This is a genomic window from Thioalkalivibrio sulfidiphilus HL-EbGr7 (genome assembly GCF_000021985.1).
Classification (GTDB): domain Bacteria; phylum Pseudomonadota; class Gammaproteobacteria; order Ectothiorhodospirales; family Ectothiorhodospiraceae; genus Thioalkalivibrio_A; species Thioalkalivibrio_A sulfidiphilus.
In genome coordinates this window covers 907995-1021256 of the sequence record NC_011901.1, presented here as the reverse complement: position 1 = coordinate 1021256, position 113262 = coordinate 907995, and the positions used below count along the sequence as shown (strand labels likewise).

At 66.1% G+C, this 113262-nt stretch carries 102 protein-coding genes, 9 tRNA genes and 3 pseudogenes (2 of these 114 running past the window's edge); 34 read left to right on the top strand and 80 right to left on the bottom strand.

The features are described from left to right. On the top strand, positions 1 to 484 hold the 3' portion of the coding sequence (locus TGR7_RS04725) for an enoyl-ACP reductase FabI (protein ID WP_012637518.1). 305 nt of this gene lie to the left of the window's left edge; the window shows 484 of its 789 coding nt (coding positions 306-789); the start codon falls outside the window, past its left edge; the stop codon is at positions 482 to 484. Positions 485 to 588: 104 nt separating this feature from the next. Here TGR7_RS04725 and TGR7_RS04720 read toward each other — a convergent pair whose 3' ends face one another. From TGR7_RS04720 to TGR7_RS04650, 15 genes are all read right to left on the bottom strand, one after another. Beyond that, the gene (locus TGR7_RS04720) at positions 589 to 2490 is read right to left on the bottom strand and encodes a SurA N-terminal domain-containing protein (RefSeq protein ID WP_012637517.1); all 1902 of its coding nucleotides are present in this window, start codon (positions 2488 to 2490) and stop codon (positions 589 to 591) included. A gap of 406 nt (positions 2491 to 2896) precedes the next feature. Continuing rightward, complete coding sequence (locus TGR7_RS04715) at positions 2897 to 3913, bottom strand: IS110 family RNA-guided transposase (protein WP_012637516.1); 1017 nt, start codon at positions 3911 to 3913, stop codon at positions 2897 to 2899. Between the two features lie 386 nt (positions 3914 to 4299). Next, entirely contained in the window at positions 4300 to 5316 is a 1017-nt protein-coding gene (locus TGR7_RS04710; RefSeq protein ID WP_012637516.1) for an IS110 family RNA-guided transposase, read from the bottom strand. Positions 5317 to 5642: 326 nt separating this feature from the next. Continuing rightward, a tRNA-Asp gene (locus tag TGR7_RS04705) sits at positions 5643 to 5719 on the bottom strand. Positions 5720 to 5747: 28 nt separating this feature from the next. Then, positions 5748 to 5823 (bottom strand) — tRNA-Val (locus TGR7_RS04700). A 12-nt stretch (positions 5824 to 5835) separates the two neighbouring features. Further along, positions 5836 to 6108 (bottom strand): HU family DNA-binding protein, encoded by a 273-nt coding sequence (locus TGR7_RS04695; protein ID WP_012637515.1) that lies wholly within the window; start codon positions 6106 to 6108, stop codon positions 5836 to 5838. Positions 6109 to 6452: 344 nt separating this feature from the next. After that, complete coding sequence (gene lon / locus TGR7_RS04690) at positions 6453 to 8885, bottom strand: endopeptidase La (RefSeq protein WP_012637514.1); 2433 nt, start codon at positions 8883 to 8885, stop codon at positions 6453 to 6455. A 206-nt stretch (positions 8886 to 9091) separates the two neighbouring features. After that, positions 9092 to 10369, bottom strand: a complete 1278-nt coding sequence (gene clpX / locus TGR7_RS04685) for an ATP-dependent Clp protease ATP-binding subunit ClpX (protein WP_012637513.1) — start codon at positions 10367 to 10369, stop codon at positions 9092 to 9094. A 120-nt stretch (positions 10370 to 10489) separates the two neighbouring features. After that, positions 10490 to 11140, bottom strand: coding sequence for an ATP-dependent Clp endopeptidase proteolytic subunit ClpP (gene clpP / locus TGR7_RS04680; protein WP_012637512.1), 651 nt, complete (start codon positions 11138 to 11140; stop codon positions 10490 to 10492). Beyond that, positions 11137 to 12447: a trigger factor gene (tig, locus tag TGR7_RS04675; protein WP_012637511.1), complete on the bottom strand. Its 1311-nt coding sequence runs from the start codon at positions 12445 to 12447 to the stop codon at positions 11137 to 11139. The genes clpP and tig overlap by 4 nt, the downstream gene beginning before the upstream one ends. Positions 12448 to 12529: 82 nt before the next feature. Continuing rightward, a tRNA-Leu gene (locus TGR7_RS04670) sits at positions 12530 to 12614 on the bottom strand. Positions 12615 to 12756: 142 nt separating this feature from the next. Next, positions 12757 to 12832, bottom strand: a tRNA-Lys gene (locus tag TGR7_RS04665). A gap of 54 nt (positions 12833 to 12886) precedes the next feature. Beyond that, positions 12887 to 12962: transfer RNA gene (locus tag TGR7_RS04660), tRNA-His, on the bottom strand. Between the two features lie 40 nt (positions 12963 to 13002). Beyond that, a tRNA-Arg gene (locus tag TGR7_RS04655) sits at positions 13003 to 13079 on the bottom strand. A gap of 61 nt (positions 13080 to 13140) precedes the next feature. Continuing rightward, positions 13141 to 13217: transfer RNA gene (locus TGR7_RS04650), tRNA-Pro, on the bottom strand. A 172-nt stretch (positions 13218 to 13389) separates the two neighbouring features. Here TGR7_RS04650 and folD point away from each other — a divergent pair. Continuing rightward, positions 13390 to 14247, top strand: coding sequence for a bifunctional methylenetetrahydrofolate dehydrogenase/methenyltetrahydrofolate cyclohydrolase FolD (folD, locus tag TGR7_RS04645; protein ID WP_012637510.1), 858 nt, complete (start codon positions 13390 to 13392; stop codon positions 14245 to 14247). Positions 14248 to 14430: 183 nt separating this feature from the next. On the opposite strand, the gene cysS is transcribed toward folD, so the two are convergent. Continuing rightward, the gene (cysS, locus tag TGR7_RS04640) at positions 14431 to 15813 is read right to left on the bottom strand and encodes a cysteine--tRNA ligase (RefSeq protein WP_012637509.1); all 1383 of its coding nucleotides are present in this window, start codon (positions 15811 to 15813) and stop codon (positions 14431 to 14433) included. A gap of 8 nt (positions 15814 to 15821) precedes the next feature. Continuing rightward, positions 15822 to 17244 (bottom strand): annotated as a pseudogene (gene gltX / locus TGR7_RS04635) (glutamate--tRNA ligase). A 112-nt stretch (positions 17245 to 17356) separates the two neighbouring features. Between gltX and TGR7_RS04630 the strand changes: the two are divergent. Further along, entirely contained in the window at positions 17357 to 17941 is a 585-nt protein-coding gene (locus tag TGR7_RS04630) for a peptidylprolyl isomerase (protein ID WP_095206570.1), read from the top strand. Positions 17942 to 17950: 9 nt separating this feature from the next. Next, a complete protein-coding gene (locus TGR7_RS04625) occupies positions 17951 to 18673 on the top strand; it encodes a UDP-2,3-diacylglucosamine diphosphatase (RefSeq protein WP_012637506.1) in 723 nt (240 codons plus the stop codon). Positions 18674 to 18768: 95 nt separating this feature from the next. Here TGR7_RS04625 and TGR7_RS04620 read toward each other — a convergent pair whose 3' ends face one another. The 3 genes from TGR7_RS04620 to TGR7_RS04610 all read right to left on the bottom strand — a co-directional run bounded on the left by TGR7_RS04620 (position 18769) and on the right by TGR7_RS04610 (position 22172). Continuing rightward, positions 18769 to 19533 carry a ferritin-like domain-containing protein gene (locus TGR7_RS04620; RefSeq protein WP_049764715.1) on the bottom strand — a complete coding sequence of 255 codons (765 nt, stop codon included), beginning with the start codon at positions 19531 to 19533 and terminating at the stop codon, positions 18769 to 18771. Between the two features lie 182 nt (positions 19534 to 19715). Beyond that, positions 19716 to 20978, bottom strand: a complete 1263-nt coding sequence (locus tag TGR7_RS04615) for a DUF4147 domain-containing protein (RefSeq protein WP_012637504.1) — start codon at positions 20976 to 20978, stop codon at positions 19716 to 19718. Positions 20979 to 20990: 12 nt separating this feature from the next. After that, positions 20991 to 22172, bottom strand: a complete 1182-nt coding sequence (locus TGR7_RS04610) for an O-succinylhomoserine sulfhydrylase (RefSeq protein ID WP_012637503.1) — start codon at positions 22170 to 22172, stop codon at positions 20991 to 20993. Positions 22173 to 22510: 338 nt separating this feature from the next. Between TGR7_RS04610 and TGR7_RS04605 the strand changes: the two genes are divergently transcribed. After that, positions 22511 to 23758 carry an MFS transporter gene (locus TGR7_RS04605; protein ID WP_012637502.1) on the top strand — a complete coding sequence of 416 codons (1248 nt, stop codon included), beginning with the start codon at positions 22511 to 22513 and terminating at the stop codon, positions 23756 to 23758. 152 nt (positions 23759 to 23910) lie between these two features. On the opposite strand, the gene alr is transcribed toward TGR7_RS04605, so the two are convergent. The 14 genes from alr to TGR7_RS04535 all read right to left on the bottom strand — a co-directional run bounded on the left by alr (position 23911) and on the right by TGR7_RS04535 (position 34392). Beyond that, entirely contained in the window at positions 23911 to 24996 is a 1086-nt protein-coding gene (gene alr, locus TGR7_RS04600; RefSeq protein ID WP_012637501.1) for an alanine racemase, read from the bottom strand. Next, on the bottom strand, positions 24993 to 26390 hold the full coding sequence (gene dnaB / locus TGR7_RS04595) for a replicative DNA helicase (protein WP_012637500.1): 1398 nt from the start codon (positions 26388 to 26390) through the stop codon (positions 24993 to 24995). Before dnaB ends, alr begins: the two co-directional genes overlap by 4 nt. A gap of 221 nt (positions 26391 to 26611) precedes the next feature. Next, complete coding sequence (gene rplI, locus TGR7_RS04590) at positions 26612 to 27064, bottom strand: 50S ribosomal protein L9 (RefSeq protein ID WP_012637499.1); 453 nt, start codon at positions 27062 to 27064, stop codon at positions 26612 to 26614. A 61-nt stretch (positions 27065 to 27125) separates the two neighbouring features. After that, the gene (locus TGR7_RS04585; RefSeq protein WP_012637498.1) at positions 27126 to 28022 is read right to left on the bottom strand and encodes a DUF2232 domain-containing protein; all 897 of its coding nucleotides are present in this window, start codon (positions 28020 to 28022) and stop codon (positions 27126 to 27128) included. 46 nt (positions 28023 to 28068) lie between these two features. Then, positions 28069 to 28293: a 30S ribosomal protein S18 gene (gene rpsR, locus TGR7_RS04580; RefSeq protein ID WP_012637497.1), complete on the bottom strand. Its 225-nt coding sequence runs from the start codon at positions 28291 to 28293 to the stop codon at positions 28069 to 28071. A gap of 34 nt (positions 28294 to 28327) precedes the next feature. Then, positions 28328 to 28744 (bottom strand): 30S ribosomal protein S6, encoded by a 417-nt coding sequence (gene rpsF / locus TGR7_RS04575; protein WP_012637496.1) that lies wholly within the window; start codon positions 28742 to 28744, stop codon positions 28328 to 28330. A gap of 216 nt (positions 28745 to 28960) precedes the next feature. Next, positions 28961 to 29257 carry a type II toxin-antitoxin system RelE/ParE family toxin gene (locus tag TGR7_RS04570; protein WP_012637495.1) on the bottom strand — a complete coding sequence of 99 codons (297 nt, stop codon included), beginning with the start codon at positions 29255 to 29257 and terminating at the stop codon, positions 28961 to 28963. Positions 29258 to 29678: 421 nt separating this feature from the next. Next, positions 29679 to 29948 (bottom strand): type II toxin-antitoxin system Phd/YefM family antitoxin, encoded by a 270-nt coding sequence (locus TGR7_RS04565; protein WP_012637494.1) that lies wholly within the window; start codon positions 29946 to 29948, stop codon positions 29679 to 29681. Between the two features lie 133 nt (positions 29949 to 30081). Continuing rightward, the gene (locus TGR7_RS04560) at positions 30082 to 30606 is read right to left on the bottom strand and encodes an HIT family protein (RefSeq protein ID WP_012637493.1); all 525 of its coding nucleotides are present in this window, start codon (positions 30604 to 30606) and stop codon (positions 30082 to 30084) included. Positions 30607 to 30764: 158 nt separating this feature from the next. After that, positions 30765 to 31262: a GNAT family N-acetyltransferase gene (locus tag TGR7_RS04555; RefSeq protein ID WP_012637492.1), complete on the bottom strand. Its 498-nt coding sequence runs from the start codon at positions 31260 to 31262 to the stop codon at positions 30765 to 30767. Further along, positions 31259 to 31549, bottom strand: a complete 291-nt coding sequence (locus tag TGR7_RS04550) for a type II toxin-antitoxin system TacA family antitoxin (RefSeq protein ID WP_012637491.1) — start codon at positions 31547 to 31549, stop codon at positions 31259 to 31261. The genes TGR7_RS04555 and TGR7_RS04550 overlap by 4 nt, the downstream gene beginning before the upstream one ends. Positions 31550 to 31697: 148 nt before the next feature. Further along, positions 31698 to 32363 carry an REP-associated tyrosine transposase gene (locus tag TGR7_RS04545; RefSeq protein ID WP_012637490.1) on the bottom strand — a complete coding sequence of 222 codons (666 nt, stop codon included), beginning with the start codon at positions 32361 to 32363 and terminating at the stop codon, positions 31698 to 31700. 115 nt (positions 32364 to 32478) lie between these two features. Then, positions 32479 to 33288 carry a hypothetical protein gene (locus TGR7_RS04540; protein WP_012637489.1) on the bottom strand — a complete coding sequence of 270 codons (810 nt, stop codon included), beginning with the start codon at positions 33286 to 33288 and terminating at the stop codon, positions 32479 to 32481. A gap of 125 nt (positions 33289 to 33413) precedes the next feature. Further along, positions 33414 to 34392, bottom strand: a protein-coding gene (locus TGR7_RS04535; protein ID WP_425358071.1) for an IS5 family transposase whose coding sequence is annotated in 2 segments (ribosomal slippage) — positions 33414 to 34017 and positions 34016 to 34392 — 981 coding nt in all. Because the reading frame shifts where the segments join, the coding sequence is not laid out codon by codon here. Between the two features lie 342 nt (positions 34393 to 34734). Between TGR7_RS04535 and phnC the strand changes: the two genes are divergently transcribed. The 6 genes from phnC to TGR7_RS04505 all read left to right on the top strand — a co-directional run bounded on the left by phnC (position 34735) and on the right by TGR7_RS04505 (position 40228). Continuing rightward, positions 34735 to 35562, top strand: a complete 828-nt coding sequence (gene phnC, locus TGR7_RS04530; protein ID WP_012637488.1) for a phosphonate ABC transporter ATP-binding protein — start codon at positions 34735 to 34737, stop codon at positions 35560 to 35562. Next, complete coding sequence (gene phnD / locus TGR7_RS04525) at positions 35559 to 36422, top strand: phosphate/phosphite/phosphonate ABC transporter substrate-binding protein (protein WP_012637487.1); 864 nt, start codon at positions 35559 to 35561, stop codon at positions 36420 to 36422. The genes phnC and phnD overlap by 4 nt, the downstream gene beginning before the upstream one ends. Then, positions 36419 to 37258 carry a phosphonate ABC transporter, permease protein PhnE gene (gene phnE, locus TGR7_RS04520; protein ID WP_003127734.1) on the top strand — a complete coding sequence of 280 codons (840 nt, stop codon included), beginning with the start codon at positions 36419 to 36421 and terminating at the stop codon, positions 37256 to 37258. Before phnD ends, phnE begins: the two co-directional genes overlap by 4 nt. 8 nt (positions 37259 to 37266) lie before the next feature. Beyond that, a complete protein-coding gene (gene ptxD / locus TGR7_RS04515) occupies positions 37267 to 38277 on the top strand; it encodes a phosphonate dehydrogenase PtxD (RefSeq protein WP_012637486.1) in 1011 nt (336 codons plus the stop codon). After that, positions 38271 to 39140, top strand: a complete 870-nt coding sequence (locus tag TGR7_RS04510; protein ID WP_010466239.1) for a LysR family transcriptional regulator — start codon at positions 38271 to 38273, stop codon at positions 39138 to 39140. Before ptxD ends, TGR7_RS04510 begins: the two co-directional genes overlap by 7 nt. A gap of 107 nt (positions 39141 to 39247) precedes the next feature. Further along, a complete protein-coding gene (locus TGR7_RS04505) occupies positions 39248 to 40228 on the top strand; it encodes an IS5-like element IS1384 family transposase (protein WP_012637023.1) in 981 nt (326 codons plus the stop codon). Positions 40229 to 40517: 289 nt separating this feature from the next. On the opposite strand, the gene TGR7_RS04500 is transcribed toward TGR7_RS04505, so the two are convergent. The 4 genes and pseudogenes from TGR7_RS04500 to rnr all read right to left on the bottom strand — a co-directional run bounded on the left by TGR7_RS04500 (position 40518) and on the right by rnr (position 44800). After that, positions 40518 to 40832 carry a hypothetical protein gene (locus TGR7_RS04500; RefSeq protein WP_012637485.1) on the bottom strand — a complete coding sequence of 105 codons (315 nt, stop codon included), beginning with the start codon at positions 40830 to 40832 and terminating at the stop codon, positions 40518 to 40520. A 171-nt stretch (positions 40833 to 41003) separates the two neighbouring features. Then, a complete protein-coding gene (locus TGR7_RS04495) occupies positions 41004 to 41456 on the bottom strand; it encodes a hypothetical protein (RefSeq protein ID WP_081434249.1) in 453 nt (150 codons plus the stop codon). Between the two features lie 86 nt (positions 41457 to 41542). After that, a complete protein-coding gene (rlmB, locus tag TGR7_RS04490) occupies positions 41543 to 42289 on the bottom strand; it encodes a 23S rRNA (guanosine(2251)-2'-O)-methyltransferase RlmB (protein WP_012637484.1) in 747 nt (248 codons plus the stop codon). An 8-nt stretch (positions 42290 to 42297) separates the two neighbouring features. Then, positions 42298 to 44800, bottom strand: a pseudogene (gene rnr, locus TGR7_RS04485) (ribonuclease R). Between the two features lie 113 nt (positions 44801 to 44913). Between rnr and TGR7_RS04480 the strand changes: the two are divergent. Further along, a tRNA-Leu gene (locus tag TGR7_RS04480) sits at positions 44914 to 45000 on the top strand. Positions 45001 to 45141: 141 nt separating this feature from the next. Here the strand turns inward: TGR7_RS04480 and fabG are convergent. The 13 genes from fabG to TGR7_RS04415 all read right to left on the bottom strand — a co-directional run bounded on the left by fabG (position 45142) and on the right by TGR7_RS04415 (position 59670). Further along, on the bottom strand, positions 45142 to 45918 hold the full coding sequence (gene fabG / locus TGR7_RS04475; RefSeq protein WP_012637483.1) for a 3-oxoacyl-ACP reductase FabG: 777 nt from the start codon (positions 45916 to 45918) through the stop codon (positions 45142 to 45144). A gap of 157 nt (positions 45919 to 46075) precedes the next feature. Beyond that, positions 46076 to 47368, bottom strand: coding sequence for an adenylosuccinate synthase (locus TGR7_RS04470; protein WP_012637482.1), 1293 nt, complete (start codon positions 47366 to 47368; stop codon positions 46076 to 46078). 2 nt (positions 47369 to 47370) lie between these two features. Then, positions 47371 to 48558: an ATP phosphoribosyltransferase regulatory subunit gene (locus TGR7_RS04465; RefSeq protein ID WP_012637481.1), complete on the bottom strand. Its 1188-nt coding sequence runs from the start codon at positions 48556 to 48558 to the stop codon at positions 47371 to 47373. 242 nt (positions 48559 to 48800) lie between these two features. Beyond that, on the bottom strand, positions 48801 to 48992 hold the full coding sequence (locus TGR7_RS04460; RefSeq protein ID WP_012637480.1) for a DUF2065 domain-containing protein: 192 nt from the start codon (positions 48990 to 48992) through the stop codon (positions 48801 to 48803). 59 nt (positions 48993 to 49051) lie between these two features. After that, positions 49052 to 49921, bottom strand: coding sequence for a protease modulator HflC (hflC, locus tag TGR7_RS04455; RefSeq protein ID WP_012637479.1), 870 nt, complete (start codon positions 49919 to 49921; stop codon positions 49052 to 49054). Then, on the bottom strand, positions 49921 to 51102 hold the full coding sequence (hflK, locus tag TGR7_RS04450) for an FtsH protease activity modulator HflK (RefSeq protein WP_012637478.1): 1182 nt from the start codon (positions 51100 to 51102) through the stop codon (positions 49921 to 49923). The genes hflC and hflK overlap by 1 nt, the downstream gene beginning before the upstream one ends. A 132-nt stretch (positions 51103 to 51234) precedes the next feature. Continuing rightward, positions 51235 to 52533, bottom strand: coding sequence for a ribosome rescue GTPase HflX (gene hflX / locus TGR7_RS04445; protein WP_041440941.1), 1299 nt, complete (start codon positions 52531 to 52533; stop codon positions 51235 to 51237). A 44-nt stretch (positions 52534 to 52577) separates the two neighbouring features. After that, positions 52578 to 52820: an RNA chaperone Hfq gene (hfq, locus tag TGR7_RS04440; protein ID WP_012637476.1), complete on the bottom strand. Its 243-nt coding sequence runs from the start codon at positions 52818 to 52820 to the stop codon at positions 52578 to 52580. A gap of 131 nt (positions 52821 to 52951) precedes the next feature. Continuing rightward, the gene (gene miaA / locus TGR7_RS04435; protein WP_245523029.1) at positions 52952 to 53902 is read right to left on the bottom strand and encodes a tRNA (adenosine(37)-N6)-dimethylallyltransferase MiaA; all 951 of its coding nucleotides are present in this window, start codon (positions 53900 to 53902) and stop codon (positions 52952 to 52954) included. A gap of 176 nt (positions 53903 to 54078) precedes the next feature. Beyond that, positions 54079 to 55914 carry a DNA mismatch repair endonuclease MutL gene (mutL, locus tag TGR7_RS04430; protein ID WP_012637474.1) on the bottom strand — a complete coding sequence of 612 codons (1836 nt, stop codon included), beginning with the start codon at positions 55912 to 55914 and terminating at the stop codon, positions 54079 to 54081. Positions 55915 to 56034: 120 nt separating this feature from the next. Beyond that, entirely contained in the window at positions 56035 to 57453 is a 1419-nt protein-coding gene (locus tag TGR7_RS04425) for an N-acetylmuramoyl-L-alanine amidase (RefSeq protein WP_012637473.1), read from the bottom strand. A 277-nt stretch (positions 57454 to 57730) separates the two neighbouring features. Next, the gene (gene tsaE, locus TGR7_RS04420; protein WP_012637472.1) at positions 57731 to 58201 is read right to left on the bottom strand and encodes a tRNA (adenosine(37)-N6)-threonylcarbamoyltransferase complex ATPase subunit type 1 TsaE; all 471 of its coding nucleotides are present in this window, start codon (positions 58199 to 58201) and stop codon (positions 57731 to 57733) included. Further along, on the bottom strand, positions 58198 to 59670 hold the full coding sequence (locus tag TGR7_RS04415; RefSeq protein WP_012637471.1) for a bifunctional ADP-dependent NAD(P)H-hydrate dehydratase/NAD(P)H-hydrate epimerase: 1473 nt from the start codon (positions 59668 to 59670) through the stop codon (positions 58198 to 58200). The genes tsaE and TGR7_RS04415 overlap by 4 nt, the downstream gene beginning before the upstream one ends. 184 nt (positions 59671 to 59854) lie before the next feature. On the opposite strand from TGR7_RS04415, the gene queG reads away from it, so the two are divergent. From queG to TGR7_RS04385, 7 genes and pseudogenes are all read left to right on the top strand, one after another. Continuing rightward, positions 59855 to 60946 (top strand): tRNA epoxyqueuosine(34) reductase QueG, encoded by a 1092-nt coding sequence (gene queG, locus TGR7_RS04410; RefSeq protein ID WP_012637470.1) that lies wholly within the window; start codon positions 59855 to 59857, stop codon positions 60944 to 60946. A 173-nt stretch (positions 60947 to 61119) separates the two neighbouring features. After that, positions 61120 to 63087, top strand: a complete 1968-nt coding sequence (locus tag TGR7_RS04405) for a putative bifunctional diguanylate cyclase/phosphodiesterase (protein ID WP_012637469.1) — start codon at positions 61120 to 61122, stop codon at positions 63085 to 63087. A gap of 83 nt (positions 63088 to 63170) precedes the next feature. Continuing rightward, positions 63171 to 64658 carry an SLC13 family permease gene (locus TGR7_RS04400; RefSeq protein WP_012637468.1) on the top strand — a complete coding sequence of 496 codons (1488 nt, stop codon included), beginning with the start codon at positions 63171 to 63173 and terminating at the stop codon, positions 64656 to 64658. 147 nt (positions 64659 to 64805) lie between these two features. Continuing rightward, positions 64806 to 65000, top strand: a pseudogene (locus TGR7_RS17740) (J domain-containing protein); the annotation flags it as partial. Between the two features lie 207 nt (positions 65001 to 65207). Then, positions 65208 to 65837 (top strand): hypothetical protein, encoded by a 630-nt coding sequence (locus tag TGR7_RS04395; RefSeq protein WP_012637467.1) that lies wholly within the window; start codon positions 65208 to 65210, stop codon positions 65835 to 65837. Positions 65838 to 65847: 10 nt separating this feature from the next. Next, a complete protein-coding gene (locus tag TGR7_RS04390; RefSeq protein WP_012637466.1) occupies positions 65848 to 66300 on the top strand; it encodes a YcgN family cysteine cluster protein in 453 nt (150 codons plus the stop codon). A gap of 283 nt (positions 66301 to 66583) precedes the next feature. Next, on the top strand, positions 66584 to 67573 hold the full coding sequence (locus tag TGR7_RS04385; protein WP_012637465.1) for an NAD(P)/FAD-dependent oxidoreductase: 990 nt from the start codon (positions 66584 to 66586) through the stop codon (positions 67571 to 67573). Between the two features lie 3 nt (positions 67574 to 67576). On the opposite strand, the gene TGR7_RS04380 is transcribed toward TGR7_RS04385, so the two are convergent. After that, on the bottom strand, positions 67577 to 68245 hold the full coding sequence (locus tag TGR7_RS04380; protein WP_012637464.1) for a glutathione S-transferase family protein: 669 nt from the start codon (positions 68243 to 68245) through the stop codon (positions 67577 to 67579). Between the two features lie 255 nt (positions 68246 to 68500). Between TGR7_RS04380 and TGR7_RS04375 the strand changes: the two genes are divergently transcribed. Continuing rightward, complete coding sequence (locus TGR7_RS04375) at positions 68501 to 68878, top strand: RNA-binding S4 domain-containing protein (RefSeq protein ID WP_012637463.1); 378 nt, start codon at positions 68501 to 68503, stop codon at positions 68876 to 68878. A gap of 168 nt (positions 68879 to 69046) precedes the next feature. Beyond that, entirely contained in the window at positions 69047 to 69502 is a 456-nt protein-coding gene (locus tag TGR7_RS04370) for an NUDIX domain-containing protein (RefSeq protein ID WP_012637462.1), read from the top strand. Between the two features lie 38 nt (positions 69503 to 69540). Here the strand turns inward: TGR7_RS04370 and TGR7_RS04365 are convergent. Beyond that, positions 69541 to 69616 (bottom strand) — tRNA-Glu (locus tag TGR7_RS04365). A 43-nt stretch (positions 69617 to 69659) separates the two neighbouring features. On the opposite strand from TGR7_RS04365, the gene pcnB reads away from it, so the two are divergent. From pcnB to panD, 6 genes are all read left to right on the top strand, one after another. Continuing rightward, positions 69660 to 71057, top strand: coding sequence for a polynucleotide adenylyltransferase PcnB (gene pcnB / locus TGR7_RS04360; protein WP_012637461.1), 1398 nt, complete (start codon positions 69660 to 69662; stop codon positions 71055 to 71057). Then, positions 71054 to 71557: a 2-amino-4-hydroxy-6-hydroxymethyldihydropteridine diphosphokinase gene (folK, locus tag TGR7_RS04355; protein ID WP_012637460.1), complete on the top strand. Its 504-nt coding sequence runs from the start codon at positions 71054 to 71056 to the stop codon at positions 71555 to 71557. The genes pcnB and folK overlap by 4 nt, the downstream gene beginning before the upstream one ends. Beyond that, the gene (locus TGR7_RS04350) at positions 71554 to 72204 is read left to right on the top strand and encodes a deoxynucleoside kinase (protein WP_012637459.1); all 651 of its coding nucleotides are present in this window, start codon (positions 71554 to 71556) and stop codon (positions 72202 to 72204) included. The genes folK and TGR7_RS04350 overlap by 4 nt, the downstream gene beginning before the upstream one ends. Positions 72205 to 72238: 34 nt before the next feature. Next, entirely contained in the window at positions 72239 to 73054 is an 816-nt protein-coding gene (gene panB / locus TGR7_RS04345) for a 3-methyl-2-oxobutanoate hydroxymethyltransferase (protein WP_012637458.1), read from the top strand. Positions 73055 to 73059: 5 nt separating this feature from the next. Continuing rightward, entirely contained in the window at positions 73060 to 73920 is an 861-nt protein-coding gene (gene panC, locus TGR7_RS04340; RefSeq protein WP_012637457.1) for a pantoate--beta-alanine ligase, read from the top strand. A 62-nt stretch (positions 73921 to 73982) separates the two neighbouring features. Beyond that, positions 73983 to 74363 carry an aspartate 1-decarboxylase gene (gene panD / locus TGR7_RS04335; RefSeq protein ID WP_012637456.1) on the top strand — a complete coding sequence of 127 codons (381 nt, stop codon included), beginning with the start codon at positions 73983 to 73985 and terminating at the stop codon, positions 74361 to 74363. An 88-nt stretch (positions 74364 to 74451) separates the two neighbouring features. Here the strand turns inward: panD and TGR7_RS04330 are convergent, their stop codons facing one another. The 3 genes from TGR7_RS04330 to glgA form a co-directional block, all read right to left on the bottom strand. Next, a complete protein-coding gene (locus tag TGR7_RS04330) occupies positions 74452 to 74646 on the bottom strand; it encodes a hypothetical protein (RefSeq protein WP_012637455.1) in 195 nt (64 codons plus the stop codon). Between the two features lie 284 nt (positions 74647 to 74930). Beyond that, on the bottom strand, positions 74931 to 77774 hold the full coding sequence (ppc, locus tag TGR7_RS04325; protein ID WP_012637454.1) for a phosphoenolpyruvate carboxylase: 2844 nt from the start codon (positions 77772 to 77774) through the stop codon (positions 74931 to 74933). 139 nt (positions 77775 to 77913) lie between these two features. Then, positions 77914 to 79365: a glycogen synthase GlgA gene (gene glgA, locus TGR7_RS04320; RefSeq protein WP_012637453.1), complete on the bottom strand. Its 1452-nt coding sequence runs from the start codon at positions 79363 to 79365 to the stop codon at positions 77914 to 77916. 95 nt (positions 79366 to 79460) lie between these two features. On the opposite strand from glgA, the gene gnd reads away from it, so the two are divergent. The 6 genes from gnd to TGR7_RS16735 all read left to right on the top strand — a co-directional run bounded on the left by gnd (position 79461) and on the right by TGR7_RS16735 (position 86237). Beyond that, on the top strand, positions 79461 to 80369 hold the full coding sequence (gnd, locus tag TGR7_RS04315) for a phosphogluconate dehydrogenase (NAD(+)-dependent, decarboxylating) (protein WP_012637452.1): 909 nt from the start codon (positions 79461 to 79463) through the stop codon (positions 80367 to 80369). 220 nt (positions 80370 to 80589) lie between these two features. Further along, positions 80590 to 82071 (top strand): glucose-6-phosphate dehydrogenase, encoded by a 1482-nt coding sequence (gene zwf / locus TGR7_RS04310; RefSeq protein WP_012637451.1) that lies wholly within the window; start codon positions 80590 to 80592, stop codon positions 82069 to 82071. Positions 82072 to 82221: 150 nt separating this feature from the next. Continuing rightward, the gene (gene pgi, locus TGR7_RS04305; protein ID WP_012637450.1) at positions 82222 to 83868 is read left to right on the top strand and encodes a glucose-6-phosphate isomerase; all 1647 of its coding nucleotides are present in this window, start codon (positions 82222 to 82224) and stop codon (positions 83866 to 83868) included. A 501-nt stretch (positions 83869 to 84369) separates the two neighbouring features. After that, positions 84370 to 85290, top strand: coding sequence for a 3-deoxy-D-manno-octulosonic acid transferase (locus TGR7_RS04300; protein WP_148211463.1), 921 nt, complete (start codon positions 84370 to 84372; stop codon positions 85288 to 85290). A gap of 277 nt (positions 85291 to 85567) precedes the next feature. Then, positions 85568 to 85804 (top strand): hypothetical protein, encoded by a 237-nt coding sequence (locus tag TGR7_RS04295; RefSeq protein WP_012637448.1) that lies wholly within the window; start codon positions 85568 to 85570, stop codon positions 85802 to 85804. 13 nt (positions 85805 to 85817) lie between these two features. Continuing rightward, complete coding sequence (locus TGR7_RS16735) at positions 85818 to 86237, top strand: hypothetical protein (protein WP_012637447.1); 420 nt, start codon at positions 85818 to 85820, stop codon at positions 86235 to 86237. 184 nt (positions 86238 to 86421) lie between these two features. Here the strand turns inward: TGR7_RS16735 and TGR7_RS04285 are convergent, their stop codons facing one another. The 24 genes from TGR7_RS04285 to TGR7_RS04170 form a co-directional block, all read right to left on the bottom strand. Then, positions 86422 to 88266 carry an SLC13 family permease gene (locus tag TGR7_RS04285; RefSeq protein WP_012637446.1) on the bottom strand — a complete coding sequence of 615 codons (1845 nt, stop codon included), beginning with the start codon at positions 88264 to 88266 and terminating at the stop codon, positions 86422 to 86424. 44 nt (positions 88267 to 88310) lie between these two features. Continuing rightward, positions 88311 to 89153 carry a universal stress protein gene (locus tag TGR7_RS04280; RefSeq protein WP_012637445.1) on the bottom strand — a complete coding sequence of 281 codons (843 nt, stop codon included), beginning with the start codon at positions 89151 to 89153 and terminating at the stop codon, positions 88311 to 88313. A gap of 252 nt (positions 89154 to 89405) precedes the next feature. Beyond that, positions 89406 to 91508 carry a TonB-dependent receptor family protein gene (locus TGR7_RS04275; RefSeq protein WP_012637444.1) on the bottom strand — a complete coding sequence of 701 codons (2103 nt, stop codon included), beginning with the start codon at positions 91506 to 91508 and terminating at the stop codon, positions 89406 to 89408. A gap of 136 nt (positions 91509 to 91644) precedes the next feature. Beyond that, positions 91645 to 91836, bottom strand: coding sequence for a hemin uptake protein HemP (gene hemP / locus TGR7_RS04270; RefSeq protein WP_012637443.1), 192 nt, complete (start codon positions 91834 to 91836; stop codon positions 91645 to 91647). Between the two features lie 4 nt (positions 91837 to 91840). Next, complete coding sequence (locus TGR7_RS04265; protein WP_012637442.1) at positions 91841 to 92257, bottom strand: ExbD/TolR family protein; 417 nt, start codon at positions 92255 to 92257, stop codon at positions 91841 to 91843. Continuing rightward, positions 92257 to 92979 carry a MotA/TolQ/ExbB proton channel family protein gene (locus TGR7_RS04260; RefSeq protein WP_012637441.1) on the bottom strand — a complete coding sequence of 241 codons (723 nt, stop codon included), beginning with the start codon at positions 92977 to 92979 and terminating at the stop codon, positions 92257 to 92259. The genes TGR7_RS04265 and TGR7_RS04260 overlap by 1 nt, the downstream gene beginning before the upstream one ends. A 1-nt stretch (position 92980) precedes the next feature. Next, positions 92981 to 93715 carry an energy transducer TonB gene (locus TGR7_RS04255; protein ID WP_012637440.1) on the bottom strand — a complete coding sequence of 245 codons (735 nt, stop codon included), beginning with the start codon at positions 93713 to 93715 and terminating at the stop codon, positions 92981 to 92983. A 609-nt stretch (positions 93716 to 94324) separates the two neighbouring features. After that, entirely contained in the window at positions 94325 to 96211 is a 1887-nt protein-coding gene (gene htpG / locus TGR7_RS04250; protein WP_012637439.1) for a molecular chaperone HtpG, read from the bottom strand. Positions 96212 to 96318: 107 nt separating this feature from the next. Beyond that, complete coding sequence (locus TGR7_RS04245) at positions 96319 to 97164, bottom strand: 23S rRNA (adenine(2030)-N(6))-methyltransferase RlmJ (RefSeq protein ID WP_012637438.1); 846 nt, start codon at positions 97162 to 97164, stop codon at positions 96319 to 96321. A 5-nt stretch (positions 97165 to 97169) separates the two neighbouring features. After that, positions 97170 to 97880 carry a sulfur oxidation c-type cytochrome SoxX gene (soxX, locus tag TGR7_RS04240; RefSeq protein WP_012637437.1) on the bottom strand — a complete coding sequence of 237 codons (711 nt, stop codon included), beginning with the start codon at positions 97878 to 97880 and terminating at the stop codon, positions 97170 to 97172. Continuing rightward, on the bottom strand, positions 97858 to 98658 hold the full coding sequence (gene soxA / locus TGR7_RS04235; RefSeq protein WP_245523027.1) for a sulfur oxidation c-type cytochrome SoxA: 801 nt from the start codon (positions 98656 to 98658) through the stop codon (positions 97858 to 97860). The genes soxX (TGR7_RS04240) and soxA (TGR7_RS04235) overlap by 23 nt, the downstream gene beginning before the upstream one ends. A 305-nt stretch (positions 98659 to 98963) precedes the next feature. Further along, the gene (gene soxX, locus TGR7_RS04230; protein ID WP_012637435.1) at positions 98964 to 99665 is read right to left on the bottom strand and encodes a sulfur oxidation c-type cytochrome SoxX; all 702 of its coding nucleotides are present in this window, start codon (positions 99663 to 99665) and stop codon (positions 98964 to 98966) included. A 25-nt stretch (positions 99666 to 99690) separates the two neighbouring features. Further along, positions 99691 to 100533: a sulfur oxidation c-type cytochrome SoxA gene (gene soxA, locus TGR7_RS04225; protein WP_012637434.1), complete on the bottom strand. Its 843-nt coding sequence runs from the start codon at positions 100531 to 100533 to the stop codon at positions 99691 to 99693. Between the two features lie 389 nt (positions 100534 to 100922). After that, positions 100923 to 101621 carry a sulfur oxidation c-type cytochrome SoxX gene (soxX, locus tag TGR7_RS04220; protein ID WP_012637433.1) on the bottom strand — a complete coding sequence of 233 codons (699 nt, stop codon included), beginning with the start codon at positions 101619 to 101621 and terminating at the stop codon, positions 100923 to 100925. A gap of 25 nt (positions 101622 to 101646) precedes the next feature. Then, positions 101647 to 102480, bottom strand: a complete 834-nt coding sequence (gene soxA, locus TGR7_RS04215; protein ID WP_012637432.1) for a sulfur oxidation c-type cytochrome SoxA — start codon at positions 102478 to 102480, stop codon at positions 101647 to 101649. A gap of 482 nt (positions 102481 to 102962) precedes the next feature. Continuing rightward, entirely contained in the window at positions 102963 to 103436 is a 474-nt protein-coding gene (locus tag TGR7_RS04210) for a methylated-DNA--[protein]-cysteine S-methyltransferase (protein ID WP_012637431.1), read from the bottom strand. Positions 103437 to 103715: 279 nt separating this feature from the next. Beyond that, on the bottom strand, positions 103716 to 105740 hold the full coding sequence (locus tag TGR7_RS04205) for a methyl-accepting chemotaxis protein (RefSeq protein ID WP_012637430.1): 2025 nt from the start codon (positions 105738 to 105740) through the stop codon (positions 103716 to 103718). A gap of 198 nt (positions 105741 to 105938) precedes the next feature. Next, entirely contained in the window at positions 105939 to 107678 is a 1740-nt protein-coding gene (locus TGR7_RS04200) for a hypothetical protein (protein ID WP_012637429.1), read from the bottom strand. Positions 107679 to 107859: 181 nt separating this feature from the next. Next, complete coding sequence (rplS, locus tag TGR7_RS04195; protein WP_012637428.1) at positions 107860 to 108213, bottom strand: 50S ribosomal protein L19; 354 nt, start codon at positions 108211 to 108213, stop codon at positions 107860 to 107862. 17 nt (positions 108214 to 108230) lie between these two features. Then, positions 108231 to 108989 carry a tRNA (guanosine(37)-N1)-methyltransferase TrmD gene (gene trmD / locus TGR7_RS04190; RefSeq protein WP_012637427.1) on the bottom strand — a complete coding sequence of 253 codons (759 nt, stop codon included), beginning with the start codon at positions 108987 to 108989 and terminating at the stop codon, positions 108231 to 108233. Between the two features lie 268 nt (positions 108990 to 109257). Beyond that, positions 109258 to 109761 carry a ribosome maturation factor RimM gene (rimM, locus tag TGR7_RS04185; protein WP_012637426.1) on the bottom strand — a complete coding sequence of 168 codons (504 nt, stop codon included), beginning with the start codon at positions 109759 to 109761 and terminating at the stop codon, positions 109258 to 109260. Between the two features lie 26 nt (positions 109762 to 109787). After that, positions 109788 to 110042 carry a 30S ribosomal protein S16 gene (rpsP, locus tag TGR7_RS04180; protein ID WP_012637425.1) on the bottom strand — a complete coding sequence of 85 codons (255 nt, stop codon included), beginning with the start codon at positions 110040 to 110042 and terminating at the stop codon, positions 109788 to 109790. Positions 110043 to 110186: 144 nt separating this feature from the next. After that, positions 110187 to 111548, bottom strand: a complete 1362-nt coding sequence (ffh, locus tag TGR7_RS04175) for a signal recognition particle protein (protein WP_012637424.1) — start codon at positions 111546 to 111548, stop codon at positions 110187 to 110189. Between the two features lie 110 nt (positions 111549 to 111658). Next, the gene (locus tag TGR7_RS04170) at positions 111659 to 112426 is read right to left on the bottom strand and encodes a 3',5'-cyclic-nucleotide phosphodiesterase (RefSeq protein WP_012637423.1); all 768 of its coding nucleotides are present in this window, start codon (positions 112424 to 112426) and stop codon (positions 111659 to 111661) included. Positions 112427 to 112693: 267 nt separating this feature from the next. Between TGR7_RS04170 and TGR7_RS04165 the strand changes: the two genes are divergently transcribed. After that, positions 112694 to 113262, top strand: the 5' portion of a protein-coding gene (locus TGR7_RS04165; protein ID WP_012637422.1) for a cytochrome C assembly family protein. The gene runs 241 nt beyond the window's last position; only the first 569 of its 810 coding nucleotides appear in the window; the start codon lies at positions 112694 to 112696; the stop codon falls past the right edge of the window.

Below are 113262 nucleotides of genomic sequence, written 5' to 3'. Positions count from 1 at the left end.
CGACTTCCTGGACAACATCACCCGCGACGGCTTCCGCATCGCCCACGACATCAGCTCCTACAGCCTGGCGGCGCTCGCCAAGGCCGGACGCCACATGATGAAGGACCGCAATGCCTCCATCATCACCCTGAGCTACCTGGGCGCGGTGCGTGCCATGCCCAGCTACAACGTCATGGGCCTGGCCAAGGCGAGCCTTGAGGCCAACGTGCGCTACCTGGCCTACACCCTGGGCCCCGAGGGCACCCGGGTGAATGCCATCTCCGCCGGCCCCATCCGTACCCTGGCCGCCGCCGGCATCGGCGACTTCCGCAAGATCCTGGATCACGTGGAGAAGAACGCACCCCTGCGCCGCAACGTCACCATCGAGGACGTGGGCAACACCGGCGCCTTCCTGGCCTCCGACCTGTCCTCGGGCATCACCGGCGAGGTGCTGTACGTGGATTCCGGCTACAACATCATCGGGCTCGGGCCCGCGGAAGTGTGAATTGAAGTTGGAAGGGTGAATTGAGAAGTACGAAGTCATGAAAAAGGCGAGCCATTGGCTCGCCTTTTTTATTTCCCACTTCCCGATTCACCCTTCCCACTTCATCACAGGTTTTCCCTGAAGATGCGGATCTTCGCCTGCGCCTCCAGGGCCTGGTAGAGGGCCTCGAACTCCAGGCCGCCATAGAGATTGGCCAGCTGCTGCCGGGCCTCGTTCATGCGCGCCGGGCGCACCTCGCCGGGCTCGCTGGCGTACAGGGCGACGAGCACGTAATCGCCATCGCGCAGGGACAGGCCGGAGAAAACGGGCCGATCGTCGGCGGGCCGGTTCAGGGTGAACACCCGGCTGGTCACGGCGCCCGGCAGTTCACCGGAATCCCGGCTGACCCACAGCTCCGTGGTGCTCTCACCGGGCAGACCCTCCAGGCTCTGCGCCCAGCCGCTGCCGGCCTGCAGTGCCTCCAGCGCCCGGGCGCCGTCGGCCTCGGCCAGCCTGCGGCTTTCCTCCCACACCAGTTGCAGGCGGATCTCCTCGGCCACCTCCTCCAGGGGCCGGGGCGCGGCGGGCTCGTACTCGTGCAGGCGCACCACCACCACGCGCCCGTCGGGCAGATCGATCAGGTCGCTGTTGCGGCCCTGACGGACCTCCTGGCTGAAGGCCACCCGCAGCACCTCGGGCTCCGAGGCAATGCCCTCGTCAGCGCCCTGGCGGGTGAACCAGTCGGTGAAGGCAATGGAGAGCCCCGTGGCCTCGGCGGCCGGTTCCAGGGTGCCGGGCTGTTCGAAGCTCTCGGTGAGCAGACGCTCGGTCAGTTCGATGTGCAGGCCTTCCACGCGGCGGCTGCGGAACTCCGCCTCCACTTCGTCGCGCACCGCCTCGAAGGGTTCGCGCCTGGCGGCCTCGATGTCCGTGAGCCTGACGATCTGCAGGCCCAGACCCGTGCGCACCGGCTGACTCACGTCACCCACCCGCATCGTGAACAGCACGCCCTCCAGGGTGGGATCGATATCGCCCCGGGCGATGTAGCCCAGATCGCCACCGGCCGTCTCGGCCATGGGATCGTCGGACACGGCACGGGCCACCTCGGCAAAGTCCTCGCCGGCCTCGATGCGCGCCCGCGCTTCCCGGGCGCGTGCCTCAGCGGCGGCCACGGTATCGGCATCCGCACCCGGCTCGACGCGGATCAGGATATGGCTGGCGCGGCGCTCCTCCGGCTGGGTGAAGCGGTCGCTGCGTTGCTCGTACTCGCGGCGCAGATCATCCTCGGTCACGCTGACCTGTTCGGCCAGGGTGGCGTCGTCCAGCAGCAGGTAGGCGAGACGCAGGCGTTCCGGGGTCTGGAACTGCTCGCCGTGCTCGGCGTAGAAGGCGGCTATGTCATCCTCGCTCACCTGCACCCGCTCGGCATAGGCCTCGGCCGGGAAGCGGTGCACGCTGACCTGGCGGCGCTCGTGGCGCAGGCGCACGAAGTCCTCCACCATGGCCTCGGGCAGGAAGGCACTGCGCTGGTAGCCGCTCTGGAACTGCTCCAGCAGCATGGCCTGGGCCACCCGGGCCTCGAACTCCGCCGGGCTGCGGCGCTGTGACTCCATGATCTGGCGATAGCGTTCCGGGTCGAACACGCCGTCACGCTGGAAACCGGGCACGGCGCGGATCTCGCTGGCCACGGCCGAGGCGCTGATGCGGAAACCCTTGTCCTCGGCCATCTGCGCCACCAGTTCGCGCCGGATCAGGGTCTGCAGGGCGTTCTCCCGCATCATGTTCTCGTCCACCGCCCCCGAGGGGATGCGGCCGCCGAACATCTGCGCCAGTTGCTGGCGCTGCTGCTGGAATTCCTGCTGGTAGGCCCGGGCGGGGATCTCCACGCCGTTGACCTCGGCCACCACCTGGGCAGGGGCGCCGCCGAAGTATTCGTTCAGGCCCCAGAGGGCGAAGGGGATACTGATGAGGATGACGATGACGTAGGCAATCCAGCCCGTGGCCTTGTCTCTGATCTTCTGCAGCATGGTTGTGGGGTCGCTTTTGACGTTGGATTCAGTGCAATCCGCCCATGATAGCGAATTTGAGCCCGCCGGGGGATGCGTGGGACGCTCGAGCCTGAAAAGATGGTTCTCTCGCCAAGACGTATATGGTCTCCTCCCGTTTTGCAAGGCTCTGTGGTCGGTTCTGACAGGGACAGGATTGCGGTCGTATATCCGGCCTGTTGATGAAGGCACGCCTGCCTTCTGACCTTGATGAAATGCGCGCGTATCGTCCTTATCGCTAAGTCGGCCTCACAGAGGGGCCCGCGTCTTGGCCAGGTTTTCGATACGCCGGTCTGACCTGTTTGTCATCTTCTCTCACATCGCCTTCGCAATCGTCGGCAGGATCAACCTCCAAACATCGTATTCAGGGCGCGGCCTTGGGGCGTGCTCAGGCCGGTTGATAGACCGTGTTATGGCGCAACACCGCCCAGCCGATGCGTGCCAGCTTGTTCGCCAGCGCCACCGTGGCCTTGTTCACCCCCCGCTCGGCCACCAGGCGCTGCACCCAGCGGCTCAGGCGGTCCTCCTTGCCCGGTGCTCTGAGCACCACCGAACGCGCCCCGTGCACCAGCAGGCTGCGCAGATACCCATCTCCACGCTTGCTGATCCCCAGCAGCACCGCCTTGCCACCGCTGGAGTGCTGACGCGGCACCACGCCCAGCGAGGCCGAGACATCCCGCCCCCGGCGATAGCCCTGCCCATCGCCCACCGCGCCATGAAACGCACTGGCCAACACCGGCCCAAACCCCGGGATCGTGCGCAGCCGCCGCTCGGCCTCCCGCTCCCGCGCACCCCGCTCGATCAGCCCGTTGTAGTACTCGATATGATCGTCGAGTTCACACAGCTGGCGGTAACCTCGCGCCAGCAACTCCCGAAACAGACCACTGAGCCCGTTCTCGCCATCCTCCAGCAACGCCGGGATGTGTCGGCGCAACCGCCCTATCCCCTGGCTCAACACGATCCCGTTCTCGGTCAACAGCCCGCGCAACCGATTGCACAGCGCCGTGCGCTCGCTCACCACACCCGCGCGCATCCGGTGCAGCGCCTGCACATCCTGCTGCACCTGCTCCTTGATCGCCACGAAACGCATCCCCGGGCGCACCACCGCCTCGGCTATCGCCCGGGCATCGTTGTAGTCGTTCTTCTGACCCCGCACATAGGCCTTGACGTGCTGGGCCGGGATCAGCCTCACCTCATGACCCAGCGCCTGCAGCTCCCGGGCCCAGTAATGCGACCCCGCACAGCCCTCCATGCCCACCAGGCAGGGCGTCAGATTGGCAAACCATTCAAGAACCCGGGCGCGGCGCAGCACCTTCTTGCGTACCTCACCCCCATGGCGATCCAGACATACCGCATGGAACACGTTCTTTGCCAGATCCAGACCTACAGTAGTAATCTCTGACATGGTCTCCTCCTTCTTCATTCGATGGTTGTTAACGTCTCCATCGTGGCACCTCAGATGCCGAGCTAGAAAGAGGGAGGAGACCATCTCATCGCCAAGACGTATATGGTCTCCTCCCGTTTTGCAAGGCTCTGTGGTCGGTTCTGACAGGGACAGGATTGCGGTCGTATATCCGGCCTGTTGATGAAGGCACGCCTGCCTTCTGACCTTGATGAAATGCGCGCGTATCGTCCTTATCGCTAAGTCGGCCTCACAGAGGGGCCCGCGTCTTGGCCAGGTTTTCGATACGCCGGTCTGACCTGTTTGTCATCTTCTCTCACATCGCCTTCGCAATCGTCGGCAGGATCAACCTCCAAACATCGTATTCAGGGCGCGCCCTTGGGGCGTGCTCAGGCCGGTTGATAGACCGTGTTATGGCGCAACACCGCCCAGCCGATGCGTGCCAGCTTGTTCGCCAGCGCCACCGTGGCCTTGTTCACCCCCCGCTCGGCCACCAGGCGCTGCACCCAGCGGCTCAGGCGGTCCTCCTTGCCCGGTGCTCTGAGCACCACCGAACGCGCCCCGTGCACCAGCAGGCTGCGCAGATACCCATCTCCACGCTTGCTGATCCCCAGCAGCACCGCCTTGCCACCGCTGGAGTGCTGACGCGGCACCACGCCCAGCGAGGCCGAGACATCCCGCCCCCGGCGATAGCCCTGCCCATCGCCCACCGCGCCATGAAACGCACTGGCCAACACCGGCCCAAACCCCGGGATCGTGCGCAGCCGCCGCTCGGCCTCCCGCTCCCGCGCACCCCGCTCGATCAGCCCGTTGTAGTACTCGATATGATCGTCGAGTTCACACAGCTGGCGGTAACCTCGCGCCAGCAACTCCCGAAACAGACCACTGAGCCCGTTCTCGCCATCCTCCAGCAACGCCGGGATGTGTCGGCGCAACCGCCCTATCCCCTGGCTCAACACGATCCCGTTCTCGGTCAACAGCCCGCGCAACCGATTGCACAGCGCCGTGCGCTCGCTCACCACACCCGCGCGCATCCGGTGCAGCGCCTGCACATCCTGCTGCACCTGCTCCTTGATCGCCACGAAACGCATCCCCGGGCGCACCACCGCCTCGGCTATCGCCCGGGCATCGTTGTAGTCGTTCTTCTGACCCCGCACATAGGCCTTGACGTGCTGGGCCGGGATCAGCCTCACCTCATGACCCAGCGCCTGCAGCTCCCGGGCCCAGTAATGCGACCCCGCACAGCCCTCCATGCCCACCAGGCAGGGCGTCAGATTGGCAAACCATTCAAGAACCCGGGCGCGGCGCAGCACCTTCTTGCGTACCTCACCCCCATGGCGATCCAGACATACCGCATGGAACACGTTCTTTGCCAGATCCAGACCTACAGTAGTAATCTCTGACATGGTCTCCTCCTTCTTCATTCGATGGTTGTTAACGTCTCCATCGTGGCACCTCAGATGCCGAGCTAGAAAGAGGGAGGAGACCATCTCATCGCAAAGAAAACACTTTGATCGGCTTTACCCGTGGCCCCGTGTCTCCGTGAGAGAATCGGGTTTCTGGTAAGCCAACCATACAACCGGTCCTCTCACGGAGACACGGGGCCACGGGGAGAACATTTAATTGGTGTTTTCTTGGCGTCTTCGCGTCTTGGCGAGAAATCTTGGCCTTTCGACACCCAGTTCTCGGGAGAAGGACAAAAAAAAGGGTGCCAGAGGCACCCTTTTCAACGTGGCGGAGTGGACGGGACTCGAACCCGCGACCCCCGGCGTGACAGGCCGGTATTCTAACCAGCTGAACTACCACTCCATTTCTTCAAACACAAAACCTTGCACCTTGGTGGGTGCTGAGGGGATCGAACCCCCGACATTCGCCTTGTAAGGGCGACGCTCTACCAGCTGAGCTAAGCACCCGTTGAAGGCGCGCTAGTTTACTGCATCCTTCAGGCCTTTACCAGCCTTGAAGCTGGGCATTTTGGAGGCAGCGATCTGGATGGTTTCACCGGTGCGGGGATTGCGGCCGGTACGCGCCTCGCGCTCGCGCACCAGGAAGGTGCCGAAGCCCACGATGGTCACCTGGTCGCCGTTCTTCAGGGCGCCGGAGATCACGTCGATCATGGCATCCACGGCACGGGCGGCCTGGGCCTTGGGCAGATCGGAGGAGGCGGCGATGGCGTCAATGAGTTCGGATTTATTCATTCATGCATTCCTTTCGGTTAAGCAAATGGGCAACCCCGCTTCACGGGGCTCGACAAGGCGGGAAGATAACGGACTCCGCGCGCCGTGTCGCAGGAACTGGGCGCTGGCAGAGTGCTGGCGGATTCCCCAATGGTGGATCTTGTTATAAGGAAAACGTGTGAATCGCGAACTTTATACCAAGCGCCTTCAAAAGCTGTCAACACGACTCGGGCGCCATCCGTCGGTATTTGCGGGGCAAGCAGAAAAGTGTGACGCAGGCGGAACCCCGGAACGCCCCATGGTGGTGAATATCAAGCAAGACGCGGGCCCGAAGGCCCGCGTCGCTGTCATGAACCGCAAGCGGATCAGTGGTGAGGCACGCTGCGGCGCTTGCCTTCGGCAGGTTTCTCCACCCGCTTGGCCTCGGCCGCCGCGTGCGCCGCCTCGGGCATCTCGGTGAGCGCGATCTCCAGCACCTGATCGATCCAGCGCACCGGCCGGATATCCAGGCGGCTCTTGATATTCTTCGGAATATCAACCAGATCCTTCTCGTTCTCCTCGGGGATCACCACCGTGGTGATGCCGCCGCGATGGGCCGCGAGCAGCTTCTCCTTGAGACCGCCGATGGGCAGCACCTCGCCGCGCAGGGTGATCTCGCCGGTCATGGCCACGTTGGCCCGCACCGGGATGCCGGTGAGCGCCGAGACCAGGGCCGTGCACATGCCGATGCCGGCGCTGGGACCGTCCTTGGGCGTGGCGCCCTCGGGCACGTGGATGTGGATGTCCTTCTTCTCGTGGAAGTCCTCAGAAATACCCAGCACCCCGGCGCGGCTGCGCACCACGGTGAGGGCCGCCTGGATGGATTCCTGCATCACGTCGCCCAGCTTGCCGGTGTGCTGGATCTTGCCCTTGCCAGGTACCACCGCGGACTCGATGGTGAGCAGCTCGCCGCCCACCTCGGTCCAGGCCAGACCAGTGACCTGGCCCACCTGGTCCTTCTCCTCGGCCATCCCATAACGGAAGCGACGTACGCCCAGGTACTTGTCCAGGTTCTTGGGCGTGATGCTGGTCTTGCGCTCGGAGGCCTTGAGCAGGTGGGTCTTGACCACCTTGCGGCAGACCTTGGAGATCTCCCGTTCCAGGTTGCGCACGCCCGCCTCGCGGGTGTAGTAACGCACGATGTCGCGGATGGCCGCCTCGCTGATGGACAGTTCGTCCTCGCTCAGACCGTTGTTCCTGGTCTGCTTGGGCACCAGATAATTCATGGCGATGCTGGTCTTCTCGTCCTCCGTGTAGCCGGGCAGACGGATCACCTCCATGCGGTCCAGCAGGGGCCCGGGGATATTCATGCTGTTGGCAGTGGCCACGAACATCACGTCGGAGAGGTCGAAATCCACCTCCAGGTAGTGATCGTTGAAGTTGAGGTTCTGTTCCGGGTCCAGCACCTCCAGCAGGGCCGAGGCCGGATCGCCACGGAAATCCATGGCCATCTTGTCGATCTCGTCGAGCAGGAACAGCGGGTTGCGCGTGCCCACCTTGGACAGGTTCTGCACGATCTTGCCCGGCAGCGAACCGATGTAGGTGCGGCGATGGCCGCGGATCTCGGCCTCGTCACGCACGCCACCCAGGGACATGCGGGTGAACTTGCGGTTGGTGGCCCGGGCGATGGAGCGACCGAGCGAGGTCTTGCCCACGCCCGGGGGCCCCACCAGGCACAGGATCGGGCCCTTGAGCTTCTTCACCCGCTGCTGCACGGCCAGATACTCGAGGATGCGTTCCTTGACCTTCTCCAGGCCGTAGTGGTCCTCGTCCAGGACCCGCTGGGCCTCGGCGATATCGTTGCGCACCTTGGACTTTTTCTTCCATGGCACGCTCACCAGCCAGTCGATGTAGTTGCGCACCACGGTGGCCTCGGCCGACATGGGCGACATCATCTTGAGCTTGTTCAGTTCCGCGGTGGCCTTCTGCTTGGCCTCCTTGGACATGCCGGCCTTCTCGATCTTGCGGGCCAGCTCTTCCGCCTCATTGGGGGCATCTTCCAGGTCGCCCAGCTCCTTCTGGATGGCCTTCATCTGCTCGTTGAGGTAGTACTCGCGCTGGCTCTTCTCCATCTGCTGCTTGACGCGGCCGCGGATGCGCTTCTCGATCTGCAGGATGTCGATCTCGCCCTCGATCAGGGACATGAGGTGCTCCAGGCGTGCACGCACGTCCTGGATCTCCAGGATCTTCTGCTTCTCGTCCAGCTTGAGCGACATGTGCGCGGCGATGGTGTCCGCCAGGCGCGCGGGGTCGTCGATGCCGGCCAGGGAGGTGAGGATCTCCGGCGGGATCTTCTTGTTGAGCTTCACGTACTGGTCGAACAGGTTGAGCACCGAACGGGTCAGCACCTCCACCTCACGCTCGTCCAGGGCCCTGTCGGGCTCGATCACCGCGATGCGCGCGGCGAAGTGCTCTTCGCTGTCCACCAGGTCCACGATGCGGGCGCGCTCGGAACCCTCCACCAGCACCTTGATGGTGCCGTCGGGGAGCTTGAGCAGCTGGAGGATGGTGGAGAGGGTGCCGATGCGGTGGATCTCGTCGGCGGACGGCTCGTCCACCTCGGCACTCTGCTGGGCCACCAGCAGGATCTGCTTGTTGTTGGCCATGGCCGCATCCAGGGCCCGGATGGACTTCTCGCGACCCACGAACAGGGGGATGACCATGTGGGGATAGACCACCACGTCCCGCAGGGGCAGGACAGGGACAGCCTGCAAGGGGTCCTGGGTGGCAGCCTGGGTCTTGTCGTCGGAATCCGTCATGGGATGTTTTCTCTGGTCAGTCGGGGCGGTGAACCCGGGCGTCGCCGGGCCGAACCCGCTCCGAAGGAGTGGGGTCAGGTCTATTGATGGGGGAGGTCGGGGAGGAAATCAAGGGTCCCGGACAGGCCGTCGGGACACATGCCCGAACCTCGCCCCGCTGCGGGGCGTCCGGGCCCGCCCCGTGGCTCGGCCACGGGGCGCAGCGGTCAGTCGGAAGCGGCTGCCTTCTGATAGTCGGAATTCTCGTAGATGAGGTAGGGCTTGGCCTCGCCCCGGATCACCGCGTCGTCGATCACCACCTTGGAGACGTTCTCCGTGGAGGGCAGATCGTACATGGTGTCCAACAGCACCTGCTCCAGGATGGTGCGCAGACCCCGGGCACCGGTCTTGCGCTCCATGGCCTTGGCGGCCACCGCGCGCAGGGCGTCTTCCCGGAACTCGATATCCACCCCTTCCATCTCGAACAGCTTGCCGTACTGCTTGGTCAGGGCGTTCTTGGGCTCGGTGAGGATCTGGATCAGGGCGTCCTCGTCCAGTTCCTCCAGTGTCGCCACCACCGGCAGACGGCCCACGAACTCGGGGATCAGGCCGTACTTGATCAGGTCCTCCGGCTCCACGCCGGACAGGGTCCTGGAGACGGGCCCCTTCTCCTCCTTGCTCTTGACCTTGGCGGAGAAGCCGATGCCACCCTTCTCGGTACGGTCGCGGATCACCTTGTCCAGGCCGGCGAAGGCGCCGCCGACGATGAACAGGATGTTGTGGGTGTCCACCTGCAGGAATTCCTGCTGGGGATGCTTGCGACCGCCCTGGGGAGGCACCGAGGCGATGGTGCCCTCGATCAGTTTCAGCAGGGCCTGCTGCACACCCTCGCCGGAGACGTCACGGGTGATGGAGGGGTTGTCGGCCTTGCGGGAGATCTTGTCGATCTCGTCGATGTAGACGATACCCGTCTGGGCCTTCTCCACGTCGTAGTCGCACTTCTGCAGCAGCTTCTGGATGATGTTCTCCACGTCCTCGCCCACGTAGCCCGCCTCGGTGAGCGTGGTGGCGTCGGCGATGGTGAAGGGCACGTTCAGAAGACGGGCCAGGGTCTCGGCGAGCAGGGTCTTGCCGGAACCGGTGGGGCCGATGAGCAGGATGTTGCTCTTGGCAAGTTCCACCTCGTCCTTCGAGTTGCGGGCCTCGAGACGCTTGTAGTGGTTGTACACCGCCACGGCCAGGATCTTCTTGGCGCGATCCTGACCGATCACGTACTCGTCGAGGATCTTCTTGATCTCGTGGGGCTTGGGCAGTTTGTCGCCCACGGCAGCGCCCTGCTCCTGCATCTCCTCACGGATGATGTCGTTGCAGAGCTCGACGCATTCATCACAGATGAACACGGAAGGACCCGCGATGAGCTTGCGGACCTCGTGCTGGCTCTTGCCGCAGAAGGAACAGTACAGCAGCTTGCCGCTATCGGAATCTTTCATCTTGTTGTCGCTCATCGGCAGGCCTCTAAATGCTTTGAAACCACCTTGCTACTTTTCCCGCCGGGATGCAAGCCGGATAAAGACAGGGTTTTAGCGTGCACCGACAACCGGTGTTGTTGCCAGGACAGGGCCGGCTCAGCCGGCCTGCTCCGCCATCTCACGGCTGGAGAGCACCTGGTCGATCAGACCGTACTCCGCAGCCTCGACAGGATTGAGGAACCGATCACGTTCCGTGTCCTGCTCGATCTGCTCGATGCTCTGGCCGGTGTGATGGGCCAGGATGCGGTTCAGTTCGGCACGCACCTTCAGGATCTCGCGGGCATGGATGTCGATGTCGGTGGCCTGGCCCTGGAAACCGCCCAGGGGCTGATGGATCATCACCCGGGAATGGGGCAGGCAGAAACGCTTGCCCTTGGCACCACCGGCCAGCAGCACCGCGCCCATGCTGGCCGCCTGGCCGATGCACAGGGTGGAGACGTCCGGCTTGATGAACTGCATGGTGTCGTAGATGGCCATGCCGGCGGTCACGGCGCCGCCGGGAGAGTTGATGTACAGGCTGATGTCCTTGTCCGGGTTCTCGGACTCCAGGAATAACAACTGGGCCACGATCACGTTGGCCATGTAGTCCTCCACGGGACCCACGGCGAAGATCACCCGCTCCTTGAGCAGCCGGGAGTAGATGTCATAGGCCCGCTCGCCCCGGGCGGTCTGCTCGACCACCATGGGGACCAGGTTCAACGCCCGGGTGTCCAGTGCGCCGCGGTCGCCAATGCCCTGATTGCTCATTCGGATGCACCCTCCTTACGGGGATTCATGAGTTCGTCGAAGCTCATGGGCTTGTCGGTGGCCTTGCCCTGCTCCACCACGAAGTCCACCACCTGGTCTTCCAGCACCATGGCCTCCAGGCCGCTCTGGGCCTGACGGTTGTTACGATAATAGTCTATCACCTGCCTGGGGTCCTCGTAGCCGGCGGCCATGGCCTCCAGCTCCGCCTTGACCCGGCCGGCGTCCACCTTCATGCCCTTGCTCGCGACCAGTTCACGGATGATCAGGCCCAGGGACACGCGGCGCACGGCCTCCTCGCGAAACACCTCGTCGGGGAAGTTCTCCGGCTTGACCTGGCCGCCGAAGCGGGACAGGGCCTGCTGGCGCAGACGCTCGATCTCGTCCTTCACCAAGGCCTCGGGCAGCTCCAGGGGATGGGCCTTGAACAGGGCCTGCATGACCTGGTCCTTGACCTTGGCCTTCAGCGCCTGGGCCACCTCGCGCTCCATGTTGGCGCGCACGTCCTCGCGCAGCTTCTCGACGCCGCCCTCCTCGATGCCGAAGGACTTGGCGAAGGCCTCGTCCACTTCCGGCAGGGTGGGCTCCTTCACCTCGCGCACCTTGATGGCGAACTGGGCGGTCTTGCCCTTGAGGTTCTCCGCCGGGTAATCCTCCGGGAAGGGCACGTCGATGGTCTTCTCGTCGCCGGGCTTCATGCCGTTGAGCTGGTCCTCGAAGGCGGCCAGCATGCGACCCTCGCCCAGCTCCACCGGCATGGCCTCGCCCTTGCCGCCCTCGAAGGCCTCGCCGTCGAGGCTGCCGTCAAAGTCGACGATCACCTGGTCGCCCTTCTGGGCGGCCCGATCCACGGCGACGAATTCCTTGCGCTGACGGCGCAGGGTCTCGATCACCTTGTCCACATCGGCGTCGCTGACCTCCACCCTGGGCCGCTCCACGGCCACGTCGCTCAGATCAGCGATCTCCACCTTGGGGAATACATCGAAGGTGGCGGTATATTCCAGGCCCTTGCCCGGCTCCAGGGGCTTGGGCTCGATGCTGGGGCTGCCGGCGGGCTCGAGCTTCTCCTGCAGCAGCGCCTCCTGATAGGAGCTCTGCAGCACCTCGCCCACCACTTCCTGGAACACGCCAGCGCCGTAGCGCTGCTGCACCACCTTCAGGGGTACCTTGCCGGGGCGAAAGCCGTCGATCTTGACGCGCCTGGCGAGGGATTTGAGACGACGATCCACCTCCTGCTCGATGCGCTCGGAGGGGACCTGGACGGTCATTCGGCGCTGCAGGTTGCTGACGGTTTCCACTGAGACTTGCATGTCGAAGGTTCCTCTCGGAAATTCTCTTGAATAACTTGTGTGACCGGGCCCGCCCGCGTGGCGCGCGCCCGGTGTGTCAATCTGGTGCGAAAGGAGAGACTCGAACTCTCACGGGTTCCCCCACTGGAACCTAAATCCAGCGCGTCTACCAGTTCCGCCACTTTCGCTGTGGCCACCCCGCGCACAGAGCGCACCCGTTGCGGCGGCAGTAAACGGGTAATTGTACCCCGATACCCCGCCGACGCGTAAGCATCGGCTGCCCAAAACGCAAAAGGGCCCGGCGCCTTCGCGCCGGGCCCTTCGCAGGAATGGTGGGCCGTGTAGGACTTGAACCTACAACCAATGGATTAAGAGTCCACTGCTCTACCAATTGAGCTAACGGCCCGGAAACCTTCCGGTACGACCACACGGATCGCGTGGTTGTTCCGCATAACGGATATGGGGTGGCTGATGGGACTCGAACCCACGACAACCGGAATCACAATCCGGGGCTCTACCACCTGAGCTACAGCCACCATAATGAACCGCCTGACCCCGCCAGCCGGCCCTCATGAATGGCGCGCCCGGCAGGACTCGAACCTGCAACCCTCGGCTTAGAAGGCCGATGCTCTATCCGGTTGAGCTACGGGCGCAGTTCGTTTCCGCCACGGGCCCCGGGAGCCCCCGGCCCTGGAGCCCCTGACCTGGAGCTAATGGTCGGGGTAGAGGGATTCGAACCCCCGACATCCTGCTCCCAAAGCAGGCGCGCTACCAGACTGCGCTATACCCCGGAAAACCGAGTGCTGGCCGCACACGAGCTAGCGGCCCTGCGTTGCGGAGAAGCTGCGCATCATACCCGTCGAGCGCCGCCCCCGTCAACGCGTTCAGCCCCTCGTTTCTTGTGGCAAACAGGGGGGCCATGCGAGAATTTGCGCCCGCTCAAATTTACCAGGATTGAACCCTATGACCGCCAGACTGATCGACGGACGCCAGGTGGCCCAACAGGTGCACGAGGAAGTCCGCCAGGCGGTCGAGCGGCACACCGCCCAGGGGCGGCGGGCGCCGGGACTGGCGGTGGTGCTGGTGGGCGAGAATCCCGCCTCCCAGGTCTACGTGCGCAACAAGCGGCGCACCTGCGAGGCCCTGGGCATCGAATCCCGTTCCCACGACCTGCCCGCCGACACGCCCCAGTCGGTCCTGCTGGACCTCATCGACGCACTCAACGCCGACCCCGCCGTGGACGGCATCCTGGTGCAGCTGCCCCTGCCCGCCCATTTCGACACCGAGACGGTAATCGAGCGCATCGATCCGGCCAAGGACGTGGACGGCTTCCACCCCTATAACGTGGGCCGCCTGGCGGTGCGCCTGCCCACCCTGCGCCCCTGCACCCCCTACGGGGTGATGCGCCTGCTGGACAGCACGGGCGAGGTCTACAAGGGCCGCAACGCGGTGGTGGTGGGCGCCTCCAACATCGTCGGCCGGCCCATGGCCCTGGAGCTGATGCTGGCCGGCGCCACGGTGACCGTGTGCCACCGCTTCACCACCGACACCGCCGAGCACGTGGCCCGTGCCGACATCGTGGTGGTGGCCGTGGGCCGGCCGGACCTGGTGCCCGGGGAGTGGATCAAACCCGGCGCCACGGTGATCGACGTGGGCATGAACCGCCTGGAGGACGGCCGCCTGGTGGGTGACGTGAGCTTCGCAGCCGCCGCCGAGCGCGCCGCCTGGATCACCCCGGTCCCGGGCGGCGTCGGGCCCATGACCGTGGCCATGCTCATGAAGAACACGATCCAGTCGTATGAGTCGCGTCTCGGCAGGTGATGTTGCTAGGGTGCGGCTGGGAACGCAGAGGGCGCAGAGACGCAAAGGGCGCAGAGATCCACCGCTTTATACGCATGAAAAAAGGGCCCCCGGGGCCCTTTTTTCATGCGTGTATTGAACACACAAACCTTTGCGTTCTCTGCGTCTCTGCGTCCTCTGCGTTGACTCCGGTGTACCGCCCCGTTACCCCCGCCGCCAGGTGGTCCCGCCCGGGCCGTCTTCCAGCACGACCCCCTGTCCTGCCAGTTCGTCGCGGATGCGGTCGGCCTCGGCGAAGTCCTTCGCCTTCCTGGCCGCCAGGCGCTGGGCGATCAGGGCCTCGATGGCCGCCTCGTCCAGATCACCGGCCTCGCCGCCCTTGAGGAAGGCCTCCGGGTCCCCCGCCAGCAGGCCGAGCATCCCACCCAGCTCCCGCAGCAGCCCCGCCAGGGGCGCCGCCCCGGCCGGGTCCTCGTCCCGCAGGCGATTGAGCTCCCGGGCGATATCAAACAGCACGGCCATAGCCACCGGGGTGTTGAAGTCATCGTCCATGGCCGCCTGGAAGCGGCGCCGGTAGCCCTCGCCCTGCCCGGCCGGGTCCACGGCCTGCACACCCCGCAGGGCGGTGTAGAGCCGGGTCAGGCCGGCGCGGGCCGCATCCAGGGGCTCGTCGGAGTAGTTGAGCGGGCTGCGGTAGTGGCTGGAAAGGATGAAATAGCGCACCACCTCCGCCGGGTAGCGGGCCAGCACCTCGCGCACGGTGAAGAAGTTGCCGAGGGACTTGGACATCTTCTCCTCGTTCACGCGCACGAAGCCGTTGTGCATCCAGTAGTTGACGAAGTGCTCGCAGGTGGCCGCCTCGCTCTGGGCGATCTCGTTCTCGTGGTGCGGGAACTGCAGGTCCTGGCCGCCGCCGTGGATGTCGAAGTGATTGCCCAGATAATGGGTGGACATGGCCGAGCACTCGATGTGCCAGCCAGGCCGGCCCGGCCCCCAGGGGGAGTCCCAGGCGGGCTCGCCGGGCTTGGCGGCCTTCCACAGCACGAAGTCCAGGGGGTCGCGCTTGGCCTCGTCGGGGGCCACCCGCTCTCCGGCGCGCAGGTCCTCGAGGCGCTTGCCGGAGAGCCGGCCGTAGGGCTCGAACTTCGCCACTGCGTAGTAGACGTCGCCGTTGTCGCCGGCATAGGCATAGCCCCGCTCCACCAGGGTGCCGATCATGGCCAGCATGCCGTCGATGTGCTCGGTCGCCCGGGGCTCGGCGCTCGGCGGCAGCACGCCCAGGGCTTCAGCGTCCTCGTGCATGGCCGCAATGAAACGGTCGGTGAGCGCGCGGATGTCCTCGCCGTTTTCCGCCGCCCGCCGGATGATCTTGTCGTCGATGTCGGTGATGTTGCGGATGTAGGTGACATCAAACCCCAGGGCCTTGAGGTAGCGGTAGACCACGTCGAACACCACCAGCACCCGGGCGTGGCCCAGGTGGCAGTAGTCGTAGACGGTCATGCCGCACACGTACATGCGCACGCGCCCGGGCTCCATGGGGGTGAAGGTTTCCTTGCGGCGGGTCAGGCTGTTGTGGATCTGCAGCATGGGGGATCTCAGTGGGGCAGTGAGTCACGGGCGGCGGTGAAACGCTCGGCCACCCGCTCGGGACCCAGCAGGGGCCAGAGGTCGCGCATCTCCGGGCCGTGACTCAGACCCGTCAGTGCCGCGCGCAGGGGCATGAACAGGTGCCGACCCTTGGCGCCGGTGGCCTCCCCCACCCGCCGGGCCAGTTCCCGGAAATCGGCCGGCGCAGGGTCCAGGGCCGCGAGCGCGGCGGTGAAGAACCGGCGCCCGGCCAGTTCCATGGCGTCGCGCCCGGGGGGCATCGACCTCGGGGGGATGACCGAACAGGCGCCGGGCCCAGTCCCGGGCCTCGCCGGGGAAGCGGATGTTATCACGCAACACCTTGAGGAAGGCCTCCCGGGCGCCCTCCGGCACCACGTCCGCCAGGCCCTCTCCCAGCCAACGCTCCAGCTCGGCCTCGGACAGGGCCAGCACCGCCAGATGCTGCCAGTGATCCAGCTGCACCGGGTCGTGGCGGGCCGGCGCCCGACCCAGGCGCGCGGTGTCGAAGTCCCGGGCCAGGGCGTCCAGGTCCATGAGGCCGTCGACCTCATAGTGGTGGCCCAGGCGCGCCAGGTGATTGAGCACCGCCCGGGGCAGGTAGCCCCGGGCACGCAGTTCCCGCAGGCTGAGCGCGCCCAGGCGCTTGGACAGGGGTCCGCCGTCCTCGCCCAGGATCAGGGAGATATGGCCGTAGCGGGGCAAGGGCAGGCTCAGGGCCTCCAGGATGAGCATCTGGCGCGGGGTGTTGGCCAGGTGGTCCTCGCCGCGCAGCACGTGGGTCACGCCCATCATGGCGTCGTCCACGGCGTTGCTGAAGAAGAACGCCGGCGTGCCGTCGGAACGACGGATGACGAAGTCGCCGATGGTGTCGGTGTCGAAACGCTGCTCGCCGCGCACCAGGTCCTCGAAGCGCAGCTGCCGCCCGGCGGGCACCCGGAAGCGCAGGGTGGGCTTGAGGCCCTGGGCCAGCCTGGCCTGCACCTCGTCCGGTGACAGGTGTGAACAGGTGCCCGGGTAGCGGGGCGGCTGGCCGGCGGCCAGCTGGGCCTTGCGGGAGAGCTTGAGGCTCGCCTCGCTGCAGAAACAGGGATAAGCCAGCCCGGCCGTCTCCAGGCGCTGGTAATCCTCGGCATAGATCCCGGCGCGCTCGGACTGCACGTAGGGGCCGTGGGGGCCGCCCACCTCCGGCCCCTCCTGCCAGTGCAGGCCCAGCCAGCGCAGGTCCTCCATGAGGTCGCCCACGTGCTCGTCGCGGCTGCGGGCGGCATCCGTATCCTCGATGCGCAGCAGGAAGATCCCGCCCTCCCGGCGGGCCAGCAGGGCGCTGAACAGTGCGGTGCGCAGGTTGCCCAGATGCAGGAGCCCGGTGGGGCTCGGCGCGAAGCGGGTCTTGACGGGGGTGGCTGACATGGCGCGAATGGTAGCGAAAAACCCGGTCACACAACAAAGCCGGCAGGTTTCGCCGCCTCTCTCCAGAGGCTATGATTCAGGCTCTTCCGGTTAACCCACGGAATACCACCCCATGAAAAACCTGATCCGACAGCTCCTGAGCCTGGGCCTGCTGCTGTCCGTAACCCTAGGAAGCCTCGCAATGGCCGATAACCACAACCCCAAAGTCAGCATCGAAACCAGCAAGGGCACCATCGTCGTCGAACTGTTCGCCGACAAGGCCCCCGAGACCGTGGCCAACTTCATGCAGTACGTGAACGACGGCTTCTTCGACGGCACCATCTTTCACCGGGTGATCCCCGGCTTCATGATCCAAGGCGGCGGCTTCACCGCCGACATGTCCCAGAAGCCCACCCGCGACCCGATCAAGAACGAGGCCAGCAACGGGCTGAGCAACGAGGTGGGCACCCTGGCCATGGCGCGCACCCCCAACCCCCACTCCGCCACCGCCCAGTTCTTCATCAACGTCAAGCACAACCGCTTCCTGGACTTCCAGTCCGAGACCCAGCAGGGCTGGGGCTACGCGGTGTTCGGCAAGGTGGTCGAGGGCATGGACGTGGTGAAGGCCATCGAGGGCGTTGCCACCGGCAACCGCGGCATGCACCAGGACGTGCCGGTGGAGCCGGTGGTCATGACCCGGGTCGCCCCCGCGAACTGATTGCGGGTCGTGCCCCAGACCCTGTTCATCTCGGACCTGCACCTGGACAGGGAACGTCCGCAGATCCTGGCCCTGTTCGAACGCTTCCTGCACGAGCAGGCCCGGGAGGCCGACGCCCTCTACATCCTGGGCGACCTGTTCGAATACTGGATCGGTGACGACGACGACGCCCCTCACCTGGGGGGCGTCGCCGCCGCCCTGCGCAGCCTCACCGAGGCCGGCGTGCCGGTGTACTTCGCCCACGGCAACCGCGACTTCCTGCTGGGCGAGGACTTCGCCGCGCGTACCGGCATGCGCCTTCTCGCCGAGGAGACGGTGGTGGACCTCTACGGCCGCCCCGCCCTGCTCATGCACGGCGACAACCTGTGCCTGGACGACCACGAGTACATGGCCTTCCGGGACATGGTGCGCGACGGCACCTGGCAGCAGGCCTTCCTGGCCCGTCCCCTGGCCAGTCGCCGCGCCGAGGCCGAGGCCATGCGCGCCAAGAGTCGCGAGAACGGGCGCATGAAGTCACCGGAGATCACCGACGTGAGCCCCCGCGCCGTGGAAGACGCCCTGCGCCGCCACGGGGTGGACCTGCTCATCCACGGCCACACCCACCGCCCCGCCATCCACGTGCTCACCGTGGACAGCCGGCAATGCCAACGGGTGGTGCTTGCGGACTGGTATGAGACCGGCGGGATGTTGCGGGTGACGCCGGAAGGGATGAAACTGGAAACAGTCGGGTAGAAGTGCGAAGTTGTGGCTGGGTTGTACTTCCGACTTCCCAATTCACACTTCCCACTTCGCTTTCCCACTTCCCAATTCACACTTCGCACTTCAGTTCACCCTTCGCCCTTCAAAAGCGCCATCTCCGCTTCCGTAAACCCCGCCTCCAGCCGTGCCGCCTCGTGAAACGGCGGCTTGATGCGCCCGGGCATGTACTCGGCGATCAGCGCGCCGAAGGTGGCGTCCGCATCCAGGCCCCGCTGGTCACAGAGATAGCGGAACCAGCGGGTGCCGATGGCCACGTGGCCCACCTCCTCGCGCAGGATCACCTCCAGGATCTCCACGGTCTCCAGGTCCCCGGCCACGCGCAGGCGTTCCATCATGCCCGGCGTCACGTCCAGGCCCCGGGCCTCCAGCACCCGGGGCACCAGGGCCATGCGCAGCAGGGGGTCGTGGGCGGTCTTCACCGCCATGTCCCAGAGGCCGTTGTGGGCGTCGAAGTCCCCGTAGCCATGACCCAGTCCCTCCAGGCGCCGGCGCAGCATCAGGAAATGTCGGGCCTCCTCGTCAGCCACCTGCAGCCAGTCGCCGTAATAGTCGGCGGGCAGTGCGCGGAAACGGTAGACGGCATCCAGGGCCAGGTTAATGGCGTTGAACTCGATGTGGGCGATGGCGTGCACCAGGGCCGCCTGGCCCCGGGGCGTGGTGAGCTTGCGCCGGGGCACGGCCATGGGGTCCACCAGGCGCGGGCGTTCGGGACGCCCGGGCACCGGCACCGGCCCGGGTGCCGGTGCATCCGGTGTCGGCGCCACGCGCCCCGCCTGCCAGCGGGCGCGCAGGGCCATGGCCATACGACACTTGGTGGCCGGGTCCGCCTGCATCAGCGCCGCGAAGGCCTCTGTATGCACGCAGGCCACGGGCTCGGTTCTGTCGGTTGCTTCGTTCACGTCAGGTATGCGGTCTTATCTTGATTCGTGGAGACAACGCGAAGGCCGCAGAGACGCGGAGCACGCAAAGTGGTTTGAATAAAGAACCTCTGCGTCTTTGCGCGCTTTGCGTCCTGTCACTCAGCCCGGCCAGGCCGCGAAGCGGCCACCACGCCGATCACCAGGTCCATGACGTTGGTGCCCGTGGGGCCGGTGTGGATCAGGTCACCGGCGGCGCCCAGGAAACGCCCGGAGTCCGCCTTCTCCAGGCTGGCGGCGGCATCCAGCCCCACTGCCTCGCCCCGTGATACTGTGCCACCATCCACCAGGGCACCGGCGTCCAGGCTGTTGCCGTCGGAGCCGTCGGTGCCCGCGGCCAGCAGGCGCACCCCGTCATGGCCTGCCAGCACCCGTGCCGCCGCCAGGGCCAGGTGCTGGTTGCGCCCGCCGCGACCGGGCTCGGGCGGGAGCGTCACCCGGGTCTCGCCACCCCAGATGTGCACGCCAGGCTCGGCATCCAGCAGCGTCCGGGCCAGGGCCTCGCCGGTGGCCGCCGCCTCGGCCTCGAGAAATTCCCGGTGCCGGAACACGGGCAGACCCTGATCCCGGGCCGCCGCCTCCACCGCCGCGCAGGCCCGTTCCAGGTTCGCCACCACACGCAGGGGAAACCGGGGCACCTCGGCGGGCAACAGCGGCTGCTGGGCGCAGCGTCCCACCCATTCGAGATGTGCCGGTAGGACAGGCCAGGGCGCAAGCACCGTACCGGCCGCCAGCAGACCCGAACCGATCACCGCCGGGTCGTCACCGGGCACGTCGGAGATCAGCAGGGCGCGCAGCCTGCGCCCCGCCAGGCGCTGGCCCAGGCGGCCGCCCTTGATCCGGGACAGGGCGCTGCGCACCCGGTTCATGACGGCGATGTCCAGGCCCGCCCCCAGGAGCCAGTCGTTGAGCGCCGCCAGGCGCTCGCCACACACCCCGGACACCGGCACCTCCACCAGGCTCGAGGTGCCCCCCGAGATCAGGAACAGCAGGCACTGATCGGCCGGGGTCGAGTCGATGAATGCCAGCAACTGGCGGCCGGCCTCCAGGCTGTGCGGTCCCGGCACGGGATGATCCGCCTCCACGCAGCGGATGCGGGGATCGGAACACAGGGTGAAATCCAGGTGGCCCTGACGGCTCACCACCAGGGCCCGGGCGAGCCCCCCGTCCAGCACCGAGCGGGCACCCCGGGCCATGGCGGCGGCCGCCTTGCCCAGGGCGATGACGTGGCAGGGACCCTCGGGCGGGGACTCGGACAGGGCCTGGCGTACCACGGCCTGGCCCTCCACCGCCGACAGGGCCGCACGCAGCAGCACCAGCGGCAGCTGCGGGTCGTCCAGCGCGGTGACGGCCCGGATCACGGCGTGCGGCGGTCAGCCGCCGAGGCCGCGAGCCAGATCCTTCTGGATGTCCGCGATGGCTTCCAGGCCCACCGCCACCCGGATCAGTCCCTCCCGGATGCCCTGGGCCTCCCGCTGCTCGGGCGTCAGCCGGCCATGGGTGGTGGTGGCCGGGTGGGTGATGGTGGTCTTGGCATCCCCCAGGTTGGCGGTGATGGAGAGCATCTCGGTGGCGTCGATCACCCGCCAGGCCGCCTCGCGCCCGCCCTTGACCTCGAAGGAGACGATGCCGCCGAAGCCCGACTGCTGGCGCTTGGCCAGATCGTGCTGGGGATGGCTCTCCAGGCCCGGGTAGTAGACCCGCTCCACCTGGGGCAGGGATTCCAGCCAGCGGGCCAGCACCAGGGCGTTCTCGCAATGGGCGCGCATGCGCAGGCTCAGGGTCTCGAGCCCCTTGAGGAACACCCAGGCGTTGAACGGGCTCATGGTGGGGCCGGCGGTGCGCAGGAAACCGAACACCTCCTTGCCCACCCGCTCCGCGTCGCCCACCACCGCGCCGCCCACGCAGCGGCCCTGGCCGTCCAGGTACTTGGTGGCGGAATGGATCACGATGTCGGCGCCCAGGGCCAGGGGCTGCTGCAGGGCCGGGGTGCAGAAACAGTTGTCCACCACCAGCAGGCAACCCCGGGCGTGGGCCAGCTCCGCCAGGGCGCGGATGTCCACCAGCTCGGTGAGCGGGTTGGACGGGGATTCCACGTACAGCATGCGCGTCTCGGGGCGGATGGCCGCCTCCCAGGCGGCGAGATCCGCGAGCGGCACGAAGCTCACCGCCACGCCGAAACGGGTAAGGTAGGTGTTGAACAGCGAGGTGGTGGTGCCGAACACCGCCTTGGAGGAGACGATGTGATCGCCCGCCTTGAGCAGTGCCATGCAGGTGGCGAGGATCGCCGCCATGCCCGAGGCGGTGCCCACGCAGGCCTCGCCCCCCTCCATGGCCGCGAGGCGCTGCTCGAAGGTGCGCACCGTGGGGTTGGTGAAGCGCGAGTAGATGTTGCCCGGCTCCTGGCCGCCGAAGCGGGCCGCCGCCTGGGCCGCGCTCTCGAACACGAAGCTGGAGGTGGGGAAGATGGCCTCCGAGTGCTCACCCTCGTTGGTGCGGTGCTGACCGGCCCGCACGGCGCGGGTCTCGAAGGCGTAATCCTGGGGATCTTTCATCTCGGCTTCCATATCAGGGGGCGCGGCCTCACGGCCGGGCGGTGACATTCGGGGACAGACGGGCGATGCTAGGTAAGGGGGGAAAGCCTGTCAAATAAAGCGGACGAACAGCGCATAGGGCGGCCCATGGCCGCCTGCTGCCCGCGAACCTGCGGCTAACGGCGGGCACGGCCGCCCTATGGCACGAGCGAACAGTCACGCAGGGAATGACGCCGCGCGGGAACTCATGACAGACCGCCGGTCCAATGGGCGGGACGAATGCCATCGCAGTCCTGTCTTCAAGCCACTACCATGGCGCCCTTGATCGTCGGCCGCCTGTGTTCACGGAAATACCCGCCATGTTTGCCACCGTCGCCTCCATCTACTCACTCCTGCTCGGCATGGGCATCCTGCTGGCCGGCTCCGGCCTGCTGGGCACCCTGCTGGGCCTGCGCGCGGGCCTGGAGGGCTATTCGGAGCTGCTGATCGGCGTGATCATGTCCGCCTTCTTCCTCGGCTACATTCTCGGCTCTTTCCTGTGCCCGCCCCTGATCCGCCGGGTGGGCCACATCCGCGCCTTCGCCGCCCTGGCCTCCACCGCCTCGGTGGCCTCCCTGCTGCACGGCCTGATGGTGGATCCGGTGGTGTGGTGGGTGCTGCGCGTCATCACCGGCATCTCGGTGCTGGGCCTGTACATGGTGATCGAGAGCTGGCTCAACGAGCAGGTGCGCCACAAGCGCGGGCAGGTGTTCGCCGTGTACATGATGGTGAGCCTGGTCGCCCTTGGCGTGGGCCAGTTCCTGATCCTGGCCTATGGCCCCTCCAGCCTGGCGAGCTTCGTGCTGGTGGGCATGCTGTTCTCCCTGGGCCTGCTGCCGGTGGCGCTTACGCCGGTCTCCCAGCCGGTGCCGGTGCAGACGCCGCGCTTCCCCCTGGTACGCCTCTATCACCAGTCGCCTGTGGGCTTCGTGGGCTCCTTCACTTCCGGCATGATCACCGGTACCTTCTGGGGTCTGTCGGCGGTCTATGCCCTCGCCATCGGGCTGGACGCACTGGGGGTGGCGCTGTTCATCAGCGTGGTGATCTTCGGCGGCGCCCTGCTGCAATGGCCCATCGGCCACTTCTCCGACAACCGGGACCGGCGCGTGGTGCTGGTGATGGTATGCCTGCTGGGCACCATTGCCGCCACGGCCATCTTCGCCGTATCAGACATCACCCTGATCGGCCTGCTGGTGGCCTCGGTGTTGTACGGCGGCTTCTCCTTCTCCCTCTATGCCCTGAGCGTGGCCCACACCCACGACCGGGTGGACGTGGGCCAGGTGCTGGATGCCACCCGTGGCCTGCTGCTGCTCAACGGCATCGGCGCCACCCTGGGCCCGATCCTCACCGGTCTGGTGCTGCATTTCACCGACACCCGGGTTTGGCCCCTGGTGATGGGCGTGCTGCTGGTGCTGCTGGCCCTGTTCGTGCAGCAGCGCATCCGCAGCGACCGCCCGGTGTCTTCCGAGGAGCAGGGGGAGTTCGTGCCCGTGACCCGCACCTCGGCGGTCGCCGCGGAGATGGATCCGCGCGCCGAGATCGAGCCGGAACTGGATCTGAAGGGGTGAGGACAGATTCAAAATTCAAAATTCAAAATTCAAAATTCAAAATTCAAAATTCAAAATTCAAAATTCAAAATTCAAAATTCAAAGGTGGAAACAGCGGTTGCCGTCCTCCCTTTGAATTTTGAATTTTGAATTTTGAATCTTGAATTTTGAATTTACCCCACGTACTCCAACCGAAGCCGACCGCCCACGCTGCACAGCAGCTCGTAGCTGATGGTGCCGGCGGCGGCGGCGATCTCGTCCACGGGCAGGCCCTCGCCCCACAGGGTCACGTCATCCCCCGGCGCGACGCCCGGCACTTCCGTCACATCCACGCACAGCATGTCCATGGACACGCGACCCATGAGCGCGCAGCGCCGGCCGTGCACCCGCACGGGCGTGCCGCTCGGCGCATGGCGCGGATAACCGTCGCCGTAGCCCATGGCCACCACCGCCATGGTGCGCGGTGACTGGCACACGTAGCCGCCACCGTAGCCCACCGCATCCCCGGCCGCGAGCCGCTTCACCGCCACCACCGGAGCGCTCACGGTCATCACGGGCTGGAGATCCAGGGATTGCGCCGTCTCACCCGCCAGGGGCGAGGCGCCATAGAGCATGATACCCGGGCGCACCCAGTCCCGGCAGGCGGCAGGCGTGCGCAGCACTGCGGCGGAATTGGCGATACTGCGCTCACCGGGCAGATCCGCGGTGGCGGCATCAAAGACCTGCAACTGGATGCCGGTCTCGGGGCGCTCAGGCTCATCGGCGCAGGCGAGATGGGTCATGAGTCCGGGCACGCCGGCCACCTGGGGCAGCGCGGCGATGCGATTCTGGAGTACGGCGGCCTCACCGGGCGGCAGGCCCAGCCGGTGCATGCCCGTGTCCAGCTTGAGCCACACCCGAAGCGGCGCGGGCAGCGCGGCCGATTCCAGCACATCCAGCTGCCCGGTGCTGTGGATCACCGGCTGCACGTCGCCCAGGCGGGCGACCTCGATCAGCTGCGCCGCATCCCGAAAGCCCTGCAGCACCACCAGGGGCAGCGTCACGCCCGCCTCACGCAACACGCGAGCCTCGTCGATACAGGAGATGGCGAAGGCGTCGGCCTGGGCGGCGAGCGCCCGGGCCACGGCAAGCATGCCATGACCGTAGGCCTCGGCCTTGATCACCGCCATGACACGACTGCGGGGGGCCGCCCGGCGGGCGGTGCGGAGATTGTGACGCAGGGCGTTCAGGTCGATGCGGGCCCGGGCCGCTCGCCTCATGAGAAGGCCTCGCTGGAGTAGACCTCGGGCACGTAGTTCTCGAAGCGGGTGTACTGGCCCAGGAAGGTGAGACGCACGGTACCGATGGGACCGTTACGCTGCTTGGCGATGATGATCTCGGCGGTGCCCTTGTCGGGGCTCTCCGGGTTGTAGACCTCGTCCCGGTAGATGAAGCAGATGAGATCCGCGTCCTGCTCGATGGCGCCGGACTCGCGCAGGTCGGACATCACCGGGCGCTTGTTGGGACGCTGTTCCAGGCCGCGGTTGAGCTGAGACAGCGCGATCACCGGCACGCTCAGTTCCTTGGCCAGGGCCTTCAGACCCCGGGAGATCTCGGAGATCTCCGTGGTGCGGTTCTCGTTGCTGCCAGGCACCTGCATGAGCTGCAGGTAGTCAATCACGATCAGGCCCAGCTTCTTGTGCTCGCGCATCAGGCGCCGGGCGCGGGCGCGCACTTCCGTGGGCGACAGGGCCGGGCTGTCGTCGATGTAGAGCTGTGCCTCGGAGAGCATGGACACGGCGCTGGTGAAACGCGGCCAGTCGTCGTCTTCCAGGCGCCCGGTGCGCAGGCGCTGCTGGTTGATGCGGCCCATGGAGGAGAGCAGACGCATGGACAGCTGCTCGCCGGGCATCTCCATGCTGAACACCGCCACCGGTGCCTGCTGCTTGAGGGCCGCGTACTCGGCGATGTTCATGGCGAAACTGGTCTTGCCCATGGACGGGCGCCCGGCCACGATCACCAGGTCGCCGCCCTGCAGCCCGGAGGTCATCTCGTCGAACTCGCTGTAGCCGGTGGGCAGGCCGGTGATGGGGTCGTCCCGCTCGTAGAGCATCTCGATGTGCTCCACGGTGTTGCGCAGCAGCACACGCATGGAGCGGAAACCCTGCTGGGAGCGGGCGCCCTGCTCGGCGATCTCGAACACCTTCTGCTCGGCGGTATCCAGCAGTTCGCGGCTCTCGCGGCCCTCCGGGTTGAAGCCGGAATCGGCGATCTCGGTGCCCACGCTGATCAGCTGGCGCAGCACGGAGCGCTCGCGCACGATGTCCGCGTAGGCACGGATGTTGGCGGCGCTGGGCGTGTCCTTGGCCAGCAGGCCCAGGTAGGCAAGCCCGCCGGCATCATCCAGTTCTCCACGGGACTCCAGGCGCTCGGACAGGGTCACCAGGTCGAAGGGGCTGTTGCGCGCGGCCAGTTCACCGATGGCGCGGAAGATCAGGCGGTGGTCATGGCGGTAGAAGTCCGCCTCGCAGAGCCGGTCGGCCACCGCGTCCCAGGCCTCGTTGTCCAGCATCAGACCGCCCAGCACCGCCTGTTCGGCCTCCATGGAATGGGGGGGCACCTTCAGGGACTCGGTACTGCCTCGCGGGGCGGAACTGCGCTGTGTTTCGGGCATGGGATCGAAGCGGCTGTGCGGGGAACACAGTATGCCTCAGGCAGGCGGGCGCCGCATCTAGCGCGCAGGTCAGCGGCCGCACTAGAAGGGTGGTGAGATATGCGGGCCAGGATCAAGCCGAACCGGCGGGTCGAACACACACGGCGAAGCCCGCCCGGATCTGCGTCCGGACGGGCTTCGCCAGTGAGCGGAGACGCCCGGCATGACCGGGCGCGATCTGCTTACTGCTCGGCGACCACCACCACCTTCACGGTGGCGTTGACGTCGGTGTGCAGGTGCAGCTCGATGTCGTACTCGCCGGTCTGGCGGATCGGACCCAGGGGCATGCGCACCTCGCGCTTCTCCACTTCCACGCCGGCGGCCGTCACGGCCTCGGCGATGTCGTGGGTACCCACGGAGCCGAACAGCTTGCCCTCACCGCCGGACTTGGAGGCGATGGTCACGGGCTCCAGGGCCTCGAGCTTGGCGCGGCGGGCCTCGGCAACAGCCAGGGCCTCGGCGGCGGCCTTCTCGAGCTCCGCGCGGCGGGCCTCGAACTCGGCGATGTTTTCGGCGGTGGCGTACTTGGCCTTGCCCTGGGGTACCAGGTAGTTACGCGCATAACCGTCGCGCACACGCACCTTGTCGCCCAGGTTGCCCAGGTTTTCCACCTTCGTAAGCAGGATCACTTCCATCTTCGTTTACCTTCGTCGTTGACGATGATTCAAGTTTATCGATGCGCTGTCCGCCGGCGGCTCATGCCTTGCGGGCGAAGCGGGCGCGGAAATCCGCCACGCTGTCGATGGCCCCGAAGGCCGACAGCATGATCATCACCTGCGGCAGGGCGATGACCATCAGCACGTACATGCCCACCAGCCAGAACTTATGCATCTCCAGCTGCCGGGTCAGGCCGTGGACCAGCGCAATGCCCTGGAGAAAGAACACCACCAGGAACACCAGGCTCAGCTCGATCAGCAGGGTGGACTGGGTCATCCAGGCCCCCAGCATCAGCCCCGCCAGCACCAGGGCCGGTACCCGACCCAGCTGCAGCCGCTGGAACTCGTCGGCGAAACCGCCCGGGTTGTACAGCTGCGCCTGCCAGTAGCGCGCCAGCACCAGGGCCAGGGCCAGGCTCATCAGCAGGGCCGCGGCCAGCATGCCGGTCATGAGCGGCGCCGCCTGGCGCAGGGCCTCGTCCAGTTCCGCTGCCGAGGTGCCCGACTGCTGGAACACGGGGCCCAGGATCTGGTGCAGGGTCTGCACCCACATCTCGGTCACGTCCGGCACCGAGGCATGCACCAGCAGGATGCCGCCGCAGGCCACCGCCACGCCTGCGAGCAGGCTCACGGGCCAGGACACGGTCTGGCGCAGCAGGTGGGCCAGCAGCAGCATGGGCAGCCACTGCACCGCGCCGAGCATGAAGCCCACCGCGGGCTGCACGCCGCCCACCCACACCAGGCCTGCCAACAGGGCCGAGGCCATCAGCAGCACCCAGAGACCCTGCAGGGTACCCAGGCGCAGGGCGACCAGGGCCACCGCGGCGCTGGCCACCAGCCCCATGGGCGGGATGATCAGACCTGCGGCGCCAAACCCGGCCACGGTCGTCACCGCCCGCAGCCGGCCCTGCATGATGAACGATGCCAGCGCTTTCATGGGCAGCCCGCCCGCCCACCCTCACGGGCGGGCGGGCATCAGCGGATCAATGGTTGTCGCAGTAGGGCAACAGGGCCAGGTAGCGGGCACGCTTCACGGCGGTGGCCAGCTGGCGCTGGTAGCGCGCGCTGGTGCCGGTGATGCGGCTCGGTACGATCTTGCCCGTCTCGGTGATGTAGTTCTTCAGGGTGTTGAGATCCTTGTAGTCGATGAACTCGACACCCTCGGCGGTGAACCGGCAGTACTTGCGGCGGCGGAAGAAACGGCTCATGGCTTATTCCTCTAGGGGATTCTGTGGAAGGGGATCAGTCGGCGGAGGCGCGACGATCGTCTTCGTCGTCATCGCCATCGTCGTCGCTGTCATCCCGGGCACGGCGGGCGGAGGAGTCGCTGTCGTCCTCTTCGCGGCCCTTGGCGAGCGGGGAGGCCTCGGTGAAGGCGCGCTCCATGAGCATCACCATGTGGCGGATCACCGCGTCGTTGAAACGGAAGGCGCTGACCAGTTCTGCCAGGGCAGCCTCGCCGCACTCCACGTTCATGAGCACGTAGTGGGCCTTGTGGATCTTGTTGATGGGGTAAGCCAGCTGACGGCGACCCCAGTCTTCCAGCCGGTGGATCTTGCCGCCGTCGCCCTCGATGAGGCCGCGGTAGCGTTCGATCATGGCGGAGACCTGTTCGCTCTGGTCCGGATGGACCATGAACACGATTTCATAATGACGCATTGCCAGAACTCCTTACGGATATAAAGCCTCCCGGACCATCCGGTGAGGCAAGGAGATTTCCCGGGCCGGGCCCGGAAAAGCCGACAATCATAGCCGCTGGGGTGATCGGGCGCAATGCGAATCAACCGCCTGCTCGTCGGAATTGCCTTCTCCCCACGGCCACGAGGGGCAGGATGATCGGGGATCGCCGGGCAGGGGCGCCATTATTCCCGCCCTTCACCGCCCCGCAGGAAGACTCAAGAGACGCTCACTGCGCCAGCCACGGACAATCCTCACCCGCCCGGGATCACGCCGATAAACGATGCGCAGTGGCGGGTGAATGAGCTCCCGGAGAAAAGCCTGATCGAATTCGGGCACGACTCGCCCCATATCGGGATGGTCGGCCAGGGACTGAACCCGCTGGAACACCTCTACGACCAGCCTCGTTCCGACCTCCGGCACCCCTTGCTCGAGATACCAGGTGCGCAGTTCTTCCAGATCCCGAAGCGCGGATTCAGCAAAGCTGATGTCCATCCGGTTCATGGCCTCGCTTGAGCCCTAGTGTCCTGAGTCAGAGATTCGTTACATTTCAGCGGGCCTGTACGGGATGCGCGGCAAGGCGCACGAGCGAAGGACGGGCAGGCCCATTCGAGCGAGAGCAACGCGGCCGAGCGCCCGTACAGGCCCGCCCGCAGGGAGCCCCGCACAAGACCCAATGCGGCGTTGCGGTCCTTGCCAAGGGCTTGCCATTGCCTGCGGCCCGCGCCTTGCCTTGGGTCTTGTGCGGGGCTCTGAAATGCAACGAATCTCTGACTCAGGACACTAGCAGGCTGTTGAAAAACCCTCCGGTGGATGCCAGGCAAGGCGGAAAGCGGGGAAAAAGCGCAGTGTACAGTCGAGTACATGAGCATTTTGAGCCGCTTTCCAACACAGCATGGCGCCGCCCGAGGGGTTTTCAACAGCCTGCTAGCCGCACTCTGGCCTCCTCGAGAGATACCTCACGCCCCGCCTCCAGGTCAGCCAGGCCCGCGACCACTGCGCGCATGAAATCCCGCTCTTCCTCTGCCTTCTCGTAATCAACCACAGATTGCACCACGGCGACACCCCGACCCCGGCTGGTGAGCAGAACAGGCCGGTGCGTTTCACTGGCATGCTTCACCACACGACCCGGATTGACCTTCAGGTCGGTGAGAGGAACCAGGTCTTCAGAAAATTTGATTGACATCGCCACACCCACAAATCGCGTTCAACAGGACTCAGAATAGCACCTGTTAAGAGACCACCCAAGAGGTCTCATTGCCCACAGAAATCCTATAAAGGAAAGGGGCGGGACATTTGTCCCGCCCCTTTCATTCTTTTCATTTTATTTCGCGCTGGGCATGCAGATGGTATTTCGCCCTGTCCGGGATCACGTTCCTGATACCCCCCCGGGGATCCTCCACGTCACCCTGGAAGCGCGGCAGCAGGATCACGTGGAGGTGGTCGATACTGCGACCCGCCGCCCGGCCATCGTTGTTGCCCACGGTGTAGGCATCGGGCCGCCTGTCCAGGAACGGGAGCTTCAGGACGTTTTCGATGTGGCCCTTGGGACGCTCGCGCAGGTCGGGACGGTTGAGCATGTCCCGGTACAGCGCGGCCATGTCGGTCGATTCGATCACCCGCCGCGCGCCGTGGATCGCGTCAAAGTAATCCGCCTGCTCGGATTCATCGAGCTCGAACAGCGAGACCACGTGCCGACGCGGGATCACGAGCGTATGCCCCGGATTGACGGGGTTGGTGTCGAACGCGACCACGAACGAACGGTTCTCATAAATGATCGGGTCGGCCAGGCCGGCGGCAATGCGGCAGAAGTGACAGTTGTGAGCGGGCGGGGAGCTGGTCATAGTGGGGTTCCGGGGACAGTTTACCTATTTCTTTTCCCGACGAGCCTTACGTCAGGGGCGTTTCGGTGCCAATGATTTTCCGGTAAGTGCTTCGAGCTGTTCTACCATGACTGAGCGCTGTTGAGTAATGGGTATACTGCCCCCGGACCCTCACAGGATCACTCGACCCAGCGGCGGGCATCCTTGAGCAGCAGCAAGAGTTGCTGCTCGCGCAGCGGTGAGGCAATGAAGCCGAAGCGGGTATAGAACCTCGCTGCTTGCTCATCGATGGGGTGGGTCAGCATCGCCCGGATGCCGGCCTGCTCGGCAATCAGCAGGGTGCGGCGGATGGCATCCTGTAACAGACCGATGCCGATCCCTCGGCCCTGATCCTGCCGACTGACGGCCAGACGGGCAAGGATCACGACGGGGATCGGATACTGTCCCATGCCCTTGCGAATGCGCTCTGGCGCATCGAGCGCGTCGACCTGGCCGACGGTCAGGCTGAAATAACCGGCGACCCGATCGTCTTCGCTGACGACGAAGGTCTTGGCGGAGCCGCTGCCTTGCGCCTGTCGGGCATGGCGCACCAGCCAGTCATTGAGCGTCGGTTTGCCGCAATCAAAACCTTCGATCCGATGCTGTGGCCCAAGGGGTTCCGGGCCACTCAAGCTCATGCCTTGTCCCAAGGGGCCTTCCGCGAGAACAGATCGCGCAGCCCCTCGTTGGCCTGTTCGGGACGTTCCAGCAGATCCATCAGGGCCTGATACTGGCTTCCCGAGACCATGAACAAGCGTTGGTCGAGCAGGGTTTGCTCGGCGGCCTGGCAGGCGCTGTCGAGAATGAAATCCGTCAACGACTTGTGCGCCACGTCGGCGGCGCGGCGCAGGACGGCTTCCTGCTCGAGCGTGGCACGCAATCCCAGGCGGGCGGAACGTGTCGCTGAAGGGGTAGTGGTAGCCATGGTTGATCTCCCGGCGTTAGCGCAATTGACGCAATGTTAGTACATTGGGCGAACACCGTCCAGTTTGGCAGGATGACTGGCGGTCATGACTGAGCACGAAAATGCTGCGCCAAGTCTCTGTTAATACGGGATTCTTTGAGCAGTATACCTATTTCGTTTCCCGACGAGCCTTACGTCCGGGGCGTTTCGGCGCCAATGACTTTCCGGTAAGCGCTTCGAGTTGTTCTACGAAGGCCGCGCTACCGAGTGGCCTTCCGGTGCGGGTGTGTCGAGCGATGTGCTCATGCTCTTCAACCGGGTCATGGGAAAGATAGGCCGACCAGTCGCCGACCCTGTCGATCATCGGCTGCACCTTGACCAGGCGGTCATCCTGACCTTCCATGTGGGCCAACGCACTCGACCAGCGCCAGTCGGCAGGCTGTCGACAAAGCCCGGCCTTCACCGGGTTGAGCTCGACATAGCGAACCGTCGCAAGCAGGTACTGCTCATCCATGACAAATGAGTGAAAGCGCTCCTGCCAAAGATGTCCCCGCCATCCATTGCGAAAGTTGATGCGGCGCGTGTAACGGCGATGCACCTCGCCAAGAGCAGCGCGCAAGCCATCCTCATGCTGTGGAACCATCACGAGATGAACGTGGTTAGGCATCAGACAGTAGGCCCAAATCTCTGTTTGGGTTGCTTCGGTGAACTCCGCCATGAGTTCGATGTAATAGTGAAAATCCATCTCGGAAAAAAAGACCCGCTGGCGGCGGTTACCCCGTTGGGTCACATGATGCGGATACCCGGGAATGACTACACGACCGATCCTGGCCATAGCTCACCTCCTTGTGATCTGCGCTTATCCCGCCATGACGGTGGGCTCTTGTGTAATGGGTATACTGTCCCCGGAATACCTGCAGGATCAACCGGCCTTCCCTTGGCGTTCAACCTTAAACATTGAGGCTTGCATTCATCCACCGATGCAAGCGCATCAGTTGAGGCCCGCGCCGGTCGCCCCTGCGAGCGACAAACGGCAACAAAAGCTCCTGAACCCTGGCCGCACCAGGAATGCTCTCAGCTAAGTCGTCTTGAGGTTGGAGCATGATGTAATCTATATGAACGCTGACCTCCGCAAGAAAATGCCTACCGTTGTGGCAAGCCTGATAACTGGGGAATACGGAAATACAGCGGGCGGGGCCACGTTCTTCAAACAAAGGAAAGTCATGGCCTAGGCACCCTGCCACATTCACCGGAAGCGATACATACATAGACGCCATCCGCTGACGGCTACTCAGTTCGTCATAAACAAGAATGCCGTGCAGCCGACCAATGTCCTCCACCCTCAGAAGGAAGTTTTCAAGTCGTTCAACCTGGGAGCTGTTCCACTCTGCATTTTTGGCATGACGCTCTGCTTGGCGTTGCTCCCGTGCGTGCCGCTTCGCTGCTTTCTCATCTGCTTTGGCCTGCCTTCGTGCCTCGATCTCAGCCAGAACGGGCCGAGTCCTTGTTAAAGGGAAAGTGACAGGTTCAGCCTCACCAATCCTTAGACGCTCGCGTTGTTCGACCAGGAAGGCGAGCACATCGCTCCACACAGCAATATCGAACCACTCTGTATATCCATCGCCGATAGGCATTTCCCGCGAATGGGCGGCAAACAAGTAGTGCAGAGCCGATTCAACCTTATAAGCATGCCCCCCACACATAGGCACTTGCAGACTTCGATCCCAATCTAGTTCCTGGGGATGGTCTGAAGTAGCCATGTATTTCCCCGGCATACCACCTAGCGCAACTTTTAAACTCGCCAAATGATCAAAAAACAATCAATTCGACGAGTATTTCTTACGTTTTCGCCACCCGGACCCCACTCCGGTGGCCATTTCCCGCATTACAGGCGCACCTCTCCTGCATTCGTCAGTAAATGTCGGCGCGCCATCCACAGGTTCGACAGAGCGAACAGCGTCATCAGTTGCGCCGTGTTCTTCGCCAGACCACGGAAGCGCACCTTCACATAACCGAACTGGCGCTTGATCACCCGGAACGGATGCTCGACCTTGGCTCGTACCTGAGCCTTGGCCTTCTCAATCTTGCGCTTGGCTTTGTACAAAGCACTGCGCTTATCAAGCTTCTTGTAAGTACTACGGCGGGCGGCGATCTGCCAGATGACCCCCCGGCCTTCATGTTCAGGGCGTTTCTCGACGCCGGTGTAACCCGCGTCGGCACCGACCATGTTCTCATCGCCGTGCAGCAGCTTATCGACCTGGGTGACATCGGCCACGTTGGCCGCCGTGCCCACTACGCTGTGCACCAGACCCGATTCGTCATCGGCGCCGATGTGGGCCTTCATGCCAAAATAATACTGGTTTCCCTTCTTGGTCTGGTGCATTTCCGGGTCGCGCTTGCCGTCCTTGTTCTTGGTCGAACTGGGCGCATTGATCAGCGTTGCATCGACGATGGTGCCCTGGCGCAGCGACAGGCCGCGGTCGCCCAGAGCCATTGATGACAGCGAGGATGCCGGCCGCCAGCTCGTGTTTCTCCAGCAAGCGGCGGAAGTTGAGAATGGTGGTTTCGTCGGGGATGCGCTCCAGGTTCAGCCCGGCAAACTGGCGCAGGATCGTGGTTTCGTACAGCGCTTCCTCCATCGCTGGATCGCTGTAGCCGAACCAGTTCTGCAGCAGATGCACACGCAGCATCGCCATCAACGGGTAGGCCGGACGGCCACCTTCACCCTTCGGATAATGTGGCTCGATCAAAGCAATCAAGCCCTTCCACGGCACCACCCGATCCATCTCGATCAGGAACAACTCCTTGCGGGTTTGCTTGCGCTTGCCAGCGTACTCGGCGTCGGCGAAGGTCATCTGCTTCATCGGGAAACTCGGTGGGTGGAATCCGGGTATTTTGCCAAAATCTGGAAGTCTTCTTCAGAGTTTCCCTAGTGTGCGCTCTCTTGCTTGGATGGCATTACGTTCTGGCCCAACGTTACTGTAGCGAATCCGCAGCAGTATCAATCAAAGCCTCCTGTATCCCGCGTGAAGAAAGACGCTACGTTGCGCCCGTTCTTCCACGGCTTCGCTTGCCGCCCCGCTACGGCAGATTCGAAGTATTCATCGAAATGTCATCCTTTAGAAACAGTGCGGTAACAAGGAATTTCTATCCTTTGCATCGCGAACCGCAATTGTGCGGCCAGCAATATTGCGAAAGGTGATCAAATGATGCCCCATCCGATACAGGACGCCGTGCTGCGGGTCGACCGGTTGAGCGTCGTCTATCCAGGCGGCGTGACAGCCCTACGCGATACCTCGATTGCATTTCGGCGTGGTGAGTTCACCGTGCTGCTTGGTCTCTCGGGCGCAGGCAAGTCGACCTTGCTCCGTAGTCTCAATCGACTCGTCACGCCCACTGGCGGCAGTGTCACCAGCGAACTCGGTGAGCTCGGCAGCGGCTCGGCCTTGCGTCAGCATCGTCGGCGTACCGCCATGATCTTTCAGCACCACCAGCTAATCGAACGTCAAAGCGCACTGGCTAATGTGCTTACCGGTCGGCTGGCCTTTCACAACACGCTCCGCTCGCTGTTTCCTCTGCCGCGTGCCGATCAGGAGATTGCGCTCAGTTGCCTCGCTCGGGTCGGTCTGGCAGACAAGGCGCTAAGCCGGGTGGACAAACTGTCCGGTGGCCAGCAGCAGCGGGTAGGCATCGCGCGTGCGCTAGCGCAACAGCCGGCGATCATTCTGGCCGATGAGCCGGTAGCCAGTCTCGACCCGGCCACTTCGGTCCGTGTTCTCGGATTGCTGCGCGACATCTGCAAGGAAGACGGCATCACCGCCATCGTTTCGCTGCATCAACTCGAATATGCCCGCCGCTTCGCCGATCGCGTCGTCGGGCTGGCCGATTCTCAGATCGTTTTCGATGCCGCGCCCTCGGAACTCACCGATGCGCAGCTTGAGCGCATCTATGCAGGCCGCTCTACGACTCAGCCAGCGAATGCTCCGGCTGAACCACCTGTCATGCTCGAACCTTCACTGGAGATGTCCCGATGAAACGCTTATCCGCGCTCTTATTGACTTGCTTGCTGTCCGCTGTTTCAAGTTTGTCCGCCCTAGCGGCCGATGCCGATCCGGATGTGCTAAAGGTTGCCCTGCTGCCGGACGAAAACGCCTCCGAGCTGATCAAGCGTAACCAGCCGCTGAAGGATTATCTGGAAGAGCATCTGGACAAGAAGGTGCAGCTGATCGTAACCACCGACTATTCCTCGATGATTGAGGCGATGCGCTTTGGCCGTATCGACCTGGCGTATTTCGGTCCGCTGTCCTACGTCATGGCCAAAAGCAAAAGCGACATCGAGCCCTTCGCTGCCATGGTCATCGACGGCAAGCCGACCTATCGCTCGGTGATTATCGCCAATGTGGCGTCAGGCGTGAATGAGTATGCCGACCTTAAGGGCAAGAAGATGGCCTATGGTGACCGGGCATCGACGTCCAGCCATTTGATTCCCAAAACCGTGCTTCTTGAGACGGCCGATTTGACGGGTGGGCAGGACTACGAACAACATTTTGTGGGCACGCATGACGCCGTTGCCGTCAACGTGGCGAACGGCAACGCCGATGCGGGTGGGCTGTCGGAGGTAATTTTCAATCACGCAGTCGAACGTGGCCTAATCGATCCGAGCAAGGTGAAAGTACTTGGTTACAGCGGCGAATACCCCCAGTACCCCTGGGCGATGCGCTCGAACCTGAGCCCCGAGCTGAAAACCAAGGTGCGGGATGTATTCGTCGGTATCGACGATCCCGAAGTGCTGCGCAACTTCAAGGCCGAGGCCTTCGCGCCAATCACCGACGCCGACTACGATGTGATCCGCAAAATGGGATCGCTGCTCGGCCTCGACTTCGCCACGATGTGAGCACCGATATGTCTACTCATTACGACGTGCAGGCGCTGCCTGCAGAGCAACGCGAGCACATCCTTCGAGGCTTCGGCCTCGGTTGGTGGCGCCAGCTGGGGCAGGTGGCGATTGTATTCGGAGTGGTGCTGTTGGCCTGCTGGTACGTGGGGCTGCTCGATGCCACCACGCTGCTGAACGGGCTGCCCTCCATCGCGACCCTGGCAGGCGAGGCCATGCCGCCAGACTTTTCGGGCTATCGAAGCTGGATTCGCCCCTTGATCGACACCTTGGCGATGAGCATCGCCGGTACGGCCATCGCAGTGGTGTTCTCGCTGGTGGTGGCCTTCGTTGCAGCGCGCAATACGGCGCCGCACCCCCTTGTGTTCGGTGTTGCCCGGGTGCTGCTCAATGCCCTGCGGTCGGTGCCGGAGCTGATCATGGGCATCATCTTCGTTGCAGCCGTAGGGTTCGGCGCCTTGCCGGGCGTGCTTGCCCTGGGTCTGCATTCGGTCGGCATGGTCGGCAAGTTCTTCGCCGAGGCCATCGAGCACGTCGACGAAGCGCCGGTGGAAGCCGCTCGGGCGGCGGGGGCTACGCCGATGCAAGTGCTGCTGCACGCGGTTTTGCCACAGGTGACGCCGCAGTTCGCCGACGTGGCGATCTACCGCTGGGAATACAACTTTCGCGCCTCCACCGTGATGGGCATGGTTGGCGCCGGCGGTATCGGCTTCGAACTCATGGGCTCGCTGCGCATCATGCAGTACCAGGAGGTTGCAGCAATCCTGCTGGTCATCCTGGCCATGGTCACGCTAGTAGACGCCTTCAGTGGCGTGCTGCGCAAACGTTTCAAATAGGACAAACCATGCTGCCGAAACTCGTTATAACTCACCGAGTACACGATGAGATCCTGCAACTGCTGGCGCCACATTGCGAGCTGATGACCAACCAGACCGACAGCACGCTGCCGCGCGAGGAAATTCTGCGCCGCTGCCGCGATGCTCAGGCGATGATGGCGTTCATGCCCGATCGGGTCGATGCAGACTTTCTTCAAGCCTGCCCTGAGCTGCGTGTAGTCGGCTGCGCGCTCAAGGGCTTCGACAATTTCGATGTGGACGCCTGTACTGCCCGCGGGGTCTGGCTGACCTTCGTGCCTGATCTGTTGACGGTCCCGACTGCCGAGCTGGCGATCGGACTGGCGGTGGGGCTGGGGCGGCATCTGCGGGCAGCAGATGCGTTCGTCCGCTCTGGCGAGTTCCAGGGCTGGCAACCACAGTTCTACGGCACGGGACTGGATAACGCTACGGTCGGCATCCTTGGCATGGGCGCCATCGGACTGGCCATGGCTGATCGCTTGCAGGGATGGGGCGCGACCCTGCAGTACCACGAGGCGAAGGCTCTGGATACACAAACCGAGCAACGGCTCGGCCTGCGCCGGGTGGCGTGCAGCGAACTCTTCGCCAGCTCGGACTTCATCCTGCTGGCGCTTCCCTTGAATGCCGATACCCAGCATCTGGTCAACGCCGAGCTGCTTGCCCTCGTACGGCCGGGCGCTCTGCTTGTAAACCCCTGTCGTGGTTCGGTAGTGGATGAAGCCGCCGTGCTCGCGGCGCTTGAGCGAGGCCAGCTCGGCGGGTATGCGGCGGATGTATTCGAAATGGAAGACTGGGCTCGCGCGGACCGGCCGCGGCTGATCGATCCTGCGCTGCTCACGCATCCGAATACGCTGTTCACTCCGCACATAGGGTCGGCAGTGCGCGCGGTGCGCCTGGAGATTGAACGTTGTGCAGCGCAGAACATCATCCAGGTATTGGCAGGTGCGCGCCCAATCAACGCTGCGAACCGTCTGCCCAAGGCCGAGCCTGCCGCATGTTGAATCCGGTCTGGCTGAAGAGCCTGGTAGCGATCGTTCAAACAGGCAGTTTTCAGAGCGCGGCGAGGGCGTTGGGGCTGGCCCAGCCGACGGTGTCGCAGCACTTGCAGAAGCTTGAAGAGCAGGTCGGCGTAACGCTGGTGCAGCGCAGTCGTAGCGGCTGCCAGCCTACCACACGGGCGCTGGCCTTCATGCCGCATGCGACCGCCTTGCTCGACATGCACGCCCGGGCGCTAGAAGCCCTGCATGGCAATCGTGAGCGCGTCGGGGCCAGCTCCAACATCGGCACCTACCTTCTCCAGCCATTCGTGCGCAACTATCTGACGACCGCAAATGAGAGGGGCGAGGTGGATCTGCGCATCGCCGCCAACCCGGATGTGGCCGACCAGCTACTGGCGGGCCAGCTCGACGCCGCGATCATGGAATGGTGGCTACCTCACCCCGACTTCGAACACCGCCTCTGGCGGGTCGAGCCGCTGGTGCTTATCGTCAGCCCCGACCATGCGCTGGCTGAAGCAGGGTGCATAGAACGTGATCGTCTGGTGGACCTGCCGATGCTGGGAGGTGAACCGGGTAGCGGTACCGGACGGCTTCTGACCGAATACTTTGGCGAACTGGGCGTGCCTCGCAGCGGTATGCAGCTAGGCAGCACCGAGGCAGTCAAACAAGCAGTGAGGGCGGGACTCGGCGTGTCGTTGGTGATGGCTTCCGCAGTACAAGACGAAGTTCGCAGTGGCGCGCTGGTAGCTCTTCCCATCCCGGGGCTTGAAAAGCGTCTCCAACTGATCTGGCGCAAACCTCCCGGAAATCTGCACCCGCCGGGATTTGTGCGGCACTTATTGGAGGAGGCAGATCTAGCTGGATAAGGTGATGGATGGTTGCGATCCAGCGCTTGGCTTGTCAGCCTAGGGAAACTCTGAAAAAGACTTTCTGATTTGGCAAAATACCGCGACCCCACCCACCGAGTTTCCCGATGAAGCAGATGACCTTCGCCGACGCCGAGTACGCTGGCAAGCGCAAGCAAACCCGCAAGGAGTTGTTCCTGATCGAGATGGATCGGGTGGTGCCGTGGAAGGGCTTGATTGCTTTGATCGAGCCACATTATCCGAAGGGTGAAGGTGGCCGTCCGGCCTACCCGTTGATGGCGATGCTGCGTGTGCATCTGCTGCAGAACTGGTTCGGCTACAGCGATCCAGCGATGGAGGAAGCGCTGTACGAAACCACGATCCTGCGCCAGTTTGCCGGGCTGAACCTGGAGCGCATCCCCGACGAAACCACCATTCTCAACTTCCGCCGCTTGCTGGAGAAACACGAGCTGGCGGCCGGCATCCTCGCTGTCATCAATGGCTATCTGGGCGACCGCGGCCTGTCGCTGCGCCAGGGCACCATCGTCGATGCAACGCTGATCAATGCGCCCAGTTCGACCAAGAACAAGGACGGCAAGCGCGACCCGGAAATGCACCAGACCAAGAAGGGAAACCAGTATTATTTTGGCATGAAGGCCCACATCGGCGCCGATGACGAATCGGGTCTGGTGCACAGCGTAGTGGGCACGGCGGCCAATGTGGCGGATGTCACCCAGGTGGACAAATTGCTGCATGGCGACGAAAACGTGGTCTGCGCCGATGCAGGCTACACCGGTGTCGAAAAGCGGCCCGAGCATGAAGGACGTGAAGTTATCTGGCAGGTGGCGGCACGCCGCAGCACCTACAAAAAACTCGATAAGCGCAGCGTGCTGTACAAAGCCAAGCGCAAGATTGAAAAGGCCAAGGCTCAGGTGCGCGCCAAGGTCGAGCATCCGTTCCGGGTAATCAAGCGCCAGTTCGGTTACACCAAGGTGCGCTTTCGCGGCTTGGCCAAAAACACGGCGCAACTGGTGACACTGTTCGCTCTGTCGAACCTGTGGATGGCGCGCCGACATTTACTGGCGAATGCAGGAGAGGTGCGCCTGTAATGTGGAAAATGGCTGCCGCGAGGTGCTCGCGGCGGCTAAAAACACAGAAATAAGCGGGTGATCTGAGCGTTTTTGATCGATTTGCCGCTTTTAAAATCGGCAGGGGCTGAAGTCAGCCAGAAATACACAACTACTTCAGACCATCCCTGGGGAAGTTGCCCGCCTCTTCGAGCAGGTTCAAGACTGACGCCTATCTTGAAGGCATCCCCAAGTTTGTTCCGTAGCAGATAGAGATAACCCATTATCAAAACCCAAAACCAAATAGCAGTCATCTAGCAGCTAGTTATCTTTAGCGGCTAAAATCTCCCAAGGTTTTCACCGCCGTAACGAAGTCAACGCGCAACAGGTGCATGACCAGATCAATCGCACCGCCACCACCCTGACCTGCCCGTGTGTCATACCACTTCTGGCCCGTAACAAGCAGCTCCACGGAGCCACCACCAGGCAGGGAAACATTCAGGCGGACAGTGGCTTTATCCTTCACCGGCACAAAGTCAGGATCACGCTTCCAATACAGCGCCAACCGATCCAGAGCCTCATTCACGGACAAGGCGCGCACCGACTCCAACAACTCAGGCGAGAAAGAACGACGAGCACGACTCATGCCCACACCCTCCGCGCCTTAACGGCGCTGCGCGTCCCGTGGATAACTCGCAAGCGAGTTACCCACCGTCCTTGCGGGCTACTCGCATTTTTATAAATGCTCGGGCTACTCAAAGACAGGCGCTTCGCGCCGGGCGTAGGCTTCGCCATTAGTAATACGCAGGGACTTGTCTCACACATCGAAATCACCCGCTGCGGCCTGTAATACGCAGGGACTTGTCTCACCCGCTGGCGTTGGTTTACCTGCTCGATACCAGCTTGCTCGACTCATGCCCAAGGCTTCCCAAGGCTTCTGACGGCTCGCAGAATTTGCCTCATAGGTCGCACGGTCGACAGCCCCAGAAGCACGCCTACGGGCCTCCTCGCGCTTCCTGTGGCGCTCTGCGGCCATGTCCCGGCTGATGAGCGTGCGCAGCGTGCGCTGCTCATCGTCGGTGATCTGGAATAGGTTGATGAGGGTGTCGTTCCTGGGCGTGTAGAGCGGGGCAAACTGCTTACCGCCGAACTCCACCTTCTCGCCCGCTTCGTACTGCTTGGCCTTCGCGTAGAGCGTCATCAGCTCCTTGCTGCGGTAGTTCCAGGATGAATCCAGCTCGCGGGCCAGTGCTGCCGCTTCGTGGTACATCTGGGCGCTATTCGTAGCCCCGGACAGCAGCAGGAAGTTCAGTTTGTTTCTCCGCGCCTCCTCGCTTCTGCGACATGCCGTTGAATCTAGCTCAACCGCTGCCGCACCACCTCAAACAAACACACCCCCGTGGCCACAGAGACATTCAGGCTCGACACCGAGCCCTGCATCGGGATATTCACCAGCAGGTCGCAGCGCTCCCGGGTCAGACGGCGCATGCCCTGCCCCTCGGCGCCCATGACGATGGCGATGGGGCCCTTGAGGTCTGCCTGGTAGAGGGTCTGGGGGGCGTCGCCGCTGGTGCCGATGATCCAGACGCCGGCCTGCTTGAGCTGGTCCAGGGTGCGGGCGAGGTTGGTGACCTGCACGAAGGGGACGACCTCGGCGGCGCCGCTCGCCACCTTGCGGGCCACGGGGGTGAGGCCCGCCGCCCGGTCCCGGGGGACGATCACGGCATCGACACCGGCGGCATCCGCGGTGCGCAGGCAGGCACCCAGGTTGTGGGGGTCGGTGACACCGTCCAGGACCAGCAGCAGGGGGCTGGCCACCCGGCCCACCAGGTTCGGCAGGTCAGCCTCGGTGATCTCCGGCCCGGCCTCCTGGATGCGCTCGGCCACCACGCCCTGATGGCGCGCGCCGGGACACAGGCGCTCCAGGGCCTGGGCGTCCACCCGCTCCACGGTCACGCCGGCCTTGCGGGCGGCGTCCAGGATCTCGCGCATGCGCGCGTCCTTGCGTCCGGCGTCCACCCACAGGGTGGTCACCGGGGTCGGCTTGCGCGTGAGGGCGGCCAGCACCGCGTGCAGGCCGAACAGGAACTGGGGTTCGCTCATGGCGGACCTCAGCGACTGGAACGGCGACCGCTGCGACGCCGGCGGCGTTTCTTCGCCGGCTCGCCCTCACCGGAAGGGGCTGCGGGGGCGGCGGGCTCGGGCTTGGCGCCCGCCTTCTTGCGGGATCGGCGCTTCTTCTTGGCCGGCTTGGCGTCGGCCTCTTCCACGACCGGGGCGGGCTCGGCCGCCGGGGCGGACTTGCCCTTGCGCTTGCGTCGCTTGGCCTTTTTCTTCTCGCCGGCCTCTTCGGCTACCGGTGCCGTCTCGGCTGCCTTGCCGCCGCGACGGCGTCCGCGCCGCCCGCCCTCGGGGGCCTCGACGGCCTCCTCGTCCTCGGCGGGCACGAAGTCGATCTTGCGCTCGTCCAGGTTGACCCGCGCCACCTGCACCCGGATGGGGTCGCCCATGCGGTAGACCCGGCCGCCGCGCTCACCGGGTCATGCGGTGACCCACGGGGTCGAAGTGGTAGAAGTCGTTGGACAGGCTGGTGACGTGCACCAGGCCTTCCACGTAGATGTCCTTGAGCTCCACGAACAGGCCGAATGAGGTGACCGAGGTGATGACGCCGTCGAAGGTCTCACCCACCTTGTCCTGCATGAACTCGCACTTGAGCCAGCCCTCCACGTCCCAGGAGGCCTCGTCGGCGCGGCGCTCGGCCATGGAGCAGTGCTCGCCCAGGACCACCATCTCGTCGTGGCTGTAGTGGAAGTCCGAGGCCTTGCCGCCGCGCAGCAGGTGGCGGATGGCCCGGTGCACCAGCAGGTCCGGATAGCGGCGGATGGGCGAGGTGTAGTGGGCGTAATCGTCGTGGGCGAGACCGAAGTGGCCCACGTCCTCGGGGCTGTACACCGCCTGCTTGAGCGAGCGCAGCAGCACCGTCTGGATCAGGTGGGCGTCGGGGCGCTCGCGCACCTGATCCAGCAGCAGGGTGTAGTCCTTGGGATGGGGCTCCTCGCCGCCGCCCAGGCTCAGGCCCAGCTCGCCCAGGAAGGCGCGCAGGGCCTCCACCTTCTCCGGCTTGGGACCGGGATGCACCCGGTACAGGGCCGGGATCTTGTGCTTCTTGAGGAACTTGGCCGCCGCCACGTTGGCGGCGATCATGCACTCCTCGATGATCTTGTGGGCATCGTTGCGCTCGTAGGGCACGATGCGCTCGATCTTGCGGTCCGCGCCGAAGATGATCTTGGTCTCGGTGGTCTCAAAGTCGATGGCGCCGCGCTTGTCACGGGCCTTGCGCAGCACCTTGTACAGGGCGTGCAGTTCCTCCAGGTGGGGCACCAGCCTGGCGTATTCACGGTGCAGTTCCGCGTCGCGGTCCAGCACGATGCCGGCCACCTTGGTGTAGGTGAGCCGGGCGTGGGAGCGCATCAGGCCCTCGTGGAAGGTGTAGTCCTTGATGCGCCCGCGGCTGGTGATCTGCATCTCGCACACCAGGCACAGCCGGTCCACGTCGGGATTGAGCGAGCACAGGCCGTTGGAGAGTACCTCCGGCAGCATGGGGATGACCCGCTCGGGGAAGTACACGGAGGTGGCCCGGTGACGCGCTTCCTTGTCGAGGGGATCGCCCGGGGTCACGTAGTGGGAGACGTCGGCGATGGCCACCCAGAGGCGCCAGCCACCCTTCTCCAGGGGTTCGCAGAAGACCGCGTCGTCGAAGTCCCGGGAGTCCTCGCCGTCGATGGTCACCAGCGGCATGTCGCGCAGGTCCAGGCGGCCCTTCTTGGCGGCGGGCGAGACCCGCGCGCCCAGCTTGTCGGCGGCCTCGGTGACCTCCTCGGGCCACTGGAAGGGCAGACCGTGGGCGCGGATGGCCACGTCGATCTCCATGCCCGGCGCCATGTGTTCGCCCAGCACCTCGACGATCTCGCCGATGGGCCGGGTGCGCTTGCTGGGCTGCTCGCGGATGGCGGCGATGACGATCTGGCCTTCCCGCGCCCCGCCCATGGCCTCGGGGGGAATGAGGATGTCCTGGGTGATGCGCTTGTTGTCCGGGGTGACGAAGCCAATGCCGCCCTCGGAGAACAGCCGGCCCACCACCTGCTCGGTGTTGCGCTCCAGCACCTCGATGATGGCGCCCTCGCGCCGGCCACGGCGGTCCACGCCGGTGACCCGGGCCACGGCCCGGTCACCGTGCAGCAGGCTCTTCATCTGGCGCGGGGACAGGAACAGGTCGTCGCCGCCCTCGTCGGGCACCAGGAAGCCGAAACCGTCGGGATGGCCGATCACGCGGCCGCGCACCAGGTCCTCCTGATTCACGGGCAGGTAGGCTCCGACCCGGTTGCACACCAGCTGGCCGTCGCGCTCCATGGCGCGCAGGCGGCGGGTGAGCGCCTCCAGGTCCACGTCCTCGGTGAGGCCGAGGTGCTGGGCAAGGGGTTCGAAGGGGACCGGGCCATCCGCTTCGTGGATGACCTCGAGGATCAATTCTCGGCTGGGGATCGGCCGCTCGTACTTGGCGGCCTCGCGTTCAAACTGGGGATCTTGAGGGGTGTTCTTATGTTTTTTGGTCATTGAGTACTTCTGGTTCGGAGAGATGTAAGGGCTGTGTCACGGGGGCGTTGACATCAACCCCGGGTGACGTTAAATTGCGCGCTTCCTGAAGCGCAGGTTCATCCTGACTCAATGCCGAGGTGGCGGAATTGGTAGACGCGCTAGCTTCAGGTGCTAGTGGGGGTAACCCCGTGGAGGTTCAAGTCCTCTCCTCGGCACCATTTACTTTCTTTGCCTTCCCCGTTCTTCCCTGATCTCGCCCTCAGGTCGCGGCTTGCATGGCGCGCCGGTTCGAGCGAAGGCGCAAGTCTACGCCGGTTAAGTGAATTTTCCTACCTTTGCACCCGCCGTACGGCGCGCGTTCACTCCAGCGCCAGCGATGATTCGGGCAGGGTCTGTCCGCCATCCACCACCAGGGTCTGACCCGTGATGTAACGGGCCTCGTCGGAGGCCAGGAACAGCATGGCGTAGGCGATGTCCTCCGGCTCTCCCAGGCAGCCCAGCGGGATGGAGGCCTCCATCTTGCGCAGGTACTCCGCGCCCACATCGGTCAGCCCCTCGGTTCGGATGTTGCCGGGCAGTACCGCGTTGATGGTGATGCCCGTGCGAGCGAACTCGATGGCGGCGGTACGCATGAAGCCCAGCATGCCCGCCTTGGTGGCGCCATAGTGGGCCCAGCCGGGAAAGCCGGTGATGGGGCCGGTGATGGACGAGGTGAGCAGGATGCGCCCGCCGCCGCCCTGGCGGCGCATCAAGGCGGCGGCGGCCTTCACGCAGAAGAACGCCCCCTTGAGATTCACGTCATGGACCTGGTCCCAGTCCGCCTCGGTCATCTCCTCGATGCTCACCGAGGGGAAGATGCCGGCATTGGCCACCAGCACGTCGATGCCGCCGAAGTGCGTCATGGCCTCGCCCACCATGGCCTCCACCTCGGCCCGCTGGCTCACGTCGGTGGCGCAGGCCACGGCCTGGCCGCCCGCTTCGATGATCGCCCGGGCGGTCTCGGCGGCGGCCTCGGCATCCCGGTCCACCACCAGCACCCGCGCACCCTCGTGGGCGAACACCCGGGCGATGGTGCGGCCGATGCCCTTGCCTGCACCGGTGACCACCACGCTGCGTTCACTGAATCGTTGATTCATCTCGGATACCTCCTTGCTCCGGTTTGACTGCGCCGTGGCGCTGCCGTTCACGCCGGTCGTGCTGTTGCACATCATCGCATGCCCAAACGCACACCGCCCATGACCTGGGTCACGGGCGGTGCGGGTCTGCGGGCCGGGCGCGGACGCCCCCGGGGGGTCACTCGAAGGGATGACGCAGGACGATGGTCTGATCCCGGTCGGGGCCGGTGGAGATCATGTCCACGGGCACGCCGATGATCTCCTGGATGCGCTCCAGGTAACGCAGGGCATTCACAGGCAGATCCTCCCGGCGGGTCACGCCCAGGGTGGACTCCTGCCAGCCGGGCATCTCCTCGTAGATGGGTTCGCAGGTGGCGAAGGCGTCGGCACCGGCGGGGGGCACGCTGAACTCGGCGTCACCGCAGCGATAGCCCACGCACAGCTGCAGGGTCTCCAGGCCGTCCAGCACGTCCAGCTTGGTGACGCACAGGCCGCTGATGCTGTTGATGGCCACAGCGCGGCGCAGGGCCACGGCGTCGAACCAGCCGCAGCGCCGGGCACGTCCGGTGGTGGAACCGAACTCGTGACCGCGGCGGGCCAGGTGCTCGCCCATGGCATCGAACAGCTCCGTGGGGAACGGGCCGGCGCCCACCCGGGTGGTGTAGGCCTTGGTGATGCCCAGCACGTAATCGAGATCCAGCGGGCCCACGCCGCTGCCGGTGCAGGCACCGCCGGCGGTGGTGTTGGAGGAGGTCACGAAGGGATAGGTGCCGTGGTCGATGTCCAGCAGGGTGCCCTGGGCGCCCTCGAACATCACGTTGGCGCCCTGGGCGCGCAGTTCGCGCAGGCGCTCGGGCACGTCCATGACCAGGGGCTGCAGGGTCTCGGCCAGGGCCAGGGACTGGTCCAGCACCTGCTGGAAGTCCACCGCCTCGCTCTTGAAATAGTGCTGCAGCACGAAGTTGTGGTAGTCCAGCACCTCGCCCAGCTTGGCGGCGAAGCGCTCCCGGTGGAACAGGTCGCCCAGGCGCAGGCCGCGGCGGGAGACCTTGTCCTCGTAGGCGGGGCCGATGCCCCGGCCGGTGGTGCCGATGGCGGCCTTGCCCCGGGCCTGTTCACGGGCCAGGTCCAGGCTCACGTGATAGGGCAGGATCAGCTGGCAGGACTCGGACAGGCGCAGGCGATCGCGCACCGGCACGCCTTCGGCCTCCAGCTGGGCCATCTCCTTCATCAGGGCCTCGGGGGAGAGCACCACGCCGTTGCCGATCATGCACTCCACACCCTCGCGCAGGATGCCGGAGGGGATGAGATGCAGCACGGTCTTCTTGCCGTCGATCACCAGGGTGTGGCCCGCGTTGTGACCGCCCTGGAAACGCACCACCGCGGCGGCGTTCTCCGTCAGCAGGTCCACCACCTTGCCTTTGCCCTCGTCACCCCACTGGCTACCGAGAACCACTGCGAATTTGCCCATAGTCAAAGGTCCGTCACTGTCCACTGATGTTTGGAATCCCGGGCGAGCACCCGGTCGCAGCCCATGGCCGCAGCGTCACCGCCCTGCCCGGCCAGCCCCTGGATCACCCGCTCGCCGCGGCTGCGCAACTCCGCCACCGCATCGAGCAGGGCGGGATCCGGATCCGCCGGGGCGAAGATGCCCCGGGGCGCCGCGGCCAGCGGCTGACCGGAGAGTCGCACCAGGGTCTTGAGATCGGTGCTGAACCCGGTGGCCGGGCGGGCCCGGCCGAACACCCGGCCGATGTCATCATAGCGTCCGCCCCGGGCCAGTTCCTGGCCGTGGCCGGGCACGTAGGCGGCAAACACCGCGCCGGTGTGATAGTGAAAGCCGCGCAGTTCCGAGAGATCCACGTGCAGGCGCACCTCGGGATACAGGCGCTGCACCGCCCCGGCAATGGCCGAGAGTTCGTCCAGGGCACGGACGACCCGCTCGCCGGCACCGGCCAGCAGCCGGCGGGCCTCGTCCAGCACGGCGGTATCGCCGTTCAGCTCGCCCAGGGCCAGCAGCCGCTCGCGCACCTCTGCGGGCGCATCCAGCCCGTTGAGGAAGGCGCGGATCTCCGGCAGGGCCTTGCGCTGCAGCATGTCGAACAGCTGCGCCTCGTCATCGGCAGTGAGCCCCGCGTCGGCGGCCAGGCTGCGGTAGATGTCCACGTGGCCCAGGTCCAGGAAGATGTTGCCCACGCCGCAGACCCGGAAGGTCTCGAGCATCAGACGGATGGTCTCCACGTCGCTGTCCAGGCCCTTGTGGCCGTAGAGCTCGGCGCCCACCTGCATAGGGCTGCGGGAACCGGCGAAGCCGTCCGGACGGGTGTGCAGCACCGTGCCCATGTAGCACAGGCGGGTGGGCACGTCGCGGTTGAGGCTGTGGGCGTCGATGCGCGCCACCTGGGGGGTCATGTCGGCGCGCACGCCCATCAGGCGTCCGTTGAGCTGGTCGGTGAGCTTGAAGGTCTGCAGGTCCAGATCGCTGCCGGTGCCCGTGAGCAGGGACTCCAGGTATTCGATCATCGGCGGCATCACCAGCTCGTAACCCCAGCGGTGATACAGGTCGAGCAGCTGCCTGCGGCAGGTCTCCAGGCGCTCCGCCAGGGGCGGCAGGGCCTCTTCGATGCCTTCCGGCAGCAGCCAGCGATTGGAATCGGTCATGGGTCTGTCGTTGTCGTCGTGGACTTCGGGCCGCGCACGACTCCGGCGCCCCGTTCAAGGCCCGTGATTATACATACTCGGGCGGTTTCGGTGGGATTCGGCGTGGATTTCGAGTTTTTCGGGTCGTGTGGGGCCGTCAACGCAAAGACCGCAGAGACGCAAAGAGCGCAAAGTTTTTGATTAACAAACCCTTTGCGCTCTTTGCGTCTCTGCGTCCTCTGCGTGAACCACGCAATCTGCCCTCAGCCCCTGAGCCACCACAGCAGCAGGGCACCCAGCACCATGCTCACCAGGCCGAAGCCGCGCAGGACGCTGTCGGGCAGTTCCACCACCTGCAGGAGGGCGCGCTTGAGTCCGGCCGGGTTGAGGAAGGGCATGAGCCCCTCAAGCACCAGCAGCAGGGCCAGGGCGGCGAGCAGGTCGTTCCAGAGCATGGGAAGGATCCCGGAGACGATGAAGGGCGGGAGACCCGCCCTTCATCATGCCGTCGTGACTACCGTCGGGGCGCCCCGATGGGGCTGCCGAAGTAGCGGAAGAAGTCCGAATCCGGCTCGATGACGAACATGGTGTTGTCGCCGGTCATGGTGCTGCGATAGGCGATCAGGCTCCGGTAGAAGGAGAAGAACTCCTCGTCCTCGCCAAAGGCCCGAGCATAGGTCTCGGCGGCGCGGGCATCGCCCTCACCACGCAGTTGCTCGGACTCCCGGTAGGCATCCGCCAGGATCACGGTGCGCTCGCGGTCGGCACGCGCGCGGATACGCTCGGCCTCCTCGCGGCCCCGGGCACGGAAGTCCTGGGCCACGCGCTGACGCTCGGCACGCATACGCTCGTACACGGACTCACTCACCTCGTCGGGCAGGTCCATGCGACGGATGCGCACGTCCACCAGCACCACGCCCAGCTCCCGGGCAGTGTCCAGGGCCTGCTGACGCACGGCACCCATGATGGTGAGACGCTCGCCGGAGACCACCTGTTCCAGGGTGTAGCGGGCGAACTCGTTACGCATGCCGTCGCGCAGGATCTGCGCCAGGCGGTCCTCGGCGTTGCGCTCGTTGCCGCGGGTGGAGCGGAAGAACTGGCCCACGTCGTCGATACGCCACTTGGCGTAGAAGTCGACGATGACGTTCTTCGCCTCGCTGGTAAGGAAGCGGTCCGGCGGGATGTCCAGGGTCAGTACCCGGGAATCGAACTTGCGCACGTTGTTCACCAGGGGGAACTTGAAGTGCAGGCCCGGCTCAAGGTCCAGGGCCTTGATCTCACCCAGGCTGAACAGGATCACGCGCTCACGCTCGTCCACGGTGTAGGTGGACATGCCCACGATGATGGCGGACACCACCGCCACGATTCCAATGATGCGGATCATCAGCGCACCTCCCGGGCACGGGGATCAGGACGCGTGCCGAGGTTCGGCAGCGGCGCGGGCCGCGAGCTGTCCACGCCACGCTGATCGATCACGCGGGGCGGCGTGGTCGTGGCGCCCTGGGACTGCATGAACTTGTCCAGGGGCAGGTACATCAGGTTGTTGCCGCCTTGCATGTCGACGATCACCTTGTTGGTGCCACCCAGCACGGCCTCGGCGGTCTCCAGGTAGAGACGCTGACGGGTCACGTCGGGGGCGCGCTGATATTCCACCAGCAGCTGGCTGAAGCGGGAGGCATCACCCTCGGCCCGGGCGATGACCTGCTCGCGATAGGCCTGGGCCTCCTCGCGGATACGGGCCGCCTCGCCTCGCGCCTGGGGCACGATGGCATTGGCATAGGCCTCGGCCTCGTTACGGAAGCGGGCCTCGTCCTCACGGGCACGAATGGCGTCAGCGAAGGACTCCTGCACCGGTTCCGGCGGCTGGGCCTGCTGCATGCTCACGGTGGTCACGGTCACGCCCGCGCCGTAGGCATCCAGGGCCTCCTGGATCACCGTCCGGGCGCTGGTGGCGATCTCGCCACGACCCTCACCCAGGATGAATTCCAGGTTGTTCTTGCCCACCCGCTCGCGGATGGCCGATTCCATCACCTGGCGGGTGGTGCGGTCCGGATCACGCACGTTGAACAGGAAGTCCACCGGGTCCATGACGCGGTACTGCACGGCCACGTCCACGTCGATGATGTTCTCGTCCGCGGTGAGCATCAGGGCCCGGTGCTGGATGCTTCGGATGCTGTCAATGTCCACCCGCTCCACCGACTCGATGGGATAGGGCAGATGCCAGTTGGGACCCGGCTGGGACACCGACTGGAAGGAACCGAAACGCAGCACCACGCCGCGCTCACCTTCGCTGATGATGTAGAAGCCGGAGGCCAGCCAGACCACCAGGGCGACGATCAGGATCAAGCTGATGCCGGCGGAGGCGTGACGCCCCATGCCGCCGCCATCACCGCCACCGCTGCCGCCGCCACCGCCGAAGATGCCGTTCAGCTGGCGGGTCAGCTTGCGCAGCACCTCGTCCAGGTCCGGCGGGCCGCTCTGGCCGCCGCCGCCACCGCCGCCACCGCTGCGGCCACCGCCGCTCCAGGGGTCGTTGCTGTTCTTTCCTGGTTCGTTCCAGGGCATGAAGGGGCTCTCCGTGTTTCGAAACCGTTTCGGGCGCGCAGGCTCACCCGGACAAGGCGGTCATTCTAGAGACCGAATCTCGTTTGCGCAAAATTACCGGAAAAAACACCGACCAGCAGGCCATCCGTGAGGTCAGGCGACCTGGCGCGCGTCCGCCTGCAGTTCCGGTATGAACCCGCTGTCGCGGAAAAGTTCGTCGAAGCGCCGCCGGGGCAGACGGATGTGCAGGCGCAGGCCGCCGTCGGGCTGGACCTCCTCGCCCAGCACCGCCTGCATGCGATACAGCCCGGCACGCTCACGACCCGCCGAGGGCGGCAGGCTGATCCAGCCCTGCACCAGGGACTCGGCGAAGCGCTTCGCCAGCCAGTCCATGAGCAGTTCCACACCCTCGCCGGTTCGCGCCGAGAGATACACCCGCGCCGGTTCGCCGTGGGCGGCTTCCACCAGCTGGGGCTGCACCTCGGGCAGGGCATCGATCTTGTTGTACACCAGGATGCGCGGCACCTCCGCGGCGCCGATCTCCTCGAGCACGTTGTTGACCTGCTGGATGTTGTCCTCGCGCCGGGGATCGGCGGCATCCACCACGTGCAGCAGCAGGCTCGCCTCCCGGGTCTCGGTCAGGGTCGCCTTGAAGGCGGCCACCAGGTCGTGGGGCAGCTGACGCACGAAGCCCACCGTGTCCGCCAGGATGATGGCCTGCTGGTCCGGCAGGTCGACACGGCGCAGGGTGGGGTCCAGGGTGGCGAACAGCTGGTCGGCGGCGTACACGCCGGCGTTGGTGAGCCGATTGAACAGGGTGGACTTGCCGGCGTTGGTATACCCCACCAGCGACACGGTGGGGATCTCGGCCCGGCGCCGGGATTGGCGGCCCTGCTCCCGCTGGGCCTCCACCTTCTCCAGGCGACGCAGGATCTGCTTGATGCGCCCGGCCAGCAGCCGGCGGTCGGTCTCGAGCTGGGTCTCGCCCGGGCCGCGCAGGCCGATACCGCCCTTCTGCCGCTCCAGGTGGGTCCAGCCTCGCACCAGGCGGGTGGACATGTGACGCAGCTGGGCCAGCTCCACCTGCAGCTTGCCCTCGTGGGAGCGGGCGCGCTGGGCGAAGATGTCCAGGATCAGGCCGGTGCGGTCCAACACCCGGCACTTGAACAGGCGTTCCAGGTTGCGTTCCTGGCTGGGGGAGAGTTCGTGGTCGAAGATCACCACCTCGGCGCCCTGGGCCTCCACCTGCTCGCGGATCTCCTCGGCCTTGCCGCTGCCCACGAACAGGCGCGGATCCGGGCTCTGGCGGGGACCGGTGATCAGCGCCACGGGCTCTGCGCCGGCGGAGTTCACCAGTTCGGTGAACTCGCTGCAATCGTCATCCCGGGGGCTGTCCGGCAGGTCCATGTGGACGAGCACTGCGCGCTCGCCCTGCTTCGGTCTTTCAAACAATGGCGGTCTCTTTGAGGGTCATGGGCCTGCCGAGGCGGAAGACCTCAGTCTTCCGGCTGCATGTCCTCGGGCATGGCCAGTTTCACCGGCCGGGAGGGCACGATGGTGGAGATGGCGTGCTTGTAGACCATCTGGCTGACGGTGTTCTTCAGCAGCACCACGAACTGGTCGAAGGAATCGATCTGGCCCTGCAGCTTGATGCCGTTGACCAGGTAGATGGACACCGGGATCCGCTCCTTGCGCAGCGCGTTGAGGAAGGGTTCTTGTAAGGTCTGCCCTTTTGACATGAGCGTACTCCTTGAGTCTCGTGGATGTGGTGTTTTGGGCTCTGCCGAATCCGGGCAGAGACGGGATTTGCACCCGAAATCAGCTCTTTTTGCAGTCTAGCATAGGGTCGCAAAATGCGACGTCGATTGTTTCACGGCCCGGCGCCTGCCCGGGCCGCTTCCAGATGGGCCCGGACCCGGGCCACCACGGCCGCGGGGTCCAGCTGCTCCATCTCCAGGACCTCGATGCCCGGGTAGCTGCGCAGCCAGGTGAGCTGCCGCTTGGCCAGCTGCCCGGTGGCGATGATGGCCTTGCTGCGCATGGTCTCGAAATCCATCTCGCCGGCCAGGTAGGCCCAGGCCTGCCGGTAACCCACGGCGCGGATGGCCGGCAGAGAGGGATTCAGATCCTCCCTCCGATATAAGGTCTCGACCTCGTGAATCAAGCCCAGTTCCAGCATTTGATCGAAACGCCGTGCAATCCGTTCCCGAAGCGCCGCCCGGTCGGCGGGGATCAGGGCAAGGCGCAGCAGTCGGTAGGGCAGCGTCGATGCATCTGCACCCCCGTGGAAGGCGGACAGGGGACGGCCGGTGAGCAGGTAGACCTCCAGGGCCCGCTGCAGGCGCTGGGGGTCGTTGGGGTGGATGCGCGCGGCGGATGGCGGGTCCACCGCCGCGAGACGGGCATGGATCGCCTCCCAGCCCGAGGCGGCCGCCTCAGCCTCGATCTGCGCGCGGACCTCGGGGTCCGCCTCGGGCAACCGGTCCAGGCCGAACTCCAGGGCGCGGAAATACAGCATGGTGCCGCCCACCAGCAGGGGCACCCGGCCCGCCGCGGCGATCTCGGCCATGGCCGCCAGGGCATCCTCCCGGAAGCGCGCCGCCGAGTAGGCCTCGGCGGGATCGAGGATGTCGATCAGGCGATGGGGCGCCTCGGCCAGGATCTCCGGCCCCGGCTTGGCGGTGCCGATGTCCATGCCCCGGTACACCAGGGCGGAATCCACGCTGATGATCTCGCAGGGCAGGCGCCGCACCAGCTCCACCGCCAGGTCGGTCTTGCCGGAGGCGGTGGGGCCCATGAGGAAGATGGCGGGGGGAGACATGGGCTGAGGCATCACTTGTCAGGCGGCTGTTGAAGTGAGAAGTACGAATTGGGAAATGAGAAATGAGAATTGGGAAGCGAGAAAAGGCGGGGTGTCTGCTTCGCACTTCCCAATTCGCACTTCTTACTTCATATCCCCACTTCCAAATTCCCACGTCGCATTTCAATCGCCCTTCTTCACTGTCCGCGCATGAACAGCTTATCTAACTGCCCCATACTCAACTGCACCCAGGTGGGGCGGCCGTGGTTGCACTGGCCGCTGCGCTCGGTGGCCTCCATGTCCCGCAGCAGGGCGTTCATCTCCGGCACGGTGAGCTGGCGGTTGGCGCGCACGGAACCGTGGCAGGCCATGCCCGCCAGAAGCTCGTTGACGGTCTCCTCCACCCGGCTGGACTCGCCGTGGGCGAGCAGGTCGGCGAGCACGTCGCGCACCAGGGTCTCGGTGTCGGCCCGGGCCAGCAGGGTGGGCACGGCGCGCACCCGCAGCTGCTCGGGTCCGATGCGCTCCAGTTCGAAGCCGAAGCGGCTGAAGGCCTCGGCATCGGTCTCCACCCGGTCCGCCTCGCGCGCACTCACGTTCAGGGTGGCCGGTACCAGCAGGGGCTGGGACTTGAGCCCCTCGCCCCAGTAGCCGCGCTTGAGACGCTCGTAGGTGATGCGCTCGTGGGCGGCATGCATGTCGACCAGCACCAGGCCCTCGGCGTTCTGGGCCAGGATGTAGACCCCGTGCAGCTGCGCCAGGGCATAGCCGAGGGGCGGCAGTTCCTCGGCCTGCCGCTCGAACGCCATGACCGGGGACATCGGCATGGCCGCCGGCGCGGCAGGCGTGTGCAGGCTCGCATAGGTCTCCATCACCTCGGCCACCCGCAGGCCGAGCCCGGACTGGCTGGGGCGCCAGCCTGCTCCGCCCCAGTCACCCCCGGCACGTGACTCCGCAGCCGGCTCCCGCCCGGGGGTTTCAAGCCGCGCCGGTGCCACCGCCTGGCCCGGGCGCAGCTCCGCCAGCACCCGGTGCAGGCTGCGGAACAGGAAGTCGTGCACCAGGCGCGATTCCCGGAAGCGCACCTCGTGCTTGGCCGGGTGGGCATTGACGTCCACCAGGGCCGGATCCAGCTCCAGGTACAGCACGAAGGCGGGGTGACGGCCGTGGAACAGCACGTCCTGGTAGGCCTGGCGCACCGCGTGGCTGATGAGCCGGTCGCGCACCATGCGCCCGTTCACATAGAAGTACTGCAGGTCCGCCTGGCTGCGGGAATAGGTGGGCAGGCCCAGCCAGCCGGACAGGCGCAGCCCCGCCGCCTCGTGGTCGATGCGCACCGCCTGGGTGGCGAAGGCCTCGCCGCAGATGGCCGCCACCCGATCCAGCTGGCCCGCCTCGTCGCTGGCCGGCGGCAGGCGCAGGCCCGGTTTCTGGTTGTGGGTCAGCTCGAAGCCCACGCCGAAGCGGGACAGGGCGATGCGCCGCACCACCTCCTCCAGGTGGCCGAACTCGGTGCGCTCGGCGCGCAGGAACTTGCGCCGCGCCGGCACGTTGAAGAACAGGTCCTTCACGTCCACGGTGGTGCCCTGGGGATGGGCCGCGGGCATGGGCGCCTCGAAGCGGTCGCCGCCGTCGCCCTGGATGGTCCAGCCGCTGTCCGCCTCCGGGGTGGCCGAGGTGAGCGTCAGGCGCGAGACCGAGGCGATGCTCGGCAGGGCCTCGCCGCGAAACCCCAGGCTCGCCACCCGCTCCAGGTCCTCGAGGCTCGCGATCTTGCTGGTGGCGTGGCGCGACAGGGCCAGGGAGAGTTCATCCGGCGGGATGCCCGTGCCGTCATCGCGGATGCGGATGCGCCGCACCCCGCCCTGCTCCACGTCCACCTGGATGCGCCGGGCGCCGGCGTCCAGGCTGTTCTCCAGCAGTTCCTTGACCACCGAGGCCGGACGCTCCACCACCTCGCCGGCGGCGATCTGGTTGATGAGCTGGGGGGGGGAGTTGGGAGATGGACATTTAAAGGCAGTGGCAAGTGGCAAGTGGCAAGTGGCAAGTGGCAAGTGGCAAGTCTAACGCAAGGCACCAACGAAAAGCCGGCATTTGCCGGCTTTTCGTTGGTGTTCCCTTGCTACTTGCCACTAACCACTAGCCACTGCCTCTCAACTGTCCCTTCTCGGAATCACCAGCACCTGCCCCGCGCTGATGCGGTCGTTGGACAGGTTGTTGTGCTGGCGCAGCTCGTTCAGGGAGACCTGGTAGCGGCTGGCGATGGTGGACAGGGTCTCGCCGCTCTGGATCACGTGGCGGCCACGGCGGGTCTCGGCCAGGATGGTGCCCGGCGGGGCGTGGTTGCTGAAATAGGAGCGCAGGCCGCCCATCAGGGCCTCGGCCAGGGACTGCTGGAAGGCCGGGGTGCGCAGCTTGCGCTCCTCGGCGGGGTTGGAGATGAAGGCGGCCTCCACCAGCACCGAGGGGATGTCCGGGGACTTGAGCACGGCGAAACCGGCCCGCTCCACGCGGCGGCTGCGCACCTTGCCCACCCGGTGCAGGTCTCCGATCAGGGAGTCGGCGAGGGTGGCGCTGGCCTCGATGGTGCCGGTCTGGGACAGGTCCAGGAGCACCGAGGCGAGCACGTCGTCCTTGTCGTCCAGCTTCACGCCGCCCACCAGGTCGGCGGCGTTCTCGCGCTCGGCCAGCCAGCGGGCGGCCTCGCTGGTGGCGCCGCCCTGGGAGAGGATGTACACGGAGGAACCCTGCACCCGGCGGTCCGGGGCGGCATCGGCATGGATGGAGATGAACACGTCGGCGCGCTGATCCCGGGCGCGACGGATGCGATCACGCAGGGGCAGGAAGTAATCGCCGGTGCGGATCATCACCGGCTTCATGCCCGGCTCCCGGGCCACCAGGCGCTCCAGGCGCTGGGCGATGGCCAGCACCACGTCCTTCTCCCGGGTGCCGCCCTGGCCCACGGCGCCGGGATCCCGGCCACCGTGGCCGGCGTCGATGGCCACTACCACCTCGCGCAGACGGGGCGCGGGCTGGTCCATGGAACGGATCGGCTGCTGGGGCTGCGGGGCGGGCGCGGAGACCAGGGCACTGCCCTGGCGCTGCAGGTCCACCACCAGGCGATGACCGGCGCCCTCGCCGGGACGCAGGACGAAACTGCGCGGGTTGGCCTGGGCACGCAGGTCCAGCACCACCCGCAGGTCGGTGTTGTTGCGCGGCGCGTAGCGCAGGCGGGAGACCACGGAGTCGGGCACGGAGGGCACGACCAGATCCCGGGCGCTGGCGCCCTGGATGTCGATCACCACCCGGTGCGGGTCGGTGAGGGTGAACAGGCTGTGTTCCACGGGACCGGTGAGGTCGAACACCAGCCGTGTCTGGCCCTCGTGGGCGGACAGGCGGATGCCCTGCACCTGGTGATGACGGCCGGCGGCCAGCAGCACGCCCGGGGCCATCACGGACGCGGCCGTCATGCCGGAGGCGCGCAGCAGCTCCAGCAGAAAACGGCGTCTCGGATATCCCTGGTTGGACTGGCTCACGACGGACTCCCGGTGGATTTCAGGCTCCCTGGCCATAGTGTGACCCAACGAGCGCAAAATGCAAGAGGGATTTTCTAGTTAATCCATGCAGATAGGGGAATCTTCTACTGCCGTTTATAAGATTTTGAGTCTGGCTGGAAAAACTTCTTTGTCACAGAGGTCACAGAGGTCACAGAGGTCACAGAGAAAAGATCTTGAAGCTCATAGGGACGTCGGCATTGTGGGTCTGGCGTCAATCCCAGAGTGTCTGAACCCGGTTTATGTTTTACCCCCCTCTGTGACCTCTGTGTCCTCTTTGGCTAACAACCTGTTTTCAAACCCTTTCCAGCGCCTCCAGCCAGACCCGTCCCGCCTCGCTCAGGGCCTCGATCCGGGCCTCCCGGCCCTCACCGGCCACCGTCAGCCGGATGGCGAGATCCGGGGTCTTGAGCACGCCCTCGCCCCGTTCGGGCCACTCCACCAGGCACAGGGCCTGGCCGTCGAAGTAGTCATCCAGCCCCAGGTAGTCCAGTTCCTCGGGGTCGGCCAGGCGGTAGAGGTCGAAGTGGTGCACGTCCCGGCCCGCCAGGCGGTAGCTTTCCACCAGGGTATAGGTGGGACTCTTAACCGCGCCTGAATGCCCCAGGGCCCGCAGCCAGCCCCGGGTGAGCGTGGTCTTGCCCGCCCCCAGGTCGCCGGTGAGGTGCACCACCCTGCCGCCCTCGGGCCTGCTGGCGGCCAGACGCGCCCCCAGGGCCATCATGGCCTGTTCGTCGGGCAGGTAGAGGCTGTATTCGGTCTTCATGGATTGACGACTCCGCGCAGTTCGGTAAGCAGATCCGAGGCCAGCAGCCCCCGTTCACCCGCCCGGGCGGCCCGGTCGGCGGCCTCGGCGTGGGCACAGACACCGAGGCGGGCGGCCAGGACCGTGGACAGGCCCTGGGCCAGCAGGCCGGCGATGATGCCGGTGAGCACATCGCCCATGCCGCCGCTGGCCATGCCCGGGTTGCCGCCGGTACAGATGGCGGTGCCTTCGGCGTCCCGGATCACCGTGCCCGCCCCCTTGAGCACGCACACGCCGCCATAGCGGGCCTGGATCTCCCGGGCGGCGGCAAGGCGATCCGCCTGCACCGAGGCGGTGTCGCGGCCCAGCAGGCGGGCCGCCTCGCCGGGGTGGGGGGTGAGGACCCAGTCGTCACGGCGCGCGCCTTCCTGGGCCAGCAGGTTCAGGGCATCGGCATCCAGCACCAGGGGCAGACCCGTCTCCAGCAGTCGGCCCAGCAGCGCCCGGCCCCAGTCCCCCTGCCCCAGGCCCGGCCCCACCGCGAGCACCGTGGCCCGGGCCAGCAGGGGCGAGAGATCGGCGGGCGTGGCGACCCCGTGGACCATCAGCTCCGGTCGCGCCAGGGGCAGCAGGGGGGCGTGATCCGGATGGGTGGCCACCGACACCAGCCCCGCGCCGCTGCGCGCCGCTGCCTCCCCGGCCAGGCGCACGGCCCCGGGCATGCCCCGGTCACCGCCCACCACCAGCACATGGCCGAAGTGTCCCTTGTGGGCACTGCGGGCACGGAGCCCGAGCCGCTGGATACAGGCGGCATCCAGGCGGGTGGCCGCGGGGGGCAAGTCCCGGTAGACCGCCTCGGGCACATCCAGCGGGTCGAACACCACTTCCCCGCAGCAGGCCGGCCCCTCGCCGGTGAACAGGCCGGTCTTGAGGCCGATTAAGCTCACGGTCACGGCCGCGCGCACCGCCCGGCCGAGCACCGCCCCGGTATCGGCATGCAGCCCCGAGGGGATGTCCACTGCGAGCACCGGCAGTCCGGAGGCGTTGATAGCATCGATCAGCCCGCCCAGGGCGCCCTCCACCGCCCGGTCGAGCCCGGTGCCCAGCAGGGCATCCACCAGCACATCCGCCTCGGGCCAGGGCGCAGCACCGGAGAATGGCGTCCCGCCCGCCTGCACCCAGTCGGCCCGGGCCCGGGCGGCATCGCCCTTCAGGCGCGCCGGATCGCCCGCCTCCAGCACCCAGCAGCCGAGCCCCGCGGCCCGGGCCAGGCGGGCGATGACGTAGCCATCGCCGCCATTGTTGCCCGGTCCGCACAGCACACCGATGCGCCGGGCTTCGGGCCAGCGCTCACGCAGCCGGTCAAAGGCGGCCTGTCCGGCGCAGGTCATGAGGCTGTAGCCGGGCACGCCGTGATTCTCGATGGCGCGCCGGTCCAGTTCCCGAACCTGGGTGGCGGTGTAGAGTGCTGCGGGCAGGGTGCGATTCATGCCGACATTATGTGCCGACGGCGTCTGCGTTTGCATGATCCAAAGCAACCCGCAAAGGTCGCGAAGGGGTGCGCCAAGGCCGCCAAGGTTTTCCAAGATCAAAAGATGTCCTTGGCGTCCTTTGCGAAACCTTTGCGGCCTTTGCGTTCCGGCTTTTTAGCTTCATCCGAATTAAGCTACGCCCATGCACAAGGCACTCAACGACACCGAGGCCATGGAATTGGCTCGACGCATCAAGGCCTGGGGCCTGGAACTGGGCTTTCAGCAGGTGGGCATCAGTGACACCGACCTGGACGAGCACGAGTCCCGGCTGCTCGCGTGGCTCGATGCCGGACGCCACGGGGAGATGGACTACATGGCCCGTCACGGCACCAGGCGCTCGCGCCCGGTGGAGTTGCACCCGGGCACCCTGCGGGTGATCTCGGTACGCATGGATTACCAGCCCCCGGAGGCGCGGGAGTCCTGGTCGGTGATCCACGACCCTGCCCTGGGCTTCGTCTCCCGCTACGCCCTGGGGCGGGACTATCACAAGGTGCTGCGCAACCGCCTGCAGCAACTGGCCACGCGCATCGAGGCCGAGATCGGCCCCTTCGGCTACCGGGCCTTCGTGGACAGCGCCCCGGTGCTGGAGAAGGCCCTGGCGGAGAAGGCCGGGCTCGGCTGGATCGGCAAGCACACCAACCTGCTGTCCCGGGAGGCCGGCTCCTGGTTCTTCCTGGGCGAGCTGTACACGGACCTGCCCCTGCCCACGGACCCGCCCGGGGAGGCCCACTGCGGCACCTGCACCGCCTGCATCGAGGTCTGCCCCACCCGGGCCATCGTCGCCCCCTACGAGCTGGATGCCCGGCTGTGCATCTCCTACCTCACCATCGAACTGAAGGGCGCCATCCCCGAACCGCTGCGCCCGCTCATGGGTAATCGCATCTACGGCTGCGACGACTGCCAGCTGGTGTGCCCCTGGAACCGTTTCGCCCGGCTCAGCGCCGAGCCGGACTTCCGCGCCCGGCACGGCCTGGACGGCCCAGCCCTGGCGGAGCTTTTGGCCTGGGACGAGGCCACCTTCCTGGCCCGCACCGAGGGCAGCGCCATCCGGCGCATCGGCCATGAACGCTGGCTGCGCAACGTGGCGGTGGCCCTGGGCAACGGCGAGGCCCTGCCGGGAAGCATCGGCGTTCTCGAATCACGAACAGACCACCCTTCCCCGCTGGTGCGCGAGCATGCCGGCTGGGCCCTGGCCCGCCTGAGGCGCCGCGACACGGGCGTCCAACATTCTTAGGTTTCTGTTTTAAAGAGATTTCCCGAGAAATCCCAGCCTGCGCCCGGGGGCCGCCCATCGGCCCGCCAGGACCGCGTATCGTGACAGATCTGTGACGGAAAACTCATTATTTGATAATATTATTGATTCGGAATTTACCGATCGATAGCCGCGCAGGCGGCGGGCAGGCCCCCATGCCAGTACGTTTCCCTGGCACCATCCGCAGTCTTCGCTCCCCGCTCGCCCGGGCCGGTCTGTTATCAAGCCTCGTGCCCTGGGGACAGGCCCTGGGCGCGGACCTGTCCGGGCAGATCCAGGGCACGGCCGACGTCTGGCTCTGGCCACTGATCCTGGGCGGTTTCCTGGCCCTGCTGTTCGCGAGCCTGGGCATCTACAACCGCGCCCTGCGCCGCCAGGTGGCACAGCAGACCCGGGCCTTGCGCGAGGCCAACACCACCCTGCGCAGCGAGCGCGATTTCTCCCAGTCCATCATCCAGGCCTCGCCGGCCTTCTTCGTGGCCATCGACACCCGGCACCGGGTGCGCATGATGAACCCGGCCATGCTGCGCGCCCTGGACCGCTCGGCCCGGGAGGTGCGCGACCGCCCCTTCGCGGACCTGTGCGTACCCGCAGACGAGCAGGAGGCCCTGCACGCGGTGTTCCAGCACATGCTGCGCACCGGCCACCCCATCCAGCACGAGAGCCACGTGGTGGCCCGGGATGGCGAACGCCTGCTGGTGGAATGGCATGGCAACACCGTGCGCAACGGCCAGGGACAGGTGGAGTACTTCTTTGCCCTGGGCCTGGACATCACCGAGCGCCGCCGCACCCAGGCCCAGCTGGAGCACATCGCCCACTACGACCTGCTCACCGGCCTGCCCAACCGCACCCTGCTGCAGAACCGCATCTCCCACGCCCTGGACGTGGCCCGGCGCCGGGACCGGCAGGTGGCCATCCTGTTCCTGGACCTGGACCGCTTCAAGGTGGTCAACGACAGCCTGGGGCACGCCTACGGCGACGAGCTGCTGCGCCAGGTGTCGGATCGACTGCGCCGGCGCCTGCGGGAGGAGGACACCCTGGCCCGCTGGGGCGGCGACGAGTTCATCGTGCTGGTGGACGAGGTGGACGACCCCCAGGGTCTGTCCCTGCTGGCCGAGGGCATCCTCGCCGAACTGGCCGAGCCCTACCGCCTGAGCAACGGACAGGAGGTGTTCGTGGGTGGCAGCATCGGCATCAGCCTCTACCCCCAGGATGGCAGGAGCGCCGAGCAGCTGATCATGAAGGCGGACACCGCCATGTACCAGGCCAAGGACCAGGGCCGCTCCAACTACCAGTTCTACACCAGCGCCCTGACCCTGGCCGCCAACGACCGCCTGGCCCTGGAGACCAGCCTGCGCCATGCCCTGGAGCGGGAGGAATTCACCCTGCACTACCAGCCCCGGGTGCGCACGCAGGACGACGTCATGATCGGCATGGAGGCCCTGGTGCGCTGGCATCATCCCGACAAGGGCCTGACCGCGCCGGACGCGTTCATCCCCATGGCCGAGGAGACCGGACTGATCACGCCGCTCGGCCTGTGGGTGCTGCGCACCGCCTGCCGCCAGGCCCAGACCTGGATGCGGCTCTACGGCGAGCCCATCCACATGGCCGTGAACCTGTCCATGCGCCAGCTGCGCCAGCCGGACCTGGTCAGCCAGATCGACGCCATCCTGCGCGACACGGGCCTGCCGGCCAGCAGCCTGGAACTGGAGCTGACCGAATCGGTGCTCATGGCCGGCGACGGACACACTCTCACCGCCCTGGCGGAGCTCAAGGCACTGGGCGTGCGCCTGGCCATCGACGACTTCGGCACCGGCTACTCGTCGCTCGCCTACCTGAAACGCCTGCCCATCGACGCCCTGAAGATCGACCGCAGCTTCGTCTCTGACATCCCCCACGACGCCAGCGACATGGCCATCGCCTCCACCATCATCGCCATGGCCCGCACCCTGGGGCTGGAGGTGGTGGCCGAGGGCGTGGAGACGCCAGAGCAGCTGGCCTTTCTCAAGAAAGAGGGCTGCGACAGCTACCAGGGCTTCGGCTTCAGCCCGCCAGTGGATGCCCAAGCCATGACCCTGTGGCTGGATGGGCTCGCCCGCGAACACCGCATCGCCCGGGCCTGAGCTTGCTCAGGCCCCCGGCTTGGACTTGCGAGGTCCGCAGGGCTCAGAATGGGGCCTGACATGCCGACCCCCAACGACGCGCCATGGCAGAGCCCCAAGCCCCCCAAGCCACCCCCGCCAGCCCGTCCCGTTCCCGCTGGCGCCAGCGGATCGGGCTGCTGCTGGGGCCGGGGCTGTTCGCGCTCATGCTGCTGTCCGGCCCGCCCGCGGACATGGACCCCGCCGCCTGGCAGGTGGCGGCCCTCACGGTGCTCATGGCCACCTGGTGGGTCAGCGAGGCCCTGCCCATCCCGGTGACCGCCCTGCTGCCCGTGGGTCTGCTGCCCCTGATGGGCGCCGTGGACATCAACGCCGCCGCGGCCCCCTACGCCAACCCGCTGATCTTCCTGTTCCTGGGCGGCTTCATCATCGCCCTCGCCCTGCAGCGCTGGAACCTGCACCGGCGCATCGCCCTGCTGATCCTGTCCGCGGCGGGCCAGCGCCTGGAGCAGCTGGTGGCCGGCTTCATGGCCGCCACCGCGGGCCTGAGCATGTGGGTGAGCAACACCGCCACCGCCGCGCTCATGCTGCCCATCGGCATCTCGGTGCTGGTGCTGCTTGAGGAACAAGGGGTGACCGAATCCGAGGGACTCAACTTCGCCCTGGCCCTGCTGCTGGGCATCGCCTTTGCCGCCAACATCGGCGGCATGGCCACCCTGATCGGCACCCCGCCCAACGCCCTGCTGGCCGGCTTCCTGGCCGAACACCACGGCCTGCACATCGGCTTTGCCCAGTGGATGGCGGTGGGCCTGCCGGTCTCCCTGACCCTGCTGCTGGTGTGCTGGTGGGTGCTGTGCCGCTGGGCCTTCCCCCTGCCCCGGCGGCGCATCGAGGGCATCGATGCCCTGATCCGGCAGCAGCGTGAGACCCTGGGACCCATCACCGGCCCGGAACAGCGGGTGGCGGTGGTATTCGCCCTGGTCGCCCTGGCCTGGCTCACCCGGCCGCTGCTGGACCGGCTCATCCCCGGCCTGTCGCTCACCGACCCGGGCATCGCCATCCTCGGCGCGCTGGCCCTGTTCCTGATCCCCGCCGGCGGCGGGCGGGACGAGAACCTGCTGCACTGGGACGCCACCCGCCAGCTGCCCTGGGGGGTGCTGGTGCTGGTGGGCGGGGGCTTGAGCCTGGGGGCGGCCATCGGCACCAGCGGCCTGTCCGATGCGGTGGCCCTGGCCCTGGGCGGACTCGCCGCCTGGCCCGTGTGGGTGGTGGTGGTGGCCGTCGCGCTTACCGCCATGCTGCTCAGCCATGTCACCAGCAACACCGCCACCGCCGCCACCCTGCTGCCCCTGGCCGCCGCCTTGGCCGTGAGCCTGCGGGAAGACCCGCTGCTGCTCACGGTGCCCGTGGCCCTGGCAGCCTCCTGCGCCTTCATGCTGCCGGTGGCCACACCGCCCAACGCCATCGTGTTCGGCAGCGGGCGCATCACGGTGCCGGACATGGTGCGCGCCGGCTGGCGCCTGAGCGCGGTGGCGCTCCTGGTGGTGAGCCTGGCGGTGCTGCTGCTGGCCCGGGCCGTGCTGGGTGCGTGACCCTCGACCCCGGTGCTACCATCGCCGCCTTGCTGTTAACGGTGGTGCGTTGACACAGCACTTTCATCGTGGCGCGATCATACCCAGACACTTGATGGTCATCTGCGTCGGATTTGTCTTTAGTTTCGTACTAGCACTGGGGTAGCAATGAATAACATCACCACCCACTATGACACCCTTCAAATTGCTGAAAGCGCCAGCCAAGAAGTGATCAAGGGTGCGTATCGCTACCTATCTCAAAAATGGCACCCTGATAAAAACCCAGATCAATTAGAGCAAGCTGAGAGCATCACAAGGTCCCTCAATGAGGCTTACGCGGTGCTCTCTGACCCAGTGGCCCGCGAAGAATACGATTCATGGCTTGAACGGCAGAGGAGTAACCCGGGATCTTCACAGTCTGACAGCCACGAAACTGCACCAGACATCGAGTCAAATCATCATGATGAGATACAACCCCACTCGGATGTTAGTAAACGTCGAAATTCTGGTCGCGGACTCAAACAATTTATTCTCTACACAATCCTTGCATTGCCTGTCTTAGCACTGTTGATGTATTGGCTGGGCGGCACGCCCCGTGACACCGGCTACCAGGACCTGCCCTGGCAGGTGGAGGTCTCCCCGGACGGCCGGACCGCCCGGGTGTTCGAGATCACCCTCGGCGAGACCCCCCTCAACGAGGTGCGCCAGAAGCTGCGCCTGCTGCCGAGCATCGGCCTGTTCACCCTGCCCGACGGCAGCCGCACCCTGGAGGCCTACTTCAGCTCCGTGAAGCTCGGCCCCTTCGAGGCCAACCTGGTCACCCTGCTGGATGCAGACGAGGCCTTCGTGGAACGCATCGTGGCGGAAGGCATCAGCAACCGGCCCATGCCCAGCGGCGCCCGGCGCCTGGAACTCTCCGAGGCCATGACCGAGGCCGCCCTGGCCCTGCCGGTGCGCGAGATCACCTACGTGCCCCGCGCCCGCTACGACGCGGAGGTGGTGCTGCGCCGCTTCGGCGAACCGGCCCAGCGCCTGCCGGTGATGGACGGACGCCAGTACTGGCTGTACCCGGACAAGGGCCTGGTGCTGATGCTCAACGACCGGGGCCGGGACATGCTGCACTACTCCCCGCCTGCGGACTTCGCCTCGGTGCGCGACCGCATCCTGCGGGGCGAGGGCCTGGAATCCCTGGTCCAGTAAGCACCCGAGCGTGAGTCAAGGCAGCGCCCCTTTCTGGGAGACCACGCCCCTGGCGCAGATGAGCCAGGCCCAGTGGGAATCCCTGTGCGACGGCTGCGGACGCTGCTGCCTGCACAAGCTGGAGGACGAGGACACCGGCGAGATCTACCACACCGCCGTGGCCTGCCGCCTGCTGGACCTGGAGACCTGCCGCTGCAGCGACTACGCGCACCGCAAACAGCGGGTGCCCGACTGCATCCAGCTCACCCCCGCCGACATCCCCGCCTTCCACTGGCTGCCACCCAGCTGCGCCTACCGGCGGGTGGCCGAGGGTCGCGGGCTCGCGCCCTGGCACCCCCTGGTGAGCGGCGACCCGGACAGCGTGCACCGGGCCGGCGTCTCGGTGCGCGGCCGGGTGGTGAGCGAGGACGAGGGCGACCCCCTTGAGACACGCATCGTGGTGTGGCCGGGCCGGGACGTGTAAATTTGTCTGACAGGCCGTCGCCGACGGCCTAGCCCGCATATCTCACCACCCTTCGTAGCGAGGGCGTCGAGATGCCGCTGTGACGGGGCGCGCGGAGCGGAAGACGGCGCAGGCGTAGCCGACACTACGTCAAGCCGGCTGCAGGGAGCACGCCCCGTCACAGCGCGCAGATCGGCGGCCGCAGTAGAAGGGTGGTGAGATATGCGGGCTAGGCGCGGGCACGAAGGGCAGGACAGCCCGACGGCACGAGCCACTGCCAGTGAAAAAACCAACAGGAGCGTGGATGTCCAACCCAGGGGAGCACGAGATCGCCATCGTCGGCGCCGGCATGGCCGGCATGTCCTGTGCCGTGGGCCTGGCCCTGGGTGACCGCAGTGCGGTGGTGCTCGAGACCTCGGGGCATCCGGGCGGGCGCATGGACGGCCTGCGCACCCAGGGCTTTGAATTCGACGCCGGCGCCCAGTACTTCACCGTGCGCGACCCGGTGTTTCGCAGCTACGTGGACACCTGGCTTTCGGGTCAGCGGGTGATGCCCTGGCGGGGCTGGGTGGTGGAACTGGACCGGGGGGACTTCATCAGCCGGGAATCCGCGGAACGCTACGTGGCCCAGCCGAGCATGGGCGCCCTGGTGCGCCACCTGGCGGAATTCTGCGACGTGCGCGAACACCAGGCCGTGGCCAGGGCCGATCGCGTCGATGGCCTGTGGCGGCTGCGTGACGGCCGGGGCGTGGAACTGGCCCGCTGCCGGGAACTGGTGCTCGCCCTGCCCGCGCCCATGGCCCTGGACATCCTCGGCGATGCCGCGCCGCAGGTGAGCACGCGCCTGGCCCACTTCGAGACCACCTCCTGCTGGGCGGTGATGCTGGGCTTCGACGAGCCCCTGCCGGTGCCCTTCGATGCCGCCTATGTGAACCAGTCGCCGCTTGCCTGGGTGGCGCGCAACAACAGCAAGCCGGGCCGGGTGCAGCGGGAGGCGTGGGTGCTGCACGCCACCCCCGAGTGGTCAGTCGGCCACGAGGACCTCAGCGACTCCGAGGTGCTGGCCCACCTGCTGCGGGCCCTGGAGACGGCCCTAGGCATCGAGAGCTTGGAACCGGTGTTCACCGAGGCGCGCTTCTGGCCCCACGCCGCCCCCATCCACACCCTGGGCGAGCCCTTCCTGCGCGACGCGTCCCTGGGCCTGTCCCTGTGCGGCGACTGGTGCCTGGCCCCCCGGGTGGAGGCCGCCTTCCTGAGCGGTCACGCCCTGTCCGAGCGCCTGTTGCAACCCTGAGGATCAGGCCTGACCGGCGAACAGCTCCGGGCCGTAGCCGCCGCGCCGGCGCAGATAGGCTATGAGCCTGTCCTCGAAGTCCGCCGGCACCGAACCCCGCACCGCATCCAATTCGGCCAGCGCCTGCCACCAGCGGTGCAGGCGCGGATAGTCATCATCATCGAACAGGCGGTGGCGGCGGTTGAGGATGGCGTAGCGCATCAGCAGCGGCGCGCAGGTGGAATCCACCAGGCTGAAGTGCGCGCCGTTGAACCAGGGTCCGTCGCCCAGTTTCTGCTCCAGGCGCGCGAGCTGCGCCAGCACCCGGTGATGGGCCTCCTCGAAGGCCTGGGCATCGCTGGCCACCATCAGCCCGTACTGGTCCATGATGCACTGGGAACCGTACTCCACCCAGCCCCGGTCCAGGGCCCGGGCCAGCGGGTCGTCCTGCTGCAGCCGCGGCGGGGTGATGTCGTCGACGAACTCGTTGATCACCGCCGATTCGAACAGCACCGTCTCCCCGTCCACGATCAGCAGCGGCACCTTGCCGAGCGGCGAGATCTCCAGGAACCACCCCGGCGGGTTCTCCAGGTCGATGTACTCGATGTCAAAGTCCACCTGCTTGTAGCGCAGGGTGATGACGCTGCGTTGCACGAAGGGACACAGGTCGAAGCTGACGAGTTTCAGGTGCATGGTCGTGGGGCCGGTGTGAGTGGAAAGATCCTCATCATAGCCGATGGTACTTGCGGCGAAAGGCGATTTGCCGCAGAGACGCGGAGGCGCAGAGGAATTGCGCAGGAACAAAACGTCTCTACTGGGCACAAAGGCACGCGATGCTATCCTTGCCACTTGCCACTTGCCACTTGCCACTTGCCACTTGCCACTTGCCACTTGCCACTTGCCACTTGCCACTTGCCACTTGCCACTTGCCACTTGCCACTTGCCCTCATGGACTCACAACGCATCGACAAATGGCTCTGGGCCGCGCGCTTCTTCAAGACCCGGGCGCTGGCCGCCGAGGCGGTCAGCGGCGGCAAGGTGCACGTGGGCGGCGAGCGGGTCAAACCCGCCCGGGCGGTGCGCCCCGGAGAGCACCTGCGCATCACCCGCGGGCAGGAGACCTGGGAGGTGGAGATCCTGGGGCTGAACGAACAACGCCGGCCCGCCGCCGAGGCCCAGCGACTGTACGCGGAGCGCCCCGAGAGCCGCGCCCGGCGCGAGGCCGAAGCGGAACAACGCCGCCTGCTGCACGCCGCCACACCCCACATGGACCATCGGCCGGACAAGCGGGAAAGACGCCAGTTGAGGAAACTCCTTGGGAAGTGAGAACGGGGAAGTGAGAAGTGGGAAGTGGGAATTGGGAAGTGGGAATTGGGAAGTGCGAAGTGAAAAGCCTGTACTTCCTACTTCCCAATTCCCACTTCATACTTCATCTCGCACTTCCCAATTCACACTTCGTACTTCCTTTCCCAATTCACACTTCGTACTTCACAGATGCGCCCCGTCACCCCCCTCATCGCCGTCGACCTGATCATCCGCCTGGCGGAAGACCCGCACAGCATCGTGCTGATCGAGCGGCGCAACCCGCCCCATGGCTGGGCCCTGCCCGGGGGCTTCGTGGACGTGGGCGAGACGCTGGAGGCGGCCGCGGTGCGCGAGGCCCGGGAGGAGACCTGCCTGGAGGTGCGGCTGGAGGCCCTGCTGGGCTGCTATTCGGACCCGGCGCGGGATCCGCGTGGGCACACGGTGAGCGCGGTCTACGTGGCCAAGGGCCGGGGTGAACCCCGGGCGGCGGATGATGCCCGCAACCTCAGGTGCGTGGATGCCCGCGACACCGGCCTGCCCCTGGTGTTCGACCACGGCACGATCCTGGCCGACTACCTGAGATGGCTCAAAACGGGAGAGGGAAAGAAACTCGGGGAAGACCGGATGACGGGTGGATCGGCCTGATTCATGCTTCGGCCTTCCACCTTCATCCTTGAAGAAAATGGCGCTCCCTAGGGGACTCGAACCCCTGTTTTCGCCGTGAGAGGGCGACGTCCTAGACCGCTAGACGAAGGGAGCGTAGTGACTACGCGTGCAGCAAAGCTGGTATTATAACCGGCCAATGGAGCAGCACAATACAGCAACCCCCAATCACGTCTCGTCCCCCGATGCCAGCCCGGCGTCGCCGGCGATCATTCCCCGCGCCGAACACGGGGTTTCCCGCGCCAACATCAGCAAGAGCGCCCTGAAGGTGCTCTACCGCCTGCGCGAGGCGGGCTTTCGCGCCTGTCTGGTGGGCGGCGGGGTGCGCGACCTGCTGCTGGGGCGCGAGCCCAAGGACTTCGACGTGGCCACCGACGCCCATCCCGAGCAGGTGCGCCAGCTGTTTCGCAACTGCCGGCTGATCGGCCGGCGCTTCCGCCTCGCCCACGTGCAGTTCGGCCGCGAGATCATCGAGGTGGCCACCTTCCGCGCCCCCCACGAGGTGCTCAACGGCGACGATGACGAGGAGTTCAACGGCGACGCCCTGGTGGAGGACGGCCGCATCATCCGCGACAACGTCTACGGCACCATCGAGCAGGACGCCTGGCGCCGGGACTTCACCATCAACGCCCTGTACTACGACATCGAGGACTTCTCGGTGGTGGACTACGCCGGCGGCATGGCGGACCTGAAGGCCGGCGTGCTGCGCCTGATCGGCGACCCGGAGGTGCGCTTCCGGGAAGACCCGGTGCGCATGCTGCGCGCGGTGCGCTTTGCCGGCAAGCTGGGATTCCGCCTCGACATCGCCTGCGAGCAGGCCATCCCGCGCATGGCGGGCCTGCTGGAGGAAGTGGCCCCGGCACGGCTGTTCGACGAGGCCATCAAGCTGTTTCACAGCGGCTACGGGCTGCAGACCTTCGAGATGCTGCGCCGCCACGACCTGTTCCGCTTCCTGTTCCCGGCCACCGAGGAGGCCCTGTCCCACGAGGAGCAGGGCTTCCCCATCACCTTCGTGGCCAATGCCCTGAAGAGCACCGATGCGCGCATCCAGGAGGGCAAAGGGGTCAATCCCGCCTTCCTGTACGCGGTCATGCTCTGGGAGCCGGTGCGCCGCCTGGCCGACCGGCTCATGGAGAACGGCGAGCTGCCCTGGCTGGTGGCCCTGCAGCAGGCGGGCACGGCGGTGCTGGCCGACCAGTGCGCCCACATCGCCATCCCCAAGCGCATCAGCCTGCCCATGCGCGAGATCTGGGAGATGCAGCCGCGCCTGGAACAGCGCCGCGGCGCCCGGGCCCTGCGCCTGATGACCCACCCCCGTTTCCGCGCCGCCTATGATTTCTACTGCCTGCGCGCCCAGTCCGGCGAGGCCCTGGAAGAGGGCTGTAACTGGTGGACCCGCATCCAGGAGGTGGACGAGGCCGAACAGCGCCACATGGCCGGCATGGACCGCCCCGGCGGTGGTGGTGGCGGCGGCGGACGGCGCAAGCGTCGCCGGCGGCCGCGCCGCTCCGATGGCAACCCCGCCGAACCCCAGTGAGCGGCGTACTGGCCTACATCGGTCTTGGCAGCAACCTCCAGGACCCCGTCGATCAGGTCGCCCGGGCGCTCACGGCCCTGGCCGACCTGCCCGAGACCCGCTGCGTGGCGCGCTCCGCCCTGTACGCCAGTCCGCCCATGGGTCCCCAGGACCAGCCCGACTACATCAACGCCGTCGCCTGCCTGTCCACGGCGCTTGCGCCCCGGGACCTGCTGGCCAGCCTGCAGGCCATCGAACGGGCCCACGGCCGGGTGCGTAACGGCACCCGCTGGGGACCGCGCACCCTGGACCTGGACATCCTGCTCTACGGGGGGCGCCAGATCCACGAGCCGGGCCTGAGCGTGCCCCACCCCGGCATCCCGGAACGCCCCTTCGTGGTCCATCCGCTGGCGGAGATCGCGCCCAGGGACCTGGTACTGCCCGGTCACGGCCCCCTGGCCCTGCTGCTCAGCCGCTGCCCGCAGGGCGACCTGCGTCGCCTGGAGCCCGTGCCCGCGTGAGCGAGAAGACGCCCTCCTACATCGTGGTGGAAGGCCCCATCGGCGTGGGCAAGACCAGCCTCGCCCGGCGCCTGGCCGAGACCCTCAACGCGGAGCTGCTGCTGGAGGCCCCGGAGGAGAACCCCTTCCTGGAGCGCTTCTACCAGGATCCCAGGGGCGCGGCCCTGCCCACCCAGCTGTTCTTCCTCATGCAGCGGGTACGCCAGATGGCGGAACTGCGCCAGGGGGACATCTTCAAGCCGGTGCGGGTGTCGGATTTTCTCATCGAGAAGGACCGCCTGTTCGCCCAGGTGACCCTGGACGACGACGAGCACAGCCTCTACGAGCAGGTCTACAGCCAGATGACCCTGGACGCCCCCAAGCCGGACCTGGTGATCTACCTCCAGGCCCCGGTGGAGGTGCTCCTGGAGCGCATCGCCCGGCGCGGGCGGGGCTACGAGCGGCTCATGGACAGCGCCTACCTGCACCGCCTGAGCGAGGCCTACGCCAGTTTCTTCTATCATTACGAGGACGCGCCGCTGTTGATCGTCAATGCCAGCGGCATCGACTGGGTCAACCGCGACGAGGACTTCCAGCAGCTGCTGGACTTCATGCGCGGCGTGAGCGCCGGTCGCCACTACTTCAATCCCCTGCCCTTCGCGATGTGAGCGCAGCGCGGACGGCCAGCGAGCCAGAGACTTCATGAGCGTACACAGCCCACAGACCCGCATCACCACCCGCCGCCTGCAGGAGATGCGCGCCAGCCGCACCCCCATCGCCTGCCTGACCGCCTACGACGCGGGCTTTGCCGCCGTGCTGGATGCGGCCGGCGTGGACGTGGTGCTGGTGGGGGATTCCCTGGGCATGGTGGTGCAGGGGCTGGAAACCACCGTGCCCGTGACCCTGGAACACATGATCTACCACACGAGCCTCGCCGCCCGGGGCACCCGGCGCGCCCTGCTCATGGCGGACATGCCCTTCATGAGCTACGCCAGCCCCGAACAGGCCCTGGCCAATGCGGCGCGCCTGATACAGGAAGGCGGCGCACAGATGGTCAAGCTGGAAGGCGACGGCGCCCAGGAGGCGGTGGTGGCCAGCCTGTCGCGCCACGGCATCCCGGTGTGCGCCCACCTGGGCCTGCGCCCCCAGTACATCCACAAGCTGGGCGGCTATCGGGTGCAGGGTCGGGACAGCCACGCCGCCGAACGCATGATCCACGACGCCGTGGCCCTGCAGAACGCCGGTGCCGACCTGCTGCTGCTCGAATGCGTGCCCGCCCTGCTGGCCGCCGAGATCCGTGGCATGGTGGATATCCCGGTGATCGGCATCGGCGCCGGGGTGGAGTGCGACGGGCAGATCCTGGTACTCCAGGATGTGCTGGGCATGACCGCCCGGCCGCCCAGGTTCACCAAGGACTTCCTGGCCGAGGCGGGCAGCATCCGCGGCGCCGTGGAGGCCTACGTGAGCGCGGTGCGGGAACGGCGCTTCCCCGGCCCCGAACACGGCTTTTCGGCCTGACCCCCATGCAGACGGTGCACACCCGCGCGGCCCTGGCCGCGGCGCTCGACCCTTGGCGTCGCGCCGGCGAGCGCATCGCCCTGGTGCCCACCATGGGCAACCTGCACGCCGGCCACCTGGCCCTGGTGCGCCGCGCCCGGGCCGAGGCGGACCGGGTGGTGGCCACCATCTTCGTCAATCCCCTGCAGTTCGACCGGCCCGAGGACCTGGCCGCCTACCCGCGCACCCTGGAAGCGGACGCCGCCGCCCTGGCCGGGGCCGGGGTGGATCTGCTGTTCGCCCCTGCCGAGCAGGAGGTCTATCCCCGGGGCCGCGACGGGGTCACCCGGGTGGAAGTGCCCGGGCTCGGGGATGAACTGGAGGGCGCACACCGGCCAGGGCACTTCATCGGCGTGGCCACGGTGGTGTGCAAGCTGTTTGCCATGACGCGCCCGGACGTGGCGGTGTTCGGCGAGAAGGATTTCCAGCAGCTGCTGATCATCCGCACCATGAACGCCGACCTGGACCTGGGGGTGCGCGTGCTGTCCGAGCCCACGGTGCGCGAGCCGGACGGGCTGGCCATGAGCTCCCGCAACGGCTACCTGGGCCCCGAGGACCGGGCCCGGGCCCCGGCCCTGCACGCCGCCCTGCGCGCGCTTGCCGGCGCGCTGGAGCGGGGCGAGCGGGATTTTCCGGCCCTGGAGCAGGCCGCAAGGTCACAGATCGAGGCCGCCGGGCTGCGGCCCGAGTACGTCAGCCTGCGGCGCCGGCAGGACCTGGACCTGCCCGGCCCCGGGGACCGGGAACTGGTGATACTGGCGGCCGCCTGGTGCGGCCCCGCGCGGCTGATCGACAACCTGCCCGTGGATTTGCCGCCCTCCGGCTGATCCCTCATAATGTGACCCCCGCGGCAAATTGCACGCGTCGCGCCCCCGGCGGGAGAAATGACATGCTGCTGACCCTGCTCAAATGCAAGCTTCACAAGGCCACCGTGACCCACTCCGAACTGGAGTACGAGGGTTCGTGCGCCATTGACGGGGATCTGCTGGACGCCGCCGGCATCCTGCCCTACGAACAGATCCAGATCTACAACATCGCCAACGGCGAGCGTTTCACCACCTACGCGATCCGCGCCGAGGCGGGCAGCCGGGTGATCTCGGTCAACGGTGCCGCCGCCCACAAGGCAAACCCCGGCGACCGGGTGATCATCTGTGCCTATGGCCAGCTGCCCAGGGAAGAGGCCGCCCGCTTCCATCCGCGCCTGGTCTACCTGGACGCGGACAACCGCATCGTGCGCACCGGCAGCGACATCCCGGTTCAGGCCGCGTAACTGACGTCGGAAGCCCGTAGGTCGGGCTTCAGCCCGACTGCACCGTCTCCCGGAGCCACGGCTGTCGGGCTGAAACCCGACCTACGACTCACTTCCCACCTGGTTTCAGGCAGTCCTCCCGCCACAGACACCCCAACTGGCCGCAGCTGTCCACATAATCGGTGCCGAAGCAGGCGAAGTTGCCCTCGGTGGTCTGGATGGTGCGGATCAACTCGGTCTTGTTGAGCTTGCCGGGCTTGATCTCCAGGCCCTTGGCGATTTCACGGATCGACTGTACGTTCATGCGTGGTTTCCCTCTGATGCACTGCTGTGGTGGCCGCCAGCATCGTCCATCGACGCCGGCGGTTCCTTGACAATCAGCAAGTTTCGTACCTGAACCCGTCAGCCTGCCCGGCGGCCGTGACAGGCCGATGACGCACCGATAACGACAAAGGCCGTCTCAGTGCGCACCGCTTCGGTGCGCACTGAGACGGCCTTTGTCGAAGTGGGAAGTGTGAATTGGGAAGTGCGAACGACAGTACTTCACTTCCCACTTCTCAATTCCCACTTCTCACTTCAGTTCCCACTTCACCCCGTGTTGCGCATCCCCGCCGCGATGGCGTTGATGGAGCGCAGCAGCGGACTGATCCACGGATCCTGTTCCGCCTCCGGCTGGCGCTCGTGGAGTTCACGGTGCCGGCGCAGCAGGGTGATCTGGATGTGGTTCAGGGGATCCATGTAGGGGTTGCGGCGCATCAGGGACAGGGCCAGGGTCGGATTCTCGTCCAGCAGGGTCTGGGTGTCGGCCACGTTGAGCACCTGGGTGACGGTGCGCTCGAATTCCTCGTGAATGCGCCCGAACACGCGTTTCGCCAGTTCCGGGTCGTGGCACAGCCGGGCGTATTCCTCGGCGGTGCGCATGTCCGCCTTGGTCAGCGCCATCTGGCAGTTGGACAGCAGCGAGCGGAAGAACGGCCACTCGTTGTACATAGTCTGTAGCTTGGCCAGGCGGCTCGGGTCGTTCTGACGCCAACGCTCCAGGGCCGTGCCGATGCCGTACCAGGCCGGCAGGGTGTGGCGGGACTGGGCCCAGCCGAACACCCAGGGGATGGCCCGGATGGAGCTCTTGGAACGGTCTGCCTTGCGCCGGTGGGAGGGGCGCGAGCCGATGTTCAGCTGCCCGATCTCCTGCACCGGGGTGATTTCGTAGAAGTAGTCCAGCACGCCCTCGGTGCGGTCGGTGAGGTCCCGGTAGGCCTCCTCGCCCAGCGCCGCCAGCTCGTCCATGATGCCCAGATAATCGCGCCGGTCCATGGGCGGGTTGTCGATCAGGCAGCGGCTGGCCTTGATCAGGCCGGTGGCGCCCATGCTCAGCTCGTAGACCGCCGTCTCCACGTTGGAATACTTGTAGGAGAGTACCTCGCCCTGCTCGGTGAACTTGATCTGGCCGTGCACCGTGCCCGGCGGCTGGGCCAGGATGGATTCGTGGGTGGGACCGCCGCCCCGGCCGATGGTACCGCCCCGGCCGTGGAACAGACGGCAGGCCACGTGGTGGGCGCCGGTGATGCGCAGGATCTTCTGCTGGGCCTCGTAGAGATTCCAGCTGGAGGCCAGGATGCCGCCGTCCTTGCAGGAATCGGAGTAGCCCAGCATCACCTCCTGCAGGTTGCCGGAGGCCTTGAGCATGCGCGCGTACACCGGCTGGGTGAGCAGGTCCTCCAGCACCTCCTCGATGTGGCGCAGGTCCTCGATGGTCTCGAACAGGGGCGAGACGCGGATCTGGCAGAAGCACTCGCCGGCCTCGTTGCGCCCCGCCAGGCCGGCCAGGCGCGCCAGGAACATCACCTCCATCACGTGGGAAGCGGCGTGGGTCATGGAGATCACGTAGGTGCCGATGCCCTCGGGGCCCACCTCGGCGCGCATGCGGCCGATCACGTGGAACACCTCCAGGGTCTCCCGGGCGGTCTCGGACAGCGCCTCCCCATCAAGCCTGGGCAGTTCCTCCGCCTCGGCCAGCCGTGCCAGCAGGGCCAGGCGCTCGGGCTCGGAGAGGGCGTCGTAGTCCTCGTTGAGGCCGGTGGCCTTGAGGATCTCGGCCACGGTCTGGCCGTGCACCGTGGACTCCTGGCGGATATCCAGGTGGAACAGGTGAAAGCCGAAGGTCTCCGCCAGGCGGATCAGGTCGGTGAGCTTGCCGGCGGCCACGTTGGCGTCGCCGTGGCTCACCAGGGAATCGTGCATCAGCCGGAGATCGTTGAGCATTTCCGCCGCCGAGGCATAGGCGGAGTTCGCCGGCAGCACGGCATTCTCGCCGTTGAGCCGGCGACGCACGGTGTTCAGGGTCTCCGTGAGCCGGTAGCGCATGATGTAGAGCTTGCGCCGGTAGGGTTCGGTCTCGAAGCGGTCGGCACTGCCCCGGAACACGGCGGTGGCGATGTTGCTGTCCCGCTCCAGGCTCTCCAGGAAGGCCTCGGAGGGCTGGCACATGTACAGGGAATGGGTCAGTTCGTGGCGCAGGGCGCTGACCCGGCGCAGGTATTCGGACAGCACCTGTTCCATGGCCAGGCGACAGGCCAGCTCGGTGACCGCGGGGGTGACGTTCGGGTTGCCGTCCCGGTCACCGCCGATCCAGGAGCCGAAGCGCAGGAAGCTCGGCACCCGCACCCGGGGATTGCCGGCCTCGTCGTTGCCGTAGGTGCGGCGGATGGCCTTCTCCAGGAAGCGATAAGTGATGGGCACCGCGTTGAACAGGCTCTCCTCGAAATAGAACAGGCCGTACTTGATCTCGTCCTGCACCTGGGGCTTTTTCACGCGCACCTCGTTGGTGCGCCAGAGCACCTGGATGCGGGTCTCCAGCTCCTGGGTCAGCTCCTCGCGTTCCTCGCGGCCCAGGCGTCGGTCGTTGAGCCGGTCGGCGGCCAGGAAGATGCGTCGCTGGGCCTCCATCACCGTGCGCCGGCGGGCCTCGGTGGGATGGGCGGTGAACACGGGGACGTAGGCCAACTGATCCAGCAGCCGCTGCAGGCTGTCCGCCGGGATGCCCTGCTCATGCAGCTCACGCAGGGTGTGGTCGAAGGAACCCACCCACAGGGGACCGCCCTCACTCACCTGACGGCGGCGCTCCCGGTAGAGGAAATCCTCCTCGGCGATGTTGGCCAGGCTGAAGTAGGTGCTGAAGGCACGGATGATCAGCTCCAGGCTGTCCGCGTCCAGCTTGTCGATGAAGGCCATAAGCTTGGCGCGCTTGGCGGGATCGTCCTGCTTGCGCAGGGCGATGAAGCCCTTGCGCAGGGTCTCCACGGCGGCCAGGGCGCGTCGCCCCTCCAGGCGCTTGAGCACCTTGCCGAGCAGGTTGCCGAACAGTTTGACCCGGGCGCGGAGTTCCTTGTCCCGGGGCGGCAGATTGACGGGCATCAACTGGTCTTCTTTCATAGGGGATCGCGCGGCCGTCCGTGGCGCGACGTCCCGTGCCGCTGTGGCGCAAGGCCCAGTGGCACGGCGAGGAGTCGGCTGGGAACGGACCGCTTGGCGTGGATCAGCCGGGCATTATACCCGCAAACCCCACCTCTCGTCAGGACACCAGGTCCTTGTAGAGGTCCAGGTAGGCCTCTGCGCTGCGTCCCCAGCTGAAATCCTGGGCCATGCCGGCCTGCATCAGGCGCTTCCAGCACGCCGGATCGTGGTACAGGGCGAGGGCGCGGGCCAGGGCATCGGCCAGGGCCTGGGGCGTGGCCTCGTCGAACTGGATGCCGGTGGCGTCCCGGGCCGCCAGGTGTGCGGGATCGGCATCCACCACGGTGTCCGCCAGCCCGCCGGTGTTGCGCACCACCGGCACGGTGCCGTAGCGCAGGCTGTACATCTGGTTCAGCCCGCAGGGCTCGAAGCGCGAGGGCATGACGAAGATGTCCGCCCCGGCCTCCAGCTGGTGGGCCAGCGGCTCGCTGTAACCGATGTGCAGGCCCATGTGCTCGGGGTAGCGTTCCGCCAGGCTCCGGGCGGTCTGCTCCAGGGTCGCATCCCCGGAACCCACCACCACCAGCTGCGCCTCGCCGGCGGCCAGCAGGGGCTCGGCGGCCTTGAGCAGCAGGTCTACCCCCTTTTGCGCCACCATGCGCCCCACGTGGCCCAGCAGCGGAATGCCGCTGTGGCAGGGCAGCTTGAAGTGATGCTGCAGGGCCGCCTTGCAGCGCGCCTTGCCGGACAGGTCGTCGGCGCTGTAGCGGGCCACCAGGTGTCTGTCCTTGCCCGGATCCCATTCCCTGTAATCCACGCCGTTGAGAATGCCCGTGAGCACCCCGGCGCGATGATTGAGCAGGCCGTCCAGGCCGAAGCCCTGCTGGGGGGTGAGGATCTCCCGGGCGTAGCTGGGGCTCACCGTGGTGATATGGTCGGCGAAACCGATGCCGCCCTTGATGAAGGACAGCTTGCCGTGAAACTCCAGGCCCTGGTAATGCCAGAGCTGCGGCGGCAGGTTCAGGGCATCGAAGGCATGGCGCGGGAACAACCCCTGGTAGGCCAGGTTGTGGATGGTGAACACGGTGGCCGGGCGTGATTCATGCATGGACAGCATCAGGGGTGCGAGACCCGCCTGCCAGTCGTTGCAATGCACCACATCGGGGCGCCAGTCCAGTCCGGCGCGGTCCAGTGCCAGGTGTTCGATCAGGCGCGCGAACAGGCCGAAGCGCAGGTAGTTGTCCTGCCAGTCGTGGCCGTCCGGGGCGCGGTAGGGATCGCCGGCGCGCCGGAACAGGCGCGGTGCGTCCACCAGCCACAGGGGCACACGGCTGCCCGGCAGGGTGCCGGAGAGCAGGGTCACGGTGTCACCTGGGAAACCCGGCAGCTGCAGCGTGGTCACCTGTTCCAGGTCACCCGCCTTGTCCAGCACCGAGCCGTAGGCGGGCATGACCACGCGCACATCCTGGCGCAGGCGCTTGAGGGCCTGGGGCAGACTGGCGCTGACATCGGCCAGTCCACCGGTCTTGATCAGGGGATGGACCTCACTGCTGGCGAACAGGATGCGCATGGATGGCGGAGACTCCCGGTGCGGCGTGACTGGATCGATAGCGTAACAGGCAATGGTGTAGGCTCATGATAAAGAAACCCGGACGAGGTGCACACATGCGCATGGCAATGGTGGGACTGGGCCGCATGGGCGGCAACATGGCGCGGCGTCTGCTGCGCGGCGGCATCCAGGTGGTGGGCTTCAACCGCACCCGCGCCGTGGCCGAGCAACTGGCCGAGGAAGACGGGCTGATCGTCGCCGACAACCTGGCCGACGCGGTGGCGCGCCTGGACGCCCCCCGGGTGGTATGGCTGATGCTGCCGGCGGGTTCGGCCACCGAGTCGCACCTGGACGAACTGATCCCGCTGCTGGACCCGGGCGACGTGGTGGTGGACGGCGGCAATGCCAATTACCACGACAGCGAACGCCGCGCCCGGCGTCTGGCGGATCACGATATCGAGTTCGTGGACGCCGGCACCTCCGGCGGCATCTGGGGCCTGGACAACGGCTACTGCCTGATGGTCGGTGGCAGCGAGCGCGCCGTGCGCGCGATCGAACCGGCGCTGAAAGCACTGGCCCCCGCACAGGACCGCGGCTGGGCCCACGTGGGACCGGCCGGTGCCGGACACTTCACCAAGATGATCCACAACGGCATCGAGTACGGCATGATGCAGGCCTTCGCCGAAGGCTTCGCCCTGCTCAAGGGCAAACAGGCTTACCACCTGGACCTGGCCCAGATCGCCGAACTCTGGCGTCACGGTTCCGTGGTGCGCAGCTGGCTGCTGGATCTGACCGCCGACACCCTGGCGCAGGACCAGGTGCTTGCGGACATCGCGCCGGTGGTGGCCGATTCCGGCGAGGGACGCTGGACCGCCAAGGAGGCCATCGACCAGGGCGTGGCCGCGCCGGTGATCTCCATGGCGCTGGCCATGCGCTTCGCCAGCCAGGACGCCGAGGGCTACGGCAACCGGGTGCTGGCCATGATGCGCAACGCCTTCGGCGGCCATGCGGTGGAAAAGAAATGACGCGGCAATCTCTCCCCTCGAGTCACAACCAAAACAATGGACAGGATGAACAGGATTTTTCAGGATTTACAAGATCGGCAAATCGGTGGATGACCGCAGGCCATTCACAGATTCCTGTTCTTCCTGAGAATCCTGTCAATCCTGTCGAGGTTCTGTCTTTTTATCAGCGCCACCAGCTCACCACGATCAACTCCGACGATGTGACCACGGAATTCGGACCATGACCGACGCCTGCACCTTCGTGATCTTCGGCGCCACGGGCAACCTGGCCCAGAACAAGCTGCTGCCCGCCCTGTATCACCTGGAAGAGGCGGGCCGGCTGCCGGACAAGGCGGTGGTGCTGGGCGTGGGCCGGCGCGACTGGGATGACGAGGCCTGGCGCCGCGAGGTGGAAGACACACTCGCCCCGCGGGCGCGCAACGGCGGTCTGGACAAAGCGGTGTTCAAGCGCTTTCGCCAACGCCTCTATTTCAGCCCCGGCGATCTCAACGACAAGGCCACCTACCAGGCCCTGCGCGAGCGCATCGAGCACAGCACCGAACTGCCGGAGAACGTGATCTTCTACATGGCCATCCGCCCGGCGGAGTTCGGCACCGTGAGCGCGAATCTGGCCAAGGTGGGCCTGCACAAGCAGACCAACGGCTGGCGCCGCCTGGTGGTGGAAAAGCCCTTCGGCTACGACCTGGAGAGCGCGCAGATCCTGGACGACCGGCTGCACCGGCATTTCACCGAGGAGCAGATCTTTCGCATCGACCACTACCTGGGCAAGGGCACCATCCAGAACATCCTGGTGTTCCGCTTCGCCAACCTGCTGCTGGAACCCCTGTGGAACCGCAACTACATCGACCACGTGCAGATCTCCCACGCCGAGGCCCGGGGCATCGAGGGGCGCGCCGATTACTACGACGGTGCCGGCGCCCTGCGCGACATGATCCAGAGCCACCTGCTGCAGATGCTCACCCTGGTGGCCATGGAGCCGCCAGCACTGCTGGACGGCGAGGCCCTGCGCGACGAGAAGGTGAAGGTGCTGCGCTCCATCCGCCCCATCCCCCAGAGCGCCGTGCATGCCCACGCCTTCCGCGCCCAGTACACCCGGGGACAGCGGGGCGGCGAGAAGCTGCCAGGCTACCTGGAGGAGAAGGCCGTGCCGGCCAACAGCACCACCGAGACCTTCGCGGCGCTCAAGCTCTACATCGACAACTGGCGCTGGCGCAACGTGCCCTTCTACCTGCGCACCGGCAAGGCCATGGAGCGCAACAGCTCCATGGTCAGCATCCGCTTCAAGCACCCGCCCCAGCAGCTGTTCCGCGAGACCGCCATCGAGAGCCTCAAGCCCAACTGGATCCTCATGGGCATCCAGCCGGACGAGTGCCTGCGCATCGAGTTACAGGTCAAGCAGACCGGCCTGGAAATGCGCTCCCGCACCACCCAGCTGGACGCGAGCTACTGCCGCGCCGACGAGGTGAAGCTCGACGCCTACGAGGCCCTGCTGCTGGACGTGATCGACGGCGACCACGCTTTATTCCTGCGCTACGACGAGGTGGAATGGGCCTGGCGGGTGGTGGACCCGGTGCTCAAGCTCTGGTCCGTGGAGCGCGACTTCATCCACACCTACCCCGCCGGCAGCTGGGGCCCCCAGGAGGCCAACCGCCTGTTCGACCGCGACGACCAGCGCTGGCGGGATTCAGTGGATGCGGATTAAATCAAGCGCTTCAACGCAAAGGCGCAGAGACGCAAAGCACGCGAAGAAAGTCATGTATAAAAACCTCTCAAGCATCTTTGCGTTCTCTGCGTCTTCGCGTCTTTGCGCTGAATGCTTTTACCCATGCGAAACGAGTCAGGAATCATGACCATGCAGCCGAACAAGACGCGCGCCTGGCAGGCGCTGGCCTCCCATTACGACGCGCTCAAGGACGTGCACATGCGCGAACTGTTTGCCCGGGACCCGCAGCGCTTCGAGCGCTTCTCCCTGCGCTTCGAGGACATCCTGCTGGATTACGCCAAGAACCGCATCACCGCCGAGACCCTGGAGCTGCTCCTGGATCTCGCCCGTGAGTGCGACGTGGAGGGCTGGCGTGCGCGCATGTTCGGCGGCGAGAAGATCAACGTCACCGAGGACCGCGCCGTGCTGCACGTGGCGCTCAGGAACCGCGCCAACCGGCCCATCCGGGTGGACGGCGAGGACGTCATGCCGGAGGTGAATGCCGTGCTCGCGCGCATGGCCGGCTTCACCGAGCGGGTGCGCAGTGGGGACTGGACCGGCCACACCGGCAAGCCCATCCGCCACGTGGTCAACATCGGCATCGGCGGCTCCGACCTGGGGCCGGTGATGGTGTGCGAGGCCCTGCGCCCCTATGGTCATGAACGGCTGAGCATGCACTTCGTCTCCAACGTGGACGGCACCCACATGGCGGAGACCCTCAAGCGCGTCGATCCCGAGACCACCCTGTTCATCATCGCCTCCAAGACCTTCACCACCCAGGAGACGCTCACCAACGCCCACACCGCGCGGCGCTGGTTCCTGGAGCATGCCAGCGACGAGTCCGCCATCGCCAGGCACTTCGTGGCCGTGTCCACCAACCGCGACGGGGTGGTGAAGTTCGGCATCGACCCCGAACACATGTTCGGCTTCTGGGACTGGGTGGGCGGGCGCTATTCCCTGTGGTCCGCCATCGGCCTGCCCATCGCCCTGTACGTGGGCATGGAGCGCTTCGAGGAATTGCTCGAGGGGGCGCACGCCATGGACGAGCACTTCCGCACCGCGCCGCTCGGGGAGAACCTGCCGGTAATCCTCGCCCTGCTGGGCGTCTGGTACGTGAACTTCTTCGAGGCCCACAGCCACGCCATCCTGCCCTACGACCAGTCCATGCTGCGCTTCCCCGCTTACTTCCAGCAGGGCGACATGGAGAGCAACGGCAAGTCCGTGGACCGCCAGGGCCGGCGCGTGCACTACCACACCGGCCCGGTGATCTGGGGCGAGCCGGGCACCAACGGCCAGCACGCCTTCTACCAGCTCATCCACCAGGGCACGCGGCTGGTGCCCTGCGACTTCCTGGCCCCTTGCGAGAGTCATCATCCGGTGGGCGAACACCACCCCATCCTGCTGTCCAACTTCTTCGCCCAGACCGAGGCCCTGATGCGCGGCAAGACCCTGGAAGAGGTGCAGGCCGAGATGCGCGCCGCGGGCATGGACGAGGCCAGCATCGAGCGCGTAGGCCCGCACCGGGTGTTCGAGGGCAACCGCCCCAGCAACTCCATCCTGTTCCGCAGGCTCACGCCCCGCACCCTGGGCAGTCTCGTCGCCCTCTACGAGCACAAGATCTTCGTCCAGGGGGTGATCTGGAACGTCAACTCCTACGACCAGTGGGGCGTGGAACTGGGCAAGCAGCTGGCCAAGACCATCCTGCCGGAGCTCTCCGGCGAGGCGCCGGTGACCGGCCACGATGCCTCCACCAACGGCCTGATCAATCATTACCGCCAGGTGGTGCGCGGGCACTGATCACCCTGCGGGAGCCGGGTTAACCCGCATATCTCACCGGGATCGCGGGAGCAGGCGAAGGATTCGTGTCTGTAGGCGCCGTTCTGGAGCGAAACCCATAGCAATAGCTATGGGTTGAGTGAAGAGCAAGCCTACGGGCGCGAAGACGAACCTGAACCGCGATAGGACACCGGCGGGAACAGACTGTCTGCTGAGGTTGCCGACCATTTCAGTGTATTCCACTTACGTTTCAGCCTGTTGCACGCTCGCCGGTGTCCGACCGGTGAGATATGCGGGTTAATCCCGGCCCGGACCCCGGGCTATACTTGCGCGCTTTCGATTGCCACCAGGAGCGGCCTGCCATGCCCATCGCCAGACTCGCAGGACTGTTCAGCGCCGGCCGCGTCCCCGCTGAACTGGTAGGGCGCCCCCTGGTGCTGGGCACGGCCCCCGGACCTGGAAGCGGCGGAGACCCTGCTGAACGCCCTGGCGTCCCGCTTCGGTCCCCTGGCCCTGGGCGTGGTGGGTGAGACCCCCTACCAGGGTGCCCGCCCCCACGTGCACCTGCCCCGTGAACACGGCGCAGACCGCAAACGCCTGGAGCGGCTCAAGGCCGCCCGCCTGATCGTGCTGGGCGATGCGGACAATCGCTTCGACCTGGTGTCCACCGGCCCTGCCGACCGCGTGTGGCTCAATGTCCGCAGCAGCGAGGTGGCCGGAACCGGCTGCCGGCTGGTCACCGTGTCCGACGAAGCCGCGGCGGGGCTGCTGCCCGGGGCCCACCTCACCGGCGACCCCACCGCGAGCCTTGACGCACTGCCCGAACTGCCGGAGCGCAGCGAAGACCTGTGCGAACGCTTCAGGGAATACCGGGAACGGGAGCACCGGGTGTTCTACGTGCCGGACACCGGCCCCGGCGAGGAGGCGGTGGCCTTCGGCGTGCTGTTCGAACTGCTGCGCCGGCAGACCGCCATCATGATCCTGGCGCCCCGGGACCCGGCCCGCCACGAGCCCGTCTACCGGGACGCCATCAAGTACAGCCTGCCCATCATTCGTCACAACCGGTTGATGACCTCCTACGTGCCGCGCAAGAACCGGGTCTACTACGTGGAGGACGCCGACACCCGCACTGCCCTCTACCCCTGCGCCGATCTGATCATCCCCGGCGGCAGCCTGGTGGCAGAGATGCAGGCCCCGGACCTGATCACCCCCCTGCTGGGCGAGGTTCCCGTGCTGCTGGGCCCCCATGGCAGCCGTGACCCCCTGGCCCGTGCCGCGCTCCAGGCCGGCGTGGTGGCTCAGGCCGACAGCGTCGAGACCCTGGCCGCCCGGGCGGAGGCCCTGCTCGGCGACCTGGCACAGGCACGCCGCCAGGCGCAGGCCGCCCGCCGCTGGCTAGACCACCAGGTCGGCGCCCTGGAACGGGTGCTGGATTTGCTTTGACGGGGTTTGGAAGTCTGGAAGGAAAGCCTCACCGCAAAGGACGCGAAGGATATCGCCAAGGACGCAAAGGTATCTCTGTTCAAGGGCATTCCTTCGTGCCCCTCGCGCATCCCTTGGCGTCCTTCGCGGTGAGGCTTTTGCATTACTTGAAGACACAAACCCCGGAAAACCCGGACGGACGGTCGCTTAACCCCACCACAAGGTCGGGTTTTGCTGCGCCGGGAGTCCCACGTGTTCTAGAATTGAGTCTGAGTCCAAAGGTTTCGGGAGTTTCCCCATGGCCATCACCCCCGCAGCGGGTTTCGCTCTGAACGGCATCCAGCGCGGCATGGAGGGTCTGCAGCGCAACGCCGCCGACATCGCCAGCGCCGATCGCCTCAATGGCGAGGCCACCACCAGCGTGGTGGAACCCCTGGTGGGCCAGATCCAGAACTCCACCCAGATCGAGGCCTCGGTGAAGGTCCTCCAGGCGGAGAACCGCATGCTGGGCGCCCTGCTGGACGTGAAGGCCTGACACCCCCGCCGCCATGATCATCGACACCCCGGTCGTCATCCCGCCCAGCGTGCCGGCCAACCGGCCGCCGCCCTCCGACCGCCCCGGCGGCGGTGCGACCGCCGTGCCCACCGAATCCCCACGCCCCCTGGCCGATCCGGAACAGGGTGCCGCCGGCCGGCGCAACGAGGAACAGGCTAACGCCGAGAACCGCCCCGGACGCAACGACGCGGAGCTGGCCAGCCGGGCCCGGCTGGACGTGGCCCGGGAGCAGTCCCGGGAAGAGACCCGCGGCCGACCCGAATCCGCACGCAATGCCGAGACCCGCGAACGCTCGGACGACGACACCGTCCTGACCCGCGAGCAGATCCAGCAGCTGCGGGATCGCCTGGAGGCCCGACTGGCCACCGAGACCCCCGGTGCCACCCTGCGCAGCGTGGAAGTGGCCATCTGAGCCGTTCTTCAGCGCGCGACCTGATTCCACACATAACAAGGGGCGACCAGACGGTCGCCCCTTGTGCGTTTGGGCCGGCTTCGGAAAGCCGCGCAGTCGGCCTGAAGGCCGACCCACGCCCGCCCACCATCTCCCGTAGGTCGGCCTTCAGGCCGACTGCGATGCCCCCGTCACCCCTGACGCCTCACAGCGGCCAGACGATCAGAAGCATGGGCACCGCCACCGCCACCACCAGTACCTCCAGCGGCAGGCCCAACCGCCAGTAATCCCCGAAACGCAGGCCGCCCGGTCCCAGGATGAGGGTGTTGTTCTGATGGCCGATAGGGGTGAGGAAGGCGCAGGAGGCACCCACCGCCACGGCCATCAGGAAGGTATCCACGTTCACCCCCAGCTGGCCGGCGATGCCGATGGCGATGGGACACATGACTGCCGCCGTGGCGGCGTTGTTCATCAGGTCCGAGAGCATCATGGTCACCACCAGGATCAGCAGCAGCGCGACGATCACGTGGCCCTGGGCCAGGGTGTCCACCATGAACTGGGCGACCAGGCCGGCAAGCCCGGTGGCCTGCATGGCGCCGGCCACGGGGATCAGCGCCGCCAGCAGCACCACCACCGGCCAGTCCACCGACTGATAGACCTGACGCAGGGCGACGGTACGCACCAGCAGGGACAGCAGCACCCCGGCGGCAAAGGCCAGGGCGGCGGGCACGCCCAGGGTGGCCGCCGCCACCGCCATGCCCATGATGCCCGTGGCGAGGATCGCCTTGCGACGATCCGGGATGGTCAGCGCGCGCTCCGCCAGGGGCACGCAACCCGCGTTGGCGGCGAATTCCGAGATCGCTTCCGGCGAACCCTGCATGAGCAGCACGTCCCCCGCGCGCAGGGGCGTTGCCCGCAGGCGAGTGGCGGAACGCCGGCCCTGACGGGAGATGGCCAGCAGGTTGATGCCATAGCGGGTGCGCAACTGGATGTCACTGGGGGTCCGTCCGATCACCGAGGACTGGGGCAGGACGGCCAGTTCCACCAGGCCGATCTCGTCCTCCCTGGGTGCTTCCTCCTCGACCTCCTGGTCCTTACTGGCCTTGACCTCGTGCTTCGAGGTGCTGGCGATCTCGACCGCCTCCCCTTCGTCCTCCTCCGGCGCGACGGCCTCTTCCAGCTTGAGCCCCAGACTGCCCAGCACCCCCGCCAGGGCCTCGGCCTCGGCCTGGATCACCAGGATGTCGCCAGCATGGATCCTGCGGCCCGGATGGGGCGCCACCATGCGCACCTCGTGACGCACGAGGCTCACCACATGGGCATCCTGGTCCCTGAGTTTCTCGTCCACATCCCGCAGGCAGCGTCCGGCCAGCTCGCTGTCCTCGTGCACGCGCACCTCGGTGAGATAGGCCTCGGTCTCGAAACCTTCCGCACCCGGCTTGCGGGCCGGCACCAGGCGCCAGCCCACCAGGGCCACGAACAGCACGCCCAGGGCCGCCACCGCCAGGCCCACCGGGGTGAAATCGAACATGCCGAAGGGGCCCAGGCCCGCCTCGGCGCGAAATCCCGAGACGATCAGGTTGGGCGGCGTACCCACCAGGGTGATCATGCCGCCCAGGATGGTGCCGAAGGCCAGCGGCATGAGCACCCGTGCAGGCGCCACCTCCATGCGCGCGGCCACTTGCAGGGCCACCGGGATGAGCAGGGCGAGCGCGCCCACGTTGTTCATGAAACCGGACAGCAGGGCGCCGAGCCCCGTGAGCACGGCAATGGTGAGTGTCGGACCGGCGGCGCCGGGCATGACCCGGCGCACCAGCGCGTCTACGGCGCCGGAGGTCTGCAGCCCGTGGCTCAGGACCAGCACGCAGGCCACGGTGATCACCGCGGGGTGGGCAAAGCCGGAGAAGGCCTCGGCGGAAGGCACCAGGCCTAGGGCGACGCTCGCCAGCAGGGCCGCCACCGCAACCACGTCATGGCGCCAGCGTCCCCAGAGGAACAACACCAGGGTGGCGAGCAGCACCCCGGCCAGCAACCATTGATCCGTGCTCAAGGCTGTACCTCAGGCCCGAGAAGCGGCCGAGTGGATGGAACGGCTCAGGTACGGATGGTCACCAACACGGCGCAGGGCGAGCCCGAGACCACCTTCTGGGCCACGGAGCCCATGAACAACCGGCCCAGACCACTGCGGCCCAGGCTGCCGAGGACGATCAGGTCGGCACCGGTCTCCGCGGCCACCTCCAGAATGGCCTCGGCGGGCTTGCCTTCCAGCGTGCGTCCGTCGAAGGGGATACTGCCCGCAGCCTCCTGGGCACGGGCCACGGCGTCGTAGGCCTGGGCATGGACATCGTCGGCGGAGCCCGGCGCATAGACCGACACGGCGGTGAGCGGCAGTTGCAGACGGCTGGCCAGATCGACGGCGCCAGCCACCGCCGCATCGCCGAACTCGGACCCGTCGGTGGCCACGAGGATGCGCGCAGTCGGCAGGGTGGTGCCCGCGGGCAGCATCATGACGCTGCACCGGGCCTTTTCCATGAGACGGTTGATGGTCTGGCCCTTGAGCAGGCGGGCGAACTCGCTGCGCTCGTGACGGCCGAGCATGATCAGGCCGCAGCCGAGCTTCTGGGCCGTGGCGGCGATCTCGCCATAGGGGTCGCTGCTGGTGCGCACGTAGGTGTCGGCGCTCAGGCCCTGTGCCACGGCACGCTCCTTCAGGCCGTCGATATAGGCCTTGGCCTCGTCACCCGCCTCCGCCACCCAGCGGGGCATCTCAGCGGCCTGCTCGGGCGTGGTGACCACCACGCGCAGGATATGCAGACGCGCACCCACACGCGACGCCAGCTCCAGGGCAGCGGCCTCCGCGGCCTGGCTGTTTTCGGAGGCGTCGGTGGCCAGCAGGACGTCCTGCAACTGCCCCAGGGGGGATTGGGAATCGGTCATGTCACGCTCCTGACGGAATGATTGGGCGGATATTTGTTCTGTGCTCAGGATAGCCGATGACCCCCCGGGACGCATCACCCGGTCGAGATGGCAATGACCAGGGTCAATGCCAGCGCGCGTAACGGGCGGCGAGCGCCGCATCCCGCTGCACCCAGTGAAAAGCGTGGGGCATAAAAAAGCCCGGGGTTGAACAACACCCCGGGCAAGACCCACAGAAGGTCTCGGAGAAGACGGCTTCAGAAAGTCATGTTGCTAGAACCGATAGCGGGCCCCGGCCTCGAAGCTCCGTTCGGGACCGACGTAGATACCCTGGCGCAGTCCACCGATGTAGCGTTCATCGGTGAGGTTCTTCACGGCACCGAAGACGCTGAGACGGGCGTTCACGTCGTACATGCCGGTCAGGTCGAAGGTGTAGTAACTCGGCATGCGGCCACCCCAGACTCCGGTCTGCACGAAGTCGACCGAGTTCTGTCCATCTCCGTACTGCTCGCTCACATAGTTACCGGACAGGGCCGTCTTGAGCGGGCCGGAGATGTAGCCCACGCTGAGATTGGCAACCAGTTCGGGGGAGTACGGGAGCCGATTACCCTTGTCGATGCCGTTGCCCCTGTCCTCGCGGTATTCCGAGGTTGGGATGTAGGTCAGGTTGGCATCCACGAACACCCCGTTGGCCCAGTCATAGCCCAGCATGAACTCCAGCCCCCGGTGCAGGGTGCTGCCGGCGTTGGCATTCGCCAGATCACCACTGACCGCCGGGGTGACCTGATTGCTGAAATCCATCTGGAAGGCGGTCATCTCATACCGCAGATTGCCCTGACGTCCTCGCACACCCACTTCCACGTTGGTCGACCGCTCGGCATCCAGCTTCTGGTCCACGCCCGTGACGATCGACTGGTTATTGAGCGGCGGCGCAAACGCCCTGTAGATGCCGCCATAGAACTGGACCTGGGGATTCAACTGAAACGTGGCGCCGACTCCGGGCAGCAACTCGGTATTGCTGGACTTGCCGTCATTGGCGTTATTCACCCGGTCATCGCGACGCTGCTCATAGGTCTCGACCCGCAGACCCGGCGTGATGGCCAGACGGTCGTTGACAAAGAAGCGGTTCTCGGCAAACACGGCCAGACTCTGGGCCGTCTGTTTTTCATTGCGGTCGACAAGCCCGTGCCGGGGCTGCTCACGGGTGGCCCTCACCCTCGTATCGATCATGCTCTCGTCCATGTAACGCAGACCAATCTCCGCTTCATTGCGCATGCCGAAGCCTCCATGATCCACTCGCAGACGGGAGTCCATGCCCACCCGTTCGAATGCACGGTTGTTGCCGGTCACCGAATCGCTGTAGTTCCACTGGGTCAGACCATCGATCACCGTGGTGGGACTGCCGCCCACCAGGTCGAAGCGCCAGTAATCGCGATACATCTGGCTCCAGTAGAGGACCGTGTTCAGGCGTGCGGCATCGCTGATCTGCCATTCGTGGTTGACGTCGAAGGCCTGGCGTTCCGTCAGGAAGTAGTCATCGGGGGCCGGGTTGAACTTCGCCCCCGCCTCATAGGCATCAGGAAACAGGCCCCGGTAGGAGATGTTGGCGTCGTTGTTGTAATGGCTGAACTTGACGCCGATCCACTGATCCTCGCCGACGGCCATGCCGCCCTTGACCATGACATCGGACATCCTGTAACCCTTGTCCATGAAGCCATCGCTTTCGGCCCACGTGACCACGGCGCCGATGATCGCGTCACCCGAGGGTGCGCTGCCGCCGAGTTCCACGGTGGATTCACGCAGGTTGTGCGAACCGACACGACCGCTGACCACCACGCCGTCCTCGGGCGTCTTGGTCAGGTAATTGATCACGCCACCGACGGTATTCGGACCGTAACGCACTGCCGCAGGCCCCTTGAGCACCTCGACCCCCTCCATGCGCTGGATGCGCGGGTTAAAGTAGCGCCCGTTGCCAACGAACAGACCGGGAGCCACCGGCACACCATCCTCGAGAATCAGCGTCTTGTAATCCGACGCGCTCAGGCCGCGGATGCCGATGTTGGCGACCACCGCGGACTCCTCCTCCCGCTTGATATGAACACCGGGCACGTGCCGCAGTGCATCCTCGGTGGATAGCGGTTGCCAGAGTTCCAGGTCCTCCTCGGTGACCACGACCACGGCACCCGGCTGGCGGGCTTTGTCCTCCTCTGCCGAGCCGACCACCTCGATCCTGGGCAGCAGCTGGCCTTCCGCCATGGTGGTTGCGGGCAGTAGCACCAGCGTGCCCAGGGCAGCTGCGACGGCGCAGGGCAGGCTGCGCAGTGAAAACAGGGCGCCCGGATCCGGGCGTCTCGACGGACAGGTACTCGCGGACATGTGCATGTCTCCTTCAATAGGTCGTTCAGAGGAATGGCTGGCTGAAGACCCCGGGAGACTGCCTGGAGGACAGAGGGACTTTCTGGCTGGCTGTTTGGATATCATCAACGGCTGCCGGTAGCGGCACCGCTGTCGGTCATTTGGTCAGGATGAGCTTCCCCTGCCGGGTCACGCGCAACACGTAGCGCTCACCCCCATGGTCGATCTGCAGGCGCCGCTGACGACCCAGCAGTACATGGCTGGACACCACGCGCGCGGGACTCCCTGCAAGGGATTCTCCGGTTTCACGCCCAGGTGTGATCTGCGCGTCCTGATTTTCGGATTTCATGGCGTCACTCTCCTTCCGGCTGGGTGATGAAGCCGATGCGCACCACACCCGCCGAGCGTGCCCGCGTGAGCACCCAGGCCACCCGCTCATAGGGGGTCTCCTGGTCGGCACGCAGGTGCAGTTCCATGTCCGAATGCTCCGCCGCCGCCCGGGCCAGGCGGATTTCCAGACGCTCCGCGGCAACGGGGTCGTTGTTCCAGTACAGTCCGCCTTGGGCGTCTATGCTCAGAGTCACGGTCTCGGGCCTGAGCTGATTCACCTCGTGGCTGGCCTTGGGCAGGTCCACCTTGACCGCATGGGTGATCACCGGCGCAGTGATGATGAAGATCACCAGCAGCACCAGCATGATGTCCACCAGGGGGATCACGTTGATCTCCGCCATCTCGCCCGCACCGTCCTGACTGAAGCCGCCGAAGGCCATCAGGCGGACTCCGCCACGGCCTGAGAGCCGTTCATGTCCGGCTGCTTGATGATGCCCGTGGCCACGGCGGCGCCGGTGGTCAGGTAGGCATGCAGGTCGTGGGCGAAGGCATCCATCTCCTGGGCCAGGCTGCGGTTGAAGCGATGGCTGGCGTTGTAGGCCAGCACTGCCGGGATGGCCGCCGCCAGACCCGCTGCCGTGGCCACCAGGGCCTCGCCCAGGGGGCCTGCCACCACTTCCATGGAGGCATTACCTGCGGCAGCGATATCCATCAGGGCGTGATAGATGCCCCACACGGTACCGAACAACCCCACAAAGGGCGCCGTGCTGCCCACGGACGCGAGCACCGTCAAACCGCTCTGCTGACGCGCCTGTTCACGGCCCAGGGCGTTGCGGATGGTGCGCACCAGAAATTCGTCGCTGCTGCAGGCGTCTCCCAGTCTCTGCGGATCCCGGCTGCGGTAATGCTTGAGTCCGCGGATGCCTGCCCGCGCGATGGCCGCCAGGGGAGAGCCGGACTGTTCCGCCCGTGCCAGGGCCTGGGCATCACCTCGGGCATCCCAGAACGCCTGCTGAAAGGCACGATTGTCCCGGCGTATGCGCAGCGCCGTGACCGTCCTGCCGAAGATCAGGGCCCAGGTGGCCACGGACATCAGCAGCAGGATCAGGAACACCCCGATCAGCACCCAGTCCCCCTGCTCGAACACCAATCCAATATCCATCTCAACCCTCCAGTCTGAATACGATGGGCACCACCACCCAGGCCTCCACCGGGTGTGTCCCCTGTCTGGCCGGCGCGAAACGCCAGCCCTGCACCGCCGCCTGCGCCGCCTGATCCAGCCGGCTCGATCCGCTGGAACCGGCGACCACCACTTCGGCCGGCCGACCGTCCGCCGTCACCCGCACCCTCAGCGTCACCTCGCCCTCTTCCCGCAGGCGCCGCGACAGGCGCGGGTAGGCCGGCGGCGGGTTGTCCAGGTAGTCGGCCTGATAGTCCGGCGCACGCACCGCCGTCTGGGCATCGCCCGGTTCGGCCTGGAGTGCCTCGTCGGTCTGCTGGTTCGCCTGTGGCCCGGACTCCGCCTGCGCCATTTCCCGCGTCGACTCGGGCTCGGGTTCGGGCTCGGGTTCGGGCTCGGGTTCGGGCTCGGGTTCGGGTTCGGGTTCGGGTTCGGGTTCGGGTTCGGGTTCGGGCTCGGGTTCGGGTTCGGGCTCGGGCTCGGGTTCCGGTTCCGGTTCCGGTTCCGGTTCCGGTTCCGGTTCCGGTTCCGGTTCCGGTTCCACGGGACGATCGCCTTCAGCAGACATCACCGCCAACGGCTCAGGCTCTGGCCTTGGCGGCGTCTCTGGTTGCGGCTGAACATCCGGTTCCAGCCTCGCCGGGGCCGCGGCCTGTACCAGGGCCACCTGCACCACCGGGGCGGCCTCGAAGACCTCGGCGGGTCGCTCCCTGAGCATCCAGGCCAGGGCGCCACCGTGCAGTAGTACGCTGATGGACACGCCCCAGGCCAGCCAACGACCGCCACGACCAACGGACTGAGGACCCGGAGACACTGGCTGGCTGATGGCTGGCTCAAACACGAACGCGAGTATGAATACGAATCGTTCTCATTGTCAATAAAGACCTGGTCACAAACCAGTCTCTCGCGGAGGCGCAGGGTCACTGGGGAACCCCAAAAAGGCCCTCACGCCTAGGCGCAAAGACACCCCATGAAACACGTTCTTTGCCAGATCCAGGCCCACCGTAATCCTCTCGGATACGGCCTCCCCCTTCTTCATTCGATGGTTGTTAACGCCTCCCTCGCGGCACTTCAGATGCCGAGCCAGAAGAGGCAGGAGAGCATCTCATCGCCAAGAAAAGCTTTTGAAACTGTTGAATCTTTCTTCGCGTCATTGCGTCTTTGCGTCTTTGAGAGAAATCAGATTTCGATCTTCCCAGCGCCTCCGCGAGAGAATGGTTTTGGGTTCAGCGGGAAACCGCGGTGTGCCACCCAACCTGATCCTGACGACACAAAAAAGCCCGGTCCGAAGACCGGGCTTTCCGGGGTACATGGAACGGTCAGTCAGTTAGAGCCGCGACAGGATCAGGCTGTTCAGGCGACGCACGAAACCGGCAGGATCTTCCAGCTGGGCACCCTCGGCCAGCAGGGCCTGGTTGAACAGGATCTCGGCCCACTCGCCCAGCTGGGCCTCGTCCACGTCCTTGAGCTTCTGGATCAGGGCGTGGCCCGGGTTGATCTCAAGCACCGGCTTGGTGGACGGCAGTTTCTGGCCCGCCTGGCGCAGCAGCTGCTGCATGTACAGGGCCATGTCGTGCTCGTTGAGCACGATGCAGGCAGGCGAATCCGTCAGGCGATGGGAGACGCGCACGTCCTCCACCTTCTCGCCCAGGGCGGCCTTGAGCCTGGCAACCACGTCGCCGGCCTCCTTCTCCGCGCTCTCGGCGGCCTGCTTGTCCGCCTCGCTCTCCAGCTCGCCCAGGTCCAGGGCACCCTTGGACACGGACTTGAAGGGCTTGCCGTCGAACTCGGTGAGATGGCTCATGAGCCACTCATCCACCCGGTCGGAGAGCAGCAGCACCTCCACCCCGTGTTTGCGGAACACCTCCAGGTGCGGGCTGTGGGCGGCGGCGGCGTGGCTGTCGGCGGTGATGTAGTAGATGGCCTTCTGGCCTTCCTTCATGCGCCCGATGTAATCGGCGAGCGACACGTTCTGGGTGGCCTCGCCCGTGTGGGTGGAGGCAAAGCGCAGCAGGCCGGCGACCTGCGCCCGGTTGGCGTAGTCCTCGGCGGGGCCTTCCTTCATCACCTGTCCGAAGGCGGACCAGAAGGCCTGGTAGTCCTCGGGCTTGTCCTTGGCCAGTTCCTCCAGCAGGCCCAGCACCTTCTTCACGGAACCGGCACGCATGCCGTCGATCAACCGGTTGTTCTGCAGGATCTCGCGGGAGACGTTGAGCGGCAGGTCGCTGGAATCCACCACGCCGCGCACGAAGCGCAGATAGGCGGGCATGAGCTGCTCGGCGTCGTCCATGATGAACACCCGGCGCACGTAGAGCTTGATGCCATGGCGACGGTCCCGGTCCCAGAGATCGAAGGGCGCACGCTTGGGGATGTACAGCAGCGTGGTGTACTCCTGGCGGCCCTCCACCCGGTTGTGGGTCCAGGCGAGCGGGTCCTCGAAGTCGTGGGCCACGTGTTTGTAGAACTCGCGGTATTCCTCGTCCTTGATCTCGTTGCGCGAACGGGCCCACAGGGCGTTGGCCTTGTTCACCGTCTCCCATTCATCGCCCGGCTCGCCCTTGTCATCGAAGGCACGCATGTGGATGGGCAGGGGGATGTGGTCGGAGTAGCGGGTGATGATGTGGCGCAGGCGGTAGCCGTCCAGGAACTCGTCCTCGTCGGCCTTCAGATGCAGCACGATCTCGGTGCCGCGATGGGGCGCCTCCACGGTCTCGATGCTGTACTCGCCGGTGCCCTCGGAGACCCAGCGCACGCCGTGCTCAGGCCCCATGCCGGCACGCCGGGTGGTCAGCTCCACCCGCTCGGCGACGATGAACGCGGAGTAGAAGCCCACGCCGAACTGGCCGATCAGGTGGGCGTCCTTGGCCTGGTCGCCGGTGAGCCGGGAGAAGAACTCCTTGGTGCCGGACTTGGCGATGGTGCCGATGTTCTCGATCACCTCCTCCCGGCTCATGCCGATGCCGTTGTCGCGGATGGTGACGGTGCGCGCGGCCTTGTCGAACTCCACCTGGATCTCAAGCTCGCCCTGCCCTTCCAGCAGGGCGTCGTCGGCGAGGGCCTCGAAGCGCAGCTTGTCGCAGGCATCCGCCGCGTTGGAGACCAGTTCGCGCAGGAAGATCTCCTTGTTGGAATACAGGGCATGAATCATGAGGTGCAGCAGCTGGCTCACCTCGGTCTGGAAGCTCAGCGTTTCCTTGTGACCGGCGACGGACATGGGACCTCCCTTGGATCAGGCAGATTGAAAATGGACGCCATCCCGCGAATCTGTGGCGGGTCAGCGCACGAAGCTGTATTCAACAAATGGGGTCTTGGCGGGGGATTTCAAGCGTCGGGGATGGCCCAGTGCAGGCGGCTGCCACCGGCGCCGCCCGGCGCGAGGCAGTCGACCAGCCAGGGCTGCAGGTTCGCCAGGGCCTCGTGGAGCCGCCAGGGCGGGTTGAGGATGCAGAGCCCCGAACCGTTCAGGCCCGCCGGGGTGTCCAGGGGCGCGGTCCACAACTCCGCCACCAGCATGGGGCCGGGCCGGGCCGCCTCAAGCTCACGCAGCATGGCCTGGTGCCGGCCGGCCGCGAGCAGCGGATACCAGAGCAGGTACACCCCGGAAGGCCAGCGCCTGGCCGCGGCCGTCAGGGCCCGGGCCGCCGCCTGATATTCCTCGTCACGCTCATAGGGTGGATCCACCAGCACCAGGCCACGCCGCTCCGCCGGCGGCAGCAGGGCGCCCAGCAGTTCCCAGCCGTCGCGCCGGTGCACCGCCACCTGGTCATCCCGGGCGAAGAAGCCCCTGAGGGACTCCCAGGCCGCCGGGTGCAGTTCGCCGAGCACCAGGCGATCGCCGGGACGCAACAGGCCTCGGGCGATGGCGGGCGAGCCGGGATAGGCGCGCTCGCCATGGCTTGCGCGGAAGGCTTCGAGCAGCTGCAGGAACGGGGCGATGGCCTCGGGCGCGCCGGGGCACCCCATGAGCCGCCCGACCCCCTCGCGCCACTCGCCGGTCTTCTCGGCCCACTGGCTCGCCAGGTCGTAACCGGCATCGCCGGCGTGGGTGTCCAGCACGCAGAAGGGCTTGGCCTTGGCGGTCAGCGCCTGGACGATCCAGGCCAGCACCGCGTGCTTGTGCACGTCGGCGAAATTGCCCGCGTGAAAACCGTGTCGGTAGCTCAGCATGGGGATCAGCGCGGGGCCGCGGGACGGACGGGATCGGCCGGGGCCTCGCGCAAGGTATCGGTGCGATTGACCGGGGAATCCGGGTGCAGCAGGTAGGCGGCGATATCCAGGATCTGCTCCGGCGTCAGAAAGCCGTTATGGCCGAAGCGCGGCATGGCGGAACAGGGCATCTGGGACTGGGGGTTGTAGATGCGCTCATAGAGATGGCGCAGGGACTCGGGATCGAGGCCCCGGCCGATGCCGTAACCGGCCAGGGATGGCCCCAGGGTGCCGCCGGCATCGTCCCGGGGTTCGAGCATGTGGCAGGCCTGGCAGTTGCCGCCATTGGCACGGCCCGGGTCATCGGGACGCCGCGCGCCCACCCGGCCACCGTAGCCGCTGCGGGCCAGCTCCGCCCCCATCACCGGATCACCCGGCCTGAGCCCGCCCTCGGGATAACGGATGCGCGCCCGTTCCCGATTCAGGATCTCCTCGCTCAGGGCGGGACCGGGCTGGTTGCGCGCGCGGCTGCAATCCAGCTGCGTATCATCCTGCACCAGGCGGCGGGCCTCCTGGCCGGAGAGATCGCCCCAGCTGTCGCGGATCACCGCCTCCACCTGACGCTCCAGTGCGCTCAGCCCGCGCGCCTGTGTCGTCGCGGACAAGCCGGCCAGCAGGATCAGCAGGATCAGGGCTGCGATGCCCAGGGCACGCTCAGCGGCGAATGCTGGGCACATCGATCACCCCTCCCCTGCCCTGCTCGGTGAGATACAGGATCAGCGCCACGGTGGCATCGGAGACATACTCCACATCGGGGAGGCGCATCTGCCAGTGGCAGTCCCACAGACGGTGCTGGAGCGTGCGTACCGTGCCCTGGGACACCCGGTAGGTGGGCCAGCTGCCCATCACCTCGCGCACCTGCACGGGGTTGCTGATGTTCATCAGGGTCTGCAGGCGGATGCGCCGGGACTCCCGGCTGTGACAGGTGGCGCAGGACATGTCCAGCGGTCCGCTGCGACGATGGAACAGGGCCTCGCCGATGCGATACAGCTCCAGTTCCCGGGGATGTTCCAGCTGCACGGCCAGCGGCATACCGTTAGAGCGGGAGGCCACGTACACCGCCAGGGCCTCCATGTCCGACTCCCGCTCGCCGGTGGAGAAGGCATCCTGGAGCAGTTGCGCCCGGTCAAAGCCCTGCAGGTTCACAATGCAGTGCACCAGCCGGGACTCCAGGTCCTGCACCCGGCCCGCGTCCTCGAAATAGCGCGGCAGGGCGGCATAGGCGCCATCCAGCACACCAGCGCCCAGGCCCAGGTCACATGCCTCCAGGGAGACGGCATTGGGGCCGCGGGGGGCATGAAACAGCTGCTGCCCCCGTGCCACCCACAATTCCCCGGGATTGCCCTCCCGCAGCATGCGCCGGTACTCGGCGATGCTGTCGGCGCCTTCCTCGGGCACCGGGGCAGGCTGGGCCAGGACAGGTCCCGCACCGAGGCAGGCGAGAAGGATTGGCAACAACAATACGCGCATGCCGCCATTTTAGTGTCGTGCACGGCAAATATCTTGTCTTTGAATGCGCATCAGCAGACACATAGGGCGGGCCGTGCCCGCCGTCAGCCGCAGGCTCCCGATCAGCAGGCCGCCCCATGCGCAAGCGCGGCAGGCCTGGAGGTCACGCACATCGCGACAGGTAGGCGACGAGGCACACACCGTCACCGTCGCTCTAGACCACATCTGCTGACAAAAGAAAACCGCCGGCGCATGTATCAAAGCACCGGCGGCTCATCAATGCGGCGCATCCCTGCGCAACGATCGTCCTGTTATTTGTTGACCGGGGAATCCGGGTGCAGCAGGTAGGCCATGATGTCGGCAATGGCCTGTTCATTGAGCACGCCCTTGTAGCCCATGCGCGGCATGTTGGTGCAGGGGAAATAGGCGTGGGGGTTGTAGATCATCTCGTAGATGAAACGACGCGTGGCCTCGCTGTCACCGCGGCTCTTGCCATAACCGGTCAGGCTCGGCCCCAGGGAGCCACCGGTACGCTGGGGTGAGAGGGCATGACAGTTGTAGCAGGCGCCGTCCGCTGCACGCCGGCTGTGGTCGTCGGACTGATCCGCGAGGCGGAAGCCGAAACCACCCCAGGCGAGGTTGCCGCCCCGCTGCCAGTCACCCAGCTGGATACCACCTTCCGGATACTTCATCGAGGCCCTCGCCTCGGCAATGATCCGGCCTGCCTGTTCGGGGCTGGGCTGGTTGCGGGTCTGGGAGCACAGCATCTGCAGGTCATCCTGCATCATGCGCTCCCGGGCGGTCGTCCCCTCCTGGGTGGGCATGTCCAGGCGGAAGCTGTTGGACTCGAAGATCAGGTACTCGCCCAGTTCCTTGGCGCTCATCTTCGTGTAGTCGACCTTGCCGGATGCATCCGCCTTGCCGGACTCGGGTCCGGCACAGGCAGTGACCAGCAGCATCAGCGTGATCGCGGCTAGCACGGCCGCAAAGCGGGTCTTGTTCAGGGTCATCATCTCAAGTCTCCAGTCTGCGTCGGGATCAGCGCTTCATGTCAGGCAGGATTGCCGGCTGGCCGCGCGCGAGATCGGTCCAGTAAGAGATCAGCGCGATGGTGGCATCGGAACCGCCGATGGGCACCGCGTGACGCATCTGCCAGTAGCACTCGCGCACCCGGTGCTGGCTGCTGCGCACGTGGTCGTGGCCCACGCGGAAGGCAGGCCAGGAGACTGCCTTGGTCCACTCCTCTGGCATGCTGGAGTTAGGCAGCACCGAGGCGCGCACGCGCTTGCCGGTCTGGGTGTGGCAGGTGGCGCAGTTGAAGTCCATGGTGCCGCTGCGGCGGAAGAAGATGTACTCACCGGCATCGCGCATGGCCTTCTCCAGCGGATGCTTCATGGGCGGATTCCAGGGCATGCCGCTCGACTGGGCAGCAATGTAGGTCTGCAGCTTCATGTGGTCCGAGTTGGAACCGTCACGCACCCGCACCGCTGGGTCATCCGCGGCAAAGCCCTGGATGGTCATCATGCAATGCACCAGGCGGGTCTCCAGGTCCATGACACGCCCGGTATCGGCGAAGTAGCGGGGCAGTTCGGTGTAGGCGCCCGCCAGCACGCCGGGGCCCTTGCCGAAATCGCAGCTTTCAAGGGAGACGTTGTTGGGCCCCCTCGGCGTGTGGAACAGGGCCTTGCCATCCTCCATGGTCCACAGGGCGGGATTGTCCGCCATCATCATCAGGTTCTGTTCGCTCTGGGTCAGGTAGGCTGAATCCACCTTGCCTATCAACGCCTCGAGCACCAGCACGGGATCCTTCGCCGGTTGCGCATGGGCCGCGACGCCGATCGCCAGGGCCACGGGCAAGGCCAGCAACACTTTCTTCATCATGGAAAAACCTCCACCACAACGGTGACTTCGGTTAAGGGGGATGATGTGCACCGCACAAGTTCCCGGTCCCTGGGACGGGCCGGGGCTCGTTGAGGCAGAACGGGGGGACAGCACTGTCGGGGCTACCACAGTCGTCACACCACCGACAGAAAACCACGTCCTGCCGACGGAGCAACCGCAGCACGAGCCTCGAACTGAAGCGAGGACCGGTTACAGCGGTGGCATCAATATGCGCCAACGCCGGATCTTGTCAACAAGAATAAGTGTTCGATTAATTACTTATTTTTCACGTCCAGTACAGAGACACAGAAACGAAAAAGGCCACCGGCTGACGCCGGTGGCCTCAAGGCTTCGCTGAACGCCGAAGCGACAGCTAGAACATCAGACGCTTACTTGTTGACCGGGGAAGCCGGGTCAAGCACGTAAGCCATGATGTCGGCAATCGCCTGCTGGCTCAGCAGCCCGTTGGCACCCATGCGGGGCATGCTGGTGCAGGGGAAGTAGGCATGAGCGTTATAGATGATCTCGTAGACAAAACGACGGGTGGCGTCGTTGTTGCCACGGCTCTTGCCATAGCCGGTCAGGCTGGGGCCCAGGTTACCGCCGACACGGTCGGTGGCCATCTGGTGGCAGTTGTAGCAGTTGCCGCCGACTTCACGGTTGCTGTGGTCGTCGTTGTTATGACCCACGCGGAAGCCGAAACCGGACCAGGCCAGTTCACGGCCCTTGCGCCAGTCACCCAGCTGAATGCCGCCTTCGGGGTAGACGATGGAGGCACGGGCATCGGCGATGATCTGGCCGGCCTGCTCCGGGGAGGGCTGGTTACGGGTCTCGGAGCAGATCTTCTGCAGGTTGTCCTGCGTCTGACGCTCACGCACCGTGGTGCCTTCCTGGGTGGGCTGATCCAGACGGAAGCCGCCGGCCTCGAAGATGAGGTATTCGGCCAGTTCCGCAGAGCTCATCTTGGTGTAGTCAGGCTTGGCCGCCGTGGCGGTGTCAGCCGTATCGGTGGCGGCGCAGCCAACGATCAGCAGGGCCGCAAGGGCGGCGGCACCGGCCGCAAGGGTGGTTTTCTTGATCAACATCATTTTCTATCTCCTGTTGCGTCCGGGATCAGCGCTTCATGTCGGGCAGGATGGCCGGCTGGCCACGCGCGAGATCGGTCCAGTAGGAAATCAACGCGATGGAGGCGTCGGAGCCGGCCACGATCTGGCCCTGACGCATCTGCCAGTAGCAGCCGCGCACACGGTGCTGGGAGCTGCGCACATGGTCATGACCCACGCGGAAGGCGGGCCAGGAAATCGCCTTGGTCCACTCCTGCGGCACGTTGGCGTTGGGCAGTACGGAGGCGCGGATGCGCTTGCCGGACTGGCTGTGGCAGGTGGCGCAGTTCATGTCCAGAGCACCAGCACGACGGAAGAACATCTGCTCACCGGCGTCACGCAGGGCCTTCTCCAGCGGATGGCTCAGGGGCGGATTCCAGGGCATGCCGTTGGAGTAGCTGGCGATGTAGGTCTGCAACTGCATGTGGTCGGAAGTGTTGTTGTGACGCGCGCGCACGGCCGGGTCATCGGCGGCGAAACCCTGGATGGTGCGCATGCAATGTACCAGGCGAGTTTCCAGATCCATCACGCGGCCGGTGTCGGCGAAGTAACGGGGCAGTTCGGCGTAAGCGCCTTCCAGAACGCCAGGACCCTTGCCGAAATCGCAGGTTTCCAGGGAGACGTTGTTGGGACCGCGAGGCGTGTGGAACAACGCCCTGCCATCCTCGGCGATCCACAGGGCGGGGTTGTCCGGCATCATCATCAGGTTCTGCTCACTCTGAGTCAGGTAAGCGGAATCGATGGAATTGATCAACCCCTGAAGAACATCCTCCGGGTTCTTCGCGTGAGCCGAGACCCCGACGGTCAGGGCCAGAGGCAGCGCCAGCAAGGCTTTCTTAAACATGGAAACCTCCATCTATAGATTCACTTCGTTCGCGGCAGGGATGACCATCCCAAGACAACCTGTCGGGTCCAGACATGCTTTCCATGATGATCTTGAAACGAACAGGAGACCTGGATTGGCCGTGCCACAGTTTTTTATTTGACGAAAACAACGTTGGAGTGACGGCCTAAGATGCGGACCACTCGCTGCATGGCGTGGGCGCCACCGCGAACACAGCCCAGACTACTTGCATACCAACCTCCCAAGACTTTCTGTTTTCTTATCTGCAGTCATGAGCGAGCCCTCTCCCGATACATCCTGCTCATGACTGGGCTATAGCCTGATAAAGCACTGGGGCAATGTCAAGAAACAGAAAAACAACAGCATTTTCTAATATAGCGTGAACCCGTGTTAGAACGCGGCACTACGACTGCAGTGATGCAGCAGATCCCGAATTTATTCGCAGTCAGATGGAATTCATTGCGCACGCGGTGAATCCAGAATCACGCATCACGCGCCTCGTGGCGCAGCAACCAGGCCTTGATGCCCACATCCGCGCCCCGCGTACTGCCTCCGTAACCGCCCAGTCCGCCACCCGCGGGCACGACACGATGACAGGGCACCACGATGATGACCGGATTGCGCGCGCAGGCGCCGCCCACGGCGCGCGCACCACTGGCAAGCGCGTGGGCGATCTCGCCGTAGCTGCGTGTTTCACCGCAAGGGATTTCAAGCAAGGCCGACCAGACCCGGCGTTGAAAGGGCGTGCCCTGCTCGGCCAGCGGCAGATCAAAACGAAACGCGGGATCGTCGAAGTAACAACGAAGCTGACGCGCCACTTCCGCGGACAAGTCATGACGCGGCGCACAAAGCGGTGTCGTGTCGGAAAGATAGTCGATGGCGCTCAGCAGCTTGCCGCCATCGCAACGAATGCCCAGACGCCCGACGGGCGTCTGGATCACGGCATCATGGTCCATGGTGATCTCCCAGCCAACCTGCTAGCCCGCATATCTCACCGGGATCGCGGGAGCAGGCGAAGGATTCGTGCCCGTAGGCGCCGCTCTGGAACGAAACCCATAGCAATAGCTATGGGTTGAGTGAAGAGCAAGCCTACGGGCGCGAAGACGAGCCTGAACCGCGATAGGACTCCGGCGGGAACAGACTGTCATGCTGAGGTCGGCGACCATTTCGACGTATTTGACTGATGTGTCAACCTGTTGCGCGCCAGCCGGTGTCCGACCGGTGAGATATGCGGGCTAGAGCTTGAACTGGGATACCAGCCCGCGCAACTCGGCGGAAAGACGGGACAGATCCTGGGTGGCCGTGGCCACCTGGCCAGCGGCACGGGCATTGACCTCGGCCACGTCGCTGATGTTGACCACGTTGCGGTTCATCTCCTCGGCCACCTGGGTCTGTTCCCGGGATGCCACGGCGATCTGGGTGTTCATCTCGTTGATGGTCTTGACCGCCCCGGTGATAGTGCCCAGGGACGTCTTTGCACCGTTGGCGGCCTCGACCGTGGCGTGGGCGCGCTTGCGCCCGGACTCCATCACCTCGACTGCCTTGCGGGAGGCGGCCTGCAGGCGCTCGATCATCTGCTGGATCTCGCGGGTGGACTCCTGGGTCCGTGAGGCCAGCGTGCGCACCTCATCGGCCACCACCGCAAAGCCACGGCCCTGCTCACCGGCGCGCGCCGCCTCGATGGCCGCGTTGAGCGCCAGCAGGTTGGTCTGCTCGGCGATGCCGCGGATCACGTCCATCACCGAGTCGATCTTCTCCGCGTCCTGACCGAGGCTGTCGATCACACCGGCGGCGTTCTCCACCTCATGGGCCAGATCGGTGATCGAGGCGATGGCCTCGTTGACGATGCGCTCGCCGTCCTGCGCGGCCCGATCAGCGGAATGCGTGGCATCGGCCGCAGCACCGGCGCTGCCGGCCACCTCCTGGGAGGTGCTGAACATCTCGTTCATGGCGGTGGCGACCCGGTCAGTCTCGTTACGCTGACGCTCCACGCCCTCGTTGGTCTCGGCACAGATCACCGACATCTGTTCGGCCGCACTGGAGAGCTGGGAGACCGCATCGGTGACCTGGCCCATGGCGTTGCGAATCTTGGCCACGAACTGGTTGAAGGCACGCGCCAGCGCGGACAGCTCGGGGCCACCCTGTTCCTTGAGGGTACGTGTCAGGTCGCCCTCGCCCTGGGCGATGTCTTCCATGGCGACGATGGCCTGGCGCAGGGGACGCACGATGGCGCCGGCCAGCACGATGGCCGCCAGCACGCCGAGGGCCAGGCCGATGAGCAGGAAGGTGAGCATGACGCGCTGCGCCGTCTGACCCTGGTCCACCAGGGCCTCGCTGGTGACCTGGATGCGCCCTTCCAGACGCGACACCAGATCGTTGATGCGTTCCTTGCTCTGCAGCAGCAGCGGGCCCACCTGGGTACGGATCAGGTAGGCATCGCGATGGGACTGCTCACTGCCGTGCACGCGGAACAACTCGGCAAGACCTTCCTCCAGCTCGGCCTGAAGGCGTACCAGTTCCTCGAGGGCCATCTCCTGTTCGAAGTTGAGCAGGAAACCGCGCTCCTGGATCGATTGCAGCAGGCTGCGATTGCGATTGAGGTACAGCTGGGTATTCTCGCGGGAGGCGGTGTCACGAAAGGCGACGAATCCCCGGATGCCGGCCATGATGTTGCTCATGCCGTAACGCACCTCGTGGAAGTCGTTGAACAGCTCCCTGCGCGTCTCACTGAGATCCTCGCTCATCTCCGTGGCCGCCATCTGGGAGATGTTCTGCAGGTACTCCTGGGCAAACGGATTGAGCCGGACCGCGGAGATCTCCATGGCGGGCATGTTGAGGCTGAGATCGGTGGCCACCGCCACCATCTCGTCACGGTAGCCCATGAAGGACTCCGCCTCCGCGGCGATGGCAGTCACCAGCCGGTTGAGCTCCGGATCGGCCTGAACCAGGGGGGCGGAGACCAGTTGTGTCACCGATTCGCGCAGACGCCTGAGGTTCGCATCATAGGCGTCACGATGCACGTCCTCCTTGCTCATCAGGTAGAAGCCCAGGGAGGAGGCAGCGTTGTGCAGTGCGCTGTCCACCTCCATGGCGGCCAGGGTCACCGGCTGCACCTCGCCCACCATCTCGTCCACCATGACCCGGGTGGCCTGCAGGCCGCGCAGACCGATGAGGGAGACGATGAGCAGGATGGCAAGGACGAAGGCGAAACCGGCCAGCAGCTTGAAGCGGATGGACAACCTGGCGAGGGCATTGAACATGTCGAACTCCGGCGGTCATTCCCCCATGGTTTTTTGACGCCATCCGAGTGGATTCCGGCGCCGGGGGATCGTTAGTGTTCTGTCTATCTCATGCTATCGGCGGTGGGGCTGAAAATCTTTAATGTCGCAGGAACACCGGACCGGCGGTGCCATCCGGGGGCATGAACGCAGGCAAAGACCCGGTGCTTGATGTGGGACTCAGCGCAGGTCCAGCTGTTGCAGGCGCTGACGCAGCAGCACACGGCGTTCCGGCTCGCGGGTGACCCGGAGCAAGTCCAGGTACAGGGCACGGGCATCGGAGACATGCCCCGCCTCCGCCAGGGCCCCGGCAGCCTGGAACCGGGCGGTCATGCCCCAGGGGTCCCAGGGCCCGTCCCCCAGCCCTGCGGAACGCAGATACAGCCGGGCCGCCTCCTCGTGCTGTCCCAGGGCCTGGTGGGAATCCGCCTCCCAGTAGAGCACCTCCCGGGCCTGGCGGGCGTCGGTGAGCCGGGGCGCGACGGCCCGGAACAGGTGCACGGCGGCATCATGACGGCGCAGGGTCTGCAGATCGAACAGCACCTGAAGGAACCGGTCGGCCCGCTCGGCGTCGAACTGCCGCACCCCGGACAACAGGTCGTAGAGTGCGTCGATGCCCGCCTCCTCCTGCCCCCCCAGGATCAGCACCCGGGCACGGCGCAGGCCCCATTCGAAACCATCCACCCCTTCCGGCGGCCGGGACAGCCCCGCCATGAGACGGGAAGCGGTGTCCAGATCGCCCCGGTCCACGGCGTGCTCGGCCAGCAGGTGACGCACCGGGGCGGGCACGTCCTCTGAGGTCGGGAAGCGCCCGCCCTCCAGGTAGAGCACGTCCATCAGTTCGGCGCCGTCATCCCGATCGAGCAGGCTTTCACCCAGGCGCCGGTGGGCGGTGGCGCGACCCTCGGGATCGACGCCACGCACACCCACCACCGCAAACAGGGCCCTGGCCTGGATCCGCGACCGGCTGGCCAGGCTGTCCGCAAGGGTGAACCAGGCGTCGTCATCGCCGATCAGCAACTGGCGTTCATTGCCCAGGGATTCCCCGAGGTCCAGATAGGCCTGCCACAGGGCATCTGTGTCCAGGCGCAGCATCTGCTCCTCCCGGGGCAGTCGCCCCTGCACGGCGAAGGCCTGCTCCAGGGCCTCCACGCGCCGTGCCAGGTCCGTGGTCTCGGCGGCCGCCAGGGCGGCCACGGCCAGGTAACGGGCACGATCCGGGGCGGGCAGGTCCGCCGTCGCCGCCGCCTGGGTCATGCTCCGATGCAGATCCTCGGCGGGACGGCTGCCGGTACGCAGCAAGGCCAGCGCTCGCAGGGCGCGGGCCTCGTGGCCGGTTTCCCGCTCCAGGATGCGCGCCGCCTCCTCGCCCTGCCCCTGGTCCAGCAGCAGGCGGGCCTCCAGTTGCAGCGGGATCTGCGCCGCCTCGCCCCGATCCTGGCGCCAGCGGCGCAGGGTGGAGAGCGCATCGTCACCCAACCCGTCCTGCCAGTAGCTCTCCGCCAGCATGCCGCGCCAGGCATCCAGCCAGGCCTCGCTGACCGCATCCCCGGAGAACCAGATCAGGTCCCGCAGCACCGATCGGGCCGCCTCGCCACGCCCCAGGGACAGCAGGGCATGGGCCTCCCGGGTCCGGGCCCAGATGAGGAACTCCCGGGGCAGACCGGCCGGCAGGCGTGCGGCACGGTCCACCACCCCCTGCCAGCGCTGCTCCATGCCCAGAATCTCGAGACGCGCCCGCTCCCTGGCCATCCAGCGGTCCGGGTGGGTCAGGCGATCCGGGGGCTGGCGGTCCAGGGTGGCCAGGGCCAGATCGGCGGCCCCAAGACGGGCGAGCCCCATGGCCTCGTCGACGACCGGGTCGGCGTGGGCCAGGGGGGGCAGGATCATCAGGATCAGAAGCAGGAAATGGCGCGCCATGGAGTCAGGAGTCAGGAGTCAGGAGTCAGGAGTCAGGAGTCAGGAGTCAGGAGTCAGGAGTCAGGAGTCAGGAGTCAAAAGCATAACCCACAACGGATCACTGACCACGGACGGATCGCAAACCCTGCGGACAAAAAAAAACGCCCCGGTCGGGGCGTTTTTTTCATCGGCGGGCTCGGGATCAGCCGCGCTTGATGTCTTCCTTGATGCGGGCAGCCTTGCCGGTCAGGTCGCGCAGGTAGTAGAGCTTGGCGCGACGCACGGAACCGCGACGCTTGACCTGGATCTCGGCCACCGCCGGGCTGTAGGTCTGGAACACACGCTCCACACCCTCGCCGTGGGAGATCTTGCGCACGGTGAACGCGGAGTTCAGTCCGCGGTTGCGCTTGGCGATGACCACACCCTCGAAGGCCTGCAGGCGCTCGCGGTTGCCTTCCTTCACCTTGACCTGCACCACCACGGTGTCACCGGGGGTGAAGTCAGGCACTTCGCGGTTCATCTGTTCCGCTTCCAGCTGCTGAATGATCTTGCTCATGGTTTGACCCCTGTCAGTCACTGCTTGCTGCGATCCGCATCTGCGAGCTCGCGTCGATATTCATCCAGAAGGCGTTGATCCGCCTCGTCCAAAACCCTGTGTTCCAGCAGGTCCGGGCGCCTTTGCCAGGTCCGGCCCAGGGCCTGCTTGCGCCGCCAGCGCTCGATCTCGGCATGATGCCCGCCGAGCAGCACCTGCGGCACGCCGCGCCCCTCGTAGACCTCCGGGCGCGTGTAGTGCGGGCAGTCCAGCAGGCCCGTCATGAACGAGTCCTGCTGCGCCGAATCCTCGTCACCCAGCGCCCCCGGCAGCAGCCTTGCGCAGGCGTCGATCACCACCATGGCGGCCAGTTCGCCGCCGGAGAGGACATAGTCACCAATGGACCATTCCTCATCCACTTCCAGTTCCACCAGACGCTCGTCGATGCCCTCGTAGCGTCCGGCGATCAATATCAGCCGGGGCAGATCGGCCAGCCGCTGCACGGCGTCCTGGTCCAGTCTGCGTCCCTGGGGGCTCATATAGACCACCAGGGGTGGGACCGTGTCCGCCTGCCGGGCATCGTGGATGGCGCGCCGCAGGGGCTCCACCTTCATCACCATGCCGGGGCCGCCGCCATAGGGCCGGTCATCCACCGTGCGGTGCCGGTCCTCGGTGTAGTCCCTCGGGTTCCAGCAGTGCAGGTCCAGGATGCCCCGCTCCACCGCCCGTCCCGTGACCCCGCATCCCGAGACGCAGTTCACCAGATCCGGGAAGAGTGTCACCACGTCGATGCGCACGGGCCCAGTGTCCTGAGTTAGAGATTCGTTGCATTTCAGAGCCCCGCACAAGACCCAAGGCAAGGCGCGGGCCGCAGGCAATGGCAAGCCCTTGGCAAGGACCGCAACGCCGCATTGGGTCTTGTGCGGGGCTCCCTGCGGGCGGGCCTGTACGGGCGCTCGGCCGCGTTGCTCTCGCTCGAATGGGCCTGCCCGTCCTTCGCTCGTGCGCCTTGCCGTGCATCCCGTACAGGCCCGCTGAAATGTAACGAATCTCTGACTCAGGACACTAGAACTCCGGGTCCCAGTCCACCGTCAGGGTGCCGGCCTCCAGGTCCACGTCGCGGACGAACTCACCGCGTACGTAGGGGATCAACCGTTCCCGATCACCCTTGACCACGATCACGTCGTTGGCCCCGGTCTCGAAAAGACTGTCCACCACACCGAGCGACTCGCCCCCGGTGGTGACCACCTCGAGCCCCACCAGGTCGGCCCAGTAGTATTCGCCCTTCGGCAGTCGCGCCAGCTGTTCACGCCAGACGGCGATCTCCTGCCCCATCAGGGCCGCGGCCGCGTCGCGGTCATCGCAACCCTGGAATTTCATCACCACACCCTTGCCGTGGGCCTTGCCGCCCACCACCCGGGTTTCCCGCCACTGCCCCTCGTGTCCCAGCAGGACCGGGTTGTAGCGGACGATCTCTTCACGGGGCCGGGTCTCGGAAAACACCTTGACCCAGCCCTGAACGCCGTAAAGGCCGGTCACCCGGCCCAGCACGATGGAACGCCGTTCCATGCCGGCGTGCGCGGCGTCCAGGCCTGTTAGGCCTGGTTCTGCTTGCGGAAATCGGCCAGCAGCTTGCCCACGCGCTCGGAGGTCTGGGCGCCCTTGGACACCCAGTGCTCAATGCGCTCCTGATTCATGTGCAGGCGCACTTCCTGACCACGGGCCACGGGGTTGAAGTAACCCAGCTGCTCGATGTAGCCGCTGTCGCGGGGGCTACGGGAGTCGGTGACCACGATGTGGTAGAAGGGGGCCTTCTTGGCACCGCCACGGGCGAGTCGAATCGTTACCATCAGCTATACGCCTTAAATAATGTGTCTGCACGCAAACGGGAACCGGGGAAACAGCCCGAGCCCGGAGAAACGCGCAAATATACAGATTGGAGAGGCAAGATACAAGATCCAGGAGACAAGAGGGTTGTCATACTTGCCTCTTGTTTAAAACGGCAAACCGCCGCCGGGAAGCTTGCCCTTCATGGCCCGCATCAGCTTGCCCATGCCGCCCTTGGAGAACTGCTTCATGGCCTTGCTCATCTGCAGGTGCTGCTTGAGCAGGCGGTTGACGTCCTGGACCTGGGTGCCGGAGCCGGCGGCGATGCGGCGCTTGCGGGAACCCTTGATCAGGTCCGGGTGGCGGCGCTCGCCAGGGGTCATGGAATTGATGATGGCGATCATGCGCCCCAGCTCCTTGTCATTGACCTGCTTCTTGGCGGCCTCTGGAACCTGCCCCATGCCAGGCAGCTTGTCCATCAGGGAGGCCATGCCGCCCATCTTCTGCATCTGCCCCAGCTGCTCGCGCAGGTCCTCCAGGTTGAAACCCTTGCCGGTCTTGAGCTTCTTGGCCAGCTTGGCCGCCTTGTCCTGGTCCACCTGGCGGGTGGCCTCCTCCACCAGGCTGAGCACGTCGCCCATGCCCAGAATGCGCGAGGCGACGCGCTCCGGGTGGAAGGGCTCGAGCGCCCCGGTCTTCTCGCCCATGCCCAGGAACTTGATGGGCTTGCCGGTGATCTGGCGCACCGACAGGGCGGCGCCGCCCCGGGCGTCACCGTCGGCCTTGGTGAGCACCACGCCGGTGAGCGGCAGGGCGTCGTTGAAGGCCTTGGCGGTGTTGGCGGCATCCTGGCCGGTCATGCTGTCCACCACGAACAGGGTCTCCACCGGAGAGACGGCGGTGTGCAGACGCTGGATCTCGGCCATCATGTCCGCGTCCACGTGCAGACGACCGGCGGTGTCCACGATGAGCACGTCGAAGAACTTCTTGCGGGCCTGGTCCAGGGCGCGGCTGGCGATGGCCACCGGGTCCTCGCCGCCGCTGCTGGGGATGAACTCCACGTCGATCTCACCGGCCAGGGTCTCCAACTGCTTGATGGCCGCCGGGCGGTAGACGTCGCAGCTGACCACCGCCACGTTCTTCTTGTGGCGCTCCTTGAGCAGACGCGCCAGCTTGGCGGTGGTGGTGGTCTTGCCCGAGCCCTGCAGGCCGGCCATGAGGATCACCGCCGGGGGCTGCACGTTGAGCTGCAGGGACTCGTTGGCCTGGCCCATGACGCTGATCAGCTCGTCGTTGACGATCTTGATCAGGGCCTGGCCCGGGGTGAGGCTGGACAGCACTTCCTGGCCCAGGGCGCGTTCCTTGACCCGGCTGATGAACTCGCGCACCACCGGCAGGGCCACGTCGGCCTCCAGCAGGGCCATGCGCACCTCGCGCAGGGTCTCCTGGATGTTGTCCTCGGTGATACGTGCCTGGCCGCGCAGGCGCTTGACGGTGCCTTGCAGGCGCTCGGTGAGATTCTCGAACATGGGGATCAGTCCCGGGGTCGGGGCCAGCCTGGCCCGGATAGTTGACCCAGGTGGCCGCCGTGAATGCGTTATCCGGCAGGAGCGCCGGGCGACACATTATAAGTGAGGCGTCAGAGCTGGAAAACCTCGCGCCCGCGAAGCTGCAGCAGGGCCCGCTGGGGCGCCCGCCTGCGCAGCTGCTCGAACACCCGCGCCTCCTCCCCCGGTTTGAGGTGGGTGATGCAGATACGCGGGTCATGACCCAGCTTGGCGAGATCATGCACCAGCAGCTCGGGGCAGTAGTGTCCGGCCCGGCGCGCGAGATCGATCTCGCTGTCCCCGAAGGCGCACTCCACCACCAGCAGGTCCAGGCGGTCGTGTGCATTCAGGGCCTTCCACAGGCTGTCGTTGCTGGTGCAGTCACCGGTATAGGCAAAGGCCCCGCCGTTGCCCTCCACCCGGTAGCCGCAGGCGGGCACGGTGTGGATGGCCGGCAGCACATCGATGCGCCGCGCGCCGAGGGTGACGGTCTCGCCCCATTCCACGGGACGGAAGCGCACCACCGGGGAGTCCGGGGCCGGCAGGGTCTGGAAATCCGGCCAGATCTGCCAGTTGAAGATGTGTGCCTGCAGGATCTCGATGCACGGCGGCGTGGCATAGACCATCAACGGCGCATCCTTGAGCTGGGCGAACAGGGTATCCACCAGCATGGGGAGGCAGGCCACGTGGTCCATGTGGGGATGGGTCAGGAACACATGACGGATCCGGCTGAGCTCGTCGGGGGACAGGTCGCCCACCCCGGTGCCGCAGTCCAGCAGGATGTCGTCATCCACACGCAGCGCCGAGGTCCTTCGGCCACCGCCGATCCCGCCACTGCAACCGAGCACCTCTACGCGCATGCCATGATCCTGCAACCGATCCGCCCCAGGGGTCGCCGGGCAGAGACGCCGGCGCCGGAACTTGTCATTGGAATTGAAACAAAGTAGCACGCGGTTTCCCGTCGTGACCACGCAACAGGTCGCACAGCACGGGCAAAGTGCCAACTCTGTGAGCCACTCGACACCCTGATCGCCCTTCAACCGCGGCCGAGCCTGTGCAATCATCCGTTCCTTGACCTCAAGGCACGCCTCGACCCACGCCATGACCCAGGGACCCCGCATCGCTCCATGTCCATGATCGCCGGATTCATCGCCACGCTGCTCTACCTCGGCGCCAGCGTCATGCTGGCCCTGCGCCTGCGCCGCAAGGTGGCGCACGAGCCACAACCGCCCGCCCGCTGGCCGGTCCTCACGGGCTGGGCCCTGGCGGTGCTGCTGCACGGCGCCACCATCTACGGCGACGCCTTCAGCCCGGGCGGCATCGACATGGGCTTCTTCAACGCCCTGTCTCTGTCCGCGTGGCTCATCGCCCTGCTGCTCTGGATCGCCAGCCTGCGCCACCCCCTGGAGTTGCTGGGCATCATCCTGCTGCCCTTCGCGGCCCTGGCCCTGGCCCTGGAACTGAGCCTGGGCGGGACGGGCACTGCCACCGCCCTGCCCGCCGGCCTGCAGATCCACATCCTGACCTCCCTGCTGGCCTACAGCCTGCTGGCCATCGCCGCCATCCAGGCCATCCTGCTGGCCATCCAGAACAAGCACCTACACAACCATCACCCGCGGGGCTTCATCCGCGCCCTGCCGCCGCTGGCCATGATGGAGAGCCTGCTGTTCCAGATCATCGGCCTGGGGTTCGTGTT

Excerpts from the sequence above, each read along its gene's own strand:
- TGR7_RS04380 (WP_012637464.1), bottom strand. The coding sequence starts at position 68,245 with ATGCACCTGAAACTCGTCAGCTTCGACCTGTGTCCCTTCGTGCAACGC.
- TGR7_RS04395 (WP_012637467.1), top strand. The coding sequence starts at position 65,208 with ATGTATTGGCTGGGCGGCACGCCCCGTGACACCGGCTACCAGGACCTG.
- TGR7_RS04555 (WP_012637492.1), bottom strand. The coding sequence starts at position 31,262 with ATGAGCTTGAGTGGCCCGGAACCCCTTGGGCCACAGCATCGGATCGAA.
- TGR7_RS04245 (WP_012637438.1), bottom strand. The coding sequence starts at position 97,164 with ATGCTGAGCTACCGACACGGTTTTCACGCGGGCAATTTCGCCGACGTG.
- TGR7_RS04400 (WP_012637468.1), top strand. The coding sequence starts at position 63,171 with ATGGCAGAGCCCCAAGCCCCCCAAGCCACCCCCGCCAGCCCGTCCCGT.
- ppc (WP_012637454.1), bottom strand. The coding sequence starts at position 77,774 with ATGAAAGAAGACCAGTTGATGCCCGTCAATCTGCCGCCCCGGGACAAG.
- rlmB (WP_012637484.1), bottom strand. The coding sequence starts at position 42,289 with ATGAGCGAACCCCAGTTCCTGTTCGGCCTGCACGCGGTGCTGGCCGCC.
- TGR7_RS04610 (WP_012637503.1), bottom strand. The coding sequence starts at position 22,172 with ATGAAAGATCCCCAGGATTACGCCTTCGAGACCCGCGCCGTGCGGGCC.
- TGR7_RS04260 (WP_012637441.1), bottom strand. The coding sequence starts at position 92,979 with ATGGATATTGGATTGGTGTTCGAGCAGGGGGACTGGGTGCTGATCGGG.
- rplS (WP_012637428.1), bottom strand. The coding sequence starts at position 108,213 with ATGAGCAAGATCATTCAGCAGCTGGAAGCGGAACAGATGAACCGCGAA.
- soxX (WP_012637435.1), bottom strand. The coding sequence starts at position 99,665 with ATGATGACCCTGAACAAGACCCGCTTTGCGGCCGTGCTAGCCGCGATC.
- lon (WP_012637514.1), bottom strand. The coding sequence starts at position 8,885 with ATGACGGATTCCGACGACAAGACCCAGGCTGCCACCCAGGACCCCTTG.
- TGR7_RS04255 (WP_012637440.1), bottom strand. The coding sequence starts at position 93,715 with ATGCTCAGGGAGCGACCCGCCGAGGTCTTCGAGGCCGCCCCGGTGGTG.
- TGR7_RS04295 (WP_012637448.1), top strand. The coding sequence starts at position 85,568 with ATGGCCATCACCCCCGCAGCGGGTTTCGCTCTGAACGGCATCCAGCGC.
- tsaE (WP_012637472.1), bottom strand. The coding sequence starts at position 58,201 with ATGAAGACCGAATACAGCCTCTACCTGCCCGACGAACAGGCCATGATG.
- TGR7_RS04465 (WP_012637481.1), bottom strand. The coding sequence starts at position 48,558 with ATGACCGATTCCAATCGCTGGCTGCTGCCGGAAGGCATCGAAGAGGCC.
- panC (WP_012637457.1), top strand. The coding sequence starts at position 73,060 with ATGCAGACGGTGCACACCCGCGCGGCCCTGGCCGCGGCGCTCGACCCT.
- TGR7_RS04280 (WP_012637445.1), bottom strand. The coding sequence starts at position 89,153 with ATGACCGATTCCCAATCCCCCCTGGGGCAGTTGCAGGACGTCCTGCTG.
- TGR7_RS04495 (WP_081434249.1), bottom strand. The coding sequence starts at position 41,456 with ATGTACCACGAAGCGGCAGCACTGGCCCGCGAGCTGGATTCATCCTGG.
- folD (WP_012637510.1), top strand. The coding sequence starts at position 13,390 with ATGACCGCCAGACTGATCGACGGACGCCAGGTGGCCCAACAGGTGCAC.
- panB (WP_012637458.1), top strand. The coding sequence starts at position 72,239 with ATGAGCGTACACAGCCCACAGACCCGCATCACCACCCGCCGCCTGCAG.
- rpsF (WP_012637496.1), bottom strand. The coding sequence starts at position 28,744 with ATGCGTCATTATGAAATCGTGTTCATGGTCCATCCGGACCAGAGCGAA.
- queG (WP_012637470.1), top strand. The coding sequence starts at position 59,855 with ATGCACAAGGCACTCAACGACACCGAGGCCATGGAATTGGCTCGACGC.
- TGR7_RS04385 (WP_012637465.1), top strand. The coding sequence starts at position 66,584 with ATGTCCAACCCAGGGGAGCACGAGATCGCCATCGTCGGCGCCGGCATG.
- htpG (WP_012637439.1), bottom strand. The coding sequence starts at position 96,211 with ATGTCCGTCGCCGGTCACAAGGAAACGCTGAGCTTCCAGACCGAGGTG.
- clpX (WP_012637513.1), bottom strand. The coding sequence starts at position 10,369 with ATGAGCGACAACAAGATGAAAGATTCCGATAGCGGCAAGCTGCTGTAC.
- TGR7_RS04510 (WP_010466239.1), top strand. The coding sequence starts at position 38,271 with ATGTTGAATCCGGTCTGGCTGAAGAGCCTGGTAGCGATCGTTCAAACA.
- TGR7_RS04550 (WP_012637491.1), bottom strand. The coding sequence starts at position 31,549 with ATGGCTACCACTACCCCTTCAGCGACACGTTCCGCCCGCCTGGGATTG.
- tig (WP_012637511.1), bottom strand. The coding sequence starts at position 12,447 with ATGCAAGTCTCAGTGGAAACCGTCAGCAACCTGCAGCGCCGAATGACC.
- TGR7_RS04470 (WP_012637482.1), bottom strand. The coding sequence starts at position 47,368 with ATGGGCAAATTCGCAGTGGTTCTCGGTAGCCAGTGGGGTGACGAGGGC.
- soxA (WP_012637434.1), bottom strand. The coding sequence starts at position 100,533 with ATGATGAAGAAAGTGTTGCTGGCCTTGCCCGTGGCCCTGGCGATCGGC.
- phnD (WP_012637487.1), top strand. The coding sequence starts at position 35,559 with ATGAAACGCTTATCCGCGCTCTTATTGACTTGCTTGCTGTCCGCTGTT.
- gnd (WP_012637452.1), top strand. The coding sequence starts at position 79,461 with ATGCGCATGGCAATGGTGGGACTGGGCCGCATGGGCGGCAACATGGCG.
- TGR7_RS04265 (WP_012637442.1), bottom strand. The coding sequence starts at position 92,257 with ATGGCCTTCGGCGGCTTCAGTCAGGACGGTGCGGGCGAGATGGCGGAG.
- TGR7_RS04560 (WP_012637493.1), bottom strand. The coding sequence starts at position 30,606 with ATGACCAGCTCCCCGCCCGCTCACAACTGTCACTTCTGCCGCATTGCC.
- miaA (WP_245523029.1), bottom strand. The coding sequence starts at position 53,902 with ATGTCTCCCCCCGCCATCTTCCTCATGGGCCCCACCGCCTCCGGCAAG.
- TGR7_RS04405 (WP_012637469.1), top strand. The coding sequence starts at position 61,120 with ATGCCAGTACGTTTCCCTGGCACCATCCGCAGTCTTCGCTCCCCGCTC.
- TGR7_RS04630 (WP_095206570.1), top strand. The coding sequence starts at position 17,357 with ATGAAAAACCTGATCCGACAGCTCCTGAGCCTGGGCCTGCTGCTGTCC.
- cysS (WP_012637509.1), bottom strand. The coding sequence starts at position 15,813 with ATGCTGCAGATCCACAACAGCCTGACCCGCCGCAAGGAAACCTTCACC.
- dnaB (WP_012637500.1), bottom strand. The coding sequence starts at position 26,390 with ATGCCCGAAACACAGCGCAGTTCCGCCCCGCGAGGCAGTACCGAGTCC.
- rpsR (WP_012637497.1), bottom strand. The coding sequence starts at position 28,293 with ATGAGCCGTTTCTTCCGCCGCCGCAAGTACTGCCGGTTCACCGCCGAG.
- pgi (WP_012637450.1), top strand. The coding sequence starts at position 82,222 with ATGCAGCCGAACAAGACGCGCGCCTGGCAGGCGCTGGCCTCCCATTAC.
- TGR7_RS04425 (WP_012637473.1), bottom strand. The coding sequence starts at position 57,453 with ATGGCCAGGGAGCCTGAAATCCACCGGGAGTCCGTCGTGAGCCAGTCC.
- fabG (WP_012637483.1), bottom strand. The coding sequence starts at position 45,918 with ATGAATCAACGATTCAGTGAACGCAGCGTGGTGGTCACCGGTGCAGGC.
- rimM (WP_012637426.1), bottom strand. The coding sequence starts at position 109,761 with ATGGAACGGCGTTCCATCGTGCTGGGCCGGGTGACCGGCCTTTACGGC.
- TGR7_RS04545 (WP_012637490.1), bottom strand. The coding sequence starts at position 32,363 with ATGGCCAGGATCGGTCGTGTAGTCATTCCCGGGTATCCGCATCATGTG.
- hemP (WP_012637443.1), bottom strand. The coding sequence starts at position 91,836 with ATGAAATCCGAAAATCAGGACGCGCAGATCACACCTGGGCGTGAAACC.
- TGR7_RS04460 (WP_012637480.1), bottom strand. The coding sequence starts at position 48,992 with ATGCTCTGGAACGACCTGCTCGCCGCCCTGGCCCTGCTGCTGGTGCTT.
- glgA (WP_012637453.1), bottom strand. The coding sequence starts at position 79,365 with ATGCGCATCCTGTTCGCCAGCAGTGAGGTCCATCCCCTGATCAAGACC.
- ptxD (WP_012637486.1), top strand. The coding sequence starts at position 37,267 with ATGCTGCCGAAACTCGTTATAACTCACCGAGTACACGATGAGATCCTG.
- hfq (WP_012637476.1), bottom strand. The coding sequence starts at position 52,820 with ATGTCAAAAGGGCAGACCTTACAAGAACCCTTCCTCAACGCGCTGCGC.
- alr (WP_012637501.1), bottom strand. The coding sequence starts at position 24,996 with ATGAGGCGAGCGGCCCGGGCCCGCATCGACCTGAACGCCCTGCGTCAC.
- zwf (WP_012637451.1), top strand. The coding sequence starts at position 80,590 with ATGACCGACGCCTGCACCTTCGTGATCTTCGGCGCCACGGGCAACCTG.
- TGR7_RS04710 (WP_012637516.1), bottom strand. The coding sequence starts at position 5,316 with ATGTCAGAGATTACTACTGTAGGTCTGGATCTGGCAAAGAACGTGTTC.
- TGR7_RS04370 (WP_012637462.1), top strand. The coding sequence starts at position 69,047 with ATGCGCCCCGTCACCCCCCTCATCGCCGTCGACCTGATCATCCGCCTG.
- TGR7_RS04170 (WP_012637423.1), bottom strand. The coding sequence starts at position 112,426 with ATGCGCGTAGAGGTGCTCGGTTGCAGTGGCGGGATCGGCGGTGGCCGA.
- TGR7_RS04620 (WP_049764715.1), bottom strand. The coding sequence starts at position 19,533 with ATGCAGGCGGACCCGGCCACCAAGTGTCGTATGGCCATGGCCCTGCGC.
- TGR7_RS04500 (WP_012637485.1), bottom strand. The coding sequence starts at position 40,832 with ATGAGTCGTGCTCGTCGTTCTTTCTCGCCTGAGTTGTTGGAGTCGGTG.
- rpsP (WP_012637425.1), bottom strand. The coding sequence starts at position 110,042 with ATGGTAACGATTCGACTCGCCCGTGGCGGTGCCAAGAAGGCCCCCTTC.
- TGR7_RS04505 (WP_012637023.1), top strand. The coding sequence starts at position 39,248 with ATGAAGCAGATGACCTTCGCCGACGCCGAGTACGCTGGCAAGCGCAAG.
- TGR7_RS04585 (WP_012637498.1), bottom strand. The coding sequence starts at position 28,022 with ATGAAAGCGCTGGCATCGTTCATCATGCAGGGCCGGCTGCGGGCGGTG.
- TGR7_RS04330 (WP_012637455.1), bottom strand. The coding sequence starts at position 74,646 with ATGAACGTACAGTCGATCCGTGAAATCGCCAAGGGCCTGGAGATCAAG.
- panD (WP_012637456.1), top strand. The coding sequence starts at position 73,983 with ATGCTGCTGACCCTGCTCAAATGCAAGCTTCACAAGGCCACCGTGACC.
- rplI (WP_012637499.1), bottom strand. The coding sequence starts at position 27,064 with ATGGAAGTGATCCTGCTTACGAAGGTGGAAAACCTGGGCAACCTGGGC.
- pcnB (WP_012637461.1), top strand. The coding sequence starts at position 69,660 with ATGGAGCAGCACAATACAGCAACCCCCAATCACGTCTCGTCCCCCGAT.
- TGR7_RS04715 (WP_012637516.1), bottom strand. The coding sequence starts at position 3,913 with ATGTCAGAGATTACTACTGTAGGTCTGGATCTGGCAAAGAACGTGTTC.
- TGR7_RS04695 (WP_012637515.1), bottom strand. The coding sequence starts at position 6,108 with ATGAATAAATCCGAACTCATTGACGCCATCGCCGCCTCCTCCGATCTG.
- TGR7_RS04570 (WP_012637495.1), bottom strand. The coding sequence starts at position 29,257 with ATGGACATCAGCTTTGCTGAATCCGCGCTTCGGGATCTGGAAGAACTG.
- TGR7_RS04605 (WP_012637502.1), top strand. The coding sequence starts at position 22,511 with ATGTTTGCCACCGTCGCCTCCATCTACTCACTCCTGCTCGGCATGGGC.
- TGR7_RS04210 (WP_012637431.1), bottom strand. The coding sequence starts at position 103,436 with ATGGACCATGATGCCGTGATCCAGACGCCCGTCGGGCGTCTGGGCATT.
- TGR7_RS04565 (WP_012637494.1), bottom strand. The coding sequence starts at position 29,948 with ATGTCAATCAAATTTTCTGAAGACCTGGTTCCTCTCACCGACCTGAAG.
- TGR7_RS04375 (WP_012637463.1), top strand. The coding sequence starts at position 68,501 with ATGGACTCACAACGCATCGACAAATGGCTCTGGGCCGCGCGCTTCTTC.
- hflK (WP_012637478.1), bottom strand. The coding sequence starts at position 51,102 with ATGCCCTGGAACGAACCAGGAAAGAACAGCAACGACCCCTGGAGCGGC.
- TGR7_RS04415 (WP_012637471.1), bottom strand. The coding sequence starts at position 59,670 with ATGAATCGCACCCTGCCCGCAGCACTCTACACCGCCACCCAGGTTCGG.
- soxA (WP_012637432.1), bottom strand. The coding sequence starts at position 102,480 with ATGTTTAAGAAAGCCTTGCTGGCGCTGCCTCTGGCCCTGACCGTCGGG.
- hflC (WP_012637479.1), bottom strand. The coding sequence starts at position 49,921 with ATGATCCGCATCATTGGAATCGTGGCGGTGGTGTCCGCCATCATCGTG.
- phnC (WP_012637488.1), top strand. The coding sequence starts at position 34,735 with ATGATGCCCCATCCGATACAGGACGCCGTGCTGCGGGTCGACCGGTTG.
- clpP (WP_012637512.1), bottom strand. The coding sequence starts at position 11,140 with ATGAGCAATCAGGGCATTGGCGACCGCGGCGCACTGGACACCCGGGCG.
- TGR7_RS04540 (WP_012637489.1), bottom strand. The coding sequence starts at position 33,288 with ATGGCTACTTCAGACCATCCCCAGGAACTAGATTGGGATCGAAGTCTG.
- soxX (WP_012637437.1), bottom strand. The coding sequence starts at position 97,880 with ATGTGCCCAGCATTCGCCGCTGAGCGTGCCCTGGGCATCGCAGCCCTG.
- TGR7_RS04205 (WP_012637430.1), bottom strand. The coding sequence starts at position 105,740 with ATGTTCAATGCCCTCGCCAGGTTGTCCATCCGCTTCAAGCTGCTGGCC.
- soxX (WP_012637433.1), bottom strand. The coding sequence starts at position 101,621 with ATGATGTTGATCAAGAAAACCACCCTTGCGGCCGGTGCCGCCGCCCTT.
- ffh (WP_012637424.1), bottom strand. The coding sequence starts at position 111,548 with ATGTTCGAGAATCTCACCGAGCGCCTGCAAGGCACCGTCAAGCGCCTG.
- TGR7_RS04720 (WP_012637517.1), bottom strand. The coding sequence starts at position 2,490 with ATGCTGCAGAAGATCAGAGACAAGGCCACGGGCTGGATTGCCTACGTC.
- TGR7_RS04275 (WP_012637444.1), bottom strand. The coding sequence starts at position 91,508 with ATGTCCGCGAGTACCTGTCCGTCGAGACGCCCGGATCCGGGCGCCCTG.
- TGR7_RS16735 (WP_012637447.1), top strand. The coding sequence starts at position 85,818 with ATGATCATCGACACCCCGGTCGTCATCCCGCCCAGCGTGCCGGCCAAC.
- TGR7_RS04200 (WP_012637429.1), bottom strand. The coding sequence starts at position 107,678 with ATGGCGCGCCATTTCCTGCTTCTGATCCTGATGATCCTGCCCCCCCTG.